Origin of the sequence: Lamprobacter sp., from assembly GCF_034860625.1 — a bacterium.
Classification (GTDB): Bacteria; Pseudomonadota; Gammaproteobacteria; order Chromatiales; family Chromatiaceae; genus Lamprobacter.
Genome location: NZ_JAYESN010000003.1, coordinates 1 through 113,762, shown reverse-complemented (window position 1 = coordinate 113,762; position 113,762 = coordinate 1). Strand labels below are relative to the sequence as shown.

General features: G+C 61.6%; 105 protein-coding genes, 1 tRNA gene, 1 other RNA gene and 1 pseudogene. 78 read left to right on the top strand and 30 right to left on the bottom strand.

Annotation, left to right across the window (positions count from 1 at the left end; all coding sequences use genetic code 11):
- Both rhuM and VBE63_RS01670 read right to left on the bottom strand, forming a co-directional pair.
- Nucleotides 1–227, bottom strand: a 227-nt coding sequence (gene rhuM / locus VBE63_RS01675) for a RhuM family protein (RefSeq protein WP_323681251.1), incomplete at its 3' end; no start/stop codon positions are given.
- A gap of 79 nt (nt 228–306) precedes the next feature.
- Nucleotides 307–594 (bottom strand): hypothetical protein, encoded by a 288-nt coding sequence (locus VBE63_RS01670; RefSeq protein ID WP_323681250.1) that lies wholly within the window; start codon nt 592–594, stop codon nt 307–309.
- A 176-nt stretch (nt 595–770) separates the two neighbouring features.
- Between VBE63_RS01670 and VBE63_RS01665 the strand changes: the two genes are divergently transcribed.
- The 4 genes from VBE63_RS01665 to VBE63_RS01650 all read left to right on the top strand — a co-directional run bounded on the left by VBE63_RS01665 (nt 771) and on the right by VBE63_RS01650 (nt 6,358).
- A complete protein-coding gene (locus tag VBE63_RS01665; protein WP_323681249.1) occupies nt 771–4,346 on the top strand; it encodes a transglutaminase family protein in 3,576 nt (1,191 codons plus the stop codon).
- Nucleotides 4,347–4,493: 147 nt separating this feature from the next.
- Complete coding sequence (locus VBE63_RS01660) at nt 4,494–5,204, top strand: TIGR04283 family arsenosugar biosynthesis glycosyltransferase (protein WP_323681248.1); 711 nt, start codon at nt 4,494–4,496, stop codon at nt 5,202–5,204.
- Between the two features lie 50 nt (nt 5,205–5,254).
- On the top strand, nt 5,255–5,473 hold the full coding sequence (locus VBE63_RS01655; protein WP_323681247.1) for a hypothetical protein: 219 nt from the start codon (nt 5,255–5,257) through the stop codon (nt 5,471–5,473).
- Nucleotides 5,474–5,491: 18 nt separating this feature from the next.
- Complete coding sequence (locus VBE63_RS01650) at nt 5,492–6,358, top strand: sterol desaturase family protein (RefSeq protein WP_323681246.1); 867 nt, start codon at nt 5,492–5,494, stop codon at nt 6,356–6,358.
- Between the two features lie 192 nt (nt 6,359–6,550).
- Here VBE63_RS01650 and VBE63_RS01645 read toward each other — a convergent pair whose 3' ends face one another.
- The 3 genes from VBE63_RS01645 to VBE63_RS31295 form a co-directional block, all read right to left on the bottom strand.
- Nucleotides 6,551–7,621 carry a putative zinc-binding peptidase gene (locus tag VBE63_RS01645; RefSeq protein WP_323681245.1) on the bottom strand — a complete coding sequence of 357 codons (1,071 nt, stop codon included), beginning with the start codon at nt 7,619–7,621 and terminating at the stop codon, nt 6,551–6,553.
- A gap of 93 nt (nt 7,622–7,714) precedes the next feature.
- Nucleotides 7,715–7,981, bottom strand: coding sequence for a hypothetical protein (locus VBE63_RS01640; protein WP_323681244.1), 267 nt, complete (start codon nt 7,979–7,981; stop codon nt 7,715–7,717).
- 32 nt (nt 7,982–8,013) lie between these two features.
- Nucleotides 8,014–8,112, bottom strand: coding sequence for a type II toxin-antitoxin system Phd/YefM family antitoxin (locus VBE63_RS31295; protein WP_416274493.1), 99 nt, complete (start codon nt 8,110–8,112; stop codon nt 8,014–8,016).
- A 190-nt stretch (nt 8,113–8,302) separates the two neighbouring features.
- Between VBE63_RS31295 and VBE63_RS01635 the strand changes: the two genes are divergently transcribed.
- A complete protein-coding gene (locus VBE63_RS01635) occupies nt 8,303–8,860 on the top strand; it encodes a Uma2 family endonuclease (protein ID WP_323681243.1) in 558 nt (185 codons plus the stop codon).
- A gap of 220 nt (nt 8,861–9,080) precedes the next feature.
- Here the strand turns inward: VBE63_RS01635 and VBE63_RS01630 are convergent, their stop codons facing one another.
- Together VBE63_RS01630 and folE are read right to left on the bottom strand one after the other, a co-directional pair.
- Entirely contained in the window at nt 9,081–10,220 is a 1,140-nt protein-coding gene (locus tag VBE63_RS01630) for a hypothetical protein (protein ID WP_323681242.1), read from the bottom strand.
- Between the two features lie 291 nt (nt 10,221–10,511).
- Nucleotides 10,512–11,150 carry a GTP cyclohydrolase I FolE gene (gene folE / locus VBE63_RS01625; RefSeq protein ID WP_323681241.1) on the bottom strand — a complete coding sequence of 213 codons (639 nt, stop codon included), beginning with the start codon at nt 11,148–11,150 and terminating at the stop codon, nt 10,512–10,514.
- A 614-nt stretch (nt 11,151–11,764) separates the two neighbouring features.
- On the opposite strand from folE, the gene VBE63_RS01620 reads away from it, so the two are divergent.
- The 3 genes from VBE63_RS01620 (at nt 11,765) to VBE63_RS01610 (ending at nt 16,465) form a co-directional block, all read left to right on the top strand.
- Nucleotides 11,765–13,540 (top strand): N-acetylglutaminylglutamine amidotransferase, encoded by a 1,776-nt coding sequence (locus VBE63_RS01620; protein WP_323681240.1) that lies wholly within the window; start codon nt 11,765–11,767, stop codon nt 13,538–13,540.
- A gap of 70 nt (nt 13,541–13,610) precedes the next feature.
- The gene (gene ngg, locus VBE63_RS01615) at nt 13,611–15,359 is read left to right on the top strand and encodes an N-acetylglutaminylglutamine synthetase (RefSeq protein ID WP_323681239.1); all 1,749 of its coding nucleotides are present in this window, start codon (nt 13,611–13,613) and stop codon (nt 15,357–15,359) included.
- Entirely contained in the window at nt 15,356–16,465 is a 1,110-nt protein-coding gene (locus VBE63_RS01610; protein ID WP_323681238.1) for an osmoprotectant NAGGN system M42 family peptidase, read from the top strand. Before ngg ends, VBE63_RS01610 begins: the two co-directional genes overlap by 4 nt.
- A 94-nt stretch (nt 16,466–16,559) precedes the next feature.
- On the opposite strand, the gene moaE is transcribed toward VBE63_RS01610, so the two are convergent.
- Entirely contained in the window at nt 16,560–17,078 is a 519-nt protein-coding gene (gene moaE / locus VBE63_RS01605) for a molybdopterin synthase catalytic subunit MoaE (protein WP_323681237.1), read from the bottom strand.
- A gap of 193 nt (nt 17,079–17,271) precedes the next feature.
- On the opposite strand from moaE, the gene VBE63_RS01600 reads away from it, so the two are divergent.
- The 13 genes from VBE63_RS01600 to cbiB all read left to right on the top strand — a co-directional run bounded on the left by VBE63_RS01600 (nt 17,272) and on the right by cbiB (nt 34,430).
- Nucleotides 17,272–17,529 (top strand): hypothetical protein, encoded by a 258-nt coding sequence (locus tag VBE63_RS01600; RefSeq protein WP_323681236.1) that lies wholly within the window; start codon nt 17,272–17,274, stop codon nt 17,527–17,529.
- Nucleotides 17,530–18,227: 698 nt separating this feature from the next.
- The gene (locus VBE63_RS01595; protein WP_323681235.1) at nt 18,228–20,150 is read left to right on the top strand and encodes a PrkA family serine protein kinase; all 1,923 of its coding nucleotides are present in this window, start codon (nt 18,228–18,230) and stop codon (nt 20,148–20,150) included.
- Nucleotides 20,151–20,222: 72 nt separating this feature from the next.
- Entirely contained in the window at nt 20,223–21,494 is a 1,272-nt protein-coding gene (locus tag VBE63_RS01590) for a YeaH/YhbH family protein (RefSeq protein WP_323681234.1), read from the top strand.
- 12 nt (nt 21,495–21,506) lie between these two features.
- Nucleotides 21,507–23,000 (top strand): SpoVR family protein, encoded by a 1,494-nt coding sequence (locus tag VBE63_RS01585; protein WP_323681233.1) that lies wholly within the window; start codon nt 21,507–21,509, stop codon nt 22,998–23,000.
- A gap of 99 nt (nt 23,001–23,099) precedes the next feature.
- A complete protein-coding gene (locus VBE63_RS01580) occupies nt 23,100–25,289 on the top strand; it encodes a L,D-transpeptidase family protein (protein ID WP_323681232.1) in 2,190 nt (729 codons plus the stop codon).
- Nucleotides 25,290–25,374: 85 nt separating this feature from the next.
- Nucleotides 25,375–26,427 carry an SPFH domain-containing protein gene (locus VBE63_RS01575; RefSeq protein ID WP_323681231.1) on the top strand — a complete coding sequence of 351 codons (1,053 nt, stop codon included), beginning with the start codon at nt 25,375–25,377 and terminating at the stop codon, nt 26,425–26,427.
- Nucleotides 26,428–26,429: 2 nt separating this feature from the next.
- Nucleotides 26,430–27,374, top strand: coding sequence for an SPFH domain-containing protein (locus tag VBE63_RS01570; protein WP_323681230.1), 945 nt, complete (start codon nt 26,430–26,432; stop codon nt 27,372–27,374).
- 219 nt (nt 27,375–27,593) lie between these two features.
- Nucleotides 27,594–27,881, top strand: a complete 288-nt coding sequence (locus VBE63_RS01565) for an encapsulin-associated ferritin-like protein (RefSeq protein WP_323681229.1) — start codon at nt 27,594–27,596, stop codon at nt 27,879–27,881.
- 134 nt (nt 27,882–28,015) lie between these two features.
- The gene (locus VBE63_RS01560) at nt 28,016–29,284 is read left to right on the top strand and encodes a hypothetical protein (RefSeq protein WP_323681228.1); all 1,269 of its coding nucleotides are present in this window, start codon (nt 28,016–28,018) and stop codon (nt 29,282–29,284) included.
- Between the two features lie 98 nt (nt 29,285–29,382).
- A complete protein-coding gene (locus VBE63_RS01555) occupies nt 29,383–29,934 on the top strand; it encodes a hypothetical protein (RefSeq protein WP_323681227.1) in 552 nt (183 codons plus the stop codon).
- A gap of 266 nt (nt 29,935–30,200) precedes the next feature.
- On the top strand, nt 30,201–32,168 hold the full coding sequence (locus VBE63_RS01550; RefSeq protein ID WP_323681226.1) for an alpha-amylase family glycosyl hydrolase: 1,968 nt from the start codon (nt 30,201–30,203) through the stop codon (nt 32,166–32,168).
- A 97-nt stretch (nt 32,169–32,265) separates the two neighbouring features.
- The gene (locus VBE63_RS01545; RefSeq protein ID WP_323681225.1) at nt 32,266–33,474 is read left to right on the top strand and encodes an adenosylcobinamide amidohydrolase; all 1,209 of its coding nucleotides are present in this window, start codon (nt 32,266–32,268) and stop codon (nt 33,472–33,474) included.
- Entirely contained in the window at nt 33,465–34,430 is a 966-nt protein-coding gene (gene cbiB, locus VBE63_RS01540) for an adenosylcobinamide-phosphate synthase CbiB (protein WP_323681224.1), read from the top strand. Before VBE63_RS01545 ends, cbiB begins: the two co-directional genes overlap by 10 nt.
- A gap of 19 nt (nt 34,431–34,449) precedes the next feature.
- Here cbiB and VBE63_RS01535 read toward each other — a convergent pair whose 3' ends face one another.
- Nucleotides 34,450–36,690: a putative bifunctional diguanylate cyclase/phosphodiesterase gene (locus VBE63_RS01535; protein WP_323681223.1), complete on the bottom strand. Its 2,241-nt coding sequence runs from the start codon at nt 36,688–36,690 to the stop codon at nt 34,450–34,452.
- 556 nt (nt 36,691–37,246) lie between these two features.
- Entirely contained in the window at nt 37,247–38,713 is a 1,467-nt protein-coding gene (locus VBE63_RS01530; protein ID WP_323681222.1) for a hypothetical protein, read from the bottom strand.
- Between the two features lie 202 nt (nt 38,714–38,915).
- Between VBE63_RS01530 and ffs the strand changes: the two genes are divergently transcribed.
- From ffs to minE, 8 genes are all read left to right on the top strand, one after another.
- An RNA gene (ffs, locus tag VBE63_RS01525) (signal recognition particle sRNA small type) lies at nt 38,916–39,012 on the top strand.
- A 49-nt stretch (nt 39,013–39,061) separates the two neighbouring features.
- Complete coding sequence (gene dnaX / locus VBE63_RS01520; protein ID WP_323681221.1) at nt 39,062–40,738, top strand: DNA polymerase III subunit gamma/tau; 1,677 nt, start codon at nt 39,062–39,064, stop codon at nt 40,736–40,738.
- Between the two features lie 105 nt (nt 40,739–40,843).
- On the top strand, nt 40,844–41,167 hold the full coding sequence (locus VBE63_RS01515; RefSeq protein WP_323681220.1) for a YbaB/EbfC family nucleoid-associated protein: 324 nt from the start codon (nt 40,844–40,846) through the stop codon (nt 41,165–41,167).
- Between the two features lie 116 nt (nt 41,168–41,283).
- Nucleotides 41,284–41,880 carry a recombination mediator RecR gene (recR, locus tag VBE63_RS01510; RefSeq protein WP_323681219.1) on the top strand — a complete coding sequence of 199 codons (597 nt, stop codon included), beginning with the start codon at nt 41,284–41,286 and terminating at the stop codon, nt 41,878–41,880.
- Between the two features lie 30 nt (nt 41,881–41,910).
- A complete protein-coding gene (locus tag VBE63_RS01505) occupies nt 41,911–42,255 on the top strand; it encodes a histidine triad nucleotide-binding protein (RefSeq protein ID WP_323681218.1) in 345 nt (114 codons plus the stop codon).
- Between the two features lie 68 nt (nt 42,256–42,323).
- Nucleotides 42,324–43,106, top strand: coding sequence for a septum site-determining protein MinC (gene minC, locus VBE63_RS01500; protein WP_323681217.1), 783 nt, complete (start codon nt 42,324–42,326; stop codon nt 43,104–43,106).
- 184 nt (nt 43,107–43,290) lie between these two features.
- On the top strand, nt 43,291–44,100 hold the full coding sequence (gene minD / locus VBE63_RS01495) for a septum site-determining protein MinD (RefSeq protein WP_323681216.1): 810 nt from the start codon (nt 43,291–43,293) through the stop codon (nt 44,098–44,100).
- Between the two features lie 2 nt (nt 44,101–44,102).
- Nucleotides 44,103–44,378, top strand: a complete 276-nt coding sequence (minE, locus tag VBE63_RS01490; RefSeq protein WP_323681215.1) for a cell division topological specificity factor MinE — start codon at nt 44,103–44,105, stop codon at nt 44,376–44,378.
- 97 nt (nt 44,379–44,475) lie between these two features.
- Here minE and VBE63_RS01485 read toward each other — a convergent pair whose 3' ends face one another.
- Genes VBE63_RS01485 through VBE63_RS01475 form a run of 3 tightly spaced genes read right to left on the bottom strand, consistent with a single transcriptional unit; the run spans nt 44,476 to nt 46,299 of the window.
- The gene (locus VBE63_RS01485; protein ID WP_323681214.1) at nt 44,476–44,946 is read right to left on the bottom strand and encodes an EVE domain-containing protein; all 471 of its coding nucleotides are present in this window, start codon (nt 44,944–44,946) and stop codon (nt 44,476–44,478) included.
- A 32-nt stretch (nt 44,947–44,978) separates the two neighbouring features.
- The gene (rsgA, locus tag VBE63_RS01480) at nt 44,979–45,989 is read right to left on the bottom strand and encodes a ribosome small subunit-dependent GTPase A (protein ID WP_323681213.1); all 1,011 of its coding nucleotides are present in this window, start codon (nt 45,987–45,989) and stop codon (nt 44,979–44,981) included.
- A 22-nt stretch (nt 45,990–46,011) separates the two neighbouring features.
- Nucleotides 46,012–46,299 carry a cytochrome c gene (locus tag VBE63_RS01475; RefSeq protein ID WP_323681212.1) on the bottom strand — a complete coding sequence of 96 codons (288 nt, stop codon included), beginning with the start codon at nt 46,297–46,299 and terminating at the stop codon, nt 46,012–46,014.
- A 62-nt stretch (nt 46,300–46,361) separates the two neighbouring features.
- Here VBE63_RS01475 and orn point away from each other — a divergent pair, with 62 nt between their 5' ends.
- From orn to VBE63_RS01325, 30 genes are all read left to right on the top strand, one after another.
- Nucleotides 46,362–46,904 (top strand): oligoribonuclease, encoded by a 543-nt coding sequence (gene orn, locus VBE63_RS01470; RefSeq protein ID WP_323681211.1) that lies wholly within the window; start codon nt 46,362–46,364, stop codon nt 46,902–46,904.
- A gap of 21 nt (nt 46,905–46,925) precedes the next feature.
- Nucleotides 46,926–48,440 carry an NAD(P)H-hydrate dehydratase gene (locus VBE63_RS01465; RefSeq protein WP_323681210.1) on the top strand — a complete coding sequence of 505 codons (1,515 nt, stop codon included), beginning with the start codon at nt 46,926–46,928 and terminating at the stop codon, nt 48,438–48,440.
- A 176-nt stretch (nt 48,441–48,616) separates the two neighbouring features.
- Nucleotides 48,617–49,063 (top strand): tRNA (adenosine(37)-N6)-threonylcarbamoyltransferase complex ATPase subunit type 1 TsaE, encoded by a 447-nt coding sequence (tsaE, locus tag VBE63_RS01460; RefSeq protein ID WP_323681256.1) that lies wholly within the window; start codon nt 48,617–48,619, stop codon nt 49,061–49,063.
- 293 nt (nt 49,064–49,356) lie between these two features.
- Entirely contained in the window at nt 49,357–50,766 is a 1,410-nt protein-coding gene (locus VBE63_RS01455; RefSeq protein ID WP_323681209.1) for an N-acetylmuramoyl-L-alanine amidase, read from the top strand.
- 62 nt (nt 50,767–50,828) lie between these two features.
- Entirely contained in the window at nt 50,829–52,757 is a 1,929-nt protein-coding gene (mutL, locus tag VBE63_RS01450; RefSeq protein ID WP_323681208.1) for a DNA mismatch repair endonuclease MutL, read from the top strand.
- Between the two features lie 92 nt (nt 52,758–52,849).
- Entirely contained in the window at nt 52,850–53,815 is a 966-nt protein-coding gene (gene miaA / locus VBE63_RS01445) for a tRNA (adenosine(37)-N6)-dimethylallyltransferase MiaA (protein WP_323681255.1), read from the top strand.
- 192 nt (nt 53,816–54,007) lie between these two features.
- The gene (gene hfq / locus VBE63_RS01440) at nt 54,008–54,256 is read left to right on the top strand and encodes an RNA chaperone Hfq (RefSeq protein WP_323681207.1); all 249 of its coding nucleotides are present in this window, start codon (nt 54,008–54,010) and stop codon (nt 54,254–54,256) included.
- 57 nt (nt 54,257–54,313) lie between these two features.
- A complete protein-coding gene (gene hflX / locus VBE63_RS01435) occupies nt 54,314–55,660 on the top strand; it encodes a ribosome rescue GTPase HflX (protein ID WP_323681206.1) in 1,347 nt (448 codons plus the stop codon).
- Between the two features lie 282 nt (nt 55,661–55,942).
- Entirely contained in the window at nt 55,943–57,124 is a 1,182-nt protein-coding gene (hflK, locus tag VBE63_RS01430; protein WP_323681205.1) for an FtsH protease activity modulator HflK, read from the top strand.
- Nucleotides 57,124–58,050 (top strand): protease modulator HflC, encoded by a 927-nt coding sequence (gene hflC, locus VBE63_RS01425; RefSeq protein ID WP_323681254.1) that lies wholly within the window; start codon nt 57,124–57,126, stop codon nt 58,048–58,050. Before hflK (VBE63_RS01430) ends, hflC (VBE63_RS01425) begins: the two co-directional genes overlap by 1 nt.
- 222 nt (nt 58,051–58,272) lie before the next feature.
- The gene (locus VBE63_RS01420; protein ID WP_323681204.1) at nt 58,273–58,458 is read left to right on the top strand and encodes a DUF2065 domain-containing protein; all 186 of its coding nucleotides are present in this window, start codon (nt 58,273–58,275) and stop codon (nt 58,456–58,458) included.
- Between the two features lie 7 nt (nt 58,459–58,465).
- Complete coding sequence (locus tag VBE63_RS01415) at nt 58,466–59,662, top strand: ATP phosphoribosyltransferase regulatory subunit (RefSeq protein ID WP_323681253.1); 1,197 nt, start codon at nt 58,466–58,468, stop codon at nt 59,660–59,662.
- An 83-nt stretch (nt 59,663–59,745) separates the two neighbouring features.
- Entirely contained in the window at nt 59,746–61,041 is a 1,296-nt protein-coding gene (locus tag VBE63_RS01410; RefSeq protein ID WP_323681203.1) for an adenylosuccinate synthase, read from the top strand.
- Entirely contained in the window at nt 61,034–61,288 is a 255-nt protein-coding gene (locus VBE63_RS01405; RefSeq protein WP_323681202.1) for an OadG family protein, read from the top strand. Before VBE63_RS01410 ends, VBE63_RS01405 begins: the two co-directional genes overlap by 8 nt.
- A gap of 119 nt (nt 61,289–61,407) precedes the next feature.
- Nucleotides 61,408–63,207, top strand: coding sequence for a sodium-extruding oxaloacetate decarboxylase subunit alpha (oadA, locus tag VBE63_RS01400; RefSeq protein ID WP_323681201.1), 1,800 nt, complete (start codon nt 61,408–61,410; stop codon nt 63,205–63,207).
- A 4-nt stretch (nt 63,208–63,211) separates the two neighbouring features.
- Nucleotides 63,212–64,345 carry a sodium ion-translocating decarboxylase subunit beta gene (locus VBE63_RS01395; protein WP_323681200.1) on the top strand — a complete coding sequence of 378 codons (1,134 nt, stop codon included), beginning with the start codon at nt 63,212–63,214 and terminating at the stop codon, nt 64,343–64,345.
- Between the two features lie 113 nt (nt 64,346–64,458).
- Nucleotides 64,459–64,989, top strand: a complete 531-nt coding sequence (locus VBE63_RS01390) for a YceD family protein (RefSeq protein WP_323681199.1) — start codon at nt 64,459–64,461, stop codon at nt 64,987–64,989.
- A gap of 23 nt (nt 64,990–65,012) precedes the next feature.
- The gene (gene rpmF / locus VBE63_RS01385) at nt 65,013–65,189 is read left to right on the top strand and encodes a 50S ribosomal protein L32 (protein WP_323681198.1); all 177 of its coding nucleotides are present in this window, start codon (nt 65,013–65,015) and stop codon (nt 65,187–65,189) included.
- A 124-nt stretch (nt 65,190–65,313) separates the two neighbouring features.
- Nucleotides 65,314–66,366, top strand: a complete 1,053-nt coding sequence (gene plsX / locus VBE63_RS01380) for a phosphate acyltransferase PlsX (RefSeq protein WP_323681197.1) — start codon at nt 65,314–65,316, stop codon at nt 66,364–66,366.
- Nucleotides 66,363–67,322: a beta-ketoacyl-ACP synthase III gene (locus tag VBE63_RS01375; protein WP_323681196.1), complete on the top strand. Its 960-nt coding sequence runs from the start codon at nt 66,363–66,365 to the stop codon at nt 67,320–67,322. Before plsX ends, VBE63_RS01375 begins: the two co-directional genes overlap by 4 nt.
- Before the next feature lie 15 nt (nt 67,323–67,337).
- The gene (gene fabD / locus VBE63_RS01370; protein WP_323681195.1) at nt 67,338–68,282 is read left to right on the top strand and encodes an ACP S-malonyltransferase; all 945 of its coding nucleotides are present in this window, start codon (nt 67,338–67,340) and stop codon (nt 68,280–68,282) included.
- A complete protein-coding gene (gene fabG / locus VBE63_RS01365) occupies nt 68,275–69,027 on the top strand; it encodes a 3-oxoacyl-ACP reductase FabG (protein WP_323681194.1) in 753 nt (250 codons plus the stop codon). The genes fabD and fabG overlap by 8 nt, the downstream gene beginning before the upstream one ends.
- A gap of 152 nt (nt 69,028–69,179) precedes the next feature.
- Nucleotides 69,180–69,416, top strand: a complete 237-nt coding sequence (gene acpP, locus VBE63_RS01360; protein ID WP_200240133.1) for an acyl carrier protein — start codon at nt 69,180–69,182, stop codon at nt 69,414–69,416.
- Between the two features lie 156 nt (nt 69,417–69,572).
- Nucleotides 69,573–70,811: a beta-ketoacyl-ACP synthase II gene (fabF, locus tag VBE63_RS01355; RefSeq protein ID WP_323681193.1), complete on the top strand. Its 1,239-nt coding sequence runs from the start codon at nt 69,573–69,575 to the stop codon at nt 70,809–70,811.
- Nucleotides 70,812–70,854: 43 nt separating this feature from the next.
- The gene (gene pabC, locus VBE63_RS01350) at nt 70,855–71,730 is read left to right on the top strand and encodes an aminodeoxychorismate lyase (RefSeq protein ID WP_323681192.1); all 876 of its coding nucleotides are present in this window, start codon (nt 70,855–70,857) and stop codon (nt 71,728–71,730) included.
- Nucleotides 71,727–72,842: an endolytic transglycosylase MltG gene (mltG, locus tag VBE63_RS01345; RefSeq protein WP_323681191.1), complete on the top strand. Its 1,116-nt coding sequence runs from the start codon at nt 71,727–71,729 to the stop codon at nt 72,840–72,842. Before pabC ends, mltG begins: the two co-directional genes overlap by 4 nt.
- Complete coding sequence (tmk, locus tag VBE63_RS01340) at nt 72,842–73,534, top strand: dTMP kinase (RefSeq protein ID WP_323681190.1); 693 nt, start codon at nt 72,842–72,844, stop codon at nt 73,532–73,534. The genes mltG and tmk overlap by 1 nt, the downstream gene beginning before the upstream one ends.
- Nucleotides 73,531–74,601: a DNA polymerase III subunit delta' gene (holB, locus tag VBE63_RS01335; RefSeq protein WP_323681189.1), complete on the top strand. Its 1,071-nt coding sequence runs from the start codon at nt 73,531–73,533 to the stop codon at nt 74,599–74,601. The genes tmk and holB overlap by 4 nt, the downstream gene beginning before the upstream one ends.
- 128 nt (nt 74,602–74,729) lie before the next feature.
- Nucleotides 74,730–75,041 (top strand): PilZ domain-containing protein, encoded by a 312-nt coding sequence (locus VBE63_RS01330; RefSeq protein WP_323681188.1) that lies wholly within the window; start codon nt 74,730–74,732, stop codon nt 75,039–75,041.
- Between the two features lie 123 nt (nt 75,042–75,164).
- Nucleotides 75,165–75,956, top strand: a complete 792-nt coding sequence (locus VBE63_RS01325; RefSeq protein WP_323681187.1) for a TatD family hydrolase — start codon at nt 75,165–75,167, stop codon at nt 75,954–75,956.
- Here the strand turns inward: VBE63_RS01325 and VBE63_RS01320 are convergent.
- Both VBE63_RS01320 and VBE63_RS01315 read right to left on the bottom strand, forming a co-directional pair.
- Entirely contained in the window at nt 75,953–76,810 is an 858-nt protein-coding gene (locus VBE63_RS01320) for an SDR family NAD(P)-dependent oxidoreductase (RefSeq protein WP_323681186.1), read from the bottom strand. The genes VBE63_RS01325 and VBE63_RS01320 overlap by 4 nt on opposite strands.
- A 364-nt stretch (nt 76,811–77,174) precedes the next feature.
- The gene (locus VBE63_RS01315; protein WP_323681185.1) at nt 77,175–77,603 is read right to left on the bottom strand and encodes a hypothetical protein; all 429 of its coding nucleotides are present in this window, start codon (nt 77,601–77,603) and stop codon (nt 77,175–77,177) included.
- On the opposite strand from VBE63_RS01315, the gene VBE63_RS01310 reads away from it, so the two are divergent.
- Nucleotides 77,589–78,551, top strand: coding sequence for a hypothetical protein (locus VBE63_RS01310; RefSeq protein WP_323681184.1), 963 nt, complete (start codon nt 77,589–77,591; stop codon nt 78,549–78,551). The genes VBE63_RS01315 and VBE63_RS01310 overlap by 15 nt on opposite strands.
- 139 nt (nt 78,552–78,690) lie before the next feature.
- On the opposite strand, the gene VBE63_RS01305 is transcribed toward VBE63_RS01310, so the two are convergent.
- Complete coding sequence (locus tag VBE63_RS01305) at nt 78,691–79,410, bottom strand: hypothetical protein (protein ID WP_323681183.1); 720 nt, start codon at nt 79,408–79,410, stop codon at nt 78,691–78,693.
- Between the two features lie 235 nt (nt 79,411–79,645).
- Here VBE63_RS01305 and VBE63_RS01300 point away from each other — a divergent pair.
- The 4 genes from VBE63_RS01300 (at nt 79,646) to VBE63_RS01285 (ending at nt 81,689) form a co-directional block, all read left to right on the top strand.
- A tRNA-Leu gene (locus tag VBE63_RS01300) sits at nt 79,646–79,730 on the top strand.
- Nucleotides 79,731–79,881: 151 nt separating this feature from the next.
- A complete protein-coding gene (locus VBE63_RS01295; protein ID WP_323681182.1) occupies nt 79,882–80,352 on the top strand; it encodes a LexA family transcriptional regulator in 471 nt (156 codons plus the stop codon).
- Between the two features lie 222 nt (nt 80,353–80,574).
- Nucleotides 80,575–80,988, top strand: a complete 414-nt coding sequence (locus VBE63_RS01290; RefSeq protein ID WP_323681181.1) for an H-NS histone family protein — start codon at nt 80,575–80,577, stop codon at nt 80,986–80,988.
- A 512-nt stretch (nt 80,989–81,500) separates the two neighbouring features.
- A complete protein-coding gene (locus tag VBE63_RS01285; protein ID WP_323681180.1) occupies nt 81,501–81,689 on the top strand; it encodes a hypothetical protein in 189 nt (62 codons plus the stop codon).
- Between the two features lie 52 nt (nt 81,690–81,741).
- Here VBE63_RS01285 and VBE63_RS01280 read toward each other — a convergent pair whose 3' ends face one another.
- The 3 genes from VBE63_RS01280 to VBE63_RS01270 all read right to left on the bottom strand — a co-directional run bounded on the left by VBE63_RS01280 (nt 81,742) and on the right by VBE63_RS01270 (nt 85,978).
- On the bottom strand, nt 81,742–83,241 hold the full coding sequence (locus VBE63_RS01280) for a 2Fe-2S iron-sulfur cluster-binding protein (RefSeq protein WP_323681179.1): 1,500 nt from the start codon (nt 83,239–83,241) through the stop codon (nt 81,742–81,744).
- A gap of 2 nt (nt 83,242–83,243) precedes the next feature.
- Nucleotides 83,244–84,641 carry a Si-specific NAD(P)(+) transhydrogenase gene (sthA, locus tag VBE63_RS01275; protein WP_323681178.1) on the bottom strand — a complete coding sequence of 466 codons (1,398 nt, stop codon included), beginning with the start codon at nt 84,639–84,641 and terminating at the stop codon, nt 83,244–83,246.
- Nucleotides 84,642–84,889: 248 nt separating this feature from the next.
- A complete protein-coding gene (locus tag VBE63_RS01270; protein WP_323681177.1) occupies nt 84,890–85,978 on the bottom strand; it encodes a diacylglycerol/lipid kinase family protein in 1,089 nt (362 codons plus the stop codon).
- A 37-nt stretch (nt 85,979–86,015) separates the two neighbouring features.
- On the opposite strand from VBE63_RS01270, the gene VBE63_RS01265 reads away from it, so the two are divergent.
- Nucleotides 86,016–86,192: a PLDc N-terminal domain-containing protein gene (locus VBE63_RS01265; RefSeq protein ID WP_200240104.1), complete on the top strand. Its 177-nt coding sequence runs from the start codon at nt 86,016–86,018 to the stop codon at nt 86,190–86,192.
- A 65-nt stretch (nt 86,193–86,257) separates the two neighbouring features.
- Here the strand turns inward: VBE63_RS01265 and VBE63_RS01260 are convergent, their stop codons facing one another.
- The 4 genes from VBE63_RS01260 to VBE63_RS01245 form a co-directional block, all read right to left on the bottom strand.
- Nucleotides 86,258–86,650: a hypothetical protein gene (locus VBE63_RS01260; RefSeq protein ID WP_323681176.1), complete on the bottom strand. Its 393-nt coding sequence runs from the start codon at nt 86,648–86,650 to the stop codon at nt 86,258–86,260.
- Between the two features lie 69 nt (nt 86,651–86,719).
- A complete protein-coding gene (locus tag VBE63_RS01255) occupies nt 86,720–87,529 on the bottom strand; it encodes a SanA/YdcF family protein (protein ID WP_323681175.1) in 810 nt (269 codons plus the stop codon).
- A gap of 26 nt (nt 87,530–87,555) precedes the next feature.
- Complete coding sequence (locus VBE63_RS01250; protein ID WP_323681174.1) at nt 87,556–88,083, bottom strand: hypothetical protein; 528 nt, start codon at nt 88,081–88,083, stop codon at nt 87,556–87,558.
- Between the two features lie 31 nt (nt 88,084–88,114).
- Nucleotides 88,115–88,675, bottom strand: coding sequence for a hypothetical protein (locus tag VBE63_RS01245; RefSeq protein WP_323681173.1), 561 nt, complete (start codon nt 88,673–88,675; stop codon nt 88,115–88,117).
- A gap of 179 nt (nt 88,676–88,854) precedes the next feature.
- Between VBE63_RS01245 and hflK (VBE63_RS01240) the strand changes: the two genes are divergently transcribed.
- Entirely contained in the window at nt 88,855–89,922 is a 1,068-nt protein-coding gene (gene hflK, locus VBE63_RS01240) for an FtsH protease activity modulator HflK (protein ID WP_323681172.1), read from the top strand.
- A complete protein-coding gene (gene hflC / locus VBE63_RS01235) occupies nt 89,919–90,878 on the top strand; it encodes a protease modulator HflC (protein WP_323681171.1) in 960 nt (319 codons plus the stop codon). Before hflK (VBE63_RS01240) ends, hflC (VBE63_RS01235) begins: the two co-directional genes overlap by 4 nt.
- A gap of 41 nt (nt 90,879–90,919) precedes the next feature.
- Here hflC (VBE63_RS01235) and VBE63_RS01230 read toward each other — a convergent pair whose 3' ends face one another.
- The 3 genes from VBE63_RS01230 to VBE63_RS01220 form a co-directional block, all read right to left on the bottom strand.
- A complete protein-coding gene (locus tag VBE63_RS01230) occupies nt 90,920–91,075 on the bottom strand; it encodes a hypothetical protein (RefSeq protein WP_323681170.1) in 156 nt (51 codons plus the stop codon).
- 36 nt (nt 91,076–91,111) lie between these two features.
- A complete protein-coding gene (locus VBE63_RS01225; RefSeq protein ID WP_323681169.1) occupies nt 91,112–91,588 on the bottom strand; it encodes a DUF4389 domain-containing protein in 477 nt (158 codons plus the stop codon).
- Nucleotides 91,589–91,756: 168 nt separating this feature from the next.
- Nucleotides 91,757–95,239, bottom strand: a complete 3,483-nt coding sequence (locus VBE63_RS01220; protein WP_323681168.1) for an HAD-IC family P-type ATPase — start codon at nt 95,237–95,239, stop codon at nt 91,757–91,759.
- 499 nt (nt 95,240–95,738) lie between these two features.
- Here VBE63_RS01220 and VBE63_RS01215 point away from each other — a divergent pair, with 499 nt between their 5' ends.
- From VBE63_RS01215 to birA, 3 genes are all read left to right on the top strand, one after another.
- On the top strand, nt 95,739–98,465 hold the full coding sequence (locus VBE63_RS01215) for a UPF0182 family protein (protein ID WP_323681167.1): 2,727 nt from the start codon (nt 95,739–95,741) through the stop codon (nt 98,463–98,465).
- 85 nt (nt 98,466–98,550) lie between these two features.
- Nucleotides 98,551–100,506 carry a peptidase M61 gene (locus VBE63_RS01210; RefSeq protein WP_323681166.1) on the top strand — a complete coding sequence of 652 codons (1,956 nt, stop codon included), beginning with the start codon at nt 98,551–98,553 and terminating at the stop codon, nt 100,504–100,506.
- A 103-nt stretch (nt 100,507–100,609) separates the two neighbouring features.
- Nucleotides 100,610–101,680 (top strand): bifunctional biotin--[acetyl-CoA-carboxylase] ligase/biotin operon repressor BirA, encoded by a 1,071-nt coding sequence (birA, locus tag VBE63_RS01205; protein WP_323681165.1) that lies wholly within the window; start codon nt 100,610–100,612, stop codon nt 101,678–101,680.
- A 250-nt stretch (nt 101,681–101,930) separates the two neighbouring features.
- Here the strand turns inward: birA and VBE63_RS01200 are convergent, their stop codons facing one another.
- Complete coding sequence (locus tag VBE63_RS01200; RefSeq protein ID WP_323681164.1) at nt 101,931–103,760, bottom strand: AAA family ATPase; 1,830 nt, start codon at nt 103,758–103,760, stop codon at nt 101,931–101,933.
- Nucleotides 103,761–103,944: 184 nt separating this feature from the next.
- Between VBE63_RS01200 and VBE63_RS01195 the strand changes: the two genes are divergently transcribed.
- Nucleotides 103,945–104,124: a hypothetical protein gene (locus tag VBE63_RS01195; protein ID WP_323681163.1), complete on the top strand. Its 180-nt coding sequence runs from the start codon at nt 103,945–103,947 to the stop codon at nt 104,122–104,124.
- Here the strand turns inward: VBE63_RS01195 and tnpB are convergent.
- Complete coding sequence (tnpB, locus tag VBE63_RS01190; protein WP_323681162.1) at nt 104,121–104,456, bottom strand: IS66 family insertion sequence element accessory protein TnpB; 336 nt, start codon at nt 104,454–104,456, stop codon at nt 104,121–104,123. The genes VBE63_RS01195 and tnpB overlap by 4 nt on opposite strands.
- Entirely contained in the window at nt 104,456–104,857 is a 402-nt protein-coding gene (locus VBE63_RS01185; RefSeq protein WP_323681161.1) for a hypothetical protein, read from the bottom strand. The genes tnpB and VBE63_RS01185 overlap by 1 nt, the downstream gene beginning before the upstream one ends.
- 212 nt (nt 104,858–105,069) lie before the next feature.
- On the opposite strand from VBE63_RS01185, the gene VBE63_RS01180 reads away from it, so the two are divergent.
- From VBE63_RS01180 to VBE63_RS01150, 7 genes are all read left to right on the top strand, one after another.
- Entirely contained in the window at nt 105,070–105,381 is a 312-nt protein-coding gene (locus VBE63_RS01180) for a DUF4214 domain-containing protein (protein WP_323681160.1), read from the top strand.
- Nucleotides 105,382–105,412: 31 nt separating this feature from the next.
- Nucleotides 105,413–105,622: a hypothetical protein gene (locus VBE63_RS01175; protein ID WP_323681159.1), complete on the top strand. Its 210-nt coding sequence runs from the start codon at nt 105,413–105,415 to the stop codon at nt 105,620–105,622.
- 295 nt (nt 105,623–105,917) lie between these two features.
- Entirely contained in the window at nt 105,918–107,729 is a 1,812-nt protein-coding gene (gene typA, locus VBE63_RS01170) for a translational GTPase TypA (RefSeq protein WP_323681158.1), read from the top strand.
- A gap of 227 nt (nt 107,730–107,956) precedes the next feature.
- A complete protein-coding gene (gene dusA / locus VBE63_RS01165) occupies nt 107,957–108,928 on the top strand; it encodes a tRNA dihydrouridine(20/20a) synthase DusA (RefSeq protein WP_416274492.1) in 972 nt (323 codons plus the stop codon).
- Nucleotides 108,929–109,208: 280 nt separating this feature from the next.
- Complete coding sequence (locus tag VBE63_RS01160; RefSeq protein ID WP_323681157.1) at nt 109,209–110,114, top strand: DMT family transporter; 906 nt, start codon at nt 109,209–109,211, stop codon at nt 110,112–110,114.
- Complete coding sequence (locus tag VBE63_RS01155; RefSeq protein ID WP_323681156.1) at nt 110,115–110,675, top strand: DNA-deoxyinosine glycosylase; 561 nt, start codon at nt 110,115–110,117, stop codon at nt 110,673–110,675. It abuts the gene before it with no gap.
- Between the two features lie 463 nt (nt 110,676–111,138).
- Complete coding sequence (locus VBE63_RS01150) at nt 111,139–112,740, top strand: ATP-binding protein (RefSeq protein ID WP_323681155.1); 1,602 nt, start codon at nt 111,139–111,141, stop codon at nt 112,738–112,740.
- 199 nt (nt 112,741–112,939) lie between these two features.
- Here VBE63_RS01150 and VBE63_RS01145 read toward each other — a convergent pair.
- A pseudogene (locus VBE63_RS01145) lies at nt 112,940–113,762 on the bottom strand (AAA family ATPase); the annotation flags it as partial.

Here is a 113,762-nt window from a genome sequence, read left to right as displayed (position 1 = left end):
TGTTCCCTCGGAGGCCGGGTGGCCCAGATCCGGAAGCGGGTCGCCACATGGCTCTTCACCCGGTAGCCGACCGAGATGATCATGTCGAGGTTGTAGTGGTCGAGGTTGCGTCGCACGGCTCGCACGCCTTCCTTGCGAACCTTTAAGAATTTCTTAACGGTTGCTTCAGGGGCTAGTTCCCCATCCTCATGGATGTTGCCGGAGCCCGCGTTGTCGTAGAGTGCCATGGGGGAAGAAGGGGCTCGCCACGCCTCCCCATGAGCTGTTTCAGGTAGCGACAACACTGTTTTCTGGCGTGCTCCATCATCAATGCCGACGATGCCGCAGCCAGTTCAACCCTAAAACGATCAGCCCACTGAGGAAGACGCTCAGCGCGATGGTCGCCTTGCCCCAATGCCGATGCAGATAGGGGCGAGCGGCGTCGAACTGGGCGCTGACCGAGCAGCTCCAGGTCTCGTAGTCAAAGGAGCCGCCGCGATCCAGGCAGGCGTCGGCGATGTAGGCCTCGTAGCCGTAGTGCAGGCCAAGCAGGATCAACGGCAGTAACAGCAGGAGGAGGCCGCCGGGTGGCGGGCGGAATGCGGCAGCGGTCATGGAGAGGCTCCGAGTGGGGTGGTTGCGCCGGCCAATCGACTGCGCCGAGTCGGCGTTCGCGGATCACTATGATACGGCTGCCGGCTGTGCGCGTCCCGAGGGCGCCAAATGCCGGGTTTCACGGTAAAGTACAGCGCTTATCTTGCATGCCCCTCTCCTAAGGAGCCACGCCGTCCATGGCCATCCTGGTTGCGCTCAATCATAAGACCGAATACCACTTCGACCGCTCGGTGGCGCTCGCCCCGCACACCATCCGACTGCGCCCGGCGGCACATTGCCGCACGCCGATCCGCTCCTACTCGCTGCGTGTCGAGCCGAGCGAGCATTTTCTCAATTGGCAGCAGGACCCCTTCGGTAATTATCTGGCGCGTCTGGTCTTCCCGGAGAAGACGCGATCGCTGAGCGTCGAGGTCGATGTGGTCGCGGAGATGATCACCATCAATCCGTTCGACTTCTTCGTCGATGAGTACGCCTACCATTATCCGTTCAGCTACGACGCCCAGCTGACCAAGGAACTGGCGCCCTATCTGGAGATCAAGGACAGCGGGCCGAAGTTCGATGCCTGGGTCAAGAGCATCGATTGTACGCGCCGCGAGACAGTCTATTTCCTGGTCGACCTGAACAAGCGCCTGCAGGAGATGATCGGCTACGTGGTGCGTATGGAGATCGGCATCCAGAGCAGCGAGGAGACGCTGACGCTGGCCAAGGGCTCCTGTCGCGACACCGGCTGGCTGTTGGTGCAGACCCTGCGCCGGCTGGGGCTGGCGGCGCGCTTTGTCTCGGGCTATCTGGTGCAGCTGACCGCCGATGTGAAGGCGCTGGATGGCCCGAGCGGACCGGAGGAGGATTTCACCGATCTGCACGCCTGGGCTGAGGTCTATATCCCGGGTGCTGGCTGGGTTGGGCTCGATCCAACCTCGGGGCTGTTCGCGGGCGAGGGTCATATTCCGCTCGCTTGCACCCCAGACCCGGTGTCGGCGGCGCCGATCACCGGGGCAACGGACGAGTGCGAGGTCGAGTTCTACTTTCATAATCGGGTCAAGCGCATCCATGAGGACCCGCGCGTCACCAAGCCTTATACCGACGAGCAGTGGACGGCGATCGAGTCGCTTGGCCATGCCGTGGATGCCGAACTGCAGGCGGGCGACGTGCGCCTGACCATGGGCGGCGAGCCGACCTTCGTCTCGATCGACGACATGGAGGGCGCCGAGTGGAATATCGCCGCGCTCGGGCCGACCAAGAAGGGCTTGGCCGAGGAGCTGCTGCTACGGCTCAAGCGCCAGTATGCGCCGGGCGGGATGCTGCACATCGGCCAGGGCAAGTGGTATCCGGGCGAGCAGTTGCCGCGCTGGGCCTTGTCCTGCTACTGGCGCAAGGATGGCGAGCCGGTCTGGCAGGATGAGGCGCTGATGGGCGATGAGCGCCATGACCAAGGCCAGGGGCCAGAGCAGGCAGCGCGCTTCATCCGCACCCTGGCGACCAAGCTTGGTGTCGATCCGGACCATGCGCAGCCGGCGCATGAGGATGTCTTCTATTATCTGTGGCGCGAGTCGCGGCTGCCGGCCAACGTCAATCCGCTCGACAGCAAGCTCAAGGATCCGATCGAGCGCGCGCGCCTGGCGCGGGTATTCAGTCAGGGCCTGGATCGGGTTGCCGGCTATGCGCTGCCACTGCGCTGGGCGGGGCTGACCCTTGACGGGCAGGGCCGGGAGATTGCCGGGAGTGACAGCCAGCGCGCGGACGAAGGCCTGAGCCAACCTGGGAACGAAGGCCAGGGCTCAAACGAAAGCGGCAGCGAAGGTCAGCGCCCGCGCAACCGCCGGTCGAGCCGCCAAGGCGGCTGGGTCAGTGGGCGCTGGACGCTGCGCGATGGCAATCTGTTCCTGATCCCGGGTGATTCGCCGATGGGCTATCGGCTGCCACTGGATGCGCTGCCCTATGTGCCGGATGGCGAACTGGATACGCATCCGCCGCGCGATCCGTTCGAGCCGGTGGCGCCGCTCGCCGCACCCCATCGCACGGATCAGCCGCCCGGGGTGCCGACCGGCGCTTACGATGAGGTCGCGCAGCGTTATAGCCGCCTGGTGGAGCCGAATCAGCCGCGCCAAGCCATCAACGAGCAAGGGCTGCAGCCGGATGAGATCGCCCGTCGTTATGGTCGTGAGGCGCCGGTCGAGGACCATCGCCAGCCGCTCGCCGAGCAGGCCTCGCTGCCGGATGAGTATCCGGCCAAGCTGGTGCGCACCGCGCTCTGCATCGAGCCGCGCGAGGGTCGGCTGTACTGCTTCATGCCGCCGCTGACCCATCTCGAGCACTGGCTGGAGCTGGTCGCCGCGCTGGAGGCGACGGCTGCTGAGACGGCTCAGCCGATCATCATCGAAGGCTACGAGCCGCCGCGCGATGCGCGCCTGCAGAAGCTGGCGGTGACGCCAGATCCGGGCGTGATCGAGGTCAACGTACACCCGGCCAGCTCCTGGGATGACCTGGTGCGTGACACCCAGATCCTCTACGAAGAGGCTCGCCAGACCCGGCTCGGCACCGAGAAGTTCATGCTCGATGGCCGCCACACCGGCACTGGCGGTGGCAACCATGTGACCCTGGGCGGCCCGACGCCGGCCGACAGTCCGCTGCTGCGCAAGCCGGACCTGATCCAGAGCCTGATCACCTTTTGGCAACATCATCCGAGCCTGTCGTATCTGTTCTCGGGCACCTTCATTGGCCCGACCAGCCAGGCGCCGCGGGTCGACGAGGCGCGTGACGATAGCCTCTATGAGCTGGCGATCGCTTTCCAGCAGATGCCAGCCGGGCAGGTCACTCAGCCCTGGATCGTCGATCGGGTGCTGCGCAATCTGCTGGTCGATGTCACCGGCAACACCCATCGCACCGAGTTCTGTATCGATAAGCTCTACTCGCCCGATTCGGCCAGCGGTCGGCAAGGGCTGGTCGAGTTCCGTGCCTTCGAGATGCCGCCGCACGCGCGCATGAGTCTGGCGCAGATGCTGTTGCTGCGGGCACTGGTGGCCCGCTTCTGGAAGCAGCCTTATACGCGGGCGCCAATCCGCTGGGGCACTGAGCTGCATGATCGGTTCCTGCTGCCGCATTTCGTCCGGCAGGACTTCGAGGACGTGATTTGTGATCTGCAGCGGGCGGGCTATGCCTTTGAATCGGCCTGGTTCGATCCCTTCTTCGAGTTCCGTTTCCCGCACTATGGCGACCTGATCACCGGCAACGGCATCCGGCTCGAGCTGCGCGGTGCGATCGAGCCCTGGCATGTGCTCGGCGAAGAGGTCACCGCGCAGGGCACCGCGCGCTTCGTCGATTCGGCGGTGGAGCGGATGCAGATTAAGGTCAATGGCATGCACGAGGCGCGCTATATCGTCAGCTGCAATGGCCGCCGCATGCCGCTGCGCCCGACCGGGCGCCGGGGCGAGTACGTTGCCGGTGTGCGCTTCAAGGCTTGGAGTCCGCCCTCGGGGCTGCATCCGACCATCCCGGCGCAGAGTCCGCTGATCTTCGATGTGGTGGATCTCTGGAATCGGGCCAGCCTGGGCGGCTGCAGCTACTATGTCTCGCATCCCGGTGGTCGCGCCGAGGAGCGTTTCCCGATCAACAGCTACGAGGCCGAGAGCCGGCGCATCGCGCGCTTCCGGCACATGGGGCATACGCCAGGGGATATCGATCCGCCGCCCGAGGAGCCGGCGGGCGAGTATCCGTACACGCTCGATCTGCGTTGGACGCCGGGCTGCCTGTGACGGTTAAGGGCAAGGTGGCAGGTTGGCCGAGCGGGCCGGATTTGCGCTTGGATTCTGGGTGATGCTGTGCGATGGGGCTGAATGGAAGCCGATGAGATCAACGGCCAAGGCGACAGGTTTGATGACGCGAGGGGATCAGGCTTGAGGTTGTCGATCATCATTCCGACGCGGCGATTCGACGAGTCGTTAGCGGCGCGTATCGCGTCGCATCGAGGGTTGTTTCCCGAGGCTGAGATCATCGTCGTCGAGCCGTCCGATCTGCCGCCTCTGGATGAGCAGCCGCTGGTCGCCACGGTTGGTGTCCAGCGGCTGCGCGCGCCGCGTGGGCGTGGGACCCAGTGTAATGCCGGGGCGGCGCGGGCGACGGGTTCGTTGCTGTTGTTCCTGCACGATGACACCGCGTTGCCAACCGCGGCGCCGGAGGTGGTGGAGGATGCCTTTGCCGACCCCAAGACGCAGGTCGCCTGTTTCCGGCTGCGTTTCGATCACCCGCACTGGCTGCTCGCCAGCTATGCCTACTTTTCGCGCGTCGACAGCACGCTGACCAGCTTCGGCGACCAGGGCATCCTGATCCGGCGTGCCTTCTTCGCCAACATCGGCGGCTTTCCGGACTGGCCTCTGTTCGAGGACGTTGACTTGCTCAGCCGTGCCCGCCAGCGTATCCGCGGGCGGATCAAGAAGCTGCCGGCGGCGGTCACCACCTCAGCGGTGCGGTTTCTGGAAAATGGCATCCTTCGCCAGCAATTGCTGAATGCGGAGCTGATGCTGCGCTTCTCGCTCGGCGCCTCACCGGAATCGCTGCGCCGCCGCTATGAGGGGCGGCGCGGATCCGCTCCTTCTGCGGGGGGTGATCCATGAAGTCAGCCACCGATCATCTGCACACCGCTCGAGTTACTGGAGGTTTGACCATGTCAACCAACCCGATCCTTGCTGAGCTGCACGCCATTCGCCGCGAGTACGCCGAGCGCTTTAACCAAGACCTGCATGCCATCTGTGTCGATGCACGCCGCAAGCAAGGCCAACAGGGGCGGCTCGTCGTTTCGCCAACGCCGACATCGGTCGTCGCTTGTCGGTCCCAACAGGATGACCAACGCGCTGCTGTCCGCTCTGCGGCTGAGCGCGGATGATTAGGTTGAGCGATCAAGATGACCCCCGACCTGATCATTGGCTTGATCGTACTGACGTTGCTGCTGGTGTTGGAAGGGACCATGCCCTTCTACCTGGGGCGCGAGCAGCGCCTGCGCCATGGATTGCGCAACGGCACGCTGGCCGCACTGAACGGTGCCATCAGCGCGCTGCTAGCACCACTGCTGATAGGTGCGATGGCCTTCGCCGAGCAGCACGGCATTGGCCTGCTGCACTGGCTATCGCTTGATGGCTCGCTGTTCGATGGCTGGCCGTTCCCCGAGCTGCTCGCGACGCTGCTGACGCTGGCGCTGGCGGTTCTGCTGTTCGATCTCTGGATGTATGCCTGGCATCGCGCCAACCATGAGATCCCTTTTCTATGGCGTTTCCATCAGGTCCACCATACCGATCCGGCGATGGACGCGACCACGGCCTTGCGCTTCCATCCAGGTGAGCTGTTGATCTCGTCGTTGTTGAATCCGCTCGTGGTCTTGGCGCTAGGCATGGGGCTGACACAGCTGGTCCTGTACAAGTCGGTGATGCTGGCGATCATCCTGTTCCATCACAGCAACCTGCGCGTGCCGAGCCGCTGGGAGGCGCGGCTGCGCTGGCTGATCGTGCCGCCCTCGATGCACCGCGTCCATCACTCGCGGATTCCGCGCGAGACCAACTCCAACTATGGGACGGTCTTCTCATTCTGGGATCGGCTGTTCGGCAGCTTCCGATGGCGCCCGGATTTGCAACAGATCGTCTTTGGCACCGGTCACCATGACGAGCCAGCCTGGCAGAGCCTGCCGCGGCTGTTGCGACTGCCACTGGCGCCGACGCGAACACCGACTCAGTATACGGAGCAAGAGGCTACGCTCGGAGCCGCGAACCATGTCTAGCGATGAGCTGATCTTCGTCTACAATATAAACCGCAGATGAAGCAGATGTGCACAGATTTAAATAAAATAAAACAAGATCTTGGAAGGTCTAACCAGGCCACCCAACAGGTGAAGCCATGATCAGCTGCAATGTATTGAAATCTCTGCGTTAATCTGCATAATCTGCGGTTGAAATGCTCTTTTTAGGTTCAATCAAATAGCCGATGCCTCATGCACGACACGATGCACAAAGCGCAGCTTCTCAATCGCTGGGGATGCCAGCACGAATGGATAGGCGTGATCATGGCCGATGCTGCGATTGAGGCTATTGAGAGCCAGGGTCAGCGGTAGCCAGTGCTGGAGAATGCTGTCGAACGACATCGCTCGATAGGCATCGAAACCGTGGTCGACATCGAGGGAATCATTGTTGCCGGCACGCGGGCGAATGCTGAGCCCAAACTGATAGGCGGTTTCTAGGGCGTCGACCATCAGCAGATAATGGGCCCAGCTCTCGGCCCAGTCTTCCCAAGGGTGCATGCTGGCGTAGGCACTGATGAAGTGCTCAAACCAGTTGGCCGGCGGGCCATGTTGGTAGTGCTGATCGAGCGCCTGACCATAATCCCGGGTCTCATCGCCGAACAGCTCTCGAAAGGGCCTGAGCCAGTGACTGCCGCGGATCAGGCGATCCCAATAGTAGTGGCCGGATTCATGCCGGAAGTGGCCGAGGATGGTCCGGTAAGGCTCGTCCATCTGCTCGCGCATGCGCTCACGCTCGGCTGGATCAGCCTCGGCGAGATTGATGGTGATCAAACCTTGTGCATGGCCTGTTATCACCTTGCCTCGCTCGCTGAAACTGGCCGGCGTATCGGCGAGGAACGCGAATTCAAGGCCGGCTGGATCGATTTTACGCGGCACCACCGGTAGGCCAAGCTGCAGCATGGCGTAGATCAGCCGCCGCTTTTCGGTCTCCATCGCCTGCCAACGCTCGTGATTGCCCGCCACGGAGAGATCCGGGATGGTGCCGTTGAGGGCGCAGGCGACGCAGAAGGGCTGATCGCTGTCGGCCTTCAGCATCCAATTGCAGACCTCGTGGTTGGCATAGTTGTTACACATCCGATACCGGTCTTGCTCGCCAACGGGTTGCCAGACTCCCTCAGCAATCGGCTCAATGGGGAGCAGACGCAGGCTATCTGGAAGGAACCCGAGTGGCAGACCGCATTGCGTGCAGCTCACATTCTCGAAGTAGAGCAGGTTGCCGCAGTGCGTACAGCTAAAGAGTTTCATGCTGATCCTAGAGTGACTGAGGCAATGCCCGACGGTGACCGATGGGTGGCTGATCGATCAACGGCCAAGGCGGCGAGTGCCGAGGCCTTCTCGTCAGGATAGGGGTTTTGGTTGCTCGATGCGGATCAAGCGATCGACCTGCTCGGGCACCTGGGTTTGCTCGCGTCCATCGGGCCAGGTGATGATCAGGGTCGCGATCTCGGCGTCCTCGATCGGCGCGGGTGTGTCTTCGCCGCGGGTTAGCCAAAGCGCGAGCAGGGCGATGGCCAGCAGCCCGGCGATGATGAGCGCGGAGAGGATGAAGGCCCGTTTGATTCGGGCCTCACCGCGGCTGAGAGACGTTGGATGTTGACGCTGCATGTCGGTGGCTACCAGCGCGGGTAGTTGGGAGGCTAGCCGCCGCGCGCGATGACAAGCTCCTCGCCTGCGGTGGCTTGACCGGAAAAGCCTGAAGAATGCGTTTTTGCCTCGCGGATATTGATGTTCCGCATCTTTGTCTCCGAGATCAGCCTTGGGCTTAACTTAGTCCAGGCTCGTCAGGATTGGCAACGATCATTCGATTGCCCGATTTCATGGGCGGCCTCAGGATATCAGCGCCGACGCTGGTGCTTGCGTGTGCGCACTGTGCAGGCGATGGTGATATGTTGAGTTGTCTCACCTGTTGGCTGAGGAGACTTGGACGTGAGCTTAGCACTTCACAATGTCCATCACTGGTCAAGAACTGAATATGAGCGCCTCGTCGATGCCGGCGTATTCGCCGTTGATGCCCGGGTCGAACTGCTGGATGGGGCGATCATCGACATGAGTCCACAGAAATCTGCTCATGCGACCGCGGTCGGCCTAGTTGAAGAGGCGCTGCGGCCTTGCATGGACGATAGTTGTCATATCCGAAGCCAAAAACCCCTGGCCCTTGATGACCGGTCCGAGCCCGAACCGGACCTGGCGATCGTGCCCGGCCAGCTGCGTGACTATGCACAGAGCCACCCCGACACCGCACTGCTGATCGTCGAGGTCGCCGATACCAGTCTTGGCTACGATCAGGGCACCAAGGCGCGCGCCTATGCACGCAACGGCATCGCCGAGTACTGGATACTCAACCTGCGTGATCGGGTCCTGGAGGTGTATCCTGAGGTCGATCGTCAGGGTTACGGACAACGGTGTTTGATCGATGCCGACGGACAGATTGCGCCCCTGATGAGCCCCGAGTGTGTGATCCGCGTGCATGATCTGATGCCATAGACCGGTCGTTGGGGCAACGATCCATGATGACGTGCTTGAAGCGCAGGACGACATGGGAGCGAGGACAACCATGATTTTAGCCTGACTTTAACCGGCGAGGATCACGCAGACATGCGTCGGAGTAGCGCCCAATCAGGACGACCAGAACGGGAGCTGGTCGCCGACCTGTTCGACCTGCTCCGAGGTCGGAGCAGACTACGCCAGCGAATGCCTCGGACAATCAGCTGTAGATGGCGAAAGGCTTCATCGAGACCACCCAAGCCTCTGCTGCCGTTTCGTTCTCGCCGATCTTCCGCTTTTCCCAGTTTAGCGGTGTGCCCATGACGTAAGCCGTGATCGTCGATTCCATAGCGTACTGGTCGCGCCAACTTTCGGCGATGCGGTCTGTTCTCAGATTGACCTCGATTTGCACTGCCTCCGGAAAGGCTTGGGTCGCGGGGCAGAGCAAGGACAGGCGCACGACGTCCTGTTTCGGATGCTCGATGGCGAAGGCGGCATGGATGATCGCCCGACCGCCCGAGCGCAGTCGCTCCATCTGCTGACCTGTTTCCTCCCGTGCGATTTGCTGGCGCGTCTGGCGGATCACCGTCTCGGAAGCAAGGGTGCTGGGATACTTGGTTCCCAGCCAGCGCATGACCCGGTCGAATTGAACGAGTGCCTCGGGCTTGCGATGTTCGAATTCCAGATCGAGAATGGCCTCGTTTTTGGCAACGAGCCGACGTTGATAAGCAAGGAACATGGCCTCGGGCGACAGCTCCGACTGTGACGCTGCCTCGTCCGCCGATGTGGCGGTCTCGGCTTTGGGAGCGCGCATTGCCTCGTCTGTGGACAGCCATGGCTCATCTAGGGGGTGCGCCTCGGCCATGGGAGAGATCCTTGCGGCGAGCACCTCTTGTCCGTAGACCTCGCGAATGGCTGCGACATCCAGATAATGGAATGCCGCCGACTGCATCGACGCGAGTCGCTCCCGCTTTGCCTGGACGCCATCGTTGATGGGCGGCAGGTGGGATTCGTCCGCCCATTCGGGCTCGCTCACCACCTTGACCGAGACATAGGTATCGCCATCCTTGATGTAGACCTCGCAGGGGAGCTGCTCGGGCGCCGGTCTGCCGATCTCGGCGTAGCGGGGGGCGCCGCGGAACGAGCCTTGTCGCTTAAAAATGCGCGTGGGGAGCTGGGAGGGGGTGAGGGACTGCGTTAACACCATAGTCTCCGGGGATTGTTCCAGCCGGCCGGGCGATTGTGCCGCCTGACCCCAGACCCGCTCATCACGGAATGCGCCGAGATGCCGGGACAAGACACCGGTCATGCGTCGAGCCCTGCCGTCGCGGGCTACAGTCTCTTTCTCTGATGGGCTCATCGTGCGACCCTCATTGAGTGGCCAGGGGGAGCGCGCCGAGGATGAGGCTACGCCCGATCTGCATTAGACGGTACGCAGCCCCCTAGCCCTTGTCAAGGTATCCGATAGGAAGCAAGCGGTTTTGCTACAAGGCTTTGATGAGGAATAACTTTCTAAACTGTGCTCTGATCACCTTGGAAGTCGACGAGGGCTTGGCTTCGTGGCGGGGCCTCGCGATTGTCATTCAGACAATGCGCTCTCTGAAGCTGATTCAGCTGCTTGGGCGGGCTCTAATCGGGCTCTGAATAGACCCTAACGGTTTAGAAAGCTCATGAATTCAGCGCGGGTGCGAGCATCGGACTCAAAGGTTCCGCGCATCGCACTTGAGACCGTTGTGCTGCTCTGCTTCTGCACCCCGCGCATCATCATGCAGGTGTGGCTGGCCTCCATCACCACTGCGACGCCATGGGCGCCGAGGTGGTCCATCAGTGCATTCGCGACCTGGCTGGTCAAGCGCTCCTGCACCTGCAGCCGCCGTGCGAAGACATCGACGACGCGTGCGATCTTGCTCAGGCCGACGACCTTGCCATTAGGGAGATAGCCAACGTGGGCATGGCCGAAGAAGGGCAGCATGTGATGCTCGCAGAGGCTGTAGAACTCGATGTCGCGCACGATCACCATCTCGCGAACGTCTTCCTCGAACAAGGCCCCCTTGATGATCTCCTCGGCCGAGAGTGCGTAGCCGCTAGTGAGGAAATCCAGTGCCTTGGCAACACGCAGTGGGGTGCGCTTGAGACCCTGTCGCTGCGGGTCTTCGCCGACTTCGGTCAGCAATTCCTGGACTAGGTGTTCCTTGCGGGCGTCATAGACCTCCTGTTCGTTGGTTGGCTCAAAACTATCAGCGTAGTGTCCTTCAGTGGTGAGGCGCGAGCGCTTGCTGTTTGCGGGCATATTTTTTCTACCAATCTGTCCGGACGCCCCTGGGCGACCGACAAGCATGCTAGCGAAGAGTCGAGCCCCTCGCATTGAAATGTGACTATCTGGTGACCGGTTGGCGAGCAGTTGACCTGTGGATCGGGAGCCCTGGATGGAAGGCTTGGGTCGGATTCGTTAAACTAGTGCTCAATCTGAGGGTGCAATCGTCTTCTCAGCGCGGCCCGATGTTCAACACGCGATCCTGGTTCAAGTCGGTCTGCAGACGCCCCTGCGCTATCAAATCGACCGGAGTCGCCGCATTCGATCTCCGCTAGTCCGCTCCCAGCGCCGGGCGCCACGACAGCCTATCGATGCTCATCGCCTGACGCTCGCAGGCCGCCGATTGCCTCTCGGTCCTGGCTTTTGGTCCTTTGGCTCGGGCATCCCTGTGCCTGATCCGGCCCGGCTCTTGCTGCCTTGGATCGGCGATGCACCCTGGCAAGCCAATTCGATGTCCGTGCAGCAAGTGCCTCATCTTGCGAGGCGGCGAAGTGCGATGAACGCTGCGGTGACGCCATCGCGCCATCTTCCGGGATGGCGACGCGCGATGAAGCTTAGCCCTAACCAAACCTAGTCTTGAGGATGTCCAGATGTGTGGATTCTGCGGTGAAATCCGTTTTGACGGCCAAGCCATCGATCTTGGTGCGCTGGCGGCCGTTAACCAGAGCATGCAGGCCCGCGGACCCGACGGCAGCGGTCTCTTTCAGCAGGCGAAGATCGCGCTTGGCCACCGCCGGCTCAGCATCATCGACCTCAGCACCCATGGCAATCAGCCCATGGTCGATAGCGAGCTTGGGCTGAGCATCGCCTTCAACGGCTGCATCTACAACTACAAGGAGCTGCGCGAAGAGTTGATTGGCAAAGGCTATCGGTTCTTCTCGCATAGTGATACCGAGGTGATCATCAAGGCCTTCCATGCCTGGGGGCCAGAGTGCGTACAGCGGTTTCATGGGATGTTTGCGTTCGCGATCGCCGAGCGCGATAGCGGACGCTTGACGCTGGCACGCGACCGACTGGGCATCAAGCCCTTTTACTACGCTGAGCTGCCTGGCGGCTTCCGCTTTGCGTCGTCCCTGCCGGCATTACTCGCGGCCGGTGGTATCGATACCGACTTGGACCCGATCGCGCTGCACCATTACATGCACTTTCATGCCGTGGTGCCGGCGCCTTACACCATTTTGCGTGGAGTCCGCAAGCTGCCGCCAGCGACCATTCGGGTGATCGAGCCCGATGGCCAGGTGCGCGATCATCAGTACTGGCAACCGAGCTTCGTCGCCAGTCCCGAAGAGCAGGCCATGAGCTTCGAGGACTGGCAGGAGCAACTGCTGGCGTCGCTGCGCACCGCGGTCGAGCGCCGTCTGGTAGCCGATGTCGACGTTGGCGTGCTGCTCTCAGGCGGGCTCGATTCGAGCCTGATCGTCGGTCTGCTCGCTGAGCAGGGTCAGCGCGGGCTGAATACATTCTCGGTGGGCTTCGAGAGCGTGGGTGACGAGGTCGGCGACGAGTTCCAGTACTCGGACATCATCGCCAAGCACTACGCCACCGACCATCACAAGATCCAGGTCGATTCGCGCAACCGGCTGCTCTCGAGCCTGCCCGGCTGTGTGCGGGCGATGTCCGAGCCGATGGTCAGCCATGATGTGATTGGCTTCTATCTCCTCTCGCAGGAGGTGGCCAAGTACGTCAAGGTGGTGCAGAGCGGGCAGGGCGCCGACGAGGTCTTCGGCGGCTATCACTGGTATCCACCCATGCTCGAGAGCCAGGACCCGGCGGCCGATTACGCGCGCGTGTTCTGTGACCGCGAGCATGCCGAGTATCTGCAGGCGGTGCATCCGCGGCTGCATGGCGAGGACCATAGCCGCGCCTTCATCCGCGATCATTTCGCGCTCCCGGGCGCCGAGGCAGCCGTCGATAAGGCGCTGCGTATCGATCAGCAGATCATGTTGGTCGATGATCCCGTCAAGCGCGTCGACAACATGACCATGGCCGCCGGCCTGGAAGCACGCGTGCCCTTCCTCGATCATGAGCTGGTCGAGCTGGCGGCGCGGATGCCGGCGCGGCACAAACTTTGCGATGACGGCAAATGTGTCCTCAAGGCGGTTGGGCGGCGGATCATCCCGAGTGAGGTCATCGACCGACCCAAGGGCTACTTCCCGGTGCCAGCCTTGAAGTACCCGCGTGGCGAGGTGCTCGAGATGATGCGCGAGACGGTGCTCAGTCAGCGTGCACGCGAGCGCGAGCTGTTCCAACCGGCCTATGTGCAGCAGCTGCTCGATGCACCAGATGAGCACATTACGCCGTTGCGCGGCTCCAAATTGTGGCAGGTCACACTGCTGGAGCTCTGGCTACAAGAGCAGGGGATCTGAGGTGCTCGGCCTGCGGCGGAAGTTGTAACGAGAATCGATAACCGGACAATCCGGGCGAGGGGACAGCGCAATGAGCACGCGAGAGCACATCCATCACCGGCTCGAACGTCGGCGGGCGCAGTCGGTGAGTAGCTGGGACAACAAGCGCCGACACGAGAATGAGATCTGGTCGGAGACCGCGGTCGACTGTGGCTGGGGGCGGCTGATCTTTGGCCAGACCTTCAATGATCCGCAGCAACTGGCGCAGTGCCTGCAACAGGAGGGCGATGGTCGGCGCGATGTGGCCATGTACCTGCGTGATCCTCACGTGGTGCTCTCCTATGCGCCGCAGGATCTGTTTCTCGATCCTTCACATACCTTTCGTTTGTGGTTGGATCGCTACCAGTATTCGCCTCGCAGGCCAAAGGGCTTTGTGGTGCGGCTGCTCAACAACCGCGCCGATGCCGAGGCGGTTCACCGCTTGTACGCGTCACGCCGGATGGTGCCGCCGAGTGCTGAGTTCATCTGGCGGCAGCGGGCCTCGCGCGTGGTGCAGTTCTGGGTCGCGATGGATGAGCAGGACGGCGGTATCCTTGGCTGCGTGAATGGCATCGATCATGTCGAGGCCTTCAGGGATGTCGAACGTGGCGCGAGCCTCTGGGCTTTGGCCGTCGATGCCCAAGCGCCTTATCCTGGCATTGGTGAGGCGCTGGTCCGTCAAGTCGCTGAGTTTTATCAGGCGCGTGGCCGTGCGTTCTTGGATCTCTCGGTGATGCATGACAACAAGGGTGCGATTCGCCTCTATGAGAAGCTCGGTTTCGAGCGGGTTCCGGTGTTTGCGTTGAAGAACAAGAATGCCTATAACGAGCCCTTATTTATCGGTAAGCAGCCGGCGGCAAAGTTGAATCCCTATGCGGCCATCATTGTCAACGAGGCGCGACGGCGCGGGATCGGCATCGAGGTGGTCGATGCCGAGGCGGGCTATTTTGCGCTGGGGTTGGGTGGGCGGCGCATCGTCTGCCGCGAATCACTCAGTGAGTTAACCACGGCGGTGGCCATGAGCCGCTGCGATGATAAGGCCGTGACCCAACGCCTGCTCAAGCGGGCGGGGCTCAAGGTGCCGGATCAATGCCCTTACGAGGCGCTTGATCAGGCCGAGGCCTTCCTGACCCGCCACGGGAGCCTGGTGGTGAAGCCAGCGCGTGGCGAGCAAGGGGCTGGGATCAGTGTCGACATCCGCGATCCGAATGATCTTGAGCGCGCGATCAAGAATGCGCGTCGCATCTGCGAGCAGGTGATCCTCGAGCAGTTCTGCATCGGTTCGGATCTGCGCATCATCGTCATCGATTTTCAGGTGGTCGCTGCGGCGATCCGCAAGCCGGCTCAGATCGTCGGCACTGGCGCGCATGGTATCGGTGAGCTGATTCAGATCCAAAGCCGGCGGCGGCGCGCTGCAACCAGTGGCGAGTCGAGCATCCCGATGGACGACGAGACGGAGCGCTGCGTGCGCGAGGCCGGCTTCAAGATGGATGACACCTTGCCCTATGGACAGACGCTGATCGTGCGTAAAACCGCGAATCTCCACACAGGCGGCACCATCCATGATGTCACCTCAGACCTGAGTCCAGCGTTGGCTCAAGCCGCGTGCAAAGCCGCCCGTGCGCTTGACATTCCAGTGACGGGCCTGGATTTTCTGGTACCTGATGTGACCGCATCCGATTATGTGATCATCGAGGCCAATGAGCGGCCGGGGTTGGCGAATCATGAGCCGCAGCCGACCGCTGAGCGTTTCGTTGATCTGCTCTTTCCGCAGACCGCAGCCCGGGAGCTCAGCGCTTGAAGCATCTTCGAATCGATACCGAGTACCTGCTCGATATCCTGCTTAAACTCCTGTTTACACCCAGCCCGGCCGGATACACCGACCGTGTCGTGCATCTTGTTTGCGAAGAGCTCGAGCGGCTTGATGTGCCCTTCGAGCTCACGCGCCGGGGGGCCATCAGGGCGACCTTGAAGGGTGAGGCGGCGCGACCAAACAAGGCCATCGTCGCGCATATCGATACGCTGGGGGCGATGGTCAAGGCGTTGAAGCCGAACGGGCGCTTGCAACTGGTGCCGGTTGGCCATTGGAATTCGCGCTTTGCCGAGGGCGCGCGCTGCACCCTGTTCACCGATATTGGCCAGCATCGCGGCACCATCCTGCCGATGAAGGCTTCGGGCCATACCTTTGGCCCCGAGATCGACAAGCAAGAGGGGGGATGGGACTACGTCGAGTTTCGCATCGACGAGCGGGTGTTCAATCTGCAGGATCTGCTGCAGCTTGGGGTGCATGTGGGCGATTTCGTCGCCATCGATACCTCGCCCGAGATCACCGCGACCGGCTTTATCAATTCACGCCATCTTGATGATAAGGCGGGTGCGGCGTTGCTGCTGGCGGCGGTGAAGGCCGTGAAGGAGAGCAAGGTCAAGCTCCCAGTCGATTGTCATCCGTTGTTTACGATCTCGGAAGAGGTCGGCTCCGGTGCCTCGGCGGCCTTGCACAAGGATGTCGCCGAGATGCTGACCATTGATAACGGCACCACCGCACCGGGTCAGAACTCGAGCGAATTTGGTGCGACCATCTGCATGGCGGATATGGGTGGGCCGTTCGACTATCATCTGACGCATCGCATCATCCAGATCTGCCAAGAATTCCAGATCCCACACCAGCGCGATGTGTTCAAGTATTACCGTTCGGATAGCGCTGCCGCACTCGAAGCAGGAAACGATGTGCGCACGGCCTTGGTGACCTTTGGCATCGACGCTTCGCACGGTTATGAGCGCATCCATCAGGAGGCGCTTGAATCGCTCGCCGAGTTGGTCGCGATCTATATGCAATCGCCACCGCTGTATGCCCGTGATCGGTTTGAGATGGGGCCGCGCGCTGGCTTTCCGACCGTGCCGGGTTGAGTCAGTCGGTTTCGGGAATCAATCGCTGGAGATTGAAGGCTGAGGCTTCGCGCTTGAAACGTGCACCAGATCAACGGCGGGCACTGCTTGAGCATCAGCCCGGCGGTGTCGGCACTGAGCTGAGGTTGCTGTCAGCGCGATCATGCCAGCGGGCCTTTGCATGGCCGTCGCTGTCGCGCGCTTCGATCCATCTCTCCCCGTTCTCGGTGCGTTCCTTCTTCCAAAAGGGTGCGTCGGTCTTGAGGTAATCGATGATCAGCTCGCAGGCGCGAAAGGCATCACCCCGATGCCGGCTGGTGACTGCGACGAGCACGATGGGATCTTCGGGCTCGAGGTGACCGACGCGATGCAGAATACGAATGCCCTCGAGCGACCAGCGCCGTCGGGCTTCGGCTGCGATCTTCGCGAGCGCGCGCTCGGTCATCCCCGGGTAATGCTCGAGGGTCATGGCGCGGATATCTGCGCCCTCGTTCAGATCCCGCATCAGGCCGACAAAGGCGACTAGCGCGCCAACCTGAGGCTGGCCGCGGCGCAGCTCATCCTGCTCTGCGAACGGGTCAAAAGGGGTGGACTGGATGCGAATCTGCGTGCTTCTCATTGGCTCGTCACTCATTCACTTCTCCCATTCACTCTGTTCTCGCGCCGAGAAAGTGATCGCGTTGAGAAACGCTCGGCGTCGCTTGCCAGGTGGCCGCTAATAGGCATGCTTCTAACGGGTCTGCCTCTAAGTCGAGGACGGGCTGGCCATCCTGGCGTATCGCCCTTGCCTCCAGGCCGCGATGATGAAGGTAACCGCTATGGCTCCGATGCGACGACCATCGACGCGAACACCGCTCAGCGAGTGGCCAAGGCGCGCCCTCGACTGGCTTTGTGCCGGGCGCTCGGATTATCGCTCTTTTCAGGAACGCAAGCGCAGCCACATCTACCGACATCATCGGGCCTACTGCCTCTATGCCTGGGTCGGTGCTGCCGGGCTGCTACTGGTCTGCGGGGGGCTGGGCTGCCTGGTGACGATTGGGTTGGTGGCGACGCTGATCTGTTTCATGCTCTTGGATGAGGATTAGCGCCCTCAGGTGATGCGCATCGGCAGAGGGGCTGAACCCGAGCAACGGGGGCTGTCTAACCGATGGTGCTCTAACCGATCGCGGTCTAACGCGATGGCGTTATCAGGGACATTGCGCTTGCATAAGGCGCTGGGCTGGGCTGAGAAGACCTGGGTTGAATCCTGAGAGCTGAGCGACTCGACGGGCCTAGCCGCATGATGCCGCACCGATTTGGTGCGACTGCTTGACTAAAGGGCACCTGAAGCTGGCATTATCAGCGCAAGTCCCTGAGTGTCGGCGCGTTGCAGGGGAGCGTGGCGCAGAGTTTGCACAGGCAGAGTTTGCACAGGCAGAGTTTGCACGGGCAGAGTTTGTACAGAGAGTGAATGGCAACCCTGCTGCCTCGGCTGGTCTCCCGCGAAAGCCAATCTCCGGCGAAGCGCGGGCGCAGACTGGGACCTCAGGATCTGGCCTGTGTTGGTGGCACTTCGTCGCGGCGACGATGCAGCCTGAGCGGCGAGGAAGACCCGGGCAGTGTGGGCGGGTAATGTGAGTGGGCAGTTGAGAGAGAAGCTTGCATAACAGGCTCGGGGCGTTCATCTGCTAAGAGAGCCCGAGGCCGAGAAAACAGACTAACTGGCGCGTCGGTGGCAGCAGCGGCATCAGCCGCGCGCTCCGGCAGCGCCTCCCGATCGTGAATTCCGAGCGAGGTATCTTGAATGTCGATCTTTGAGCGCTATCAGGCCAGATATGAGTCTTCCCGCGAGGAAGACATGAGTCTGCAAGAGTATCTGGAGCTGTGCAAAAGCGACCCGATGGTCTATGCGGGGTCAGCTCAGCGCCTGTTGGCCGCCATTGGTGAGCCGGAGCTGATCGATACCCACAATGATCCACGGCTGAGCCGGATCTTCCAGAACAAGGTCATCAAGCGCTATCCAGCCTTCTCGGATTTCTACGGGATGGAGGAAGCCATTGAGCATCTCGTCTCCTACCTGAAGCACGCGGCACAGGGCCTGGAGGAAAAGAAGCAGATCCTCTACCTGCTCGGCCCGGTCGGCGGTGGCAAGTCGTCGTTGGCGGAAAAGCTCAAGGAGCTGATGCAGCAGATCCCGTTCTATGCCATCAAGGGCTCGCCGGTGTTCGAGTCGCCACTTGGGCTCTTCTCGCCTGAGGAAGATGGCAAGATCCTTGAGGAAGACTATGGTATCCCGACACGCTGTCTGCGCAGCATCATGTCGCCTTGGGCGGTGAAGCGGCTGCAGGAATATAACGGCGATATCACTAAATTCCGCGTGGTTAAGCTCTATCCATCGATCCTCGAGCAGGTTGCGGTCGCTAAGACAGAGCCTGGCGATGAAAACAACCAGGATATTTCAGCACTGGTTGGCAAGGTCGACATCCGCCAGCTCGAGCACTTCGCGCAGAACGATGCCGATGCCTACAGCTATTCAGGCGCGCTGTGCCGAGCCAATCAGGGCCTGATGGAATTCGTCGAGATGTTCAAGGCGCCGATCAAGGTGCTGCATCCGCTGCTGACGGCGACTCAGGAGGGCAATTACAATGCTACCGAGGGTCTATCGGCGATCCCATTCCAAGGCATCATCTTGGCGCACTCGAATGAATCCGAGTGGCAAACCTTCCGAAACAATAAGAACAATGAGGCCTTCCTCGATCGCGTCTTTATCGTCAAGGTACCCTATTGCCTGCGCGTCACCGAGGAGAAGCAGATCTACGATAAGCTGCTGCGGCATAGTACGCTGAACCAGGCCCCTTGCGCGCCTGGCACACTCGAGATGATGGCGCAGTTCTCGGTGCTGACACGAATGAAAGAGCCTGAGAATTCGAGCATCTTCTCGAAGATGCGGGTCTACGATGGCGAGAACCTCAAGGATACCGATCCCAAGGCGAAATCGGTGCAGGAGTATCGCGACTACGCCGGTGTTGACGAGGGCATGTCCGGCATCTCGACCCGGTTTGCATTCAAGATCCTGTCACAGGTCTTCAACTTCGATCATACTGAGGTGGCCGCGAACCCGGTGCATCTCCTCTATGTACTCGAGAAGCAGATCGTGCGCGAGCATTTGCCGCAGGAGGTGCAGGATCGCTACTTCGGCTTCCTCAAGCAGTATCTGGCGCCGCGTTATGCTGAGTTCATTGGCAAGGAGCTGCAGACCGCTTACCTCGAGTCCTATGCCGAATATGGTCAGAATATCTTTGATCGCTATGTGACCTATGCGGATTACTGGATTCAGGATCAGGAATATCGCGATCCCGATACCGGTGAGATGATGAATCGCGGCTCGCTGAACGAGGAGCTTGAGAAGATCGAGAAACCCGCTGGCATCTCGAACCCGAAGGACTTCCGCAACGAGATCGTCAACTTCGTGCTGCGTGCGCGGGCAAACAATAACGGTGCCAACCCGCGCTGGACCAGCTATGAGAAGCTGCGCGTCGTGATCGAGAAGAAGATGTTCTCGAACACCGAGGAGCTGCTGCCCGTGATCTCCTTCAATACGAAGGCCTCGAGCGACGAGAAGAAGAAGCACGACCAATTTGTCGACCGCATGGTCGAAAAGGGCTACACACCTAAGCAGGTGCGCCTCCTCTCCGAGTGGTATCTGCGCGTGCGCAAGTCGCAGTAGATCGGCGTTGCGCTGGCGGCTCGGCCCCAGCGTCAACAGGATGGACGAGCAACCGGAAATACACGCCTGCCTATGTCTCATTTCATCGATCGACGGCTGAATAGCAAGAACAAGAGCACTGTCAATCGGCAGCGCTTCTTGCGGCGTTACAAGACGCAGCTCAAACGCGCGGCGTCGGACGCGGTCAACCGCCGGAGCATTACCGATATTGACGGCGGCGAGCAGGTCGGTATCCCATCGAAGGACATCTCAGAGCCCCAGTTCCATCACGGCCCGGGTGGCCAGCGGGATATGGTGCATCCTGGGAATAAGGAATTCGAGGCTGGCGACCGGGTGCAACGCCCAGAAGGGGGCCAGGGTCAGGGTGGCGGACAAGGGCGTGCGGGCCGTGGTGGTGGCGGCGAGGATGATTTCGTCTTCGAGCTGTCTCGCGAGGAGTTTCTCGATCTCTTGTTCGATGACCTTGAGCTCCCGAACCTGGTGCGTAACCAACTGGTTGGCACCACCGAGTTCAAGACCGTGCGCGCGGGCTATGCGACCGAGGGCGCACCGAGCAATATCGACGTTGTACGTTCGCTGCGCGGCGCTGTCGCCCGTCGAACCGCGCTCGGCGCGCCTTATCGCAAGCGGATTCGCGAGCTTGAAGAGGCCCTGGCTGAGCTGCTGGCCTCGGGTGTCGAAGAGCCGGATGCCAGGCTGGTTGCCATCCGTGAGGAGATCGATCGGCTCAAGACTCGCATTGCCGCCTTGCCCTTTATCGATACCTTTGATCTGCGCTACCAATCCTTCACCAAGCAGCCTGAGCCAACGAGTAAGGCGGTGATGCTTTGTATCATGGATGTTTCCGGCTCGATGGATCAGGTGCGCAAGAACCTGGCTAAGCGCTTCTTCATCCTGCTGTATCTCTTCCTGCAGCGAAACTACGACAAGATTGACGTGGTCTTTATTCGCCATCACACCATTGCCCAAGAGGTCGATGAGCAGGAGTTCTTTTATTCCCGCGAGACCGGCGGCACCGTGGTCTCGAGTGCGCTGCAGCTGGCCCATGAGGTGATTCGCGAGCGATACGATTCCGAGACCTGGAATATCTATGCTGCCCAGGCTTCAGATGGCGACAACTGGGATTCCGATTCGAGCATCTGTCGCGATCTGTTGATTCAGGATCTGTTGCCACTGCTGCGTTACTACGCCTATGTCGAGATCACGCCGCGGCAGCACCAAAGCCTGTGGTATGCCTATCAGGACGTGAAAGCGGCCTTTCCGCACTTCGCGATGGAAGAGATCAACGGCGCCGATGATATCTTCCCGGTCTTTCGCGAACTCTTCAAACGCCAAGAGGCTTAGTGTCAGATCGCTATGGCAAGCAACCGGATTATCTCCGATAGCTCGGAGTGGACCTTTCCGCTCTTGAAACGCTTTGATCAAGAGATTGCGCGGGTCGCCCATGATGAATTTGGCCTCGACACCTATGCCAATCAGGTCGAGGTGATCTCGTCGGAGCAGATGATCGACGCCTACTCATCAGTGGGTCTGCCGATCAACTACCATCATTGGTCCTATGGCAAGCAGTTTGTCGCTACTGAGCAGACCTATCGGCGCGGGCAGATGGGGTTGGCCTATGAGATCGTGATCAATTCCGATCCCTGCATCGCTTATCTGATGGAGGAGAACACGCTGCCGATGCAGACGTTGGTGATCGCGCATGCTTGTTATGGCCACAATAGCTTCTTCAAGGGCAATTATCTGTTCCAGACCTGGACTAGCGCTGACGCGATCATCGATTACTTGGTCTTCGCGCGAAATTATATCGCCGATTGCGAGGAGCGCTACGGCACCGATGAGGTGGAGCTGTTGCTCGACTCCTGTCATGCGCTGATGAACTACGGGGTGGATCGATATCGTCGTCCGTCACCTCTGTCGATGGCCGAGGAAAAGCGTCGGCAGGCCGAGCGCGAGAGCTATCTGCAGTCGCAGGTGAATGATCTGTGGCGCACGCTACCGGTCATGGATAAGGAAGAGGGTCTTCAGGATGATGGGCGCTTTCCAGCCGAGCCGCAGGAAAACCTGCTCTACTTCATCGAGAAGAACGCACCGCTGCTCGAGCCTTGGCAACGGGAGATCGTGCGCATCGTGCGCAAGGTCGCGCAGTACTTCTACCCGCAGCGCCAGACCCAGGTGATGAACGAAGGCTGGGCAACCTTCTGGCATTACACCTTGCTCAACCGGCTCTACGATCAGGGGCTGGTCGGCGATGGTTTCATGATGGAGGTGCTGCAATCGCACACCAACGTCGTCTATCAGCCGCCGTTCGACTCAGCCTACTACAGCGGCATCAATCCCTATGCCTTGGGATTTGCGATGATGCGCGATATCCGTCGCATCTGCGAGGAGCCGACCGACGAGGATCGCGACTGGTTCCCCGATATCGCCGGACAGGAGTGGCTGAAGGTGCTGGACTTCGCGATGCGCAACTTCAAGGATGAGAGCTTTATTGCCCAGTTCCTCTCGCCGCATCTGATGCGCGAATTCCGCCTATTTGCCGTGACCGACGACGATCGGGAAGACACCCTAGAGATTACGGCGATCCACGAAGAGACCGGATATCGGCACCTTCGACAGCAACTTGCGGATCAATACAATCTTGGCAGCCGCGAGCCGAATATCCAAGTCTACAACGTCGATTTGCGTGGCGATCGTTCGCTGACACTGCGTCATTTCCGGTACAATCGTCGCCCACTGGGCGATTCCCTTGACGAGATGCTGAAACACATTCGCCGCCTATGGGGCTTTGATGTGCGCATGGAGTCGGTCGACCAGCAAGGTCGTGTCCAGCTGGCCGGAGAATCCTAATCGGTTGCTGTTAGCAGAGCAGAACAGAGCAGAACAGAGCAGAACAGAGCAGGGTCGGGGTAGGCGGGACATTTGATCACCAACAAGGGGGCGCGGTCGATGTCGATATTTTTCCCGGGCGGTAGCGTTCCGATTGGTTACCTGCTGATCGGCGGCATCCTTGCCATCCTCGGCCCTGCCGGCCTATTTGCTCAGCAGGGCACATCGGCGTCTGCTGCAACCCCTCCTGTCTCCGTGGCTGAGACTGTTCCCGAGCCCGAGCCCGAGCCCGAGCCCGAGCCCGAGCCCGAGCCCGAGCCCGAGCCCGAGCCCGAGCCCGAACCCGAGCCCGAACAGCAAACTCTGTTTGAATCCTCTGCTTTCTCTCCTGCGCAGCGTGCAGCGGTCGTTGAATCGCCTCCCCCTCTGCCTGAGGTCAGGGATCTGGTTTTCGACCAGGTGCTGGATGATCTGGATCTGTTCTCGCCACGGCTGCTGCGCGAGTTCTATGCGGCGCGCGCATTTCGTCCCGCTTGGAGCCCGGCGCAAGCAGCGGCCATGCACAAGCTCGCGCAGGGCAGTGTGGCACAGGGCCTCGAGCCTCAAGACTTCAACGCTGACGCGATTCAGGCCCTATTGCCCGGCTCTGTGCTAGCCTCTGGCGAGAATACCGCCGAGCACTGGCGTGCAGACCTGACTCTCAGTGATGCCTTGTTGCGCTATTTGCATCATCTCCAGTACGGCAAATACAACCCGAAAGAGGTCAATCCGGACTGGACGTTCGTCGACTCGGTCGATGCCGTCGAGCTGCAGGCTGAAATGCAAATGGTGCTCGCTGCAGAGGATCTGCCGGCGGCCGTCGAAAAGCGGCTGCCGCAGGCGCCTTTTTACGAGCAACTGAAGCGCGGCTATGCGCGCTACCTGGCGCTGAGCCAGCGCCTGCAGTTGGAAGGCGGTTGGGCGCCGATCGCGGCTGGGCCAAACCTCAGGGTGGGGATGCGTGATGCACGCTTGCCGCGAATCCGCGACCAGCTTGCGCTGCTCGAAGCTGATGACTTGCCGCCGACGGCTGATCCGGATATCTACGACAAGGCCCTCTATGAGGCCGTGCGCGCCTTCCAGGGTCGTTCTGGTTTGGCGGTCGATGGGGTCATTGGCCCACGCACCTTGGCCGCGTTGAATCAGCCGCTCGATGAGCGCCTTGCCGTGATCCGCGCCAACCTGGAGCGGATGCGCTGGCTTTATCATGAACTCCCTGCTGATTATCTGCTCGTTGACATTGCCGCCTTCCAGCTGGAGTTGGTGCGCGATCACCAGACCGTTTGGAGCACGCGCGCGGTGGTTGGCACCGATGAGAATCAGACGCCGATGTTTCGCGATGAGATGGAGTATCTGGTCTTCAATCCGACCTGGTCGGTACCGCGCTCCATTCAGAGGAAGATGCGTGGTGTTCCCGGTGATTATCATGTGATTGATCGGCGCACTGGCCGTCGGGCTTATCCGTCGAATCCAACCGACGCTCGGCGCTACCGTCTGGTTCAGCAGCCTGGCCCAAGGAATGCGTTGGGGAAAGTCAAGTTCATGTTCCCGAATGGTCACGCGATCTATCTGCATGACACGCCCAGCCGTCATCTGTTCGCACGTCATCAGCGTTCTTACAGCCATGGCTGTGTGCGCGTTCAGGAACCGCTGAATCTTGCCCAAGAGATCCTGGCTGCCCAGAACGGGGACCAGAACTGGGATATGAGTGCGATCGAGCGAATCGTCGGCAGTGGCCGCACGCGCTATGTGAATCTTGAGGAGCACTTGCCCGTGCTGCTCTACTATCTGACCGCACGCGCTGACGACCAGGGGCGCATTGGTTTCCGGAATGATCTCTATCGGCGCGACGCGAGCCTGCTCGCCAGTCTCGGGGGCACGGCCAGCGCTGACCGCATCGTGTTTCGAGAGGCCCCGGTGGTTGATCCGGTGGTGGAGTCAGCGCCGGCAACGGCTTCGAGGCCAGGGCCGTCGGCTTCGCCCGGAGTCCCTGCGCCCACGGCTTCAAACAGCCTGCCTGAGGCTAGCCTAAACACAGATGCAGAGGATGGCCCTGATACAGAACTGTTGCTCCTCGATCAGAGCGCGCCGAGGATGACACAAAAGGCTGAGCGGGCAGCGGATGCGAGTCCGTTGGATACGTCGTTCGATCCAATGGAGGCGCTTGATCCCTTGCGGGGCCTATCGATGAACCTCTGGCCTGCTCAAGACCTCGGCGAGCGAGGGTCAAAGGCTGATCAGCGAGCTCTGCGACCGATGCTGAGGCCCTAGGCTCTGCATCCTCAGTGGTTTCGGTTCGCCTAACCTAACCATGATCCCGCTCTTTGCGGCGGTTTCTTCAGGCACGGGGGTTTTGATGCTGCTAGTCACCTTTCTTTTGGGCGTTATCGTTTATGTCATTGTCAAGGTCTTTATTCGAGCGCTCTACACCGTCAAGCCCAATGAGCGGGCCGTGCTGACCTCTTTCGGGCGGGCCGTGCGACTGGGCGATCAGTGGGTCGCTGACGAGAGCCTCAATGAAGACGAGCGCGAGCGCTATCAGTTCCCGCAACTGCGCGTGATCGGTCCGGGAGGCCCCTATTTCAAATGGCCCTGGCAAGAGGTCCACAAGGTTGACATTGCGACCCAATCGATCGACCTGACCTGGGACCCAACCAAGCGTCAGTCGACGATCGAGGCCGTGACCAAAGACAATCTCACAACGGGCGTTGACGGCCAGATTCGTTTCCGTGTCGCCGAGGGTAATCTGTATGCCTACTGTTTCGGCGTCGATAGCCCTCTCGAGCATGTCATGGGCTACTTTATTGCCGTGCTGCGCGAGCGGATTGCCAATTTCGTCGATCCGAAAGGGCAGAGCTTGGTTGATACCGGCGACGTTTCAGCTGAGGCATCGAGCGCGGCGGTTGAGCTGACCGAGGGGGTGTCGATTAACGATCTGCGCAAGAACCTGCCGCTGATCAATGATTATATGGAGAGCCAATGTCGCTCCACCGGAGCGCGTTATGGGATCGAGCTGGATGCGGCGTTGATCACCCAGATTGATCCACCGCCCGAGGTCGATCGCGCTCTGTCGGCGATCAATAGTACGCGCAATCAGGTCGCCGCCGATATCAGCACCGCACGCGCGGACGCTGAGCAGCAAATCACCATGAGCAAGCGGGCTGTCGATATCGCCAGCAATAACGCTCAGGCAGAAGTGGCGCCATTACGTGAGCTGGCGGCCACCCTGATGGGGATTAAGCGCACTGGGGGCGGGGGTGCCTTGCGCGCCTATATCCGCAACATGCGTATCCCGCTGCTAAAACAGGCAAAACGGATCATCCAGGTAGCAGGTCCGACAGCCGATGAGGGCGTGGCGATGGTGATGGGATCACCTGCTACTGATCAACCATCGCGTGGAGGTGCCTAAGCATGCCGATGGCGACCTTGTCCCCTCTGATCGCCTTCCTGTTTGGGATCATCGCAATCCCGGTCGTGCTAGGCATGGCTAGGCAGTTGGGCCTCTATGCCATTGTGCGCGAGCGGGAATCCCAAGTGTTCACGCTCTTCGGCAAGGTCATCGGTACCCTCGATGAGCCCGGACTCCGCTTCCCGGTTGCCTATTTCGGCCCCAAGGCCCTGCTGGTGGCCTTCTTCGGTAAACGCTACTTGGTCAACACCGCACTGCGGCAGTACTACCTCCGCGACCTGATGGTGAACTCGGAGGAGGGCACGCCGATGGGCGTCGGCATCTGGTATGAGATGCAGGTTTGCGATCCGGTGGCCTACCTCTTTACGAACGCGAACCCGGAGGGTTCATTGCAGGCGAATGTCGCTAGCTCGACCATCTCCACATTGTCTAACCTTGAGATGGACAAGATGCTAGAGGATCGTCACCAGCTCAGCCGCAAGGTCCGGACCACGGTCTCGCCCTTGTCGGAGAAGTGGGGCTATAAGCTGGGCTCGGTCTACATCCGCAAGGTCGCCTTTACTGATCGGCAGATGGTCGACAATATCACCGAAAAGGTCGTCAAGCGTCTGATTCAGGTGACGAGTGCGATGAAGCAGGATGGCGAGAATCGCGTGGGCCTGATCAAGAGCGAGACCGCCTTCAAGGTCTCGCAGAAGATGGCTGAGGCAGCGGCTACCCGGCCACGGGTGGTCGGCGAGGCCCTGAATGAGATTGGCCGTGAGGACCCGGAGACACTGGCGGCAGTGATGGAGGTGATGGAGACGGAACAGCTGATTGCCTCCGGCGCTGAGGTGGATGTGCTGCCGCGCGATGCTCAGGTGCTCGTCTCAGTGGGTGAGGCGAGCCGTGGCGTCGGCGGCGCAAGCACAGCGGGGCTGTCTCTGGACGCCAGGGCCTTCTCTTGATCTCGAGCCTGAACCGGGCCGCGCCGGCTCTCCGAGTCCGATCGGCGAGCGTACCGAGGGGGGGATCGGTTCCGGTTGGCTTCAATGGGGTCAGTTCGCGTTGTAATTTTTCGCTCAGGCTCGGACAATGCCTTGAGCGGAGACGCAGCCGTTTTGGCGCTGTCCCGTTCGTTCTATTCCAGGGTCGCCCTCCGCGACCCCCCGCTTCGGAGACCAGCGATGTCCAACGAGGGTTATCACGAGCCAATCACTGAGCTGTCGGATGAAACGCGCGATATGCACCGCGCGATTCTGTCACTGATGGAGGAGCTTGAGGCCGTCGACTGGTACAACCAACGTGTCGATGCCTGCAAGGACGCCGAGCTGCGTGCCATCCTTGCGCACAACCGTGATGAAGAGAAGGAGCATGCGGCGATGGTGCTCGAGTGGATTCGGCGTCGTGACGCAAAATTTGACGATGAGCTCAAGGATTATCTGTTCACCGACAAGCGGATTGCCCACGAATAGGCGGCATTATCAACCCCCGGCGCCACTTCGATAGGCACCTCGTTCACGATGATCAAGCAGTCGTCCGGCACGCCCGGTCGACTGTGCCTGCGGTCAATCGTGCCGCAATCCACGGCAGGAGCTGAGAGCAGCGCATGGCCGATTTTCACCAAGAACCGCAGATCACGACGCTACATGGGCTGCATGAGGCCTTTGATCGCGACCAGTATCTGACGCGGCTTGAGCGCAAGCTCGAGGCGCACGCCAAGCAGGATCATATGTGCTTGCTGCTGCCTTCACTCTTCAGTGAGATCAGCAATGGCGATGTGCTGGATCGAATCGTCGAGCGGATCGCTGAAGTCCGCTACCTGCGTAGTATCCTGGTTGCCTTGGGAGGGGCGTCCGAAGAAGCCCAGTTTCGCGAGGCGCAAGCCTATTTTGGCCGCTTGGCCCGCCCGGATTGCCTAGTTCGCGTCGTTTGGGTGGATGGGCCGCGTATCCAAGGACTACTGTCCGAGCTCGGCGAGCACGGCATCCCCACGGGGCAACAGGGCAAAGGGCAATCGGTCTGGGTGGCCCTTGGTTATTTGTTTGCGCGCGGTGAGGCCAATACCATTGCGCTGCATGACTGCGACATCGTGACTTACGATCGCACCATGCTCGGTCGGCTGATCGAGCCGGTCGCCAACCCGAACAATGCCTTCCAATTCTGCAAGGGGTATTACGCGCGCATCTCGCCGAGCGAGCGGTCGATGAAGGGGCGGGTTACGCGGCTCTTTGTCACCCCATTCGTGGACACCTTGTCGCGCGTGATGTGCAATGAGGCGAAGCCGGAGCTGCAGCGCTTTTTCGAGTACCACCGCGGTTTCAAGTATCCGTTGGCGGGTGAATTTTGCTTCACCTCAGACCTAGCGCGAGGACTCAACATTGCCTATGACTGGGGTCTCGAGGTCGCCACGCTGTCCCAGGTCTACGACCAACTGACGCGCCGACAGGTCGCGCAGATCGATCTGGCGGCGAATTACGAGCATAAGCATCAGGAGCTGTCGCCGGACGATACCTCCAAGGGATTGCATCGGATGGTGGTCGACATCGCCAAGTTCTATCTGACGTACATGCGCTCGCATGGTGTTCCGCTCGACGATGCCTATGTCGATATGCTGTTGCACACCTACTATCAGACCGCGCTGACCTATGTCCGAAAGTACAGTTATGACGCTGATGTGAACGACCTGTCCTACGACCTCTACCAAGAAGAAGCCGCTGCCGGCCATTTTCGAGGCTTCCTCTGGGACGCCTGGATGCAGACCAAGGGCCCTCAGGAGGCCAAGCTGATCCCGTCCTGGAACCGGGTCGCCTACAGCTTTCCGCAGGTCTACGAGCGACTGCACGAGGCCGTCGAGGCCGATCATGCGCCTCGCTGATCTGGCTTAGGCGCCTATGCCTGTGCGCGACACAGGCCGGGATTGATGAGCGAGCCGTTTTCCACAGTCTTAACCTGCCAATACAGAGGAGACTCAAGGTGTCTGAAGCCCGAATGAACAACGACCAGCAAACCGCCAAGTCGGGGTGGAACAAAGTGCTTTTCGTCAGCCTGCCCTATCTCGCGCTCTATGTTGCCTCCATTGTGCTCACGGCGATGACCGATTCAGCCCCTGAGCGTGCGACTGAGCTTTGGAAGATGTTTATGCCCTTTGTTGCGCTGGTCTCCCTGATCGGTGGTTGGCGGTTGTCCGGTGAAGAAACCAAAGACAAGGCGATCTACATCGGCAAACAGGTTCTCTACTGGGGGGCGGTGCTGCTCGTGATCAATCTGCTGTTCATGGGCGATACCGCACACTTCCTGAATGCGGAGAGTCAGGGCTTTATCGTCGCCTATGTGCTTGGACTCTCTGCACTGCTGTCCGGCATCTATATTGATTGGAAGATGTCGCTGTTTGGCGCCTTCTTGATTGCGAGCACGATCGGTATTGCCTTCCTCGAAGATAACGCCCTGTTGATCAGCACCGTCATGGCGGCCTTGGCGGGTATCGCCATCACGGTTGTGCTGCGCCGTAGCGGCAAGGCCAGCTGAGAGGCGCGCCGCCAGTTGCCGATGTGATCCTGGTGCTGAAGGCCCCCGTCGTTGCAGTTGCCTGAGCCAAGGTCCATCGGTCACACTGCAGCGGTCAGTACCGGCATCGGGCGCGGCCTATCATCGTTGTGCGTCATCCAACGCTCGGCAAGCTCGTGCTTGTCGAGGGCAATGACGGCTATGGTGCCGTCATTGAGGGCGACAACTAAGGCGATGCAGAGGCCTGATCCGCGGGCCCGATTGAAGCATTCCTGATTGAAGTATTCATGGATAACAAGACGCCGATCAACGACGAACACTGGGTGCGCGAGCAGGCGGACCGTTCACTTGCGCGCTTGCTACCGCGGCTCGAGCAGCGCTTTAGCACCGCCGTCGATGAAGTCGAATGGCTCGGCTATCGCGAGCGTCTCGAACGCCACTTTCCGCGTCTGTTCAAGCGCTTGTATGGTCTCTATGGCGGCTATTACGACTTCTTCTACCATCTCGAGAGTATCGTCGCTTCGGCTACCGAGATGTGGATCGCGCGCTCGCCAGAACTCAAGGCGCTGGACGCGATGCGCGGCGCCGATCCCTATTGGTACCAGTCCAATCGGATGGTCGGCGCCATGTGCTACGTCGATCAGTTTGCGGGCGACCTGGCGGGCTTGCGCGAGCGTATCCCTTACCTGACCGAGCTCGGCATTACCTACCTGCACCTGATGCCGGTATTCCGCTCGCCCGACGGCGATAATGATGGTGGCTACGCCGTCAGTAGCTACCGGGAGGTCGATCCGACGCTGGGCACGATGGATGATCTGGCGGATCTAGCCACTGAACTGCGTCATCATGGCATCTCATTGACGCTTGACTTCGTCTTTAACCACACCAGTGACGAGCATGATTGGGCACGCGCTGCGCTGGCAGGCGATCGTGCGCATCAGGGCTACTATCGGATGTTCCCTGATCGCACCCTGCCGGATCTCTATGAGAAGACCATGCCTGAGGTTTTTGGTGAGGATCATCCGGGTGCCTTCACCTATCGCACCGGTATCAAGAAATGGGTCTGGACCACCTTCCATACCTATCAGTGGGATCTGAACTACGAGAATCCGGAGGTCTTCAACCGGATGCTCGAGGAGATGCTCTTCCTGGCCAACCAGGGCGTCGAGATACTGCGTCTCGATGCGGTGGCCTTTCTCTGGAAACGCTTGGGCACGAACTCCCAGAATCTGCCTGAGGCACACTGGGTGATCCAGGCCTTCAATGCACTGGTGAGCATTGCCGCGCCGGCCATGGTGTTCAAGTCTGAGGCTATCGTGCATCCAGACGAAGTGCGCGAATACATCAGCATGGACGAGTGTCCGCTCTCCTATAACCCGCAGCTGATGGCGCTGCTCTGGGACGCGTTGGCGACCCGTGATGTGCGTGTGTTGCAACGCGCGATGCAGAGCCGCTTCGCGGTGCCCTCGGGTTGTGCCTGGGTCAACTATGTGCGCTGCCATGATGACATCGGCTGGGCCTTTGCCAACGACGATGTTGAGGCCGTTGGGTTCGATGCAGACCGGCACCGGAACTTCCTGACGCGTTTCTACACCGGTCGCTTCGAGGGTAGTTTTGCCCGTGGTGCACCCTTCCAAGAAGACCCGGTGACGGGTGACGCGCGGATATCCGGTACCTGTGCCTCACTGACGGGGATCGAGAAAGCACTCGCCGAGCAGAATAAGTCTGAGCTCGAGCTGGGGATCGGCCGCATCCTGCTGATCCATGGCGTCATTATCATGATCGGCGGCATCCCGTTGATCTATCTTGGTGACGAGATCGCAACCCTGAATGACTATAGCTACGATCAGGACGCCGAGAAGGTCGGCGACTCGCGCTGGCTGCATCGCGGCACCTTCGATTGGGAGCGCGCAGACCAGCGTCGCGATATGGAGACGGTGACGGGTCGAGTGTATCAGGGCCTGCTGAGGCTGCTGCAGGTGCGCAGCCACAACCATGCATTTGCGCGCGGCGATACCGAACTGCTGGATACCGGCAATCGCCAGGTCTTTGGCTTTCTGCGCTCCAGTGAGCAGTCCACGGTCTTTGTGGTGGGCAACTTCAGTGAGCATCCGCAGCGCCTCGAGGCACGCCGGCTGCGCCAGATGGGGATGCGCAAGACCATGGTTGACCTCTTCGCGGGTCAGACCATCATCGCCACGCAAGAACTGCTGTTAGAGCCCTATCAGCTGATGGCGTTGGCGCGCTCGGCCTAGCCCGCGTGCAGGCGAAGATCGCTTCGGCAAAGACCTCGGCGGGGCCGGCCTGAGTCGCGGCCATGCGCCGATGGCTGAGCGGGTTGCGAGCCACACGATGTCCTGCGAAAGCGCCATGTTACTGAGCGAGACCGAGCATTACCGGCTCCTTCGTCAGGGCCGTTTTCTTTGGGCGGCTCTCAAGCGTCCGCACCGAGTGCTGAGTACTTGCAAGGTCAACGGCGGGCTGCGCGAGGATCTGACCCACGTTGCTAATCACCAAAGCTGCGAGGGCATTGCCCACCATCGGCAGTCTGTGCGCAATCCATCAGCGTGGTCCGGCCGGGATGCCTTTCACATGCAGGCCTGTGTGGACGCTGGCCTGCCGCCGCAGACGACGGCGCTGATGTCGACCGCCGCAAACATGCAGTGTGCCGTCCTCTCGCAGGCAGCTCAGGAGGAGCTTGTCGTCTCGGTGGCGGCGACGGCGGGTGTGCTCGGCAACGCGACCCGAGCTGGCGACCCAGCCGCTTGGCACGAGTATCCCGAGGGTAGTCGGCCGATCCAGCCTGCAGATGCTGACTCCCGAGTGCCGGTCAAGTCTGTGTTGATGGCGCCACCGGATGAGGTTGGCTCAGGCACCATCGTGCTCTTGGTCTTTATCAATCAGCCTTGCACGGCGGCCTGTCTGATGCGGGCGGTCACCATGGTGACCGAAGCCAAGAGCGCTGCGTTGCTCGACCTGCGGATGCCAAGCTTGCAGTCGGCGGGTCTGGCCACCGGCACCGGGACGGATCAACTGGTCATCGCCGCGCCCTTGCCGGCTCCGGGAGACTGGGAGCGCAACTGGGCCGGCGGCCACAATAGCCTCGGTGAGCTGTTGGGGCGGACCGTGCATGCGGCGGTGAGCCGTTGCATCCTGCTGCAGAACGGCGTCTGTGCCGAATTGCGCCGTTCGGTCTGTGGCGCGCTCGGTCGTCATGGCTGCGATGAGGCGGCACTGATGGCTCAGGCCGAGGCGGAGCTGGAGCAAGCCGAGGCTGCGTTGTTCGCGCACAATCTGATGGCGTTGATCCATGATCCTCAGGCTGCGGCTGCCGCCTATGCCATGGCTGAGATCATTGATCTGGCTCGAGCCGGTGTGTTGCACGCCGAGGTGGCGCGGGAGGCGATGATCAATCAGGCGGCGTTGCTGGCAGCGGCGGTTGCTGTTGCGCCCGAGCAGTTCCCCGCGCTGCGCGAGGCGCTGCAATCTCAGCCTGATCTGGCGCCTGGCGTCCTTGCAGCTCGCGCCGTTGCCCTGGGGTTCGCTCGCAAATGGGACTGAGCGTGCATCTGCTGCTGATCCTCGGGGCCTGCGCGCTCGATGCGCTGCTCGGCGATCCGGTCTATCGGCTGCACCCGATCCGCGTGCTTGGCGCCTGGACGCTGTGCTGCGAGCGTTGGCTCTTCGCGGTCGGACTCAACGGCTATCTGGGGGGTGTCCTACTCTGGCTCGCGACGGTCGCTGGCGCGCTTGGCAGCTGGTGGCTGGTGCATGCGGCGTTGGCGCTGCTCCATCCCTGGCTTGCAATGGGCTGGGATCTCTTTATCGCCTATAGTCTGCTCTGCGCACGCGATCTGTTGACCCAGGGCTGGCGCGTGCTTGCGGCCCTCGATGATCTGCCCCTGGCCCGAGCTGAGCTGCAGAGGCTGGTGAGTCGCGATACCGAGACCCTGCCACCCGCTGGGGTGGTGCGCGCGACCATCGAGAGCCTTTCTGAGAACCTAACGGATGGCGTGCTGACGCCGCTGTGGGCGCTGTGCCTCTTTGGACTGCCGGGGCTGATCCTGGTCAAGGTGGTCTCGAACCTGGACTCGATGGTGGGCTATAAGAACGCGCGCTATGCCCGCTTTGGCTGGGCCGGCGCCCGCTCCGATGATCTGGTGCACTGGCTGCCGGCGCGTCTCTCGGTGCCCTTGATCCGGCTTGCTGCGGCCCTGTTGCGGCTGCATTCGCGGCTGGTCTTTCCAACCGCATTGCGCTATCACGCGTTGCTGCCAAGCCCAAATTCTGGTTGGAGTGAGGCGGCCTTCGCGGGCGCGCTGCGGGTGCGCTTGGTCGGTCCGATCTGGCATCAGGGCCATCTCGTCAACGCAGTCTTCATGGGCGACCCTGATTGGCCCGCGGAATTGGGGGCTGATGACCTACGGCGCGCCTTGCAATTGGTTTTGGCCGCCTGTCTGATCGCGCTGCTCGCTGGTCTCGTGCTGGCACCATTGCGCAGTTTGATGCCCTGGTGATCAGGACCGGCTATTGAGGTTAATGCAGCTGCCGTTGCCAGTTGTCCAGGTCGTGCAGCTGGTCATGCGTGCGAGCCGCGAGCTGGAGCCAATCCGCGGTCTCTGGCCCAGACATTGGCGCCGCAATCAGATGGCCTTGGCCGTGTTCGAAGCCAAGCTCGCGGAGGGTCTCGAGCTGGGCGTTGGTCTCGATCCCCTCGGCGATCGCCAGACTGCCAGTTTCGGCAGCGAACTGGCGTGAGGCGCGCGCGAGTATCTGCGCCCGAGGCAAGCTGGCCAGCGCGGCGACGAGCTTGCGGTCGATCTTGATGTAGTCTGCTTGCAGGTCGGCGAGCATGGTCAGCGAAGCCAAGCCGGTGCCGAAATTATCGATCCCGAGCAGGATGTGCTGATTCAACAACCGGGGCAGCACTTGGTGCGACCAGTCAAGATCGGCGCGTAGCGAGCCTTCGGAGAGCTCGAGCCGAATCGCGCTGGCATCAACGCCGTGATCCTGTAACGCCCGGTGCAGAGACTCCAGAAACTGCTCGTCGATGAGCTGCTGCTGGCAGACGTTGATGCTCAGGAAGAGTCCAGGCGACCAGACGCCTTGGCGCTGCCAGGTGCCAATCTGGCTCAGTGCGAGCTCGATGATGCGTTTGCCAAGGCTGCTCAGCATGCCGGCTGACTCGGCGACGGCGAACACCTGCTCGATGCTAAACCCCTTTTGGCTCAGGTGCTCGCAGCGCAGTAAAGCTTCGAACCCCACCGGTGATAGGTTCTCGAGGCTCACCATAGGCTGGAAATGCAGATCGAGCTGATGGTTGCGGATGGCACGCTCAAGCTCGTTTCGGAGCTCGTCCTGCATCTTGGCGCGGGCACGCATCTGCGGCTCGAAGAGGATTGCGCGGCGGCCCCCGAGCTGCTTGCTCAGTTGCAGCGCGAGGCCGATATCCTGCATAAGCTGGTCAACGTCCTTGTCGTCCTGGGTGATGCGCAGCAGGGCGATATCGGGCCTGAGGAGGATATTGTCGCCGCCGATCTGGAGTGGCTCGCGGAAGCGCCCGAGAATGGTTGCCGCCGCCCCTTCGGTATGGCTCCAATGGGCATTCACCTGCATCAGGATCATGAATTCGTCGCCGCCGAAGCGGCCGATCGCATCGGCGTCGAAGCCCAGCTCCGAGAGGATGCGCGCGAAGGTGAGCAGCGTTTGATCGCCACGTGCCTGGCCGAAGCGCTCGTTGACGCATTTGAAGTCGCCAAGATCGATGTAGATCAGTCCAGGGGTGACCCCGGATGAGGATTTGGCTTCGGCAATCGCATTGTTCAGCCGCTCGGTCATGAAGGCGCGGCTATAAGCCCCGGTGACAGGGTCGTGATGAGCCTCGTCGATCAAGCGCTGCTGCAATGCGAGGTTCTCACTTTTGAGCCGCATCAGGATTGCGATCAGCCAGCAGATCGATTCCACCAGATTGCCAAGTGGGAACGCGAATGCGCTCGTCGGCGGTAGCCATGTGCCCTGGGTGACGACCGCGGCCGCCTGGATGCCGCCACCCAGGATCGCGGCGGTGAGACCGACGGCAAACCAGCGCACGCCGGGCTCGCCATCGCGCAGGCGCCTTGCTAAAAGCAGGATGACCAAGACCGCGAGGAGGGGAATAACGGCTGCGCCGACCCGATAGGCCTCGGCGGTGAAGGCCGAGAGGTAGAAGCTACTCGCGCTGAGGCCGGTGCTGATCAACAGCAGGCTGCGGAGGTGACCGCAGGGGCGTAGAAAGGCGAACACCGGCAGGGCCATGCCGATCACGGCGGTGCCGACCGCGAGCGCTTGCAGCAGATGGTGGGTGCTCGGCTCCGGCCAGAACGGGAGCCAAACGGCCCCGAGCCCGACGGCTTGGAACTGAAAGAAGAGTAGGGCGCTGATATAGCCAAGATAAGCCAGTGTCAGCGCGCTGCGCTGATAACGCATCATCAGAATGGCGATCACGAATAGGGTCGCCAGCATGCCTGTGAACATACCCAGCGCAATCCAGAGCCGCTCGCTAAGGCGCTGGAATTGGGATTCGGGCATCAAGGTGATCCAGGGGCGAATCGACTTGTGATCGATCACGAGGGCGACCGGTGGTGTCGTGCCCAAGTTCAGCGGAAGTCGACTATTCGGGAAGGGGCTAGAGATCGCGCGCTGATCGAACGGCACCAGCCGACCCGTCTCGCCGGCATGGATGCAGCCCCGGGCGTCTTGTGCTAGTAGGAGAAAACGCTCAACGATCGGGTCCTTCATCACCGCGATCAGGGGTTCAGTGGGTGGAGCCAGTCCCTGCCCCGATCCCGAATCGGTGTCCGCGTCTGCGCTCAGAGCAGCGCCTGGTCGTTCTAGACTCGGGGCGAGAACGAATGCGCGCGCTGGTGCATGCGTACCGAGTGGCGGGATAGGTGCGATCGGGCAGTCAGCAGGGGCTTCATCCGCGAGCGCTTGGTAGCGTTGCAACCAGTCTGCGGCTGTACCTGTCGCGATTGACCGGCTCAATGTTGTGGCAGGCTCCGAGGCTGTCGGGAAGGCGTTGGCTTGGGCAGTGGCTGGCTGCGTGGTGGAACCGAGCAGTAGGAGCTGCAGCAGCAACAAGAGCAAAGCAGGCTGACAGAGGCGGATACTCGGCAATGTGGCTCGCCCTCCGAGCCAGGGCCTAGGCGCAGCGGCGTCGATCGCGAGGTCGGGTCCTAACTGTCGGCAACCTGGGTGGCAGCGTCCGAGTGTTGTTTTGCGCTGACGCGTCGCGAAGGCGTTGGGTTCAGACATCGGCGGGTGGAGGCAAAAGGCTAGATGCGCCGGTCTCATCTCAATCCCCCGAGCGGCGGAGCTCGCGGGTGAGCTTCTCGAGCTCGCGCTGCATCTGGAGGTTTTGGAAGGGGCGCAGTGGCGGTACCTCGCGTTCGAGCAGACCGTCGAGCAGACGTTGGCTGGACTGTACCAGATCAACCAGCTCGCCCGAGACGCGCACCGTTTGGTAGGTGTTCCAAGCGGTCTGGATATCCGCATCCAAGGCGGTTCTAGCCTGCGCGACCTGATGGCGCTGCTCGATAAGGTAATCACGATAGACGCCAGCGGCCTCAATGGTGAGCTGCTGTGCCTCCAGGTTGTTGCGCAGCAATTCGCGCCGATCGGGTTGGGACTGCATCAGGGCGCGCGTTTCCTCATTGAGCCTCGCCGCACGTTCGGCGATAGCGTCGATCTCTGGCATATAGCGCGTCTCGATGGCCTGCTCGACATCGCTGTGCATGCGTGCGAGCGCGCGCAGCAGGATGACGTACATGCCGTAATAGCGTCTTGCGCTCTCGAGGTCTTCGCCGCTGTCTTCGACTAAGGTCTCGAGCTGTTGGGTGATGGCCTTGACGTTGTCGAAGACGATGCCAAGATCGATGAGGTTGTCGCCGACCACGGTGGCGAGCAGCAGATCGATCTGATCGTTGCTGAGCTCAAGCCCCATTGCACGCAGCTCACCGACGAACTCGGCCTTGATCTGCTCGAGCTCGGCCTGGTACCGACGGATCTCGGCCTCGCGCTCGGCGATGCGCGCGTCATAGTCAGCGACCGTTGTCGCCATCAGCGATTCGCTCGGCGCGGCGATCCGTGCACGCCGAAATTGGTCGATCTTGGTGCGAGCATCGGCAATCTGTGTGCGTACTGCCTCGATTTGAGCACGATAATCTTGCACGGGTGAGCGCGAAAGGATGCCGACCGAGGCGTCCAGCAGGGCATTGATGTCAGCTTCGGCATCCCGCTTGTCGCGGCCGAGCCAGGCTCGATCTGGAAGCTGCGGTCGATCGTCCTCGATCTGCAGGGTCTGCTCGAGCTTGGGAACCAGCTCCTTCCAAATCGCAGCCGCCGGCGCAGGCTCAGTCGGGCTCAGCGAGCGTTGCGCCCCATCCCAAGCCTCGAGCGTGGCCTCGCGGGAGCGTTGCCACCAAGCATCGGCGGACTGGGTCGATCGTTGCCAAAACGAGCCGGCGCCCTCGAGCGAGCGCTCCAGCAGGTCTGAGAAGCGCTCGTCGCGGTTGCCGTCGGTTGCTGTCTCGCGGCTGTTGGCAGCCTTGTTGGCGCTGGCGTTCGACGCGATGGCGGGTTCTGCGCCATTGGGGCTGTCGTTGGGGCTGCTCGTGGCTGGCTCGGCGATCTGTGCCGTGGCAGCGCCGGCGTGCGTTGCGGCAGCCAGCAGGAGCGCGAGCACGCGGGCTGCGTTTGGACCCTGGCGCCGGCCGGCGGGGTTCAGGTCAGTTGCTACTGGGTTGCTGATCCTGTGCGTCATGAGCCTGTATTCTTGTCGTTGCGGCCACTCGGATGGTGGATCGCGATCAGCCAAACTGCAGAGATTAACAAGATCGGGCTGCCATCGTGCCGCTGGTTGCGCCCTGATGCTTGCGGCAGCGCTCGGCGGCTGCTAAGTTGCTCAGCTTTGTAGCGGCAGATCGCTGGCAGATTGCTGTTACATCATTATCAATGGTGGGATGCGTCGGTCCCCTCGCAACGCGAAGCCGTGAACCCGGTCAGGCCCGGAAGGGAGCAGCCGCAGCGGTGGATGTGTGTGCCGGGGTGTGGCTGGCGCAGCCCGCCACCCTTTATCCTGGCTGCGTCAGGCTCGTCCGAATCTGATCCCATGACCTATCAGGTCCTCGCGCGCAAATGGCGTCCCCGGTCCTTCGCCGATCTTGTCGGACAAGCGCATGTCGTGCGTGCGTTGGTCAATGGCCTTGAGCGCGGCCAGCTTCATCATGCCTACCTGTTTACTGGCACCCGTGGCGTTGGTAAGACCACCCTCGCCCGTATTTTGGCGAAGACGCTGAACTGTGAGCAGGGTGTTGGCCCAACCCCCTGTGGGGTCTGCTCGGCCTGTACCGAGATCGATGCTGGGCGTTTCGTCGATCTGCTGGAGGTCGATGCCGCCTCGCGGACCAAGGTCGATCAAACTCGCGAGCTGCTCGATAACGTGCCCTTCGCACCGGTGCGCGGGCGCTTCAAGGTCTACCTGATCGACGAGGTGCACATGTTCTCGGCGAGCAGCTTCAATGCGCTGCTCAAGACCTTGGAGGAGCCGCCGCCCCATGTGAAGTTCGTGCTTGCCACCACCGATCCGCAAAAGCTGCCGGCAACGGTGCTCTCGCGCTGCCTGCAATTCAACCTCAAGCGCCTGCTGCCTGAGCAGATCCGCGATCGCTTCTCCAGCGTGCTCGAGGCCGAGGCCATCGGTTTCGAGCCGCAGGCGCTGAGCCTGCTGGCGCGCGCCGCTGACGGCAGCATGCGCGATGGGCTCAGTCTGCTGGATCAGGCGATCGCCTTCGGTGCCGGCCAGGTCAAGGTCGATGACGTCCGCACCATGCTGGGCACCCGCGGTGGGGAGTTGACGCTCGATCTGCTCGAGGCCATGGCCGTTGGCGATGCGGCGCGGGTTCTCGCCGAGATCGGCCGCATCGCTGAACTGACGCCAGATTTCTCCTCGGTGTTGGTTGATCTGATTGCCGCCTTGCATCGCATTGCGCTGGCGCAGCAGGTGCCGGCCACCCTAGGTGGCGATGACCCCGACGATGAGCGTCTCGCAGTGCTTGCGGCTCAGCTGCCGCTGGAAGACGTCCAACTCTACTATCAGGTGCTGCTGACGGGGCAGGCCGACCTCGATCTCGCGCCTGACCCTCGCGCCGGACTGGAGATGGTGCTGTTGCGGGCACTGGCGTTTCGGCCGGCTCCGACCGATGCCAGCAGCCCAGGCTCGCCCACGTCAGCGCCGCCGACGGGCGCAGAGCCGATCGGTGCAGCGGGCTCGCCTGATGGCTCAGAGCCTGCTCGCAGTCTTCGCGCCCAAGCCGACGATGAACCGAAAGCGAGCGCGCCTTGCCAGGCGCCAGCAGCCGATGCGGTGGCATCTGATTCTCGCTCGCTCAGCTGCGCTGAGGACTGGGCGCGGTTGGTGGAGACGATGGGCCTGGGCGGGCTCGCGTTGGAGTTGGCTCGCCATTGCGCGCTGAGCGCTTGGGATGGGCAACGGCTGCGGTTGGTGCTTGACCCAGGGCTTTTGCATCTGCGTGCCGCCGGCGCCGAGCAACGGCTCGGGGCGGCAGTGGCCGCGGCGCTTGCCTGCGACCTGCGCCTAGAGATCTTGGCCGAGCCTGTCACGGATGAGACGCCAGCGCTGCGCCGCGCGCGCGATGATGCGAACCGGTTACGCGCTGCCGAGCATGCCTTGCAGGCTGATCCTGTTGCTCAGCGGTTGCGCGAGCGCTTCGATGCCGAGTGGATACCGGGTACGCTCACCGCACTGCCGACAGCTGCGGCGGGTTGATTTGGCCTTGAGGCCTGTTGTGCTGCAGAGTTAGGACCGACTCAGCGAGCCGAGCCAAGGCCGCTGAGCGGAATGTTTAGATCACCGATGAGAAGAGGTACGGCAATGAAGAGCGGATTGGGCGGGATGCTAAAGCAGGCCCAAAAATTGCAGGAAGATATGAAGAAATCGCAAGAGCGGCTTGCGAGTGAAGAGACGACCGGCGAGTCCGGTGCCGGTATGGTCAAGATCACCATGACCGGTCGCCATGAGGTCAAGCGGGTTGAGATTGATCCATCGCTGATGACAGATGACAAAGAGATGCTTGAGGATCTCATTGCTGCGGCCTTCAACGATGCGTCGCGCCGCGTTGGCGAAAAGGCGCAGGAGAGCATGGCGGAGCTGACCGCAGGGCTGCCATTGCCGCCTGGGATGAAGCTTCCATTTTGAGTTGCCTGGTGGCTCGACGAGCAGTCGATCGGCGATGCCCCGACGCCGTGGCGCAGGCATGATCCGAGTCAATGCCTTGCCAGTGGTTGATTGTCTGTGACCGGCGGTCGATTGCAGTGTCTGAGGCTAGTTTGTTAAATCAGCTCGTGGAGTCCTTGCGCCGGCTGCCGGGTATCGGGCCGAAATCCGCCCAGCGGATGGCCTTTCATTTGCTTGAGCGTGATCGGGACGCAGGACGTCAGCTGGCGCAGGTCATGGCTGCGGCAATGGAGCGCATCGGCCGTTGCGAGCGCTGCCGAACATTGACCGAGCATGCGCGCTGCCATCTGTGCTCGAGCCAACGGCGCGATGCCCGTCTGCTCTGTATCGTTGAGCAGCCGTCGGATATCGTCGCGATTGAGCAGGCGACCCATTACGAGGGGCTCTATTTCGTGCTCGGGGGCCGGCTGTCCCCGCTCGATGGCATTGGGCCAGAGGAGCTCGGTCTTAACCGGCTTGAGGCGCGCTTCATGGAGCCCGAGCTTGGGGAGGTCATCCTGGCGATCAGTCCGACAGTCGAGGGGCTTGCGACCGCCCATTACATCGCCGACCTAGCACGCGGTTCCAGCCTGCGCCTGAGCCGCATCGCGCATGGTGTGCCGCTCGGCGGTGAGCTCGAGTTTGTCGACGGCAGCACCCTGGCCCATGCCTTTGCCGGTCGGCAGGGGCTGTGATCCACATCTACACCAAGAGCGGAGAGACGGATGTCTGATACGATCTTTGGCAAGATCGCCAACGGCGAGGTGGCGGCGGACTTGCTCTATGAGGACGACCATGTGCTGGCATTTCGCGACCTCAATCCGCAAGCCCCGGTGCATGTGCTGGTGATCCCGCGCAAGCCGATCCGAACCCTCAATGAGGCAGGGCAGGAAGATGCTGAGCTGATCGGTCGCCTGATGTTGGCTGCGGCTAAGGTAGCCGAGCAGGAGGGCATTGCCGAGCATGGCTACCGGACCCTGATTAACTGTAACGCTGGTGGCGGTCAGACCGTTTACCATCTGCACGTCCACCTCATTGGCGGTCGTCCGCTGCAATGGCCTCCAGGCTGATGACTGGATTCTGATTCAGCGGGTCGGCGCGGCCGCCTATCGTCTCTTTTTGGAGTAATGTCGAGACCATGTCATTGACCACTGGAATACCAGCCAGGGATCAGGGTGAGGGCCATGAGACGGCAAAGACCGAGCCGGCGTTTGAGCTGAAGGCTGCAGCCTTCATCTTGCCCGTGATTCGGCTGTTGCGACTGGATATGGATGCCGTTGAGGCGCAGTTGATGCCGAAGGTGAAACAGGCGCCAGCCTTTTTTCAGAATACGCCGGTGGTGATCGAGCTCAGCGCGCTGCCATCGGCAGATGAGGACGTTGGCTTTCCGCAGTTGGTGGGGCTGCTGCGCGGATTGGGCATGATTCCGATTGGTGTGCGTGGCGGCAGCGCGCCGCAGCATGAAGCAGCCAAGGCCATGGAGTTGGCCATCCTGAGCGATACTGCGAAGCCGCCAAGATCGGAGACCGGGGAGGATGTGGCGCTTGGGATGCCAGTCGCTGGCCCGTCTGATGACACTCAGATTGGAGTTGAGCCTGGCTCGCATTTTATTGATCGTCCAGTGCGCTCTGGTCAGCGTGTCTACGCCGCCGGTGGTGATCTGACCGTGATCGCGGCGGTCAATTCTGGTGCCGAGCTGATGGCCGATGGCAATATCCACGTCTACGCGCCGATGCGCGGTCGCGCGATTGCGGGGCTGCATGGCGATACAAAAGCACGTATCTTCTGCTCCGACCTGCAAGCGGAGTTGGTCTCGGTTGCCGGTCACTATCGGGTCAGTGATAGTATCCCCGCAAATCTAAAGGGCTGCCGCACGCAGGTCTTTTTGGATCATGATGTGCTGCGCATCGAACCGCTTTAGCCTGGGGCTGTGCTGTTTTCGCACTGAGCCAGTGCTGCTTTAGTCTTTGCTCGCGCCGCTGGCGCATGGGCATTGCTACGGCTTAAGCGAGTGCGTTCTCTGCAGCGGTGGCCACTGGCTAGCGGCAGTGGTGGGTCGAAGGCGGGTTTTCGAACAGGGTCAACACGAATAAGGGGAGTCCTTCTTGGCCAGAACTATCGTCATAACCTCGGGGAAAGGCGGCGTCGGCAAGACCACGACAGCCGCTGCGATGGCCATGGGCCTCGCGCAGCGCAGCCATCGCACAGTGGTGATTGATTTCGATGTCGGTCTGCGCAACCTCGATCTGATCATGGGCTGTGAGCGCCGCGTGGTTTACGACTTTGCTAATGTGATCAATGGTGAGGCGAACCTGAATCAGGCGTTGATCCGCGACAAGCGTTGTGAGCATCTGTTTATCTTGCCGGCATCGCAGACGCGGGATAAGGATGCGCTGACTCAAGAAGGGGTCGGGCAGGTACTCGATGAGCTTCGCAAAACCTACGATTACATCGTCTGCGATTCGCCTGCAGGTATCGAGCATGGCGCGCTGATGGCCATGTACTTTGCCGACGATGCGGTTGTGGTGACGAATCCTGAGGTATCCTCGGTTCGCGACTCCGATCGTATGCTCGGCATCCTCTCCAGCAAGTCGCGCCGTGCGCTCGAGAACGAGGAGCCGATTCGCGAGTTCCTATTGCTGACCCGCTACTCACCAGAGCGTGTTGCGAGCAGCGAGATGCTGGCGGTCGAGGATGTGCAGGAGATCCTCTCGCTCAACCTGCTAGGCGTGATTCCGGAGTCCAAGTCGGTGCTCAATGCATCCAATGCGGGTATCCCTGTGATTCTTGATGTTGAGTCCGACGCGGGTCAAGCCTACAGCGACATGGTCGCCAGGTATCTGGGCGAGGAGCGGCCGATGCGCTTTCTCGAGATGGAGCGCAAGGGGTTGTTCAGCCGATTCTTCAGGGGGTGATTTTGGTAGGGCTACTCGACTATTTTCGCGGTCCTGGCGGGGCCAGCAAAGGCTCGGCCTCGGTTGCCAAAGAACGGCTGCAAATCCTGGTTGCACATGATCGCGCTGCGCGCGATCGCCCTTCCTATCTCCCGAGTCTGCAGCAAGAGATCCTGGCGGTGATTCGCAAGTATGTCGAGGTCGACAATGACGCGGTTTCGGTGCATTACGAGCAGGAAGATCGGCACGAGATCTTGGAGCTGAACATTGTGCTGCCGGACCCAGAGGGTCGAGCTTAGGCGATTCGCTGAGCCTCTGCCACCGCTGTATTCGCCGCTGTGCGAGCCGTTATGCTGACGCCGTGCGAGCCGTTATGCTGAGCAGGTCTGGCAAGACTCATCCTGCTTCGAGGCTAAGGATGAACTCCCACTGCTGATCGGATACCGGCATGATCGATAAGCGATTCCCTTTGCGCACCAATGGAAAGCCAGACAGCGCGTCATCGGCATACTGTTTGAGCTCATTGAGGCTAATGTTGCGCTTTAGATCACGTACATAGCGCACATCCACGAGGTACCAGCGCGGGTTAGCTGGGTCGCTCTTGGGGTCATAGTAGGGGTTGGCTGGGTCGAACGCGGTCGGGTCGGGATAACCGGTGCTCATGACCTCGATGATGCCGACGATACCGGGCTCTTTGACGTTGGAGTGGTAAAAGAACCCGAGGTCGCCGATCTGCATCTGATCGCGCATCATGTTGCGTGCCTGGTAGTTGCGCACCCCGTCCCAAGGCTCGGCCTGGTCGTGACGGGCCTTGAGATCCTCAATGCCGAAGGCGTCGGGTTCTGATTTTAGAAGCCAGTGTGCCATCTGCGTCTCCTCGTGTTGACAGGCCGTTCCGATCATTCGCTGCTGCGGGTGATGGCCTTTGCAAGCTGGTGGAAGGCCAGCAGCCGGTCAGGCGCGATCGCACCATCGGCGCTGGCCATGAGGATTGCGCAATCCGGTTCATGCTGATGATGACAGTCGCTGAAGCGGCAGCGACCGAGGAAAGGGCGGAACTCAGGGAATCCCTGCTCGAGCTCGGGGCGGGCAATGGCCCCGAGTCGAAAGCTGCGCACACCGGGTGAATCGATCAGGCGTCCGCCGCTGTCGAGACGATAGCTGGTTGCGGCCGAAGTGGTGTGGCGCCCAAGGCCGGTGGCCGTGGAGAGGGCGCCGATCTGGATCGCTTGATCCGGCAGTAAGGCTTTGATCAAGGACGACTTGCCAACCCCGGACTGGCCAACCAGGATGCCGGAGCGATCAGCGAAGTGCTCGCGCAGCGGTGCAATGCTCGGGTCCTGTTTCAGGCTCAACGGCAGCAGCCGATAGCCGATCTTGGTGTAGTGCTCCAGCCCGCCAAGGAAGGCAGCGCGCTCGGTGTCGTCGAGCAGATCCATCTTGTTGCAGAGGATCAGCGCCGGCACGCCGATCCGTTCTGCCGCCACCAAATACTGATCGATCAAGAAGCCTGTTGGCGGTGGCTGCGGTGCGATCACGATGGTCAGCAGGCCGATGTTTGCCGCTAGTGGCTTATCTTGGCCGCTGGTGCCGGGCCGGCTGAGCAGGGTCTCGCGCGGTTGAATCGCCGTGATGACGCCAGCGTTTGGACCAGAGGGCTGCCAGACCACTTGGTCACCACAGACGGGATGACCGATATGCTGTCGGGTGACGCAGTGATGGACCTGTCCGTCCTGATCCTCGACGAGTAACGTGGCACCATGGCGGACGACGACGAGGCCGTTGCGCTCGGCCTCCTCGTCGAGCTCGCTGAGCGCGAGCTCAGCACGCGCCTCGACCTTGCTCCGGCGACGATCCTGAATGCGCTCAATGCGCGCGATCTGTCGCTCCGAGAGACGCCGCCGCGGCATTGCTAACGAGGCCGTGCCATGGTCAAGGCTCGAATTTGTAGTATTCGCGGTTGAGCAGCGCGGTTACGGCATCGACTTGATCATCGAACCAGGTCAGACCAAGGTTTTGCTCGCACATCCGCACCTGGCCGTGCAGGGCGTCGAGGGAGCCGATGCGTCGATCCTCGCGCGTGTAGACCTCGGCGCCGTGGCAGCTGGTGCAGTTCTGATCGAACAGGGCTTGGGCGTCAACGGCGTCGTCGGCTTGGGCATGCAGGCCGACCATGATGAAGGATGCGGCCGCAAGGCTGAGCAGGAAACGCTGGATCATGAGATTCTCCTCGAGTTGAATGGGCTTTCGGGTTAACGGCTTGCAAACCTAATGGGGTGACCGTGGTAAACGAAGATAACCTGATCTGGATGGATCTGGAGATGACCGGGCTTGATCCCTTCCGCGACCAGATCATCGAGATCGCGACCCTGGTGACCGACTCGGACTTGCGCGTCCTCGCCGAAGGTCCGGTGGTCGCGATCCATCAGCCGGAACAGGTCTTGGCCGCGATGGACGACTGGAACCAAACCCATCACAGCGCCTCTGGGCTGCTGGAACGGGTTCGCAACAGCCGCGAAGACGAGCGCTCGGCCGAGGCTAAGACATTGGCGTTCCTTGAGGCCTGGTGCAAGGCCGGAGCCTCGCCGCTGTGCGGGAATAGTATCTGCCAGGATCGCCGTTTCTTGGCGCGCTGGATGCCGCGCCTCGAAGCCTTCTTCCACTATCGCAACCTTGATGTGAGTACGCTGAAGATTCTAGCGCAGCGCTGGGCGCCGCAGGTGGCCGAGGCGGTAAAAAAGGAGGGCGCTCACCTGGCACTGTCCGACATCCAGGAATCGATCGCCGAGCTTGCCCATTATCGCGCCGAGCTGCTGCGGTTCTGACGGGCCTAGGAGAATGACGGCATGACCCCTGAGCTACCTGAGTCCCGACAGTTGCCGCGAGCGCTCTATCGCGCCGAGCAGGTTAGAGCTTTGGATCAGACGGCCATTGAGCAGCAAGGTATTCCGGCGGAACAGCTCATGGAGCGGGCCGGTGCGGCGGCCTTCTCACTGTTACGCGCACGCTGGCCGAAGGCGCAGTCGCTGGTCGTCTTGGCCGGCGCGGGTAACAATGGTGGCGATGGTTATGTGCTCGCCAGATTGGCGCATCGCCATCAGCTCAGCGTGCGCGTGCTGAGGCTTGGCGATCACAGCCGCCTGCAGGGGGCGGCTTTGGCGGCTGCCGATGCCTATGCTGCCCTAGGCGGACAGGCTGAGCCCTTTCAGCGGCTCCCACCGGATGCGGAGCTGATCGTTGATGCGATGCTTGGCACTGGGCTCGAGCGGCCCTTGACGGGGCCTTGGGCGGACGCGGTGGCACAGAGCAATGCCTCGCGCGCGCCGGTCTTAGCGCTTGACATCCCCTCTGGATTGCACGCGGATAGCGGTCGGGTGCTCGGGGTGGCGATTCAGGCGACCGCCAGCATCAGCTTTATCGGCCTTAAGTGTGGCATGTTTACCGGGCAGGGGCCTGATCATTGCGGTGAGATCTGTTTCGATGCATTGCGTGTACCCGCGCTGATCTATGCCAGCGAGATCCCCGTTGCGCGTCGGATCGACTGGGGTCAGCAGATGCGTTTGTTGCCGCGGCGGCGTCGCAGTGCCCACAAGGGCGATTTCGGCTACCTGCTGGTGGTCGGCGGTGACCGGGGTATGAGTGGCGCAGCACGCCTTGCCGGGGAGGCGGCCTTGCGCGTTGGCGCTGGACGTGTTGCGATCGCGACCCATCCGGCCCATGCGGACCTGTTGAACCTCGGTTGCCCCGAGCTGATGGTGCATGGGGTGGCAGAGGCCGATGAGCTTGATGCCTTGCTGCAGCGCGCGACCCTGGTCGCGCTCGGACCCGGATTAGGTCAGGACCCTTGGGGACGATCGTTATACGCCCGGGTGCTCGCGGCCAACAAACCGGTGGTGGTGGATGCTGATGCGCTCAACCTGCTCGCACAGGCCCCGCAGCAGCGTCGTGACTGGGTGTTGACGCCTCATCCCGGTGAGGCGGCTCGGCTGCTCGGCTGTTCGGCTGCCGAGGTTGAGGCGGATCGCTTTGCAGCGTTGCAACAGCTGCAGGAGCATTATGGCGGGGTGGTGGTGCTCAAGGGTGCCGGTACGCTGATTGACGGCCCGGGGCTGCGCCCCGTCGCGGTCTGCATCGAAGGCAATCCAGGGATGGCCAGCGCGGGCATGGGTGACGCGCTCACCGGCATCATCGCCGCGCTGATCGGGCAGGGGATGGAGCCGGTTTTGGCCGCGGAGGCGGGCGTTTGCCTGCACGGCGCGGCCGGCGATCGCGCCGCAGCGCAGGGTGAGCGCGGTCTGCTCGCGAGCGATCTGATTGCAGCATTGCAGCCGTTACTGGGCTTGGCGGAGACATCCTCATGAGTTGGCACGCGGGTCAGACTCAAGCTCCCGGTGAAGGTCTGATGCAGGCGCCTGATCAATCCAGCCGCCGATCACTGGTCGAGTCATCAACTGTGGCACCAGCCGGAGCATCGGCCGAGCCAGGGGTTGACTCAGCTGCCGAGGTTGAGCTTGAGGTTGCCGGCGAGGCCGCGCAGCTGAGGCTCGGAGCGCGGCTGGCGGCGTTGTTGCGTGCCTACCCTGGTATCGTCTATCTGCGTGGCGATCTCGGCGCTGGCAAGACCACGCTGGTGCGCGGTCTGCTCCGTGGGCTGGGCTATCAGGGGGCGGTCCGCAGTCCGACCTACACCTTGATCGAGCCCTACGAGGCTGTTGATCCCCCGGTCGTGCATCTGGACCTCTATCGTCTCGCCGATCCAGAGGAGCTCGACTATCTTGGCTTGCGCGATCTGCTTGAGCGTTCTGCTCTGATCCTGATCGAATGGCCGGAGCGTGGCGCAGGGGCGCTGCCGCCGGCTGACCTCGAACTGCTGATCGAGCACGCTGCCGATCAGCGCCGGATCAGGCTCAAGGCCTGTCCGAATTGGGCGCCCCTGCTCTCGGCGCTCTCGGTGCCATTGGCGGGGTTAGAGAACTCCGATTAACTCCCCTCGCTTGCGGCTCGCCGGGCTTGCCTGTAGGGGCTGTGTTGGCCGCCTCGCTAGAGCCCTGCTGAGCAGCGGCGAGCGGCTGTTTCATGGGTTGATACGCTGTTGCGCTGGCGCTACTCTGAACTCGGCCAGGTGTTAAGAAGTGCCCTCAAACGGCGGTTTCAGCTTGGTAATCCCTGCAGATACGTCTATGCTTTAGAGGTAAAAATACCACCCGCTCCATGGGGGGCGACGACCGATAGGTGCCCAGACAGATGCTTTGGATGCTGGCTCGAACCAGTTTCTTGATGCTTTTCCTGAGCTTCGCCGGCCTGGCCTCTGCGGCCCAGGTGGGCGTCGATGGCGCTCGCATGTGGACTGGCCCCGAGTACACGCGGTTTGTGGTCGATGTCGCGGCCCCTGTCGGGCATCGCGTGTTTGCGCTGGATAATCCGCACCGGCTGGTGATTGATCTGATCGATGCCCGGCTCAAGGGCAAGCTACCCGAGCCTGCCGCCGATGATCCCGTCGTCGCCAATCTGCGCAGCGGCATTCGTGAGGGTGACGATCTGCGCATCGTGCTTGACCTGAAGCAGGAGGTGCGGGCGAAGAGCTTCAACCTGGGGCCGAGCGGCTCCCACGGTCATCGGCTGGTGATCGATCTCTCCCCGAAGGCGGGCTCGGCGGTGGCGTCGAAAAAGGCGCTGTCGCGCTCCAGTACAAGCGCCAAGGCGGCTGCCGAGGCGATGGCCGCGCCTGAAGCGGCGTCGATCACCCCAGGCGGTGGGCATCTGTCGATTCGCAGTCAGAGGCCGGCGAATCGTGATCTCATTGTCGCCGTTGATGCCGGTCATGGCGGTAAGGACCCTGGGGCTATTGGTGGGGGAGGCACCCACGAGAAGGACATCACCCTAGCCATCTCGCGAAAGCTGGCGCAGCGGATCAATGCCCATCCGGGCATGCGAGCGGTGATGGTTCGTGATGGCGACTACTACCTGCATCTGCGTAAGCGAATTGAGATTGCGCGTGAACATCGTGCGGACCTCTTCGTCTCGATCCATGCCGATGCCTTCAAAGATCCGCGGGTGCGAGGCTCGTCCGTGTTCACGCTCTCGGCTGGGGGGGCGACCAGCGAGGCCGCGCGCTGGATTGCCGAGCGAGAAAATCGTGCCGACCTGATCGGTGGCGTCGATCTCAAGCAGCGCGATGATCTGCTCGCGAGCGTGCTGCTCGAGATGAGTCAGAATGCGACCATCGAGCTCAGTGGCATCGCTGCGACTAAGGTGCTGGCCAAGCTGCAGCGGCTGGGTGAGGTGCATCAGCAGCATATTCAGCAGGCCGGTTTCGCCGTCCTCAAATCCCCGGATATCCCATCGATGCTGGTCGAGACCGCCTTTATCTCGAATCCGGATGAGGAAAAGCGTCTCAACAACCCGAGCTACCAGAACAAGCTCGCTGATGCGATCCGCGATGGCATCATCGAATACTTTGCCGAGTATCCGCCACCGGGAACGCGCTTTGCCACAGCGTCCGCGCCGGCAACGGCGCTGGCGAAGGCGACGACCTCGGCGGCGCGCCAACACCGTATTCAATCCGGTGAGACCCTGTCCGAGATTGCCAGCAGCTACAACGTGAGGTTGAGCGTGCTGCGTGATATCAACCAGTTGCAGGGCGATCAGATTCGCGCCGGGCAGGTGCTCCTCATTCCTGGCAGTTGAGTCTGCTGGCCGATTGCGAATTCGGTTGCGAATTCGGCCAGCGTTTCTGTTTCAATGCTGCGATGCCAAGCATTCGTCAGTTACCTCCGCTCCTGATCAACCAGATCGCCGCTGGCGAGGTCATCGAGCGCCCGGCGTCGGTGGTGAAGGAACTCCTGGAGAACAGCCTTGATGCTGGGGCGCGCCAGATTCAGATCGAGCTGGAGCAGGCGGGCATCAAGCGCATCTCTGTGCGTGATGACGGCTCTGGGATCAGCCCTGATGACCTTGCCTTGGCCGTCGCTCGTCATGCGACCAGTAAGATCAGCAGCCTCAACGATCTCGAGGCAGTGGTTAGCCTTGGGTTTCGCGGCGAGGCACTGCCGAGCATCGCATCGGTGGCGCGACTTGAGGTGATCTCCCGCGAACAGGGGGCTGAGCACGGCTGGCGGTTGAGCGCCGACGGGACCGATCACAGCATGGAGCCGGAGCCGGCCGCACATCCGGTGGGGACCTCGGTGGAGGCGCGTGATCTTTTCTATCGTGTGCCGGCACGGCGAAAGTTTCTGCGCACCGAGCGTACCGAGCTTGGCCACATCGAGCAGCTGATCCGGCGCATGGCGCTGGCCCGGTCTGATGTCGGTTTTCGCGTGCAGCACAATGGGCGCGAGCTATTCGACCTGCGCGCCGCTCCCAGGCCTGAGTCTGGGCCCGAGCCTGAGACGCAGCCGCTGTTCGCGACAGTCCGCGCTGAACGCTTGCGGACTTTGCTCGGCGAGGCCTTTGTTGAACAGGCGCTCGAGGTTGATGAGCAGGCGGTTGGGCTCGCGCTCCGCGGCTGGGTGGCGCGACCGGCGTTCTCGCGCAGTCAAGCCGATCAGCAGTTCTTCTTCGTCAACGGCCGCATGGTCCGCGATAAGTTGGTCGCGCATGCGGTGCGTCAGGCCTTCCAAGATGTGCTCCATCAGGGACGGCATCCGGCCTATGTGCTCTACCTGCAGCTCGATCCGCGCCAGGTCGATGTCAATGTCCATCCGGCGAAGCATGAGGTGCGTTTCCGCGAGGGCCGGCAGGTCCATGACTTCCTGTTTCGCAGTCTGCATCGACGACTCTCCGATCGCGTTGGTCAGGGGTCGCCTCAAGGGCGCCTATTGGCTGATCCGGGGTTGTCTGGCCTTGGTGATGATGAGCATCCAGAGTCGACAACGGCTAGGGACAGCGTCTCTGCGCCCAACCAAGCCCGACTGCGGTCGCGGATCAGTGATGGTCGGAGCGCCTATGCGGCAGCCTTGGGGTTGCAGATGCCGGACCCTGCGCCTGCCGCTGCGTTGGACCCTACCTTGGCCGCTTCCCGGCTTGATCGAAGCGATGCCGCCGGACTCGATGGGCTGTCTGCCGAGGCTGGCCATGTCAGCGCTGATCCAGGGCTGCCGCCGCTTGGCTTTGCGATCGGCCAGTTGAATGGCGTCTATATCTTGGCGCAGTGCGCCGATGGCCTCATTTTGGTGGATATGCACGCTGCGCATGAGCGGGTCGGCTATGAGCGGTTGAAGTCGGGCTGGGGCCAGGGGGCGGTGCAGCAACAGCCGCTGTTGGTGCCGATCGCGGTGGCGGTCTCAACGCGCGAGGCTGATCTTGCCGAAGATCAGCAGGGATTGCTGTCAAGGCTGGGGGTCGATGTTGATCGGGTTGGACCAGAACGGCTGCTGTTGCGGGCGATTCCAGCCATCCTCAGTGGCGCCGACCCGGAGCAGTTGCTGCGGGATCTGCTGGCTGATCTGGTCGCCGAAGGCACCAGCGATCGCGTTTGCGCCGAGATCAACCAGGTGCTCTCGACCATGGCCTGCCACGGTGCCGTGCGCGCCAACCGGCAGCTGACCTTGCCAGAGATGAATGCGCTGCTGCGGGCGATGGAGCGCACCGAGCGCGCCGACCAGTGCAACCATGGCCGGCCGACCTGGATCAAGCTCAGGCATCAAGACTTGGATCGGTTGTTCTGGCGCGGGCGCTGAGGATGGCTGACCGACCTGATCAAGGCCTGCGTGCTCCGGGTAGCGCTGCCGTGGGAGAGACTGCGAATGATGATGGCCTTGGGCTGCCAGCCATGAGTCTACTTGATGCGGCTGAAGGGAGTGCGCGGCCTCCGGCAATCCTCATCACCGGGCCAACCGCCTCTGGGAAGACCGATTTGGCGCTCGCGATGGCGGCACAGCTGCCCTGCGAGCTGATCAGCGTCGATTCGGCGCTGGTGTATCGGGGGATGGATATCGGGACTGCGAAGCCCGCGCCGAGCGTTCTCGAGCGGTTTCCGCATCGTTTGATTGATATCTGCGATCCTAGCGAGGTCTATTCGGCGGCGCGCTTTCGCGAGGATGCGCTGAGGGCGATGGCCGAGATCACGGCTGCTGGCCGCATCCCGCTGTTGGTTGGTGGCACCATGCTGTATTGGCGCGCACTGGTTGCTGGTCTCTCGCCACTGCCAATGGCACAGCCCGAGGTTCGCGCGCAGCTCGCCGAGCGTCACGCGATGGAGGGAGCCGCCGCGATGCATGCTTGGTTGACCGAGGTCGATCCGCAGACCGCGGCGAGGGTGCATCCCAATGATCCGCAACGCGTTCAACGGGCGCTGGAGGTGTACTTGGTCAGCGGTCGACCGATGAGCGAGCTTTGGCATCGAGATGCCGGCAGTGCACTGCCCTATCGTCTCTTGAAGCTGGTGCGCTCACCGCGCGAGCGGATCGTGCTGCATCAGCGCATCGCAGCGCGGCTGCAAGCCATGTTCGCAGCGGGTTTCGAGGAGGAGGTGCGGGCTTTGTACGCGCGGGGTGATCTCAATGCCAATCTCCCCTCCATGCGCTCGGTCGGCTATCGGCAGCTATGGGCCTATCTGAACGGCGAACTGAGCTGGGAGCGGATGCGGGAGAAGGCCCTCGCTGCGACTCGGCAGCTCGCAAAACGGCAGTACACCTGGCTGCGGGCCGAGCCTGACGCGGTTTGGCTCTGGGATGGGACCGAGATCGAGCAGAGCGCGCTGCAGCAGGTGGAGGCCTTCCTCAATGTTGTTCGGTGAGGCTAGTGCGTCGATCTGCGTGGCTTCGCTGATGAGGCTTGCATGTTGCTGCGGCATCTGCTTTCAGCTCTGTGCTATCTTGCAAGTCTTGACTGGGTTTGTTTGATGGTGCGCTATCGCGATACCAGCCCGTGATAACAGCCGTGCTAACAACCCTGATAACAACCCTGATAACAACAAGGAGAAGCGCCCATGTCCAAAGGGCAGAGTCTACAAGATCCATTTTTGAACGCCTTGCGCAAAGAACGTGTGCCCGTCTCGATCTTCCTCGTGAACGGCATCAAGCTGCAAGGTCAGATCGAGTCTTTTGATCAGTTCGTCGTCTTGCTGAAGAACAATGTCAGCCAGATGATCTACAAGCACGCCATCTCGACCGTGGTGCCGACGCGCAACGTCAAGCTGCCGCAGCCACAGGATGCGGACGAGGAGGACGACGGCTGATCGTGCTACTCGCAGACGATCGTTCATCCGGCTTGGCCGACGCGCTGAGGCGATCGGATGTTTGAGCGCCCAAAGGCGGGTGAGCGCTCGATCCTGGTCCAGATCGCGATGGGCCGGCCGACGACCGGCGATGCGGCCGAGGAGTTTCAGCTGCTCGCCGAGGCCGCTGGCGCGGAGGTAGTCGGGACGCTGGGTGGTTCTCGCGATAGCCCAGATCCGCGGCTGTTCATCGGCTCTGGCAAGGCCGATGAGCTCAAGGCGCTGGTCGCGGCTGCAGAGGCCGAGCTGGTCATCTTTGATCATGCGCTCAGCCCGGCTCAGGAGCGTAATCTTGAGCGTCTGTTGTCCTGCCGCGTTGTTGATCGCAGCGGTTTGATTCTCGACATCTTCGCCCAGCGCGCGCGCTCAGCCGATGGCAAGCTCCAGGTTGAGCTGGCACAACTGCGTCATCTTTCGACACGGCTGGTGCGAGGCTGGACCCATCTGGAGCGCCAGAAGGGCGGCATCGGTCTGCGTGGTCCTGGCGAGACCCAGCTCGAGACCGACCGGCGGCTGTTGGGCCGGCGCATCGCACTCTTGAACGAGCGCCTAGCCAATGTCGAGACCCAGCGCGGACAGGGGCGACGTGCACGGGATCGGGCTGAGATTCCAACCGTCTCCCTGGTGGGCTACACCAACGCGGGCAAGTCGACGCTGTTCAATCAGCTGACTGAGGCTGGCGTCTATCAGGCCGATCAGCTGTTCGCGACCCTTGATCCAACCCTGCGGCGGTTGCGTCTGCCCGCCGGCCCATTAGCCGTGCTGGCCGATACGGTCGGCTTCATCAATGGGCTTCCACATGAGCTGGTCGCGGCCTTTCGCTCGACCTTGCGAGAGACGCGCGAGGCGTCACTGCTGCTGCATCTGGTGGATGCGGCGTCGCCCGAGCGCGATCGCCGCATCCGCGATGTCGAGGCGGTGCTGGCGGAGATCGGGGCGCAGGATTGTCCGCAGCTGTTGGTCTACAACAAGATCGACCTGGTCGAGGATCAGGCGCCGCGTTTGGATCGGGATGCTGAAGGTCGCGTCTGGCGCGTCTGGTTGTCGGCACAGACCGGAGCTGGCGTTGAGCTGCTGACAGAGGCCCTGAGTGAGCGATTGCGCGGTGAGCTGGTGCAAGCGTCGTTATTGCTCGGGCCTACAGATGGCGCCTTGCGCGCCTGGCTATTCGAGCATGCTAGCGTCTTGGATGAGGTTGGCACGGATGAGGGCGGCTGGCGGATGGAGGTCGAGCTGGCGCGGCAGCAAGTCGACCGCCATCTCGATGCCGACCCAGGTTGGCAGCGCTGCTTACTGGAGTGCGAAGAGGCCGTTGCGGAAGACCCACGCTTGGCGGTTGCGTTGGATGGTCTTCATGGTGCTTGATGCGCTGCTGAGCCGTCGATCTGGAGTCACTGGGCGTTGTCTGGATCAGTCGACGCCACGTACAATATGCTGTTTTGGCTCAGCCCGCGTCCTTGATAACCGGCGCGGGGGCGGCACTTTTCCACCCGAGATGCTGTCAGCCTTCTCGACCGAAGGCTGCAGAGACCGTCGAGAGGCGGTTACGGTGCGCTGATCGCAGTCCAAGCATCAGGGTTGCCAGAGGCGTGGACGGGCAACAGCCGACGTCACGACACGATACAACAAAGTGTAATCGGAGCAAGTATGGCCTGGAATGAACCGGGAGGTGGCAACCGGGACCCCTGGGGTAACAACCAGGGCGGCCCTGGCAATCAGGGTGGGCCGCCGGACCTCGACGAGATCGTCCGCAAACTCCAGGAGCGGGTCAGCGGCCTGTTCGGGGGCAAGGGGTCATCATCCTCGGGTAACGGTGGTGGCGGTGGTCCGAGTGCGGTGGACTTGAGTCTAAAGACGATCGGCGTGATCTTCGCCGGCATCTTTGTCGTTTGGCTCTTTACCGGTATCTACATCGTCGATCCTGCCGAGCGGGGTGTCGTGCTGCGGTTCGGCGCCTATGTCAAAACCACGGCGCCTGGTCCACACTGGCATATCCCCTGGCCGATCGAGCGCGTTGAGGTGGTCAATGTTGACGAGATCTCATCCTTTAGTCACAAGGCGGCCATGCTGACGCGCGACGAGAATATCGTTGATGTCGAGCTCACAGTGCAGTCGCGCATCCAAGACGCCTCGAACTACCTGTTCCAAGATCAGGCCCCGATGAAGACCTTGCGTGATGCCACCGAAACCGTTGTGCGCAAGACGATCGGCGGCGCCAAGCTCGACTTCATCCTGACCGAGGGGCGTAGTGCCGTTGCTGCGATGATTCAGCAAGGTGTGCAGTCATTGATGGATGAGTACAAAACCGGTCTACTCGTGACTTCGGTCAACATGCAACCGGCGAAGCCGCCAGAACAGGTCAAGGACGCCTTTGATGATGCCATCAAGGCGCGTGAGGACAAGGAGCGGCTTGAGAACAAGGCCGAGGCCTACGCCAACGAGATTTTGCCACAGGCACGCGGTGAGGCGGCGCGGGCGATCGCTAACGCCAAGGCCTATCGGGACCAGGTGGTTGCTTCGGCTGAGGGTGAGACCTCTCGCTTTAATGCGATCCGAACTCAGTATGAAAAGGCCCCAGAGGTGACCCGTGAGCGCCTTTATCTTGAGACTATCGAATCGGTGCTGACCGGCAGCAACATGGTGCTGATCGACGTGCCGCAGGGGAACAGCCTGATGTATCTGCCGCTGGATCAGATCATCTCTCAGCAGACGGCTAAGGTGGTGCAACCGCGCACCTCGATGATCAATGGCTCCGACTCGAATCAATACAGCCCTCCGCCGACGACGTCTCAGATTCGGGACGTGTCCCGCGACCGGAGTTCGCGATGATGGATGACACCAAGAAGATCTTGTTCCCAATCGCCGTTGCGCTGCTTGCGCTGATCCTCTATGTGTCGACGTTCACGGTGCAACAGTGGGAGACCGCCATCAAGCTGCGGCTCGGTGAGATTGTGCGCAGCGGCTATGAGCCAGGTCTGCATTTGAAGGTGCCGCTGCTGAACAACATCATGCATTTCGACGCACGTATCCAGACCCTGGACGCAAGGCCGCAGCGGTTTCTGACCATCGAGAAGAAGGATGTGATCGTCGATTCGTACACCAAGTGGCGGATCAACGACGCGGCGCAATTCTTCCGCTCGACCGGCGGCGATAGTGCGCGCGCCGAACGACTGCTGTCGGAGCGGATCAATACCGCGCTGCGCGACGAGTTTGGTAAGCGCACCATCCAAGAGGTGGTGACTGAAGATCGCATCGAGTTGATGAAGGCGCTGACCAAGGTCAGTGACGCCCAGGCCGGTGAGTTGGGGGTCGAGGTGCTGGATGTGCGGGTGAAGAAGATTGATCTGCCGCCCGAGGTCAGCGAATCGGTCTACAACCGGATGCGCGCTGAGCGTGAGCGGGTAGCCCGTGACCTGCGCGCCAAGGGTGCGGAGGCGGCAGAGCGCATCCGCGCCGATGCGGATCGTCAGCGCACCGTGATCATCGCCGATGCCTATAAAGAGGCTGAGGAGACCCGGGGTGAGGGTGATGGGCGCGCAGCCGAGATCTATGCGACCGCCTATCAGCAAAATCCAAACTTCTATGCCTTCTATCGGAGCTTGGACGCCTATCGTCGGACCTTCGCTGAGAAGGGCAGCACCTTGGTGCTCTCGCCAGACTCGGAGTTCTTCCGTTTCTTTAACTCGCAAGATCCGGGCGCCGCTGCGGCCTTGAGTGGATCGGCACCTCGCTTGCCAGGGACCGCCGCGCGTTAACCTCTGGTGTCCTCAGTTGCCCGGAGGCCCGTCAGCCTAGCTGCCGGGCCTTATTTTTTGTGTTTCGTCAAGGGCAAGCATCTGACTCGTCTCATGGACAGGCTGCAATGGTTCTGCAATCATCGCCGCTGTTCTGGCTGCACAGCCCTTGCGACTGAGACGTTTCAATCTTTGTTACAGATGTTTTTGTTACAGATGTTTGCTGAGTGCACCGGTTGATCCATGTGGCATGCCTTGCTGCTGGCGCTGTCTCTAATGCTTGTGATCGAGGGGCTGATGCCGTTTATCGCTCCCAATGGTTTTCGCCGTCTCCTGTTGCAGGTTGCGTCTCAAGACGCCCGAAGCCTTCGCCTATCAGGACTCCTGAGCATGCTCAGCGGTGTTGCACTTCTCTACCTGGTTAACTGAGTCCGATCTGATGAACGACGAGCGTTGGCTGTTGCCGACCGGCATCGACGAGGTATTGCCTGCCCGAGCGGCCGAGCTCGAGCGCTTGCGACGGTGCTTGCTGGATCTCTATAAGCGCTGGGGTTATGAGCTGGTCATCCCGCCGTTCATCGACTATCTCGACAGCCTACTCACCGGGACCGGCAGCGATCTGGATCTGCAGACCTTTAAGCTGACCGATCAGCTGAGCGGGCGGTTGCTCGGTGTGCGTGCCGATATGACGCCCCAGGTGGCGCGGATCGATGCGCATCATCTGCGGCGCGAGATCCCAACCCGGCTTTGCTATTTGGGCACGATCTTGCATACGCGCACCGACGGCTTCGCCGGTACGCGCAGTCCGCTGCAGATTGGCGCCGAGATCTATGGCCACGACGGCCCCGCGAGCGATGTCGAGATCCTCCGCTTACTGGTGCGGACCCTGGAGACTGCGGGTATCGAGTCGCCCTATCTCGACCTCGGACACGTCGGTATCTATCGCGGACTGATCCAGCAAGCGGGGTTGTCGCGTGCCGATGAGCTGCGACTGTTCGATGCGTTGCAGCGCAAGGCGAGCGCCGAGATCGAGGCGATCATTGCCGAGACAGCGGTGGCCGCACCTGTGGGGACCATGCTGTTATCGCTGGTGGAGCTCAATGGCGAGGATGCTCTGTCGCGGGCGGGCTCGATGTTGCGAGCGGCCGATCCGCAGGTCCTCGCCGCGCTTGATCGACTGCAGCAGGTGGCGGATGAGTTGCGGCGTTGGCTCCCGGATCTGCCGGTGCATTTCGATCTTGCCGAGCTGCGTGGCTACACCTATAAGACCGGGGTCCTGTTCGCCGCGTTTGCTCCTGGTTGGGGGCTCGAGATCGCGCGCGGTGGGCGCTACGATGATATCGGCCGGGTATTTGGGCGAGCCCGTCCGGCGGTTGGCTTTAGCTCCGACCTCAAGGGGCTGATTGCGCTCTCGGCTCAGGCTGGGCCTACCGAGGCTGTGCCGAGCGCGGTGATGGCGCCCTGGGATGCTGATCCCGAGCTGCAGTCCCTCGTCGAGCGGCTTCGGGCCGAGGGTCGGCAGGTGCTCTACGAGCTGCCGGATCAGCGCGGCCTGCCTCAAGACTACAACTGTTGTGAGCGACTGGCGAAGATCGATGGCGTCTGGCAGCTGGTGCCAGATGAGGCCGCCTGAGCTGAGCGTCGAATCCAGTGTCGAGCGGTATGTCGTGGCTGCCGAGCGTTTCGGCGATTGAGTGACCAGAACCAGAGGAATACATGGGTAAGAATGTCGTCGTGATCGGCACCCAGTGGGGTGACGAAGGCAAGGGTAAGGTCGTCGACCTGTTGACGGAGCGTGCTAATGCGGTGGTGCGCTTCCAGGGTGGCCATAATGCCGGCCATACCTTGGTCATTGATGGCGAGCAAACGATCCTGCACCTGATCCCGTCGGGCATCCTGCATCCAGGCGTCCGTTGCCTCATCGGTAATGGTGTGGTGCTGTCCCCTGAGGCGCTGCTTACCGAGCTGTCGACGCTTGAGCAGCGGGGTATTCCGGCCCGTGAGCGTCTTGGCATCAGCCCTGCCTGTGCCTTGATCCTGCCCTATCACATCGCGCTCGATGCGGCGCGTGAGAAGGCGCTCGGCAAGAAGGCCATCGGCACGACCGGACGTGGGATTGGCCCCGCCTACGAAGACAAGATTGCTCGTCGTGGTATCCGGCTCGGCGAGCTGGTCGACGCTGGGCACTTTGAGGAGCGGCTGCGCGAGGTCCTGGATCAGCACAACTTCACGCTGCAGCAGCAGTTCGCAGCGGAGCCGATCGATGGTCAGCAGTGCCTCGATCAGGCTCTGTCGCAGCGCGAGCAACTGCTGCCGATGATCGCCGATGTGACTGGCGAGCTTGAGCGTCTGCGCGCCGAAGGCGCGAATGTGCTGTTCGAGGGGGCGCAAGGGGCGCTCTTGGATATCGACCATGGCACCTATCCGTTTGTCACCTCCTCGACCACCACGGCAGGCGGGGCGGCCAGCGGCAGCGGCGTTGGTCCGCTGCATCTCGACTACGTGCTCGGCATTGTGAAAGCCTATACCACCCGTGTGGGCGGTGGCCCCTTCCCAACCGAGCTCCATGATGCCGATGGCGAGTTGCTTGGTGCGCGCGGTCATGAGTTCGGGGCCACCACAGGTCGTAAGCGTCGCTGCGGCTGGTTGGACATGGTCGCGCTGCGGCGCGCTTTCGTCATCAATAGCGTCTCGGGGCTTTGCGTCACCAAGCTTGATGTGCTGGACGGCATGGAGCGGCTGCGGATCTGTGTGGCCTATGAGCTCGATGGCCGCGAGCTCGAGGCGCCGCCGATCACCGCCGACGAGCTCGCCCGCTGCACAGCGCGCTACATCGAATTGCCAGGTTGGCAGGGCTCAACGGTCGGCGCCGAGTCTCTGGATGCGCTACCAGCAGAGGCCCAGGGCTATCTGAAAACCCTGGAAGCGCTCGGTGGGGTGCCGATCGATATCGTCTCGACCGGGCCTGATCGCGCCCAGACATTGACCATTCGAGACCCTTTCGATGTCTGAGACGACCTTGATCACAGACAGCCTGAGCCTGATGGCGATTGGCATGGGCACGGTCTTTAGCTTCTTGCTCTTGCTCGTGCTGCTGCTCAAGGTCATGTCTTGGTTGGCGGGGAAGCTGGCGCCGAGCGGTGTGGAGCCTCTGTTGGCCTCGGCGCAGCTGTCCAGCAACGATCAAGCAGCCGATATCGAGCTGGTCGCCGTGATGAGTGCTGCGGTCGCCCGCTATCGCGCTCAGCGGCGGGCGTGATGACCTCTTTGCCATGCCCCAAGGCGTTTGCAGCTTTTTGAGGACCAGGGTCTCGACTTGGAACTCAATCTGGAACCCAACCTGGCGCCAAAATTGGCACCCAACCTGGAATACAGGCCATGAGCGAACCGAAACCTCTCGGCATCACCGAAGTCGTTCTCCGCGACGCCCATCAATCCTTGCTCGCGACGCGCATGCGCATCGAGGACATGCTTCCGATCGCGGCCAAGCTCGACCAGGTTGGCTATTGGTCGTTGGAGACTTGGGGCGGCGCTACCTTCGACGCCTGCATCCGTTATCTCGGTGAGGACCCCTGGGAACGCTTGCGGCAGCTCAAGGCGGCGATGCCCAATACACCGCAGCAGATGTTGCTGCGGGGTCAAAACCTGCTGGGCTATCGGCACTATGCCGACGATGTGGTGGACAGCTTCGTCGCGCGTGCGGCGAAGAATGGCATCGATGTGTTTCGCATCTTCGACGCGATGAACGACCTGCGCAACCTCGAACAGGCCATCCGTGCCGTGCTCAAAACCGAGGCCCATGCTCAGGGCACCATGTCCTATACGGTGAGCCCGGTCCACAGCGTCGATTATTGGGTCGACATGGGCAAGCAGCTCGAGGACTTCGGCTGTCACTCGATCTGTATCAAGGATATGGCTGGGCTGCTGCGGCCCTACGTGTGCGAGGAGCTGGTCAGGCGGCTGAAGGAGACCTGCTCGGTGCCCATCGCCTTGCACTGCCATGCGACCACCGGCATGAGCACGGCGACCTATATCAAGGCCGCCGAGGCTGGAATCGATGTGGTCGACGCGGCGATCTCCTCGATGAGCATGACCTATGGACATTCGCCGGCCGAGTCGCTGGTCGCGATCCTTGACGATACGGCGCGTGACACCGGTCTTGATCTGTTGTTGCTCGAGGAGATTGCCGCCTATTTCCGCGAGGTGCGCAAGAAGTACGCGCGCTTTGAGGGCTCGCTCAAGGGCGTTGACTCGCGCATCCTGGTCGCGCAGGTGCCCGGCGGGATGTTGACGAATATGGAGAACCAACTGCGTGAGCAGGGCGCCAGCGATCGAATGGATGAGGTGCTTGCTGAAATCCCGAGGGTGCGCGAAGACTTGGGCTTCATTCCCTTGGTGACCCCGACCTCGCAGATCGTCGGCAGCCAGGCCGTACTTAACGTGCTGATGGGTGAACGCTACAAGAGCATCACCAACGAGACGGCTGGTGTGCTACGCGGTGCCTACGGAGCAACGCCAGCGCCGGTCAATGCGGAGCTGCAGGCGCGGGTGCTCAAAAAGGGTGAGGCGCCGATCACAGGGCGTCCGGCGGACGATCTTGCGCCGGAGATGGGTCGATTGACCGCTGAGCTTGCCGACCTTGCGAAGGAACGTGGCATTGGCCTGGCGAAGCAGGCGGTCGACGACGTGCTGATCTATGCCATGTTCCCGCAGGTTGGGCTTAAGTTTCTCGAGCATCGGGGCGATGCTTCGGCATTCGAGCCACCGCCCTGGACCATCGAGGAGGCTCCAGCATCCACTCCGGCACCGACATCGACCACAACGCCCCCACCGTCGAGCACCGAGCCCGAGTCCTACCGGATCGAGGTCAATGGCAAGGGCTATGATGTGAGGGTGTCGCCGAAGGGGGCTGTCGAGGCTGTGCGTTCGGTGGAGACCGCGGACGAGGTCTCGACTCTGATCGAGGGACGGGTGGTCACCGCGCCGATGGCGGGCAACATCGTTCGCGTGGGTGTCTGCAGCGATCAGAGGGTCGCGGCCGGCGATGTGCTGCTCGTCCTCGAGGCGATGAAGATGGAGACCGAGATCCGTGCCCCTTCGGCTGGCCGGGTGAGCGATATCCGGGTCAAAGAGGGTGATGCGGTGGCGCTTGGCGCGCCTCTGCTCGCGCTAGGCTGAATCCATGGCAGAGCTCCTGACGCTTTGGCACTCAACAGGTCTCGCCAACTTCGGTTGGGAGCAGCTGTTGATGATCGTGGTCGGTTGTGGGCTGGTCTATCTAGCCATTGCCAAGAAGTTTGAGCCTTTGCTGCTGTTGCCGATCGGCTTCGGCACCCTGCTCAGCAATATCCCTGTGGCCGGAATTGGCGGACCCGAGGGTTTGCTCGGGATGGTCTACAGCGCGGGGGTCGAGACCGGCATCTTCCCGCTGCTGATCTTCATGGGAGTCGGCGCACTGACCGACTTCGGGGCCTTGATTGCGCGGCCCTCGACCTTATTGCTGGGTGCCGCCGCGCAATTTGGCATCTTTGCTACGCTGCTCGGTGCGGTCGCGCTGAATTTCGTGCCGGGCTTTCATTTTACCCTGCAGGATGCTTCGGCGATCGCGATTATTGGTGGTGCCGATGGGCCGACGGCGATCTTCCTCGCTTCGCGGCTAGCGCCCGATTTGCTCGGTGCAATCGCGGTTGCGGCTTATTCGTACATGGCGTTGGTGCCGATCATTCAGCCACCGATCATGCGTGTACTGACGACGAAAAAAGAGCGTGCTGTGGTGATGCAGCAGTTGCGCCCGGTGTCCCGGCTCGAGCGGATCTTCTTTCCCTTTGTGGTGCTCGCGCTCTGCGCGCTGTTTCTGCCCTCGGCGGCGCCGCTGATTGGCATGCTGATGTTCGGTAACCTGCTGCGTGAGAGCGGTGTGGTCGAGCGTCTGAGCCGGGCGGCACAAAACGAGATCATCAATATCGTCACCATCATGCTGGGACTGGCGGTCGGCTCGAGACTCTCGGCCGACAAGTTTCTCACCCTCGAAACTCTCGGTATCTTGGTGCTTGGGGCCTTGGCCTTTTCGATCGGGACCGCAGCGGGCGTGCTGATGGGCAAGATCATGTATCGCGCGACAAAGGGTAAGGTGAACCCATTGATTGGAGCGGCGGGTGTGTCGGCGGTGCCGATGGCGGCACGCGTGGTCAATCGGGTTGGCCTGGATGAGAATCCGCATAACTTCTTGCTCATGCATGCCATGGGGCCCAACGTGGCCGGCGTCATTGGCTCTGCGGTGGCTGCCGGTGTGTTGCTGGCGTTGGCCGGAAGCTGATATTGACAGCCTTGATGCTGCCGTTCTATATTTAGGGGCTTATGTCGGTCTCTTTCCCGGATCTCATCGACCCTAAGAAAGCCGTTGCGCAGCGTGCAACCTTTGAGGGTGAGATGCCCCTCCGGCGCTTTCCCAGGTTAGCGCAGTTGCTCTGGTGCGCCGAGGGCAAAGAGAGGCATTCAATGGATGAGGGGCCTGGTGGCGGCTCTGTCCGCTATCGCTTTGAGTTCGGCTCAGATTCGGATGGGCGAGCGACAGCAAGGGGCTCAGTTGCCGCTAGCCTGTCTTTGCGCTGTCAGCGTTGCTTTGAGCGTTACGAGCTTGCTGTCGATGCCGACGTGAGTCTCGCGCTCGTGAGCGGCCTGGATGAAGCCAACGCACTACCGTCCCAGTATGAGCCCTGGTTGGTTGAAGATCGGCTGATGCGACCTGCTGATCTGATCGAAGATGAGCTTGTCCTGGCTGTTCCCGCGATTCCGCGGCACCAGGAAGGTGAATGCCAGCCACCAGGGTCGCTTGCGAAGGATGCACAAGCACCGATAGAGCAGATCAAGGCATCGCCGGTGGCAGCGGCTTCTCGGCATCCGTTCGCGGGCCTGGCCGTACTGAAAACAACACGTGACGACCCTGAGCGTCAGGACTAAACGCGACCTACGCGGAGATCGAAATGGCCGTTCAACAAAATCGTAAGACCCCTTCTAAGCGCGGAATGCGTCGCTCCCACGATGCGCTCTCTCGCCCAACGCTGTCGGAAGACAGCACCACCGGTGAGATCCATCGTCGCCATCATGTCACCCCGGACGGGTTTTACCGCGGCCGCAAGGTTGTGGATAAGGAAGACTGAGGCATCGCGCCGAGCCAGAAGGTCTCGACTGGCATTCTTTTGTAGGCAGTCGCGCTTTGACGAGCCGAGTCCTCGGGCATCCGTCGCGTTTGCGAACGGGCTTCATCGATTAGGAGACACCGACTTGGCTGTTCGACAGACCCTCGCGTTGGATGCCATGGGCGGGGATCATGGCCCAAGTGTCGTGGTTCCGGCCGCGCTGCGCTTCCTCACGGAACGCCAGCATTGCCAGCTCATTTTGGTTGGCAGGGAAGAGGCGATTGCCGAACACCTGCCCAGCTCAGCGACGCGCGATGCTCGCATCCGTATTCACCATGCGTCGCAGGAAGTGGCGATGGATGAACTGCCGTCAAAGGCCTTGCGAGGCAAGAAGGATTCCTCGATGCGAGTGGCCATCGATCTCGTCAAACATGGCGAGGCCGATGCCTGTGTGAGCGCGGGCAATACGGGCGCGCTGATGGCGACGGCGCGATTTGTCCTGAAGACCCTTCCGCATATTGACCGTCCGGCGATCATTACTGCGATTCCAGCCCTCAAGGGGCAGACCCACATGCTCGATCTGGGGGCCAACGTCGATTGCACCGCTGAGCATCTGTTCCAGTTTGCAGTGATGGGCAGCGAGCTGGTGCGCGCGGTTCAAGGTCTGCCGATGCCCAGGGTCGGGCTGCTCAACATCGGCGCAGAGGAGATCAAAGGCAATGACCAGGTTCGCGCCGCCCATGAGCTGCTGGCGGCGAGCTCGCTGAACTATGTCGGTTATGTCGAAGGCGATGATGTCTACCTCGGTGATGTTGATGTCGTTGTCTCGGACGGTTTCGTTGGCAATGTCGCGCTGAAGGCGAGCGAAGGTGTTGCCAAGCTCATCGCCCAGATGCTCAAGCGGCGTTTTCGGCGAAACTGGCTCAGTCGCTTGTCAGGTCTAGCGGCGCTGCCCGTGCTACGTGGCTTCCGGGCCGAGGTTGACCCACGCCGTTATAACGGGGCGAGCCTGCTCGGTTTGCGAGGCATCGTGATCAAGAGCCATGGTGGTGCTGATGCCCTTGCGTTCGAGCACGCGTTGCGGATTGCCGATCAGGAGGTGCGCTCTGGTGTGATTGCGCGCATCGAGCGTGAGGTTGATGCGCATCTCGGTGAGGCGAGGGCCTTGAGGTTGCTGACAGCCGGGGTGTCGGCGTGAGCCGCTTTACCCAGATCCTCGGGACCGGCAGCGCCTTGCCCGCCAAGGTCGTGACCAACCAGGATCTCGAGCGACTGGTCGATACCTCCGACACCTGGATTCGTGAGCGAACCGGTATACGCCAGCGCTTTATCGCTGCTGACGACGAGACCTGCGTCGATCTCGCTGAGCGCGCCGCGCAGGCGGCTTTAGCGGCGGCTGGGATCAAGGCTTCCGAGCTTGATCTGATCGTGGTGGCGACGACCACCCCAGATCAGACCTTTCCAAGCAGTGCCTGTCTACTGCAGGAGCGCTTGGACAGTCATGGCTGCCCCGCCTTCGATGTTCAGGCTGTCTGCACTGGCTTCATCTATGCGCTTGCCGTGGCCGAAAAGTTCATCCGGACCGGCAGCGCTGAGCGTGCCTTGGTTGTCGGCGCCGAGACGCTCTCACGCATCATCGACTGGACTGACCGCGGCACCTGTGTACTGTTTGGTGACGGCGCTGGCGCGGTCGTGATCGGCGCTGCCCACGAGCCGGGGATCATCTCGACCCACTTGCATGCGGATGGCGCCTATCGCGAGCTGCTGCAGGTGCCCGCCGGTATTGGTAATGGTGGCAATGGCTCACCCTATATGCAGATGAAGGGCAACGAGGTCTTCCGTGTGGCGGTGACCACGCTTGGGGCGATTGTCGACGAGACCCTGGCGGCGAACAACATGACCCGGGCCGATATCGATTGGCTCGTCCCGCATCAGGCCAATCTGCGCATCATCAAGGCGACGGCACGCAAGCTCGATCTTGCGATGGAGCAGGTGGTGGTGACGGTGGGCGAGCATGGTAATACCTCGGCCGCATCCATTCCGCTGGCCTTTGATCAGGCGGTCCGCGATGGACGTATTCAGCGCGGCCAGATCGTGCTGATGGAGGCCTTCGGCGGTGGCTTTACCTGGGGCTCGGCGTTGCTGCGCTACTGATTTTTGGAGCTGCTGATGACCACGCATCCCGCTTTTCTGTTTCCCGGACAAGGCTCGCAGGCGCCCGGCATGCTGGCTGAGCTAGCGGCCGCCTTTCCGCAGGTTGAGGCCACCTTCGAGGAAGCCTCGCAAGTGCTTGGGCGAGATCTCTGGACACTGTCTCAGGATGGGCCAAAAGACGCGCTTGACCAGACCCTGAATACCCAGCCAGTGATGCTTGCGGCCGGCGTTGCGGTCTGGCGAGTCTGGCGCGAACAGGGTGGTGCAATGCCTTCGGTCATGGCGGGGCATAGTTTAGGCGAGTACAGTGCGCTGTCTTGTGCTGGCGTCCTGACCTTCGAAGATGCGCTGCGTCTGGTTGCCGAGCGTGCGCGCTTGATGCAGGCGGCGGTCCCTGAGGAGGCCGGAGCGATGGCGGCGCTGCTCGGATTAGAGGATGATGCGGTGGCCGAGCTCTGTCGGTCGCAGGCAGCAGGGCAGGTGTTGGAGCCGGTCAACTTTAACGCGCCTGGGCAGGTCGTGATTGCGGGTCAGCGCGAAGCCGTGCAGCGGGCGATTGATGCCTCTAAGGCAGCGGGCGCGAAGCGGGCGGTGCTCTTGCCGGTGAGCGTCCCCTCGCATTGTGCACTGATGCGCGAAGCGGCTGCTGAGCTAGCGGTTCAGCTGGATCAGGTGGAGCTGCATGTGCCGTCGATTCCAGTGATCCATAATGTCACGGTGGAGATGGCGGAGGCGCCGGCGATGATCCGGCAGCGACTGGCGGAGCAATTGTTCAGCCCGGTGCGATGGGTCGAGACTGTGTGCAGCATTGCCGACCGTGGTGTTCAGCTCGCGATCGAGGCAGGGCCTGGCAAGGTTCTGACTGGGCTTGGAAAACGAATCGATAAACGCCTGACGACCTTACCGGTCTTTGATCCGGAAGGGTTGGCGACCGCACTCGAGGCTAGCGCGAATGTCTGATTCCATTCTTGACGGTGAGATTGCACTGGTGACTGGTGCCAGCCGCGGTATTGGTGCCGCGATTGCTGACGAATTGTTGCGTCTTGGTGCGAAGGTGGCCGGCACTGCCACGACCGAAGGCGGCGCGGCTCGAATCACCGAGCGCTTGGCCGGTACAACCGGTGGTATGGGTGTCTGTTTGGATGTGACCCAGCAGACCTCGGTCGATGCCGTATTGGCGGCGGTCGAGGAACAGTTCGGGGCAAAGCCGTCGATCTTGGTCAATAACGCCGGCATTACGCGTGACAATCTGCTCATGCGCATGAAAGAGGCCGAATGGGACGCGATCCTGGACACCAACCTGACCTCTGCCTTTCGCCTCTGCAAGGCCTGTGCGCGGTCGATGACGAAGGCACGCCATGGTCGGATCATCAATGTCAGCTCGGTGGTGGCTGTGAGTGGTAACGCTGGGCAATGTAACTACGCGGCCTCCAAGGCGGGACTGATCGGGTTTAGCAAATCGTTGGCACGTGAGCTGGGCCCTCGCGGCATCACCGTGAATGTGGTCGCGCCTGGTTTCATCGATACCGATATGACGCGCGAGCTGCCGGAAGCGCATCGCGAAGCACTGCTCGCAAGCATCCCACTCGGCCGACTCGGCGCTCCGCAAGAGATCGCGGCGGCGGTCGCCTTCTTGGCGATGCCGACGGCTGCGTATATCACGGGCCAAAGTATTCATGTCAATGGCGGAATGCTCATGGTCTGAATGACACCGCTGATTGAACATCGCAAATCGCGGTTGTTGGGCGGGGTGGCTGAGTGTCGATTAAGCTTTCGCCCGTCAGTATTTGTCTCTAAAATGGCGCGGCCTCTCCTTGAGAAGGTGACGTGTCTTTACATCCTGAGGGTTTACCAATCATGAGTAGCGTTGAAGAGCGGGTGCGCAAGATCGTCGTCGAGCAGCTCGGCGTCAAGGAAGAAGAAGTAACCATGGATGCGTCGTTCGTTGACGACTTGGGCGCTGACTCATTGGACACGGTCGAGCTTGTCATGGCACTCGAGGAAGAGTTCGAGACCGAGATTCCAGATGAGGATGCCGAGAAGATCACTAAGGTTAAAGAGGCCGTCGACTACGTCAACGCCCATCTTGGTTGATCCTGAAGCCCTGATGGTCCGGCGCAAGCCGGAGTCGGTCAGCAGTGATCTTTAAGGGCTCCTGGGCCGGGTTGAGGTCGATACCTCTGAAGCACCCGGCGTTGAGCCTGCGGCGTTTGGCGGTTTGGCAGGCTAACTAGATTTGAGGGGTAATTCATGTCAGGCAGAAGGGTAGTCATCACCGGGCTCGGTATCGTGGCGCCGGTGGGGCTCGACATTCCGTCCGCTTGGGATAGCATCCTCGCGGGACGTAGTGGGATACAACCAATCACCCACTTCGACGTGAGCCCCTTTAGCAGCCGCTTCGGTGGCCCGATTTATGGGTTCGACGTGACCCAGTACGTGACCAAGAAAGAGTCGCGTAAGATGGACGCCTTTATCCACTACGGCATCGCCGCCGGTACCCAGGCGATTGAAGACTCGGGCCTTGAGGTCACTGAGGAGAACTGTCGTCGCATTGGCGTGGTCATTGGCTCAGGCATCGGTGGCATTACTGGGATCGAGAACAACTACGGAGCCTATCTCGAGGGTGGTCCGCGCAAGATCTCGCCCTTCTTCGTACCCGCGAATATCGTCAACATGGTTGCTGGCGATCTCTCGATCAAGTACGGGCTCAAAGGTCCTAACTACTCGATCGTTTCTGCCTGTAGTACGGCCACTCACAATATCGGCGATGCGGCATTCATGATTCGCCACGGCGTGGTCGATGCGATGCTGGCCGGTGGCGCCGAGATGGCCACCTCGCCGGTCGGACTCGGCGGCTTTGCGGCTGCGCGTGCACTTTCGACACGCAACGACGATCCGCAGGGGGCTAGCCGTCCGTTTGATAAGAACCGTGATGGCTTCGTGTTGAGCGATGGCGCTGGCGTGATGATGTTGGAAGAGTACGAGTACGCGAAGGCCCGCGGAGCGCGCATCTATGCCGAGATCGTCGGCGTTGGCATGAATTCCGATGCTTATCACATGACCGCGCCCTCGCAGACGGGTGAGGGTGCAAGCGATTGCATGCTGATGGCACTGGCGGATGCTGGCCTCGACAAATCAGCGGTTGACTATATCAACGCGCATGGTACCTCCACGCCAGCCGGTGATATCGCTGAGACCAAGGGGATCAAACGCGCCTTTGGTGACGCTGCTTATCAGCTCGCGGTGAGTTCGACGAAATCGATGACCGGCCACATGCTTGGAGCCGCTGGTGGCGCTGAAGCGATCTTCACTGTGCTCGCCATGCGCGATCAGGTGGCGCCGCCAACCATCAACTACGAGACGCCGGACCCGGACTGTGATCTGGACTATGTGCCAAATACGGCGCGCGAGATGAAGATCGACGTGGCCCTGAGCAACTCGTTCGGCTTTGGTGGCACCAACGGCACCCTCGTCTTTAAGCGAGTCTAGCCCTGCGGGACCTCTGCTTGGAGCAGCGGCCACCGGCTCGGCAGTGCCGCCTAGCCGGTGGCGTTGCCTGATCAATGGCGAGGCGCGGGCCGATGTCGATAGCCGGGACCGCGGGCTGTCCTATGGCGACGGTCTTTTCGAGACCATTGCTGTGCGCTCCGGTCGGCCCTGCTGCTGGCTCGATCATCTTGACCGTCTTGCGCTTGGTGCCGCGCGGCTGCGCTTACCGCTGCCATCGCCTGCTCGGCTGAAAGCAGAGGCGGCCCGGCTTGTCGAAGGCGTCGAGGTCGGAACACTTAAGATGATCATCACGCGCGGACCCTCCGCGCGCGGCTATCGTCTCCCGGCGCAGCCGCAGCCGACACGCATCCTCTTTGTCGACGAGAGGCTCGACGATCAGGGCCATGCGATGACTGATCCGAGCCGCGACCCCCGAACTGAGCAAGGCGTTCAGGTCCGGCTTTGCGATACCCGGCTCGGCCTGAATCCTCAGCTTGCCGGACTCAAGCACCTCAATCGACTCGAGCAGGTTCTCGCGCGCGCGGAATGGGCTGATCCGGGGATCGATGAGGGATTGATGCTCGATGCCGAAGGCGCCTTGGTCTGCGGTACCATGAGCAACCTCATTTTGATCACCGATGTGGGTCTCGAGACGCCATTGATCGATCGCTGTGGGGTGGCCGGGACGGCACGGGCTCAGCTGTTGCGTATCGCGGTCGCGTCCGGTTACCAGGTGCGAGAGCGGCGGCTCGGGCTTGATGATCTGCTCAGGGCACAAGGGGCCTTGTTGACGAATGCGCTCGTTGGGATTTGGCCGATCCGGTCCTTTGAGGGCCAAGAGGTTGATCTCTCCGGACTGCCTTGGCCTCTGATCGAGCAGGTTCAAACGCGGCTGATGCAACCGGAGTCTGATTGGTGAGAGCCTTTTTTGCTGGCCTCTTGTCTTTGCTCTTGGTCGGCGTGATCCTTGTCGGCGTGCTCTTGTTCGAGTATCAGCGCTTCTTGGCCACTCCGGTTGAGCGTGTCGTCCGTTCGGATGCACAAGATCGGACTGCCCTTGAGCTTGAGTCAGCGTTGGTTGCTGACCGCGACGAGCAGTCGGATCAACGGTTGTTCGAGATCCGACCAGGGACGCGTCTGCGAGACTTGGCCGCGCGCCTCGCCGATGAAGGGCTGATCGGTGATCCCTACTTCTTCATCGCCCTCGCGTATCAGGAGCGCTTGCAGAGCCAGATCAAGGCCGGCGAGTACGCAATCGTTCAGGGTATGCGCCCGCGGGACCTGTTGCGGCTGTTTGCGAGCGGACGCTCGGTCCAGTATCCAGTCACCCTGATCGAGGGTTGGACCTTCCGCGATGCGCTCGATAGCCTTAGCACTCATGAGGTCTTGACGCTGGAACTGGCGGGCTTGTCAGATGCTGAAGTGATGCAACGCATTGGTATCGAGGATGCGCATCCAGAGGGCTGGCTCTTTCCGGATACCTATCTGGTGACGCGCGACAGCACCGACGTCGCGGTGCTGAAGCGCGCCCATGCGCGAATGAAGCAGGTGCTGAATGAAGAATGGGGGCAGCGCCTGGATGACTTGCCGATTGAAACCCCTTATGAAGCATTGATCCTAGCCTCGATCATCGAGAAAGAGACCGGGCTTGCCACGGAACGCCCGGACATCGCTGGAGTGTTCGTCCGTCGGCTTCGGCGGGGTATGCGGCTACAGACTGATCCAACCGTGATCTACGGCATGGGCGATGACTACGATGGCAATATCCGTCGACAGGATCTTCGTCAGGCAACAGCCTATAACACCTATGTGATCGATGGCCTACCGCCGACGCCGATTGCCCTGCCAGGGCGCGAGGCTCTTCATGCGGCGTTGAATCCAGCGGCGGGTGATGCCCTCTATTTTGTTTCGCGCGGCGATGGGAGCCATCATTTTTCGGCAACGCTCAAGGAGCACAATTGTGCAGTGCGCAAGTACCAGCTCGGTGGGCGCTGCGACATGATTCAAGATCGGCGGCAGGATCGACCTTGATGAACACCGATTGGAGATCAGACGATGGCCTGCTGTCGGCCCAGTCCGGCGCCCACCCTGGCCGCTTCATCACGCTTGAGGGGGGTGAGGGCGCAGGCAAGACCACCCAGCTCAGGCGTTTAGTCGCTTGGCTCCAAGAGCAGGGGGTTGATCCGCTCGTCACCCGCGAGCCGGGCGGAACGGCGGCAGCGGAGCGGATGCGAGGGCTGCTGCTCGATTCAGCAAACGTTGGGCTTAGTATCGACGCCGAGCTATTGCTCGTCTTTGCCGCGCGCGCGGATCATCTGGCGCGGTGTATCGAACCTGCACTTGCGGCAGGGCGCTGGGTGGTCTGCGACCGTTTCACCGATGCCACCTATGCCTACCAGGGTGGCGGACGAGGCTTGGAACGGTCGCGGATCGAGGTGTTGGAGCGTTTTGTGCAGCGCGGACTGCAGCCCGATCTGACCCTCTTGTTGGACCTGCCGGTGGCTCAGGGTTTGGCTCGCGCCAGACAGCGTTCTTCGCCAGATCGCTTCGAGGCTGAGGATCTGGCCTTTTTCGAGCGTGTGCGAACGGCCTATCGAGAGATTGCCGAGCGATCAGCTGATCGGGTCTGCCTGATCCGAGCCGATCAAACTGAGGAGGCGGTTGCCGCTGAGGTGAAGGCTTGCGTTGCCAGGCGCCTGCTTGCTGGCGTCTTGAGTCGATGAATCCGCCCAGCTCAGCGACAAGGTCTTTAGCGCCGATACCGCCTTGGCTAGAGGCGACCTGGCAACGGTTGTTAGGTGCGCATCGGCAATCCCGGCTGGGTCAGGCCTTGCTGCTGACCGGGCCATTAGGGATTGGCAAGGGTCTGTTGGCTGATCATCTGGCGCGCCTGCTGCTGTGTACTGCCTCCAGCGCGGATGAACGGCCCTGTGGGGCCTGTGCCGATTGTGCGCTTCTGGATGCCGGTCACCATCCGGATCGTTTTGTGCTAGCGCCTGAGACGGATGGGGCTAGCGGAGAGATTCGTGCCGAGCAGGTTCGTCAACTCTGCGGTCGCGAGACCTTGACCCCCATGCGAGGCGCGACGAAAGTCCTTGTGGTTGTTCCTGCAGATGCGATGAACCTGTTTGCAGCGAACAGTCTTCTGAAGACCCTGGAGGAGCCCGTTGACTCAACCGTTTGGATACTGATCACCGAGCATCCGCAGCGTTTGAGCCAGACGATTCGAAGCCGCTGTCAGCAGATCAGCTTGACCATTCCCCCTGCGGCGCAGGCGTTGCCTTGGCTTGAGAGAAGCCTCGCGCGACAGGTTCCAGCCAGGGCGGAGGCCGATATCAAAGCCCATTCAAGCCGCAATCGGGTCGAGCAATCTCTGGCGTTGGCGCAGGGTGCCCCCTTTCGGGCATTGGCGCTTGCGGAATCCGGTGCCTTGGAACGGCGCCAAGATTTGTTGGAAGCGATCATTGGCATCGCCCGTGGAGAACATGATCCACTGGCCGTTGCCCATGATTGGCAGGGATTGGAGCCCTCGGTCGCACTGGCGGCGATGATCGATGGGCTCACCGACCTGTTGCGACTCTCGGTTGATCCAAGCAGCACGCGGATGATTCATCTTGGGCAGCGCCGATCGCTGACGATCCTGGCCGGGCAGATTGAGCCGGTTGCTGGGCATCGGTTGTTGCAGAGGCTATTGCAGGCAAGGTTGTCCATCGATGCGCCTGTCAATAAGCAAATGCTGTTCGAGGCCCTCTTAGTGCACTGGGCTCGGCTGACCAGCGTTGTTATCTAAATGTTGCCTAACTGCTGTTCGTTGCAGCACGAGCAGGCTCGTGCGAAGCATTTCAGGAGGAGGTTCCCATCGCGCAATCACCGCTAACCGGCCAGCAGCCCGAGGGGCGTCGTCGTATCCTAAGTCTGGTGATCAAGGATCGACGTGCTTTGCATGCGGCCTATATGCCGTTCGTCAAGAATGGCGGTCTCTTCGTCCCGACGAGTCACCCTTATCAGCTTGGTGATGAGCTTTTTTTGCTGGTGCAGTTATTGGACGAGCCTGATCGCATCCCGGTTGCGGGCCAGGTGGTGTGGGTAACGCCTGTAGGCGCAGAAGGCAACCGTGCGGCGGGTGTCGGTATCCAGTTCAAGGAGCAGGAAAAGAATGCTATCCGACACAAATTCGAGCAGTATCTGCCCAGTGGCGCTGATGCGCAGCGTTCAACTCATACCATGTGATCGGTTGTTGGTGATTGGTTGTTGGTAAACCTTTGTTGATCCGCGCAATGCTGTTGATCCACGCAATCACCGGCGGGGCAGGCTTGCGTGGCTGTCTCGTCTCTAGATTTCTGTTGGCTTCTTATGTTTGTTGATTCTCACTGTCATCTCGATCGCGTTGATCTAGCCCCATACAACGGCGATTTCGGCGCAATGCTCGCGCGCGCTGGCGAAGAGGGCGTTCGACACATGCTCTGCGTCTGCATCGATCTGGAGCACTACGATGCGATGCGTCGTCTGGTGAGTCCTTATCCGAACGTCTCGGTCTCCGTCGGCGTGCATCCGAACGAGCCCGGCGCTGATGAACCTTCGCTCGAAACCTTACTTCAGCTTGGCGCTGATCCCGAGGTGGTGGCGATCGGCGAGACTGGACTCGATTATCACTACAATGAGGGTGATTTGGATTGGCAGCGCGAGCGATTTAGGGTACACATCCAGGTCGCTCGGAGGCTCGCAAAACCTTTGATCATTCATACGCGGGACGCGCGCACCGATACGATTGCGGTGATGCGCGAGGCTGGTGCCGATGCTGCAGGCGGCGTCATGCACTGCTTCACCGAGACCTGGGAGATGGCGCAGCAAGCGCTTGACCTCGGCTTCTACATCTCGTTCTCGGGCATCTTGACCTTTAAAAACGCCGCCAGCCTGCGCGAGGTCGCACGCGCGGTGCCGCTGGAGCGTTTGTTGATCGAAACCGACTCGCCCTACCTGGCGCCGGTGCCGCACCGAGGAAAGAAGAACGAGCCAGGCTTCCTGTCCCATGTTGCGGCGCAGGTCGCCGAGCTGCGAGGGCTGTCGGTCGAGGCGCTTGCAGAACGAACGACAGAGAACTTCTTTCGGCTATTCGCTGGGGCGAGCGCGGTCCTGACTCATTAGGCCTCGTCGAGGTTGACTAGGCGCTCGCTGATCTCCCAGACGCGGGCATTGGCAGCGGGATCGCGGGCTTGGGCTGGCAGCGAGATGATGCGGCAATCGCCGAAATACTCGCCGCTGACGCCGCCGACGTCCGGCGATTCGATCAGGTACATGACCCGCTCTGCGGCTTGCTCGGGCTGTGCAAGCGCCCAGCCGAGAAGCAGGCTGACGGATTTCCAGAACAGGCCCTGTGCGCCGTCGGTGCCGCCGAGATTGGACTTAAAGACGCCTGGGAAGACGCAATTGACGGTCACGCCGGTCCCTGTGATCCGTTTTGCCAACTGGCGTGTGAAGTGGAGCATGCCGAGCTTTGATTCGACATAGGCGCGCATCATTTTGAATGAGCGGCCTTCCCAGTTCAGGTCGCCGAGCTCCATGGCGTCGTTAATGCGGGTTCCGATGTTGATGATTCGCGAAGGTGCAGCCGCCTTGAGCTGATCGAGCAGGAGGTTTGTGAGCAGGAAAGGCGCCAAGTGATTGACCGCGAGGGTGCATTCGATGCCATCTTCGCTGACGCAATACTTCGGATAGGCGGTGGCTGCGTTGTTGACCAAGATGTCGAGCGTCGGCGCTTTCTCAGCCACCTCTTTGGCGAGCTTGCGAACCTGGGCCTGGGATTTCAGGTCGGCGATGAGGAGCTCGAGTTGATCGTTTCCGGTTGCCGCCTTGAGTTCCTCGAGGGCCTGTTTGCCTCGCGCTGAGTCCCGCGCCACCATCAGCACGCGCGCGCCTCTAGCGGCAAGCGCACGCGAGACCGCCATGCCGAGTCCAGAGTTGGCGCCAGTGACCAGCGCGGTTTTGTCTGCTAAATCCATCGAAGATCCTCGTGAGGTGAGTCAGTCGGTGTTGTGCCCCGAGTCAAGGGGGTAGCGCCGCCGCAGGGCGTCGGTCAATGCGGTTGCGCATTAGACATCGTATCGATTGGTTCTGAAACGATGAAAAACGACCATCATATGATGTTGGTCAGAGCCGATCTTTCAGGTATTGACGCGAGTCAATCTTGACTTGCGTCAGTCCTTTCAGGAGATCCGACGAGCTTAGCACCCTGCACCGGGGACTTGGCATCGGCACCAGACTGATTGATGATGGACGGCGTTCAGGGGCGGATACAACGAACATAAGCTGATGGTTTACCCGTCTGATCCCAAATCAGTGCGTCCCGCGGACATCGCGGGGTTTCTACACCACGATGCCTCTGAGGGCTGCCCTCCTATGCCTGACGCTGACGCTGGCTGTGCTCAGCGTCGATTGGACCCGCGTATTGAAGCGATGCAAAACTCGCTTGTCGAGCGCATCGTGGCGATCGACGACGAGCGACGGCGGAGCGCCACGCAGATGCATCGAGCCTCCGAAATGCTGCGCAGAGAGCTTGCGACTCTGGCCAAGCGCCAACGCTTGGGATTGGGGCTGGTCGCTGGTCTGATGATACTCTTGACGGCCGTTTCGATCGGCTTTATTCAGGTTCAGGCTCAGCGGATGCAGGGGCATAGCGGGGTAAATCTTGAACAGCTGCGGCAGCAGATCGCGAACATCAAGGCAAATGCAGGTAACGCAGGGGGTGCAGGGGGCGCAGTTAGAGCCGGGAGCGCAGGATTGGCCGATGGCCATGAGATGGTGGAACAGGCGCACGAGATCAACGTCGCGGACGGCGCAGGGGCGGTGACTGGCGATGACGCCCTTGCTGACGCGCGTTCCGAGGTCAGGCCGTCCTCTTCAAGGGATGTCGAAACCCTCGAGACGGCGACATTCAAGGCTCTGACCCAAGATCTAGAGGGCCAGATCCTGGCGTTACGCGAGCGTCTCGGCGAGCTGATGGTCGATATTGACGAGATCAAGCCAACTGGCAGCTCGGCAGACGCGACAACGATTGTGCCGCTGCCTGGGCGGGCAGCGAAGCCTCTGCCGCCAGAGCCATCTCCGCCAGAGACGACGATCCCTGAGTCTGCGGGGCTTGAGCCTGTGCCGCCGGGCGATCAGGCAATGAATGGCCAGCCAGCCGATGACGTGGCGGACGCGCTCATCGAACATCGGTTGGCTGAGGTTGATCGTGACTACCAGCGCCTAGCGCGTGAGCTGTCGTCTCCTGCGGTTCGCCCACGTTGGTTGGGTGAAGACGAGCCAGAGCAGGAGCCAGCGTCAGGGCAGGAGCCGGAGCCAGCGCCAGAGCAGGAGCCAGAGCCGATTGACGCCATGCAGGCTAAGGTTGATGCAGGCGCTTCTGAAGTTGCCTCGCCGGCGTTGATCCTTCCGAGCCCTGCGCGCATCGCTGTCGCCAATCGTCCCTTCGCGCTGCAACTCATTGGCTTCTACCGCCGTGAACTGTTGGACGATTTCATCGAGCGTAGCCCGTTGCCGAGCGAGGTTTATGTCCGAGAGGAGCGTTTTCGGGGTCGACCTTGGTTCGTGTTGATCCACAGCCTACACAGGGATCAGGCCGCTGCGCAGCAAGCCACTGAGGCATTGCCGAATGAGCTCGGTGAACTTGATCTTTGGATACGAAGGCTGCCGGTAGAAACTGAGCTTGACGTCATCAAGACGTCCGATGATCAGAGCTAATGGTCAGGCCCGATGTCCGCAGCTACCTGATCTGCTCCAGTTCGGTCTAGCGGCGCCTTTCGGACGCCGCGTGAGACCGGGGGAGCAGGTCAGCTGGGCGTGGCAACTGGGCGGAGCAGCTTGAGCTGCTCGTTATCGGTCAGGGTATGGCGATCGAAGCGCCTTGACTCGAGAACACAACACGCATGTCGAAGTTCTGAAGCTGGTTAAGGATCGTCGGATCTTGTTCGATGTCGTAGATCCAGGCGGCTGAGCGACCATCGATTTCCGTTGCATTCGTCTCGACGATCTCGGTGGGGACCACGACCCGGTTTGCGATGTGCATACCGGCGAACATTGCTGCCATCTGCTCGAGCATTTGCGGGTCCGTCTCCTCAGCCTCGCCGCTGCTCTCATGATCGGTACTGCGTTGGGTGAGTACATAGTTGCCCTCGGCGTCCTTGGAGAGTGACAACTCGCTGCCATCGAAGTAGTCCGTCTGCTTGAGCGCGGCAAGATGCTCGAAGCTGACCTTGATCTCCATGTAGCGCCAGCCATCGATGGTCTCGGACGTGGCAGAGACGAGCTCAACCCCTTCGAGCCCTTTCGCTGCGAACTCTTCACGGACCTTGTTCTCATCGAAATCGAGATCGAAGGGTCTGTCCGCCTCCATATCCAAGCCTTCGCCGCCTCCCTCTTGCATCGCTTGTCCCATCTTCTCCATCGCCTCGACCTGGGCGATCGCCTGCTCCGACATCCCGTAGCGCATGTCGAGGGTTCCTGAGCCATCCTGATGGAGGGTTAGGGTTTGGTCGACCTTGATACAGCCAGTCATCGCCAAAGCGATTGCGACAACGCACAACCAACGCAACATGTTCATCTCGCGCTCCAAGTTAAAATCCAGGTGAAAATCCAGGTGAAAATCAGCGCAAGACCATCCTACGTTCGTGGTAAAAAAGCAAGTCTTAACTGTGACGCCTCAGCGCGCACCACGATCCTGCGACTTCAGATGACCCGAGGTCGAGAAAACCGTTAAACTGTCATCTGAGGTGAGCGCCCAGGTCTGGGATCGCGAGGGTAGGCTAATGAGCCCTTGGGCGTTGCCCTGGCCTCAAGCGCGGGTGGCGGAATTGGTAGACGCGCTGGATTTAGGTTCCAGTGGGTAATCCCGTGGGGGTTCGAGTCCCCCCTCGCGCACCATTTTAAATCAATGACTTATAATCTTTTTGACGCTTGATGGGGATCGCTCTCTTGAGCAATGCGACCAGCGCTGACGCATCAAGTGCCTGATCCGCTGCCTAAAGATTGACCGCTCGGGGGGTGGCCATCACCAAGACCTGCAGGGCTAGGCATGGTTGAGCAAGGCTTGCTGATCCAGCACCTCAGCCCGTCTCGACTCGATCAGGCCATTGAGGTCATCGACCCGCATGCTGAGCCGATCTGTGCTTTGCCATTGCTTGGGCGCGTCAGCGCCGGTTTGCCGCTAGAGGCGATCGAGGACCCGGACTGGGTTGAGGTTCCCGTGCGCCTTGCCCGTCTGGCGCAATTTGCCCTACGTGTCCGTGGTGACTCGATGACCGAGGACCAGATCGAGGACGGGGATCTGATCTTGATTCAGCCTAAGGTCTTTGCCGACAACGGCGCCATTGTCATTGCTCTCATCGAAGGCGAGCGGGCTACCGTCAAACGCTTCTATCGTGATGCTCATCATATCCGGCTTCAGCCCGCCAATGCCGAAATGGCGCCATTGCGTTTTACGTCCGATGCGGTCGAGATCCTCGGTGTAGTCACCGCTGTGCTGCGTGAGCTGCCACGGCCTTGAAGGCCTTCTCAGTTGACTCTTCATTCAGGGTGAACGCGTATTCAGCAGGTCATTGAGCCTGGCATTCGGGGGTAAAATGAGCTGATTGGGCGATTTCTGGGCTCGTTTCTGCTAATACCCTTGAAATTCCAGTGAGGAAAAGGAATCATTGCCTCTGTGCCTGAGCGTTGCGAACTGCAGCTCGGGATTCATGATGAAAAAACAGGCATTGAGGTATCACTGATGAACCATTACGAACAACTCAGCGCAGAGGAAATTCAGGCCCAGCTCGATCAGGTCGCCCAGGAGCAACAACAGCTTCACCAAGCGTTAGAGCTTCGTCACAAAGCGGAAGCCTTGGCCTTGGTAGCGGAGGTGAAGCAGCTGATCCTTGATCGGGGCTATGAGGTTGGCGAGATTGCTGAGCTGATCATTGGTCGTGCGGGTGGAAAAAAGCAACGCGGCACTAAGCGTACAGCCGTTGCAAGCGCCAGCTATACAGGCTACGCGGACCCGGATAACCCGGACAATGTCTATACCCGTGGTCGGATGCCGAACTGGCTCATCGAAAAAATGGCGGCCAATGGCTTTGATCCGGCGGACCCGGAACAGCGTCAGCAGTTCAAGCAACAGCATCTGGTTGAGCTTGCCGCCTAAGCCGCCCCGTTCGGCTATCTGATGCCGGGCGGTTGTTTCGTTTTCACTCCATTGGCGATGAATGTTCAAGGGAGGATCTGCGGCGCCTCACTGACGACGTCCTGGTGATCGAGCCAGGCGGCGCTCGGTTGCCCTTGAGTGCGAGGATCATGTCTGGCTTGCCGCTGTTATCGGTGGCGGTGTGCTCTACCAACGCCGCCTGTTGCTGAAGACAGCATAGGCGCCCTGCTAGGCTGTGAGGCAGGACAGCAGGCTCAATCGGTTGTGGTGCATCGTCGGAACAGAAGTTGCATGCGGATTTGGGTTGGCTGTACAGTCAAGACATGGTGAGACCGATCTGTGCTCTCCAGGGTAATTCATCGGTTCATGCCCCATCTAGGGCATGGCGATGAAGAACCGACGACCGCCAAACTAAGGGTCGATCTCAGGATCGATAAAGCAACAAGAACAGGCCAAGGGCGTCACGGGAAGGTGACGAAAACGTCCTATAAAGTGGCCAAAATGGAGTGACCATGAACCAGAACAGCAGCTTCAGCGAGTGGGTCGCCAGCATCGAGCATGGCGATTGCGGTTTTACCTATGTGCGTTTTTATGCCGATGCGCCGAGTTGGGTGCGCAACGAGGCCATCAATCGCTTCGGCAAGGGGACCGTATTCCTGCCGCCGCGCCAGAACCGATCACTCAACAGCGCAGCAGCCTGAGATAACCTGAAGCGGCAAACGGCCGCCAAATCCTGATTGGGGTCTTGAGCCTTCAATCGAGCCCTTCGCTCGCGATGCGCTCCTTGGGGATGCCTGCCTTCAGTAGGGCTTCGGCAACCGCGGTTATGGCGCTGGTTGGACCGGCGACGTAATAGCGCGCCGTCGCGAGATCCTCAAGATCGGATTCCAGCAGGGCCAACAGATCGGCGCAGGCCGCCTCGACTAGGGGTGTGTAGGCGAAATTGTCGAGCGTGTCGCGCAGCGCGCGACACCAAGGCTGGTGATAGTGCATCTGCATCGCAGGGACTGACCAGTACAGATGAAAGGCCTCGATGCTGTCGATGGAGACGGCATGCTCGATCAGGCTCTTGACGGGCGCGATTCCGTCGTCGAGCGCAATGAATACCGCCGGCTCGGTCGCGTCCTCGGCGAGCACGAAGTCGCCGTAGGGACCGGTGAGGGTGACTGGATCTCGTGGTCTAAGCCGCTCGAATACTGCTGTGCTGAAGGCATTGCTACCAGGCCGAACCGAAAACAGCAGATTGCGCCCGTTGCAAGGGCAACTGGCGATGGGTAGCTCCTGCTCGACCCCATCCGCAAGCCTGAGTCGCGCACGCTGCCCTGCCATAAAACGCAGCGTGTTGGTGCGTGGGGTCTGCACATGCACCAGCATGAGCCCATCGCCCTGGGGCTCCAACTTGCGGATCTGCGCCTGGATCTCCTGCTCTGGCAGGTCAGCGGGCGAGTGCGCTTCGGCGGCTTCGAGCTGGATGTCGGTCACCGCGGTGTGGGAACAGCTGAGCAGGTAGCCGAGTTGCTTCTCACGCTCGCTGAGCACATAGTCGTGCTCGCGAATCCGATAGACCTCGCCGCTGACCAGGCGCACCTTGCATTCGCCGCAGTTGCCATTGGCGCAGCCGTAGTTCAGGCGCAGGCCAGAGCGCACCGCAGCCTCGAGGATGGATTCATTGCCGTCGACGAAAAATTCGTGTCCGGACGGGATCATCTTCACGCTTGCTGACATGATGCGTAGAAAGGTGTCTTTCGCCAGTAACTGAGTCTGTGCGGCTTCAACCGCCTCTTCGCCGAGGGCGGCGCGACGCTCGCGGAGCCAAGTCTTCAGCTCCTGTGCCTGCGATTGGGCCTGCGTTCGGGTCTGAGCCCGCGCTTGCGCGGGTTTTATCTCTCCGCCTGCAAGCGCGTCGAGTCGCTGCTCGATCTCATCCATCAAGGCTTCGAGCTTATCAACGCGGGCGATGCGCTGCACCAACGCCTTGGCCAGCGAGCGGATGCGGCTGACCAGGACCTCTTGGCTCGGTAAGCGGGTATCTTCGTCATGGCTGCGCGGCAAGGCATCGGCCTTGATCTGCTCGACCCGCTCGAGATCGCCGGTTTTCTCCAAGCTGACGCTGGGATAGACATGCAGCAGATCGCTGATCGCGACCTGGCCCTCGAAGGTCTGCATCTCGCCTTGGCGGATGCGCTTCTGGATCTCGGCTCGGGTCACCCCGGCGAGCCGCGCCGCGCGCGATAGACTCAGGAGCTGCGTCATCGTCAGAACAACCGATTGAGCCCGTTCAGGGCAGCGACCCGATAGGCCTCCGCCATGGTCGGGTAGTTGAAGGTGGTCTCGGCGAAGTATTCGATGCTATTGGCACTGCCCGGCTGCGACATGATCGCCTGGCCGATGTGGACGATCTCCGAGGCCTGCTCGCCAAAGCAGTGGATGCCGAGGATGGCCTTGGTCTCGCTGTGGAACAGCAGCTTCAGCATGCCGACGGTGTGGTCGGTGATCTGGGCGCGGGCAATGCTCTTGAAGTGGGCCTGGGCGACCTCGTAAGGGATCTTTTCGGCGGTCAGTTCGTGTTCGGTACGCCCGATTGAGCTGATCTCAGGCACCGTATAGATGCCGGTGGGGAACTCATCGATCAGCGACCAATCGCAGTTGCCGTCGGCGATCACCGCACCGACGAAGCGGCCCTGGTCGTAACTGGCGCTGGCCAGTGCCGGCGGACCGGCGACATCGCCGACCGCGAAGATGTGCTCCAGCTCGGTGCGATAAGATTTATCAACCTCGATCTGGCCGCGCTTGTTTGGCTCCAGGCCAATCGCCTCCAGGCCCAAATCCTCGGTGTTGCCGCTGCGCCCGTTGGCCCAGAGCAGGGCGTCGGTCTTGAGCTTCTTGCCCGAGTTGCAGTGCAGCACGACGCCGTCGTCGCTCGGCTCGACGCGCTCGTAGCTCTCGTTGTGGCGGATCACCACGCCTTGCTCGCGCAGATGGTAGCTCAGCGCGTCGGTGATCTCGTTGTCGAGGAACGAGAGCAGGCGCTCGCGGGTGTCGACCAGGTTCACCTTGACGTCGAGACAGGCCATGATCGAGGCATATTCGCAGCCGATGACGCCGGCGCCGTAGATGGTGAGGCTGCGCGGGGTATGCGCCAGCTTGAGGATCGAGTCGCTGTCGTGGATGCGGGGATGGCTGAAATCGACATCCGGTGGATGATAGGGGCGGGAGCCGGTGGCGATGACGAGATGCTCGGCTTCGATCAGCTCGGTTACCCCGTCCGGGCGCTGGACCTGAACCCGATGTGGGTCGACGAAGCGGGCATGGCCAAACAGCAGTTCGACCCGATTGCGCTGGTAGTAGCGATAGCGGGTGCGCACCTGATGGTCGATCACCGAGTCGGCGGCACGCAACAGGTCTGGGAACTCGACCTCGACCTGATCCCGCGTATGCTGAAACAGTGGGTTGCGGCGATAGTCGGCGAGCATCTGGATCGAGTGCCGCAGGGCCTTGCTCGGGATGGTGCCCCAATGCGTGCAGCCACCGCCGACCTTGTCATAGGCCTCGATCACCGCGACGCGCTGGTTGGCCTTGGCCAGCTTCATCGCCGCGCCCTCGCCGGCGGGGCCGGTGCCGATCACGATGCTGTCGAAGGTACGCACTGCCATACTGCCTCTACCTCGGCGCTCTGCGGTGGCGCGCTGCCGAAAACACTCAGGTTAGCATAGGCGCTGCGCCTGCCAACCGATCTGGTGGCGCCAAAACCGCCTTTATCGATGCAGCCTCAAGGTTTACTCACGCGATTCATCTGCCGCGGTGGCGCCGCGCCATGGGCATTAGGTTTAACGGTGAGGCCTGAAGCCATCACCAGACCACAGCCACGGCTGCACGGCGAGCTGCGCGCGATTGTCCTTGATCAGGTTGCTGCAGCCTGGCCTGGCTTCAGCACGCGCAGCGCGGCCGGGCGCAGCTGATAGATCAGCGGCGTCCTGAGGCGGAGCCGCTCGCCGTCATTCATCACCACGAGCCAATGTTCGCGGCGGGTCTCGATCCGCAGTGACTGCGGTTGCTGATGAAAGAGGCGCGGATCATCCGCCCAGTCGCCTTGCAGAAGTCGTAGGGCGAGCCGCGGCAACTCCCAGAGTGGGCCCTGGCAAATGCCGTAGAGACCAAGCCTGCCGGTGTCGAGGCGCTCACGGCTCAGATAGGGCTGAACAATCGATCGAATCGGATTGTTGGTGATCACCAGGGCGCGTGTTTTGACCTTCAACTCCTGGCCATCGGCGGTGATGCGCAAGCGATGATAAGGGTAGCGCCAGAGCAATCGGAGTGCCTTGCGGACTAGCCTGACGGCGGCATGGAACAAGCCGCGGCCGCGCACCGCCTCGCGTGTGCGTGCGAGAGGCGTCGTCAGACCAATCATCGAGGCACAAAGAAACGGTTGCCCGTTGACGAAACCAACATCAATCGCTGTTTCGGTCACGGACGATCCATGGGCTGACGCATGAGTCGATCCGTTAGCCGATCCGTTAGCCGATCCGTTAGCCGATTCAGCGGTCAATCTGTCGGTTAATCCATCGCTCAAGCGACCTGAGCGACCGCTGAAACCCTCAGTCAAACAGTCAACGGCCTCCTCAGCATTCAGCGGGATGCCAAGGTCGCGTGCCAGCAGATTGGCGGTGCCAAGCGGGATGATGCCGAGCGGAACGCGGGTATTGATCAACTCCGAGGCGACCGCGAGCACGCTGCCATCGCCACCGAGCACGAACACGCCATCGACACCCTTCGCGATCGCCTCCCGCAGATGCTTGGTCCAGGCGTTTGGTTGATCGCCCTGGCGGCCGATCGCGATCAGGATGACCTCCTGGTGTTGATCATGGCCTTGATCCTGGTGTTGATCACAGCCTTGATCACGCAGTCGATCGCCGAGCCGCCTGGCCAGGGTATCGATCTGCTCGCCGCCGGCGCCGGCGCGATGGTTGACGACGATCACGGCCTGAGACATGGTGTCAGCTCTTTAGCGACTCGGAGAAAGATCGGTGGTGGGAATCGAAGTTGGCGGCCTACTCGGCCTGTTACATCTGATCGTCGTTGTGTACGCCTTCATCAAGATCGTACAGAGCAATGCGGGCACCTTGGGCAAGGTGCTCTGGGTCGTCTTGATCTTACTGTTACCCGTGTTTGGTTTGATCATCTGGCTGCTGTTTGGGCCAAGCTGAGACGGAGCGGTCGCGGTGCCCCCAGGTTTGCCGCCTCGAAGGGCTCTCCTGCTGGCGGTCTCGCTTTACCACTCAACTGGGATATAGACATAGGTCTTGGGCACATTGGCGCCGACGACTTCGATGGCGATCGGCTCGAAGAAGTTGCCAAGGTTGGCCGTCGCGCCAGCCGGGTAGCGGCCGAAATCAACCTGGTTGCCGAGCACCTGATAATCCGCGGTGCCGGCCGGTATCTCGAACAGCACCCGGCAGGGCGAGAGGGCACAGTTGCCGGTGTCGCCTGGCTGCACCTTGATCGTATTCGCGCCTGAGGGGAAGCTCTTCACCTGCTTACAGCCACCCAGGCCAATGGCGATGAGGAGGCAGAGTGAGCCGATGAACGCGAAGCGTCCGGCGTTGCGCAGCAGTGGCCTTGGCGGCTTGCCGCTTAGCGGCTGAATCGGGTCGAAGCAGGGCATGGTGGAAGCCTCTGTGTTGAGAGTGAAGCGCGTCAAAGGTTGTATGCAAGATTGAGCTATGTTGCCGTTTCAGTGGTCAGGCGATCGGGCGGCCTTCAGGCCGTCCGGTTGCTTGGGCGTCAGGTCTAACGCTGGCTCTGCATCATCGCGCAGACGAATCATCTCAGGCTCGCCGAGAAACCGTGGTCCTTGGCCAGTGAGGACGTCGAGCACAGCCGCCGCACGGGCCAAGATCTCGCGGGTGCGCACCTTGAGATAGCCGATATGCCTGGGATCGGCTGCAGCGTAGCCGCGGGCATCAATGCCAAATTGTCGACCAAGAAAGATTGCGCGCGCCGCGTGGAAACGCTGGCTGACGACAAGCACCTCATCGAGACCAAACACCTCTTTCGCTCGCACCATCGAGTCCAGGGTTCGGAAGCCGGCGTAATCGAGAGTGATGGAGTCGGCCGGAACACCGAGCGCGATCAAGTCCTTCTGCATCGACACGGGCTCGTTGTAGTAGCGGGTGGCGTTGTCGCCGCTGACCAGGATTCCGCGCACCTTGCCGTTGTGATACAGCTCGGCGGCGGCCGCGATACGCGCCTGGTAAAAGGGGTTGGGTCGACCTCGGATGCCGCGCGAGGTGCCCAGAATGAGCGCGACTTCGGCAGGCTGCATCTGGTCCAGCTGGTCGGTGATCGAGCAGCGGGTGGAGAGCGAGATCCCGAGGTCGATCAGCAGCAGCGTCACCACCAGACTCGCCAGACTGATCAGCAGGACGGACAGACCGCGGCCGATGCGTTTGCGCCACAACCTCAGCCTGACCGCCGCTGCGGTGGTGTGCTCATGCTCGGATGGCGGCTGCTCAGTGTCTGATCGCGGCCAGAGCTCAGGCATTCCCGAAGTCGATCGCAGTCATATGCTCAGGGTAGAGGCTTGGGGCCATCCTCCTTCGAGGTCTCAATCATGCGCTCGATCTCAGATGCATCTTTCGTTGGCAGATCGGAGGGGTCGAGGGTGACTGCGGATTCGATTTCTTTGACCGCTTCTGTCTCCGCCTGGGCCATCTTCTCGCGCTCAGCGGCGGTTTGGACCTTGCAGGTCTCGGCGAAGCACTGTGCGAGCTGGTTCATGATGCACCCGGTTGCGGGGACGTTGGCATCCGGTGCGGGGTATTGGAGTAGCACCTGATTCATGAATTCATCGTTGGAGACGTCGCCGTCGTAGAGCGCGGTGATCCCGCTATCGAAGGCGGTATTCTTGCCGAGAAGCGCGTTGACGGTCGTGCTGCCGATACTCAGCGGGCCGCAGTTGGCCTGGACCAGCGCCCGAAAGCCGGCTTCGCTTGGGTGTTGGAACGGATTGCCCAGGTAGACCGAGGGGTCGGTGATCTGGCCATCGGTGGCGCAGCCGCTGAGCAGGGCGAGCACTGCAGCCGCGAGCAGGGTCATGGCCTTGCGCGACAACCGGGCCGAATGCGGGTCAGACGCTCTGGGAGCGTCGTTGCAATGATCGTTGGGATGAAAGCGCTGGCGCTGCAAGGGATACATCGGGGCTCCTGTTGCGGTTGTCCCGCATGCTTTGGTCTGGTCGATCATGCATTGTAGCGATATCTGTTCCGCTCAAGCGATGTCTTGTCGCCGCGGGCTGCTCGTTGGCAGTCAGGGGTTGACTGTCTTTAGGGGGTTGGTCGTCTTGAGTGTGCATGGTTGGCCAGGATTGAATGAGATTAAAGGAATTACGGAACAACAGGAATCGGCCAGGCTCGAGCGCGCTGGCGATCCGCATAGAGATCCAGTGGATCAGGATTGAAGTAGACGCCGAGCATGTCGGCAGGATGAACAGGCTTGATTTGCGCAGGTTGTCGTCGATGGTGCGCCCGGCCTCGACCGCACGGCTGATTCTAGACTCAATTGTGCTGCGCATGCGTGGGCGGGAGCATTCCCGGATCGAATCGTCAACCGCGTCTGCTCCTGATGCCAGGGGCAATGCGCCCCGCAGCAGGAAAATGGTCGCCGCCGCTTCCAGACACAGCAGCTGCACGATCAGCGTGCATAAGAGAGCCGTAGACCAGGTTGAATTTGAGACACGACACAAGCCGTCAGGCCAGAATCAACACCAGGATCTTCCGAGCCGACTGCCGAGCGAAGACATCCTGCTGATATGATGGTCCAACTGGATGCCGATCATCCGCGTCCCGTCTTCCAGCAGGAGACTCACCCATGATCCAATCAGTCAGACCCGGCAACGGCCCATCCGGCCCACCCGACCTCGAGGCCCTGGTGAGCTCATTACAGAGCAAGCTCGGCAATGCATCAGGCAAGCGGCCGATCATGATCATCATCGCCGTCGTCATCGGCCTCGCGCTGATCTGGGGCGTGCTGTCGTCCTGGTACACCGTCCAGCCGGAGGAGCGCGCCGTGGTCAAGCGTTTCGGCGCCGTGATCGGCATCAATGATCCGGGCCTGCACTTCAAGATCCCGTTCGACGTCGATAGGGTGCAATTCGTCGCCACCGAGCGGGTGTTGAAACAGGAGTTCGGCTTCCGCACCACCGGCACCGGCGAGGGCGGGCGCACCACCTACAGCCCACAGCAGTTCGAGGACGAATCCCTAATGCTGACCGGCGATCTCAACATGATCGACGTCGAATGGGTGGTGCAATACCGCATCAGCGACCCGATCAAGTTCCTCTATCAGATGCGCGAGCCGACCCGCACGCTGCGCGACATCTCGGAGTCGGTGATGCGGCGTATCGTCGGCAACATGCTCGGCTCCGAGGTGCTGACGGTCGGGCGCGTCGAGATCCAGCAAAAGGCCGGCGAGGAGATCCAGGCGCTGATGGATGCCTATGATGCCGGCATCCGGATCAACACCGTCGAGATGCAGGACGTGGTGCCGCCGCCAGCGGTGCAACCAGCCTTCAACGAGGTCAACGAGGCCCGCCAAGAGCGCGAGCGGATGATCAACGAGGCGCAGAAGCGCGTGAATCAGGAGATTCCGAACGCCGAGGGCGCGGCGCTGCGCACCGTCGCCGAGGCCCAGGGCTATGCCACCGAGCGAGTCAATCGCGCCGAGGGCGAGAGCGCGCGCTTCTCGGCGGTGCTCGCCGAGTATCAGCAGGCACCGGCGGTGACTCGCTCGCGGCTGTATCTCGAGACCCTGAACGAGGTGTTGCCCAGGATCGGCCAGGTGCTGGTAGTGCAGGACGACCAGATGAGCCCACTGCCCTTGCTCGACCTCAATCGCCCAACCCAGCCAACCCCATCGACGACCGGAGGCGGCCAATGAAAGCGATCCTGACCCTGGTTGCGGCGCTGCTGCTGATCGCGGCCAGTGCCTCCATGCTCTATACCGTCGACGAGGCCGATCAGGCCATCATCGTGCAGTTTGGCCAACCCATCGGTGGCGTCATCACGGAACCCGGTCTGAAGGTCAAGCTACCCTGGCAGACCGTGCGCTACTTCGACAAGCGGTTGCTGGTCTGGGACGGCGATGTCACCCAGATCCCGACCCTGGGCCGGGAGTTCATCTTGGTCGATACCACCGCGCGCTGGCGGATCAGCGAGCCGCTGTTGTTCCTAACCAGCGTCCGTGACGAGGCCGGGGCACGGACCCGTCTCGATGACATCATCGACTCGGTAGTGCGCGACATGGTCTCATCCACCGAGCTGGAGGAGATCGTGCGTTCCAAGGACTGGGAGGTCAATGTCGAAGACCTCGAGGACCCAACCCTGGCCGACCGCAGCGATGTCAACCTGGAGATGCAGCCGAAGCTTGGCCGCGAACTGCTGGAGCAGGAGATCCTGACCCGCGCCCGCGCCTCGATGCCGGCCCTCGGCATCGAGCTCGACGACGTGCGCATCAAGCGCGTCAACTACATCAACTCGGTGCGCCAGCAGGTCGAGCAGCGCATGATCGCCGAGCGCCAATCCATCGCCGAGCGCTTCCGCTCCGAGGGTCGTGGTCGCAGCCAGGAGATCCTCGGCAACATGGAGCGTGATCTGCGCCGGATACGCTCGGTCGCCGCACGCGAGGCCGAGGAGATCCGCGGTAACGCGGACGCCGAAGCAACACGCATCTATGGCGTCGCCTTCAATGCCGACCCCGAGTTCTTCTCCTTCTTCCGCACACTGGAGAGCTACCAGGCCCTCGGCGCCAACAGCACCCTGATGCTGCGCGCGGACTCCGACTTCTTCCGCTATTTGGAGCAATCCCAGGGACCGGAATATAGTCATTTGCCCTGACTTGCGGACCAGCGGCTCTATGCGCTGCTGTTCTTCCGCAGTCATTTCTGTCCGTCGATCAGCTCAACGCGCTCGTCATCCGGCCAGGCCAGCAGGTCGTCGATGGTGCGAAGGCGCTGTGCTTCCATCGGGTGTTCCTCGCCATCACCAGCCGCGCGCATGGCCGCCTCGATGCTGTCGGGTGCCGCCGGGGGCACGACCCGGGGGCACGACCCGTTCGATGACGGCAGTTGTCACTTCGTATCGCGGCGCCAGCGCGGCGTGTAAGGCATACCCCGCGCCTCTCGCGGCCGCGAGAACGGGAAGGGTGGACGCGCATCGACGCAGGTCAAATAGCCCGCGACATCGCCCATGAAGGCCGATAGATACTCGTTGAAGCGACGTAGCATCGGGATTGGGCGCCCGGTGGCAACAATGGACAAATACTGCAGGATGGCGATCGCGAAGATGCTGTAGTTCAGCACCTCGAACAAGAGCGCATACAGCAGCATGAAGACCGCTTGCAGGAGGGTCAAGCCGATCCGGATCAGGAGATTCGGATGATCCGCGAATGGCGGCCAGCCATCGTCGCTGCCAGCGGCAACGCCAGTCGCCGCAACGCTAGCGCCAGTGCCAGCGGCGGTTGCCGTTGCCTTGGTGGATGCGTCGAGCTGCTCGTTGGCAGCCAGGGGTTGACTGTCTTGAGGGGTTTGGTCGTCTTGAGTGTGCATGGTTGGCCTCGATTGGATGCGATGAAAGGGGTGCGAAACATCAGGAGTCGGCCATGCTCAAGCCGCTGGCGACCAGAGCAGAGATCCAGCCGACCAGGATCGATGCAGAGACCGAGCGTTCTGGCAAAGCGCGTCAGCGCCTGCCAATGAATGTCCATGTATCGGATCTCAGCCCGCACGCTGGTGCCGCTGGGCGCGTGCCGAGACGGCGCGCGCCACGGCCTTGTCCAGCTCCACGATCAACAACACCGCCACGCCGATGCCCAGCGGCAGCAGCCACTCTTGCGGTTGCGGCGCGGCGGTATGGAACCACAGATGCATCAAGGGGGCATAGACGAACAAGGCCTGCAGCACCAGCATGACCGCGATCGCGATCCAGACCGCTGGATTGGTCAGCCAAAAACGCAACCGCAGTCCGGACTCGAGCAGGAAGCGGCTGTTGAGCAGATAGAAGATCTGCCCCACCACCAGGGTATTCACCGCCATGGTCTGGGCCACCGCCAGCCCTTGTCCGTTGTCGATCTCGTGCAGGAAGATCAGGATGGTGGCAACACCGATGATCAGCGACACCAGCAGGATGCGCCACAGCGCATAAGCGCCAAGGATCGGGGCATCCGGGCGCCGTGGCGGGCGGCGCATGACGCCGGGCTCGGCGGGCTCGAACGCCAGCGCCAGGGCCAGCGTCACCGAGGTGATCATATTCACCCAGAGGATCTGCACCGGCGAGAGGGGCAGCTCGAAACCGAACAGGATGGCGGCGAGGATCACCAAGCCTTGGGCGCCATTGGTCGGCAGGATGAATAGGATCGATTTGCGCAGATTGTCGTAGATGGTGCGCCCGGCCTCGACCGCACGACTGATGGAGGCGAAGTTGTCGTCGGCAAGGACGATCTCGGCGGCTTCCTTGGTCGCCTCGGTGCCTTTAATGCCCATGGCCACGCCGACATCGGCGCGCTTGAGCGCCGGGGCGTCGTTGACGCCGTCGCCGGTCATCGCCACGACCTCGCCGTTGGCTTGCAGGGCCTTGACGATGCGCAGCTTATGCTCGGGGCTGGTGCGGGCGAAGATGTCATGCTCGGCGACCAGACGCCGCAGTTCCGCCTCATCCGCGGCCTCCAGTTGCGCCCCGGCGATGGCGCCCCGCTGCTCGCCGATGCCCATCTCGCGGCCGATGGCGCTGGCGGTGCCGAGATGATCGCCGGTGATCATCTTGACGCCGATGCCGGCCGAGTGACAGGTGGCAATGGCGGCGATGGCTTCGGGCCGCGGCGGATCAATGATGCCGACCAGACCGAGGAAGATCAGCTCGGCGTCGAGGTCGGCGAGCTGAAGATCGGTCTGATCCGCATCGCTCGCGCGCGCGGCGGCGGCCAGCACGCGCAGCCCCTTGGCGCTGAGGCGCTCGACCTCGTCCTCCCAGAAGGCGCGATCGAGCGGTTCTGGCTGGCTGTCGGTGCCGCGCTGGTGCGCGCAACGATCGAGCAGGCGATCGGGCGCGCCCTTCATCAGGATGCGCGTGCGCTGCGCTTGCTCGTGAGCTAGCGCTTGCTCTTTCTCTTGCGCTCGTTCCGGTCCCGATCCCGGTCCCTGACCCGGCTCTGGCAACTGCTCGAGCGTGGCCATGAACTTATGCTCAGAGTCGAACGGGATCACCGCCCGGCGCTGGTAGCCGGTGCTGTCGAAGCCGGCCTTCAGCCCGAGGGTGCGCAAGGCGCCTTCGGTCGGCTCGCCGATCAGGCGCCATTGGCCCGCGTCCTCGATCACATCAGCGTCGTTGCAGACCGCAAACGCTTCGATCAGCGCCTGCAGGTCGGCATGCTCGGACGGCTCGATGCGCCTGTCGTCGAACGAGAGATGCCCGTCCGGGGCATAACCGACCCCGGCGATATCGTACTGGCCATGGGTGCTGATCAGATGGCGCGCGGTCATCTCGTTGCGCGTCAGGGTGCCGGTCTTGTCCGAGCAGATCACGGTCACCGAGCCGAGTGTCTCCACCGCCGGCAGCTTGCGAGTGATGGCGTTGCGCTGCGCCATCTGTTGCACGCCGAGCGCCAGGGTGATGGTCATGATCGCCGGCAAGCCTTCCGGAATCGCCGCCACCGCGAAGCCGATCGCCGCCATCATCAGGTCGCCCCAGCCCCAGTGGTGGAGCAGCCAGCCGGCCAGGGTCATGCCCGCCGCGAGACCGAGAATCACCACCGAGAGCACCCGACCGAAGGCCCCCATCTGGCGGATCAGCGGCGTGACCAGGGTGTCGACCTCGGCGATCATGCGGTTGATGCGGCCGATTTCGGTCTGCGGGCCGGTGGCGGTGACCACGCCGAGGCCACTGCCGGCGGCCACCAGGGTGCCGGAATAGCCCATGCTGAAGCGATCACCGATGCTGGCATCGTCGCTCACCGGTGCGATGCGCTTGGAGGCCGGCACCGACTCGCCGGTCAGCGCCGATTCCTCGACGCGCAGATTGGCCGCCTCGAGCAGGCGCAGATCGGCCGGGATGCGATCGCCGGCGCGCAGCCGCACCACATCGCCCGGCACCAACTGCGTGGCATCGAGCTCGCTCCAAGCACCATCGCGGCGTGCCAGTGCACTCGGCGAGAGCATCTTGCGAATCCCCGCTAGGGCCTCCTCGGCGCGCCCTTCCTGGACGAAACCGACGATGGCGTTGATCAGCACCACACCCAGGATCACCCAGGTATCGATCCAATGCCCCATGAACGCGGTGGCCACGGCGGCCGCCAGCAGGATGTAGATCAGCACATCGTGAAAATGTTTGAAGAAGCGCTTGATGGGGCCGTCGCGCGGCGGTTCCGGCAGCTTGTTCTCGCCGAGCGCATCCAGCCGCCGCGCCGCCTCGGCGCCACTGAGGCCCTGTTCTTCACTGTGCAGGGCCGCCAGCACAGCGCTGGCCTCGAGCGCGTGCGGATCGCCGACCACCGTGCCCTCGCTGGCAGTCGGCGGCGCGCGCAAAGAGTCCGCGTCGGCGCGCAGATCGACGCCACGCAGGAGCACCAGCGTGAGGAGAGCGCCAAGCAGAAACCATTCGGCACCGATCAGCCAGAGCAACACCGGCAGCCCCAACAGCAGGGTGCGGGTGCCCTGGTGATAGTGGTTGCCAGCGCGATTCAGGGTCTCGGCAATGGTCTCGAGAGCCAGCCCTTGGAAATGCTGGTCGGGAAGGCTGATCTGCAGCGCGGTCTGGTTGTAGTCACGCACCGCCAGCGCGAAGCGCACGAAGGCGGTGAACAGCAGCGCCGCGAGCAGCAGCAACTTGACCTGCACGGCGGCTTCCCCGGTGGACGCCAGGCTGAGCGTCTGCGACAGGCGATCGAGTCCCGAGCCTTGCAGCGCAAAGCCGACCACCAGGAGTCCGAGCACGAAGGTCATGGTGGCGAACAGGCTCGCCGAGAACACCCAGTTGCGCAGGGTATTGACCGCCAGGATGCCGTGATCGCCGAGCTCCCGCGTCACCTCCACCCAGGCATGGCGCAGTGCGTTCGCGCGTGCTTGGTAGGCGCGTTCGGGATGCGTGGCGACGAGCCAGCGCAGGTAGACATGGTAACCCACCAGCAGCAGGATGGCGAGCCCATCGGCGATCCAATCCAGGGTTGGACGGTCGAGGGCGGTAAGCAGTTGTTCGATGATGATCATGACATTCCAGGTCGTTGCCGCGCGCTAATTTAAATTGACCAGGTTTAAAGTGACCAGGAACGGGAGCAGTCTATAAGGCTAGAAGACGAGAGGCCGGCTGACAACCGGGTAGCCGGATGACTGGCGCCAGTTTGGATCGTCTCAGGTTCGACCGCGCATGCCTTCATGGTTCCCTCGTTGCGCGTTCGTTCCGCCAGCCAAGCCGGCGCGCGCGCGGCCGCACCGCCAGACGCACTCGCGCACGCCCGGCCGGGACCGCCAAGCCGGCGCGCGCTCGGCCGCACCGCGAGCGCCGAGTCGCTAGCCTGGCGTGACCAGCTGGGTCGAGCGTCCAGCACCTCATCGTCTCCGCCAAATGCAGGCTGAAGGATGCGCCTGCCTGTTCGGCAGTCTTGCATCCGACTAACGTCCGCGACATGATCAGCCTTATCGGCTGGAAGGCGCTCGTTAACACAGGTCACGTCAGGCTTTGACCCTCAGCACATGGAGATAACAGACGATGTTCTGGAAATCCCTAGTGAGCCTCTTAAGCGTTGCTCTCGTCGTCGTCGGCATTCCTCTCGCCATCGTCTATTTCAACGCTTTCATCGTCGACCTCTGGTGGTTCAACGCGCTCGACTATGGCTTGTACTTCTGGGCACGGGTGCTCTACCAGTCGCTCATCTTCACGGTCGTCACCTTCTTTTTCTTCCTGATGTTCTTCCTCAACTTTTGGGTCGGGTCGCGCTACCTTGGCGCGGAAACCCCGGCCCATCACGACCACCACAGCGGGCAGGAGACGCGCACGGCGGCCGTGAAAGATGGCGTCTCGGCGCCAAGGTCCAAGTACCAACGGCTGTATGATCAATTCCAGCGCGGTTCGCTCTGGTTCTACCTGCCACTCTGCCTTGCCCTCGCGCTTTTGGTCGCGATGCCGGTGTTTGCCCACTGGGAAGAGGCGCTACTGTTTTTCTTCGCTCCAAATAGTGGCCTGCAAGATCCTGCTTTTGGCAAGGACATCAGCTACTACCTGTTCTCGCTGCCGCTCTTCTCATTGATTTGGCATGAGCTGCTCACGGCCTCGCTGATCCTGTTCGTCGGTCTGGTCTTGCTCTATCAGCTCGAACTGAAGATGGTGGCCGAACCCGGCCAACGCATGCGCCGTGGCGCGCGGCTCCATCTTGGCCTAGCCATGGGCTTCGTGGTCATGATCAGCGCCTGGTATTTCGTCATGGACCGCCACATGCTGCTCTACAGCGAAGCGCACATGCCGATCTTTTCCGGTCCTGGCTATGTGGAGATGACCTTCGTCTTGCCGCTGATCTGGGCCTCCTTGATCCTGTTTCTGATCCTCGGTGGCCTGGCTATCCTCTACCTCGAGACGCGCAAGGGTCTGTTTGCGTTGATCGCGGTCGCGATCCTGTTCATTGGCACCTTGTCATTCCGCTATTCGTCGTTCGCTCCCGAACTCATGCAGGAATATCTCGTCAAGCCCAATGAACTGGATCGGCAAGCGCCTTACATCAGCCAAAACATCCAGGCGACACTGGCGGCCTACAATCTGCAAGATGTCGAAACCCGGCGCTATCCGGTAAAGGACATTCCCTGGAATACACGGACTACCGAATTCAAGGAAAGCCTGGGCAATATCCCAATTTGGGATGAGGTTGGATTGCATCAGGTGTTCCAAGAGTTGCAGGAGATTCGCGCCTACTATCGATTCAACACAATCGACGTTGATCGCTATACGGTGAACGATCGTTATCAGCAGGTCGCCGTCTCACCACGCGAGATTGATCTCGACAAACTGCCCGCTCAATCGCGTAACTGGGTCAACGAATGGATGAAGTTTACTCACGGCTACGGGGCCGTGATGGCCCCGACCGCGCAACCCAAGGCCGGCGCGATCGACTGGTTGATGCAAGGCATCCCGCCACGCTCCAACGCGGGCCTCAGCCTAGAGCAACCCGGCATCTATTACGGCACCGGGACCTATTCACCGGTGATTGCGCCCAATGAAAGCGGCGAGATCGATTACGCCAGCGATAACGAGCTTGTGCTCTCGGACTACGAGGGCAAGGGGGGCGTTCCCTTCTCCGGCCTGTTTCGACGAGCCCTCTTCGCGCTCTATTTTCGCGAGGTCAATCTGATCCTCACCGACCAGATCAACCAGGACAGCCGTCTGCTCTTTCGACGCAATATCATCGAGCGGATCTCCCGCGTCACGCCCTTCCTTCATCTCGATCCCAATCCCTACGCGGTCGTCACCTCCGAGCGGGTTTACTGGATTCAGGACGCCTACACGTTGTCCCCTTGGTTTCCCTACGCCTACTCGACGACTGCCGATCTTGATGGCGAGTTACGCCGCTTCAATTACATCCGCAATGCCGCCAAGGTTGTCGTCGATGCCTATGACGGCAGTGTCGACTACTACATCTCCGAGCCCGATGACCCCATCATTCGCGCCTATGATCGCGCCTATCCTGGCTTGCTCAAGGATATCGACGAGATGCCGGAGGATTTGAAGCAGCATGTGCGGTATCCGAAACACCTCTTCAGTCTCCAGCTCGATGTCTATGGTCGCTACCATCAGGAGAATCCGGGCACCTTCTTCAAGCAAGAGGACCTCTGGGAGTTTCCTGAAGTGCAGTGGGAACACGAACTGCATCAGATGACGCCCTACTACGTGACGATCAATCTGTTCGATGCGGACCGCTTCGAGTTCAGCCTGCTTGCGCCGATGAATCCGAAAAACAAGAACAACATGCGCGCACTGGTGGTGGCCGGGAATGATGGCGACAACTATGGCCGGATCGTCACCTATAGCTTCCCGCGCGGATCACTGGTGTATGGTCCAGCGCAGGCGGATGGATTCGTCAAACAAGACCCGGTCGTCACGCAGGAATTTGCGCTCTGGAACCGACGCGATGCACAGGCGGAGCGGGGCCGGCTGATCGTCATACCGATCGATGGCGTCATCACCTATGTCCAAGGCGTTTTTCTGCGCGCGCAGACGGGTGCCAACATCCCGCAGTTAGTGCGCCTCATCGCCAACGTCGGTCATCGCGTCTCGATGGAGCCCTCTCTGGGTGGGGCCTTCATTGCGCTCAACCGGACGGCACGGAACGAGGATGACCCTTCACAACTCGTCATCCCCATCGCTCGGCCTGCCCCTCCTCTGGAAGTGGACGACGCCGAGCAGCAACCATTGCCGGCCGCTGATACCGATGAATCTCGCGCCGATTAGCGGGGCGGAGACCTCTGTCAGCACCGCATCGGGGATCTGCTCATGCATACCCATCCAAGCCCTGTTATAGAAGGCGTCCTTCACGATGGCTGAATCGAATCCGCTGCTGTACCGCGTCGTCCCGGCTCGCCCCGAGGCCCATTGCTTCGAGGTGATGCTCGAGATCCCAGCACCCGACAGCGAGACGCTGCAGGTCTCGATGCCGGCCTGGATACCGGGCAGCTATATGATTCGGGACTTTGCGCGCAATCTGCTCAGCCTTGTGGCGCAGCAAGCTGCGCGCCCGGTGGCGCTGGAGAAACTGGACAAGCAGACCTGGCGGCTCACTGGACTCTCGCCGCAGGCCGGCCCGGTGCAGCTGAGCTATGAAGTCTATGCCTGGGAGCTGACCGTTCGCTCGGCGCATCTTGACCGGAATCATGCCTATTACAACGGCACCAGTCTGTTCCTCTGCGTCGCAGGTGCCGAGGAGCGGCCGTGCCAGGTCGAGATCCTGCCGCCGCCGGGCGCGATTGGGACGCAGTGGCAGGTGGCGACCAGTCTGGCCCGAGATGGCGCCCCGGCCTGGGGCTTCGGGCGCTATCGGGCCGATGACTATGCCGATCTGATCGATCATCCCGTCGAGATGGGCGTCTTCGATCGCATCGCCTTCAAGGTCGAGGGGGTACCGCATTGGATGACGATCAGCGGACGGCATCGCGCGGATCTCAGGCGGCTGACGCTGGATCTGCCGCGTATCTGCGCCGAGCATGCCGCCCTGTTCGGCGAGCTGCCGATCGATCGCTACCTGTTCCTGACGCAGCTGGTGGGCGATGGTTATGGGGGCCTTGAGCATCGGTTTTCGACCAGCCTGTTGGCCAATCGCGACGATCTGCCGGCGTTGGCATGGTCCGGCCAGGACGACACCAGCGGCGGGCTGATCGCCGAGGGTCGCGCAACGGACCCAAGCCCAGCGGTGCTGCCGCAGGCCACTAGCCCTGCTCTGATGCAGGCGCCGCAGCCGCCCGCTGAGGGCTACCGACGCTTCCTTGGGCTCTGCAGCCACGAGTATTTCCATCTTTGGAACGTGAAGCGCATCCGGCCACGCGCCTTTGCCGAGCAGGGCTTGGAGCGCGAGGTGCACACGCGGCTGCTCTGGGCCTTTGAGGGCATCACCTCGTACTATGATGATCTGGCGTTGGTACGCAGCGGGGTGATTGATGCCAAGGCCTATCTGACCCTGCTCGCCGAACTCATCACCCGCGTGCAGCGCAATCCTGGGCGGCTGCGGCAGAGCGTGGCTGAGTCCAGCTTTGACGCCTGGACGCGCTTCTATAAGCAGGACGAGAACGCGCCCAATGCCATCGTCAGCTACTATGCCAAGGGCGCCCTGACCGCGCTGGCTCTCGATCTGACCATCCGTAACGGCACGCAGCATCGCAAGAGCCTAGATGATGTGATGCGCGCTCTCTGGCAGGGCTACGGGCGCACCGACGTTGGCATCGGCGAGCGTGAGGTCGAGCAGGTGGCGGCCGAGGTCAGCGGCCTCGATCTCACCGGGTTCTTCGAGCATGCGCTCGATTCGACCGATGATCTGGAGCTGGCGCCCTTGCTGAGGACGGTTGCAGTCGAGATGCGGCTGCGGCCCGCGACCAGCGCCAAGGACAATGGCGGTTGTGTCGAGCGCTTCGAGCCGATTCAGGCGCGACCCGATATCGGCGCGCGGCTGCAGCCCGACAGCGCCGAGGCACGGCTTGGGGTGGTGCTGGATGGACGGCCGGCACAACGTGCTGGACTCTCGGCGGGTGATCTGATCATCGCGGTGGATGGGCTGCGGGCAAACGCTGGTAATCTCGATACTTTGATCTCGCGAGCGGCTGGTCTCGGGCCAATTCGAGTGCATGCCTTCCGTCGTGATGAACTGTTCGAGACCGAAGTGCTGCCGGAGCCAGCGCCGGCCGATACCTGCGAGCTGCGGCTGGACGAAGAAGCCGCCGATGCCGCCCGTGCTTGGCGTGATCTCTGGCTGGCGTCGTCGGTTGATCGCCCCCTGGTCGTCTGAGCTTTGGGCGCTCTGGTTGTCATGATTAGGTTAGGTTGAAGATTGTCGCGGCGTTATCTGCGTCATCTGCGTCTTATAGTTGACAACTGATGGTCTGGTACCAATGAGCCCACGTTCATATGAGATCCTGCGACTGCTGGCGGATGGCAAGCCGCGCTCGGGTGAGGCCATTGCAGCCGCGGTGGGGATTAGCCGCGCGGCGGTGTGGAAGATCTTGCATACGCTCGACACTGAACTCGACCTGGGCATCGAATCGGTGCGCGGACAGGGCTATCATCTACCGGAGCCGATGGAACTGCTATCGCTGGACGCCATTCGCGCGCAGCTCGATGCGGAGACCGAGCAATCGATCAGGAGGCTTGAGATTCTCGCGGAGATCGATTCGACCAACGCCTATTTGCTTGAGCGTGGTCGGCGAGACATGCACTTTGTCGCTGATGCTGATGCTGGCTTTAGCGCTGGCCCTCACTTTAGTACCGGTGAGATCTGCCTGGCCGAACGCCAGAGTGCTGGTCGCGGTCGGTTAGGACGGCACTGGGTATCGCCCTTCGGACGCAACATCTATCTCTCGATCCTCTGGCGTTATCCGTTAGCGCCAGCGCAGCTTGGCGGATTGAGCCTGGCCTGTGGGCTCGCGGTTGCGCAAGCTCTCGACGGGCTCGGCGTTGACGGAGTCGGACTCAAGTGGCCGAACGATATTCACTGGCAGCGGCGTAAGCTTGCTGGTCTGCTGCTCGAAGTGGCTGGCGAGGCGCAGGGTCCAAGCTTGGTTGTGGTCGGGGTTGGCCTGAATCTGCGACTGCGCGCTCAGGAGGCGGCCAGAATCGATCAGCCCTGGGTCGATCTGCGCGCGATTTGTGGTGATCGAGCACCTGGCCGTAACGCGCTTACTGCCGCGCTCATCGAGGGTCTGATCGCGACCCTCAGTCGCTATACCGACGCCGGCCTGGCGCCCTTCCTGGAGGACTGGCGTCGGTTCGATGCCTATCCGGGCGAGCAGGCTACCTTGCTCGCCGGCCAGCACCGGATTCTGGGCAGATATGGCGGGATCGATGCCCAGGGCAATCTGCTGCTTGAGACCGATACCGGTCGTCGCACCTTTGCGTCCGGTGAGGTCAGTCTGAGGGCGATGGGCAGTAGCACTCGGCTTCGAACCTTGAAGGCCGGTCCTTAGATGATCACAAGCAGATGATCAAAAGCCCCCTGCGCAGAGGTCAATCGCTGTTGGGCAAGGTTTGAGGGGCGAGAGAGGACACTGGAAGTCGAGCTCATAGGCTTCTGCGTGATCGTGGGGCCATTCGAGCCATCCTTGGTGACAATCTCGTGATTTTCCTACAAGGGTGCGGTTGTCTGGCCTGGGGTGTCGGTTTGGCTGAGGTGCTGCCGAGCAGTGGCTGCGCCTGGGCAACGGCTGCGGCCTGGTCTTAGGGGGATGCGATATCGGGCTCGTATCCGCGCTGCTGAAGCGACGCCCCCGGCGTACTCCGCCACAGCAGCCGTTCAAACCCCAGCGCGACCACCGCATGGGTGTGCAGACGCAGGCGCTCGCCATAGGCCTGTTCCAGCCCCGCGCGGTGATGCCTGAGCTGGGCCTCGGCTTGGTCCAACGCTGCGGTGACCTGGGGTAGGGTGGCCAGTTCATCACGCGTACGCTCCCGCAACGGCCCAGCAGAGCATCCAATGTCCGGCAAGCTCAGGTACTTGAACTCCAGCAGATGATCCAAGAGCGCGAAGCGGCGCATTTCCTCGCGCACGATCAGGGACAGATCGGCATGGCCGCGTGCGATGGCAGTTTCCGAGTCCATCACATAGAAGATGTCGGCAAAGAGCGCGATGAGAAAGACCGTCTTCACGGTCAGCTCGTTCGACCAACGATAGTCCCGATTGTCGAACACCCGCAGGTGGTGGGTCTCCAGCACCTCGATCAGCGGGCCGAGGTCGCCGTTGGTGTAGAAGTTCTCAGCGGCGGCGCGCAGGCTTTCGCGCTCGGGGTACTCCGGAAACAGCTGGTCGCGGAACTTCTCGACATAGAGCTTGCGGATGACCAGATTCGGTACCCCCAGCACCAGCCGCCCCATGGCGTCCTGATCCTTCAGCGTGAGCGCCCCCAGGAAATACAACAGCGAACCGAGAAAGGGCGCATCCTTGGGCGCCCGGCGCATATCCTCTACCCCAAAGCGATGCGCCAGGCTGGCGATCACCGGCGGATGCTCGGGATCGAGCGCGGCGCCGATGAGTTCCTGCCCATGCGGCTGACGGGCGACAAAGTCGATGCGGTTGCGGTCCATGGCGAGGTTGCTGTCGAGCATCTCTCGCGGAGGCTGCCCGCTGGAAGCCAGATGCTTGAAGAAATACAGCGCCAGCGTCGGATTGTAGAGCCCCGGGCCTGGCTCGTAGCCGAAGCGATAGCCGTTGTACCAGGTGCGCATGGTCGCCAACATGCGCGCTGACCAGCCCGGGTCACCCGAGTCGCGGCCTAGCTCGGTGGCGAGCTGATCGAGCACGCCAGCGACCTCCGCCTCGGTGAAGCCGCAGAGGTCGATGAAGCGCGCATCCAGGCTGATGTCTTCTGAGACGTTATAGCCGCTGGAGACGTCCGCTAGCACCACCGGTGACACCCCAGTAATAAACACTCGATCAATCCCCGCCCCCGATGCCAAGGATTTGACCGCCTTGAACACCGTCTTCAGCAGCCCTTCGCCCGAGACCAGCGCATCGTAATCAGCACGCCGCCTGTGCAGCAGTTCATTGGCGAAGTTGTCGTATTCGTCGATTAAGAGATAGAGATCGTGTCCTTGGGCGCGGGCGGCACTGACGGCCGAACGAAAGGCCACCAGGCCATCGCTCGGATGGGCCTGGAGCGTGCCACCGAGCCGATCGGCATAACGTACCTCAAAATCGGCGACCTGGGCATTGAGATGGTTGTGCAGGGCCTGGCGGATCTCCGCCAGACTGCCGCTGGCATCGACCATGGAGAAATCCCAGCGCAGCACGAAGTAGCTATTGCGCCGCTTGGTGGGCTCACGGCCAATGGCCAGCCCGCCGAACAGCGCATCGAATTCCCCGGCACGGGCGAGATCGTAGTAGTTCTCCAGCGTCGTCAGCCAGGCGGTCTTACCGAAGCGGCGCGGGCGCAGCAAGAGCAGTTGCTTGCCGGCCTCCTCCAGCGTGCGGATGCGCTCGGTGCGATCCGCGTAGTAGTAACCTTCGCTGCGAATGGCGTTGAAGTCAGCGGTACCGTAAGGGAATATCATGATGGATGACCGAAAAGCGGGGCACGCGGGAAGTGTAATGGAGCAGGCAGCGTCACATCGCCCTGACGTGCCACATCCACGCCTTGAGGCCTCGACCCTTTCCCGCTGCATTCGTCTCAACGTCTTAACCACCGCCCGCGCCGCTGCTCCCGACGGCGCCGGGCATCGCCGGAGTCGATGAGCCATGTCGGCGAGTCCAGCATGCATCCCCGTGTCAGCGGCTGTCAGTCTGCGCGACCCCGCTTCTGTTTGGCGAGCGGCACATCAGTTGCTCGCAAGCCGGGCCGATGCCGCCGAGCTCTTCGCCCGCGCGCTCGCATTGCTGGAACCCGAGACAGCCAATGATCCGCACCGTCTGCGCTAGTCCTCGGTCATCCCGGCCTCCTCGGGGTTGCCGTTCCAGAGCAGGATCTGCAGCTCGCGGGCTGAGAGCTGCTGGCTGGCCTGTGCTGAGGTGGGCCACCAGGTGAGACGACCTTGGGAGAGGCGTTTCTGGCACAGCCAGAAGCCCTGTCCGTCATAACACAACAGCTTCAGGGCGGTTGCACGGCGGTTGCGAAAGACGAAGATGGTGCCGCTGAAGGGGTCTTGTGCAAGCTGCGCTCGACACAGTGCCGCCAGTCCATCGATGCCGCGACAGAAATCCGCCGATTCCAGGGCGACGAAGATCCGGCTTTGTGGGGTCAGTTGCACCATCAGTCCGCTCCCAGAAAGCGCTCGAGCACGGCCTGGGCATCGCGGCTGTCACCGGACTCGATGCGCAGGCGCAGGCCGTCGGGACGGATCAGCTCCAACGCGGCCGGTGCGAACCGCGTCATCGGCGCCGGCGTCAGTTCGACAAAGGTCGCCGCGGGTTGGCCGGGGCGCTGGTCACCGCTGAGCAGGTAGCGACGTCGCTTGAGATCGCCGCGCTTGAGTCGCAGCCGGCGGGTCACTCGGGACAACCCATCACGTTCAACCAGGGCGATCGCCGCTCTCCAGAGTGACTCGGGAATGCGTTCCCCGGGGCGCTTCTGTTGGCGCCAGTGCGCGAAATGCTCGGCGACCTCTTCCAGCGTTAACGGCGATGACGGTAGCGGGACGGTTGCGGTGTTCATAAGGGCCTCCGGTGATGGCTTTGCACCGGCGACATCCTAGTCACTACCCTCTCAAGGGATCACGCACGCTTGCCGGAACTACACGCCCAGCAGGGTGCGCTGACCAGCCAGGAGCTGGTCGAGACGCTGTTCGGCTCGATGTTGCAACGCGCACCAAGCGAGCAGGAGCGCACCAGCTGGACCCAAGTCTTGGGGAGCGCTCAGCGGGCGCGTTGCTGCTGGACCTGGCGCAACAGCCTGAGTACTTGGCGCTCCAGGAAGACAGTTTGCTGCTCAACAGTCTCTATCTCTCCATTTTGGATCGCGCGCCGGATGACGTCGGTTTGGCCTGGTGGGAGAGCCAACTGGCTCAGAACGATGATAACCTTGGTGCCATCGCTGGGTTCATGAACAGCAGCGAGTACCAGGAGAGGTTCTTACCCGCGGCTTCTGATAGCCCAGCCAGTGGCTTCGATGACGGCAACGAGCTGGCCCTGATCGGCCAGACGGTGCCTGCCGATCTCGGAGAGCTGCTGCTGGGATAGGCCGCCCGGCTTGGGCGCTGCCGAGCGGAATGTGAAGCCGATCGATGTGCCAGCGGTGATCCCGGATGTGCCGCGCTTCCGCGAGCGCTTCGCGGAGGATGGGATCGACTTCACCTTTGCGCCCTTTTCTGGCGTCTATGAAGGGCGACGCTATCCCGATGCTTACACGGCAGCGGAGCGCGAAGCTTTAGGCATGACCGAGGCGGATTCTGCTGTGCATCGCACCAGTCAATCTGGGTGATAGCCAGGCAAGGGCCAACAGGCTTACAACGATCGGCGTAGGGACTCTGGGCGCTCCTGCGAAAGCGCTGCTGAGGCATGCTGCTAGGCACCTGATCGCAGTCTGATACAACTTGCCCCGCTTATTGCCCCGGCTAGCGGTGATCACACCCCGGCTGATGCTGTTTGGGTGCATAATGGGACGTTACAGCGGTGGTGCGTCTCGCAGCGCCCCTGAGCACCGTTCCTCCTTCCCGTTGATCCTTGATGTCTGGTCATTGGCGCCTGTTGCCGATGGCCTTGGAGCTATCTGTCCCGTGACCGAGCAATTACGCAACATCGCCATCATCGCCCATGTCGATCATGGCAAAACCACTCTCGTCGATGAGCTGCTGTCGCAATCGGGCACCCTCGGCGATCGCTTCGGCCCGGTCGAGCGGGTGATGGACTCCAATGATCTGGAGCGCGAGCGCGGCATCACCATCCTGTCGAAGAACACCGCGATCGATTGGAACGGCTACCGCATCAATATCGTCGACACCCCCGGTCACGCTGATTTTGGTGGTGAGGTCGAGCGCGTGCTATCGATGGTCGACTCGGTGCTGCTGCTGGTCGATGCGCAAGAGGGACCGATGCCGCAGACGCGTTTCGTCACCAGCAAGGCCTTCCAGCATGGGCTGCGGCCAATTCTGGTGGTGAATAAGGTGGATCGGCCTGGTGCTCGGCCAAGCTGGGTGGTCGATCAGGTGTTCGATCTATTTGACCGGCTTGGGGCGAGCGACGAGCAGCTGGATTTCCCGATCATTTATGCCTCGGGGATCAATGGCTATGCCAGTCTTGAGGAGGATGTACAGGAAGGCACCATGACGCCGCTGTTCGAGGCGATCGTTGAGCACTGTCCGCCACCGGAGGTGATTCCGGACGCGCCGTTTCAGATGCAAGTCTCGACGCTGGACTATTCGAGCTTCGTTGGTGCCATCGCCGTCGGCCGCATTCGTCGCGGTATCGTCAAGCCGAATCAGCAGATCACCGTGATCAAGCGCGACGGACGTACCCACAAGGCCAAGGTTGGGTTGGTCTATGGCTATCTGGGACTGGATCGCTTTGAGGTACCGAGCGCTCATGCGGGCGATATCGTTGCGCTGACCGGCATCGATGCGCCGAATGTCTCGGACACCCTTTGCGATCCAAATTCGGTCGAGGCGCTGCCTTCACTGACCGTGGATGAGCCGACGGTGTCGATGACCTTTCAGGTCAACACCTCGCCGTTTGCCGGCAAGGAAGGCAAGTACCTCACCTCGCGCCAGCTCAAGGACCGGCTCGAGCGCGAACTGATCCACAATGTCGCGCTGCGGGTGGAGGAAGGCAATGATCCGGAGAAGTTCCGCGTCTCCGGGCGCGGCGAGCTGCACCTGTCGATCCTGCTCGAGAACATGCGCCGCGAGGGCTATGAGCTGGCGGTCTCGCGCCCGGAGGTCATCTTCCGCGAGATCGATGGCCAGATCTGCGAGCCCTATGAGCAGCTGACCGTCGATGTCGATGAGACCAGCCAGGGCGCGATCATGCAGGCACTCGGCGAGCGTCGCGCGGAGCTGAAGGATATGGTGCCGGACGGCAAGGGCCGGGTGCGGCTCGACTACGAGGTGCCTTCGCGTGGGCTGATCGGCTTCCAGACCGAGTTCATGTCGCTGACCTCGGGCACCGGGCTCAAGTATCACGTCTTCGATCATTATGGGCCGGCGCACTCAGGTGGCATCGCCAAGCGGCGCAATGGCGCGATGATCTCTAATGGCCAAGGCAAGGTGCTCGGTTATGCGCTGTTCAACCTGCAGGAGCGCGGACGCATGCTCGCTTCGCCGGGCGATGAGGTCTATGAGGGGCAGATCGTTGGCATCCACTCGCGCGAGAACGATCTGGTGGTCAATCCGCTCAAGGCCAAGCAGTTGACCAACATCCGCGCCGCCGGCTCCGATGAGAATATTTTGCTGACCCCGCCGGTGCGCTTCAGTCTCGAGCAGGCGCTCGAGTTCATCGAAGACGACGAGCTGGTCGAGATCACCCCAACCGCGATTCGCATCCGCAAGCGTTTCCTCAAGGAACATGAGCGCAAGCGGGCAGGGCGGGGGTAGATGCCGATGCTGCTAGTCTCTGTCGATGGTCGAGTCCTTGGTGCAATCTGCAATGGTGCAGAGTGATTTCTTAGTCCGACTTGGTGTTGTCTTGGCACAGATGTGCGGTGCTGAGCATCGATCAGCTGTGAGTGTTGCGAGCCTTGGTGTACCAAATCACAGGAAAAAGACAGGAAGAATCAGCTAAGCCGCTGAATCGATTAAGTAGAGTGCTGTCAGTCGCGCCGATGATGGATTGGACTGATTCGCATTACCGCTACTTTGCGCGACTGTTGTCGCGGCACACGCTGCTCTACACCGAGATGGTCACCACCGGCGCGCTGATCCATGGTGATCGCGCGCGGTTTCTGCACTATAACCCTGCTGAGCATCCGCTGGCGCTGCAACTCGGTGGCTCGGACCCAGCCGAGCTGGCTCGATGTGCGCACATGGGTGCCGATTGGGGCTACGACGAGATCAACCTCAACGTCGGCTGCCCATCGGATCGGGTGCAGAACGGGCGCTTTGGTGCTTGCTTGATGGCCGAGCCAACGTTGGTGGCCGACTGCGTGGCGGCGATGAAAGCGGCGGTGGCGATCCCGGTCACGGTCAAGAGCCGCATCGGGATCGATGATCGAGATAGCTATGAGGAGTTAGTAGCCTTTACGCAAGCGGTCGTCGCGGCCGGCTGCGATGCGTTGATCGTGCATGCGCGCAAGGCTTGGCTCCAGGGCCTGAGCCCGCGCGAGAACCGAGAGGTGCCGCCATTGCGCTGGGACTGGGTGCTGGCGCTAAAGCGGGCGTTTCCGGCGCTGCCGATGGTGCTCAATGGCGGCGTGACGCGTCTGGATCAGGTCGAGGAGCTGCTCAGCGAGCAGCAAGTCGACGGCGTGATGATTGGTCGCGAGGCCTATCAGAATCCGTGGCTGCTGGCTGATGTCGATCGGCGCCTCTTTGGTGCCGAGAATCCCGTTTCGACGCCGCAGCAGGCGCTAGATGCCTTCATTCCTTACGTTGAACAGCAACGAGCCAAAGGCGTGCCACTGGCGTCGATGACCCGACATCTGCTTGGACTCTTCCATGGCTGCCCAGGCGCCAAGGCTTGGCGACGCACGCTCAGCGAACAGGCGCATCGTACCGGGGCCGGGATTGAGGTCCTGAATGCTGCGGCTGCTCAGGTTCGGACGAGGGTGCAGGATTGCGAGCTGACCAGTGCTTGATCCGGCGCCTGATCTAGTGGCTGAGCCCGAGCCTGATGCAGCGCCCGATACAAGCGGCTGATCCGATGCCTGACCCAGCGCCCGATCTAGTGCCCGACCCAGTGCCTGATGTTGCGAGCGCGTTGCCAAGCGTTGTTCCGTTCAGCGCTTGGCCTTTCATTTGGGGTCGGCGCGCTGAAAGGGGGCAGCGTGATGGCAAGCGTTGGCCTGGACGTCTGCTCGGAGCGAGTGCCGAGGAGCGCTTGCGACCCTGGCTTTGCAGGGCCTTGGCGACTGGTCGATGAGCTGGCTGCTGCTCACGCTCATCTGCGCCTTCAGCATCGCCTCCGCAGATGCGGCGACCAAGGCCTGGCTGCAAGGGTTCTCGGCGCGCGAGTTGACCCTGATCCGCTTCACGCTGACCGGTGCGCTCCTCTCTCCCCTGCTGGTCTGGCTGCCTGATCTTGGTGCCTTGCCGGCGCCGTTCTGGGGCTGGCTCAGCGTTCTGGTGCCGCTCGAGATCGGTGCCATGCTGCTCTACATGGCCGCGATTCGGGATCATCCGCTGTCGCTGACCTTGCCGTATCTGGCCTTTACGCCGGTGTTCTCGATGGCGATCGCAGCCTTGGTGCTGGGCGAGCGGGTCAGTCTGATCGGGCTGGTCGGCGTCTTGCTGATCGTTGCCGGCGCCTGGCTGCTGAACGTCGAGCAGGCGCGACGGGATGACTGGCGCACCTGGCTACGGCCGCTGAGCGCGATCCGTTGGGAGGCGGGCTCGCGCATGATGCTCGGCGTGGCGCTGCTGTATGGGCTGACCTCGACCCTCGGCAAGGTGGCCCTGCTGTATCTGCCATCGGCGGCCTTTGGCGCCTTCTATTTCGCCGTCGTCGGCCTGTTGGCGATTCCGCTGCTGCTGTTGGTGCCGATCGGCGGCGCGCGGTTGGCGCTGCGACCCGCGTTGCGGCGCCTGGCTCGCCGGCCTGGTGCGGTGCTGGCGGTCGCAGCACTCAATGGGGTGATGGTGATCACCCATTTCATGGCGCTGCGCCTGACCGAGGTGGCCTATATGATTGCGGTGAAGCGCAGCAGCTTGCTGTTCGGCATCCTCTATGGGGCGCTCCTGTTTCGTGAGCCGAATCTGGCCAGCCGGATGCCTGGTGGGGTGCTGATGTTGGCCGGTGTGTTTGTGATTCTGTTGGCGGCATGAATGGCTGATCGCGATAGGATCACCATCGCGGCGCAGCTCAAAACGGCTTTCCCGCCGGTCGTTGGCCCTGGCGCGCGGGTGTTGATCCTCGGCTCGATGCCGGGCGAGGCGTCACTGCGGCAGCAGCAATACTATGGCCATCCGCGCAACGCCTTTTGGCCGATCCTCAGCGAGCTGCTTGGGATCGCATCGCAGGCGAGCTATTCGGAGCGCTGTGCCGCGCTGGTCGCGCGCGGAATCGCGCTCTGGGATGTGATCGCGGCTTGCGAACGCCCAGGCAGTCTCGATCAGGCGATTCGGTCGGAGACGGTTCGCGTCAATGACTTCGGGGCCTTCTTCGACGCCACACCAGGGATCGTGCAGATCGTCTTTAACGGTGGCACGGCCGAGCGTGAATACCGTCGGCGAGTTCTTCCCGGGTTACAGCCCAGATACCGCGAGATTCAACAGCATCGGCTGCCCTCGACCAGTCCGGCGCATGCCGCGCTGCGGTTTGAGCAGAAGCTTGCGGCCTGGCGGTCTATTCTCGACTGGGTTAGTGCCGATCAAAGTGCCAGATAAGGCGATTACCGGAAAATCTCGTACCGAATTGCGTAGGATTTTCGTTTGCCTTCAAGGGGCGTTGTCGGGAGCATAGCCGGGCTATGTGACCGACAACGCGACGCGGAAGGCGAGCGAAAAGACAAGCAAGGCGGTATGAGATTTGACAGAAATCGCCTAACGACTCCGAGGTCCGGCTTCTCAAGACCGCCGCATCCCGCGCTGGATGAGCCGGTCGCCGAACTTGTCTCTGATCGCAGCGCAGCGCGAAGTCACGGTTGTGTCGCTCCGCCCAACGCGATGGCCCGATCGCTCTCACCGCGCGCCGTGCCGCCGCTATCGCATCCAGGCATTCAAGCCCAGTGCTATGCTTTCCGCAGACAACGACAAAGCCCCCCGCTGGCCGCTCCAGCGTCCGCCTGCATCGCGCAGACAGGGCAGGGCGCTGTTGCTGCGCCATCTGGCCCCTGTACCGAGCACAACCATGCAGCGATTCTTCAACAACGCCGGCCCGATCAAGCCGGAGATGCACTACCACCTACCGCTGTTGCAGCGTCTGGACTGGGAAGAGATTCAGCAGCTCATGCGTGAGCAGCGCTACTTCGTGCTGCATGCCCCGCGCCAGACCGGCAAGACCAGCACCCTGCTGGCGATGATGCAGGCGCTCAACGCCTCCGGCGACTACGCCTGTGCCTACGCCAACATTGAAGGTGCCCAGGCGGCGCGCGGGGATGAGACTCAAGGCATACCGGCGGCCTGTAGCGCCATTGCCCGCAGCATTGAGGACTACACCCAGAACCCGGCGCTCAATCAGTGGTGGATGCAGGAGGGACGCCAGCACCAAGCCCAAGACCAGCTGACTCAGCTGTTGCGCCACTGGGCCAAGATCACGACCCAGCCCACCATCCTGCTGCTCGACGAGGTCGATGCCCTGGTGGGCGACACCCTGATCTCCTTGCTGCGCCAGATCCGCGCCGGCTACGCCCAGCGCCCCGAGTCGTTTCCACAATCCATCCTCCTCTGCGGCGTGCGCGACGTGCGCGATTACCGCCTGGAGCAGGAAGGCGCCCAGGTCATCACCGGCGGCAGTGCCTTCAACATCAAGGCCAAGTCCCTGCGCATGGGCAACTTCACCGAGGCCGAAACCCGCGCCCTCTGGTTGCAACATACCGAGGCCACCGGCCAGCGGTTCGATGAAGCCATCTTCGCCGAGCTATGGGAAGACAGCCGCGGCCAGCCCTGGCTGGTCAATGCCCTAGGCTATGAAGTGACCTGGGAAAACCGCGCCGCCCGGGATCGCCGCCAGCCCATCAGCCTGATCGACTACCAGACCGCCCGCGAGCGCCTGATCCAATCGCGCGCCACCCATCTGGACCAGCTCAGCGACAAGCTCAGAGAGCCTCGGGTACATGGCGTGCTACAAGCGCTGCTGACCGGCGAGGAAGACAGCCTGGACAACCTGACGATGGACGATCAGCAGTATGTGGAAGACCTGGGGCTGATCGTCACCCGCCCCGGTGTGCGCATCAGCAACCGCCTCTACCAAGAGGTCATCCCCCGCGAGCTGAGCTGGATTGCGCAAACCCGCATCCCCAATCAGGAGCAGGTCTGGTACATCGACCCCGACCACCGCCTGAACATGCCCAAACTCCTGGCCGCCTTCCAGCAATTCTTCCGCGAACACGCCGACAGCTGGAGTGAGGGCTTTGATTACAAGGAAGCCGCCCCGCAGTTGCTAATGCAGGCCTTTTTGCAGCGCATCATCAACGGCGGCGGCCGCTTAACCCGAGAATACGGACTCGGGCGCAAGCGCACCGATCTGCTGATCGAATGGCCGTTGGACCCCGAGCAGGGCATGTACGGCCCGTTGCAACGGGTCGTCATCGAACTCAAACTGCTGCGCGGCAAGCTCGATGCGGTGATCCAGACCGGGCTGGCGCAGACCCTGGACTACTGCCGGCGGGTCGGCGCCGACGAGGCCCACTTAGTCATCTTCAACCGCCATCCCAAGGTCTCCTGGAACAAGAAGATCTGGCACAAGCCCGCGAGCCTTGAAGGATTCAGTATTGGGGTTTGGGGCGCGTAGCTCGATCAGCTCGATCAGCGCCATCGGGTGGTACAGAGTACAGAGTACAGAGTACAGAGTACAGAGTACAGAGTACAGAGTACAGAGTACAGAGTACTAGAGTACAGAGTACAGAGGCAGGCTCAAGGCGGATGCCGGGGAGCAAACAGGGTCGACTGGGTTGAACCGTCATCCTGTCCGCCATCTCTGGCGATGCCTCTCACGGCGACACCCCCGGCGTGCTGCGCCACACCAGCCGCTCGAAGCCCAGCGCCACCACGGCATGGGTGTGCAGGCGCAAGCGCGTGCCATAAGCCTGCTCCAGCCCCTGGCGGTAGCGGGCGAGCTGAGCTTCAGCAGCATCCAGGGCACTGGCCACTGAGGGGAGGGCGGCCAGGTCCTCGCGCGAGGACTCCCGCAGTCGCTCAGCCGAAAGCCCAGTATCCGCCAAGCTCAGGTACTTGAACTCCAGCAGATGATCCAACAACGCGAAGCGGCGCATCTCCTCGCGTACGATCAGCGACAGATCCGCATGGCTGCGGGCAATCGCGGTCTCCGAGTCCATCACATAGAAGATATCGGCAAAGAGCGCGATCAAAAAGACGGTTTTCACCGTCAGCTCGTTCGACCAGCGGTAGTCGCGGTTGTCGAACACACGCAGGTGGTGGGTCTCTAGCACCTCGATCAGTGGCGCAAGGTCGCCGTTGGTATAGAAGCCGTCAGCGGCGGCACGCAGGCTTTCGCGCTGCGGGTATTCCGGGAACAACTGGTCGCGGAACTTCTCGACATAGAGCTTGCGGATGACCAGATTCGGCACACCAAGCACGAGCCGCCCCATGGCATCCTGATCCTTCAGCGTCAGCGCACCGAGGAAATACAACAGCGAGCCAAGAAAGGGCGCGTCCTTGGGCGCGCGGCGCATGTCCTCGACCCCAAAGCGATGCGCCAGGCTGGCGATCACCGGCGGGTGTTCGGGATCGAGCGCGGCGCCAATGAGCTCCTGACCATGCGGCTGACGCGCGACGAAGTCGATGCGGTTGCGG

What these genes read in the sequence shown, in the direction of transcription:
- VBE63_RS01630 (WP_323681242.1), bottom strand. Translation starts at nt 10,220, where the DNA reads ATGAGCCCATCAGAGAAAGAGACTGTAGCCCGCGACGGCAGGGCTCGA.
- VBE63_RS01395 (WP_323681200.1), top strand. Translation starts at nt 63,212, where the DNA reads ATGGCAGAGCTCCTGACGCTTTGGCACTCAACAGGTCTCGCCAACTTC.
- VBE63_RS01160 (WP_323681157.1), top strand. Translation starts at nt 109,209, where the DNA reads ATGAGCTGGCTGCTGCTCACGCTCATCTGCGCCTTCAGCATCGCCTCC.
- hfq (WP_323681207.1), top strand. Translation starts at nt 54,008, where the DNA reads ATGTCCAAAGGGCAGAGTCTACAAGATCCATTTTTGAACGCCTTGCGC.
- VBE63_RS01305 (WP_323681183.1), bottom strand. Translation starts at nt 79,410, where the DNA reads ATGAACATGTTGCGTTGGTTGTGCGTTGTCGCAATCGCTTTGGCGATG.
- hflX (WP_323681206.1), top strand. Translation starts at nt 54,314, where the DNA reads ATGTTTGAGCGCCCAAAGGCGGGTGAGCGCTCGATCCTGGTCCAGATC.
- VBE63_RS01220 (WP_323681168.1), bottom strand. Translation starts at nt 95,239, where the DNA reads ATGATCATCATCGAACAACTGCTTACCGCCCTCGACCGTCCAACCCTG.
- VBE63_RS01530 (WP_323681222.1), bottom strand. Translation starts at nt 38,713, where the DNA reads ATGACGCACAGGATCAGCAACCCAGTAGCAACTGACCTGAACCCCGCC.
- VBE63_RS01585 (WP_323681233.1), top strand. Translation starts at nt 21,507, where the DNA reads ATGGCAAGCAACCGGATTATCTCCGATAGCTCGGAGTGGACCTTTCCG.
- sthA (WP_323681178.1), bottom strand. Translation starts at nt 84,641, where the DNA reads ATGGCAGTGCGTACCTTCGACAGCATCGTGATCGGCACCGGCCCCGCC.
- acpP (WP_200240133.1), top strand. Translation starts at nt 69,180, where the DNA reads ATGAGTAGCGTTGAAGAGCGGGTGCGCAAGATCGTCGTCGAGCAGCTC.
- VBE63_RS01405 (WP_323681202.1), top strand. Translation starts at nt 61,034, where the DNA reads ATGTCTGAGACGACCTTGATCACAGACAGCCTGAGCCTGATGGCGATT.
- VBE63_RS01290 (WP_323681181.1), top strand. Translation starts at nt 80,575, where the DNA reads ATGAACCATTACGAACAACTCAGCGCAGAGGAAATTCAGGCCCAGCTC.
- VBE63_RS01545 (WP_323681225.1), top strand. Translation starts at nt 32,266, where the DNA reads ATGTCCTGCGAAAGCGCCATGTTACTGAGCGAGACCGAGCATTACCGG.
- cbiB (WP_323681224.1), top strand. Translation starts at nt 33,465, where the DNA reads ATGGGACTGAGCGTGCATCTGCTGCTGATCCTCGGGGCCTGCGCGCTC.
- VBE63_RS01515 (WP_323681220.1), top strand. Translation starts at nt 40,844, where the DNA reads ATGAAGAGCGGATTGGGCGGGATGCTAAAGCAGGCCCAAAAATTGCAG.
- VBE63_RS01665 (WP_323681249.1), top strand. Translation starts at nt 771, where the DNA reads ATGGCCATCCTGGTTGCGCTCAATCATAAGACCGAATACCACTTCGAC.
- VBE63_RS01255 (WP_323681175.1), bottom strand. Translation starts at nt 87,529, where the DNA reads ATGCCTGAGCTCTGGCCGCGATCAGACACTGAGCAGCCGCCATCCGAG.
- VBE63_RS01185 (WP_323681161.1), bottom strand. Translation starts at nt 104,857, where the DNA reads ATGAACACCGCAACCGTCCCGCTACCGTCATCGCCGTTAACGCTGGAA.
- VBE63_RS01670 (WP_323681250.1), bottom strand. Translation starts at nt 594, where the DNA reads ATGACCGCTGCCGCATTCCGCCCGCCACCCGGCGGCCTCCTCCTGCTG.
- VBE63_RS01225 (WP_323681169.1), bottom strand. Translation starts at nt 91,588, where the DNA reads ATGCACACTCAAGACGACCAAACCCCTCAAGACAGTCAACCCCTGGCT.
- VBE63_RS01195 (WP_323681163.1), top strand. Translation starts at nt 103,945, where the DNA reads ATGTCGGCGAGTCCAGCATGCATCCCCGTGTCAGCGGCTGTCAGTCTG.
- VBE63_RS01320 (WP_323681186.1), bottom strand. Translation starts at nt 76,810, where the DNA reads ATGGATTTAGCAGACAAAACCGCGCTGGTCACTGGCGCCAACTCTGGA.
- fabF (WP_323681193.1), top strand. Translation starts at nt 69,573, where the DNA reads ATGTCAGGCAGAAGGGTAGTCATCACCGGGCTCGGTATCGTGGCGCCG.
- VBE63_RS01535 (WP_323681223.1), bottom strand. Translation starts at nt 36,690, where the DNA reads ATGAAGGACCCGATCGTTGAGCGTTTTCTCCTACTAGCACAAGACGCC.
- moaE (WP_323681237.1), bottom strand. Translation starts at nt 17,078, where the DNA reads ATGAGTGACGAGCCAATGAGAAGCACGCAGATTCGCATCCAGTCCACC.
- VBE63_RS01590 (WP_323681234.1), top strand. Translation starts at nt 20,223, where the DNA reads ATGTCTCATTTCATCGATCGACGGCTGAATAGCAAGAACAAGAGCACT.
- miaA (WP_323681255.1), top strand. Translation starts at nt 52,850, where the DNA reads ATGAGTCTACTTGATGCGGCTGAAGGGAGTGCGCGGCCTCCGGCAATC.
- VBE63_RS01565 (WP_323681229.1), top strand. Translation starts at nt 27,594, where the DNA reads ATGTCCAACGAGGGTTATCACGAGCCAATCACTGAGCTGTCGGATGAA.
- VBE63_RS01250 (WP_323681174.1), bottom strand. Translation starts at nt 88,083, where the DNA reads ATGACCCTGCTCGCGGCTGCAGTGCTCGCCCTGCTCAGCGGCTGCGCC.
- VBE63_RS01655 (WP_323681247.1), top strand. Translation starts at nt 5,255, where the DNA reads ATGTCAACCAACCCGATCCTTGCTGAGCTGCACGCCATTCGCCGCGAG.
- VBE63_RS01570 (WP_323681230.1), top strand. Translation starts at nt 26,430, where the DNA reads ATGCCGATGGCGACCTTGTCCCCTCTGATCGCCTTCCTGTTTGGGATC.
- VBE63_RS01595 (WP_323681235.1), top strand. Translation starts at nt 18,228, where the DNA reads ATGTCGATCTTTGAGCGCTATCAGGCCAGATATGAGTCTTCCCGCGAG.
- VBE63_RS01455 (WP_323681209.1), top strand. Translation starts at nt 49,357, where the DNA reads ATGCTTTTCCTGAGCTTCGCCGGCCTGGCCTCTGCGGCCCAGGTGGGC.
- VBE63_RS01390 (WP_323681199.1), top strand. Translation starts at nt 64,459, where the DNA reads ATGCCCCTCCGGCGCTTTCCCAGGTTAGCGCAGTTGCTCTGGTGCGCC.
- VBE63_RS01155 (WP_323681156.1), top strand. Translation starts at nt 110,115, where the DNA reads ATGGCTGATCGCGATAGGATCACCATCGCGGCGCAGCTCAAAACGGCT.
- tnpB (WP_323681162.1), bottom strand. Translation starts at nt 104,456, where the DNA reads ATGGTGCAACTGACCCCACAAAGCCGGATCTTCGTCGCCCTGGAATCG.
- VBE63_RS01325 (WP_323681187.1), top strand. Translation starts at nt 75,165, where the DNA reads ATGTTTGTTGATTCTCACTGTCATCTCGATCGCGTTGATCTAGCCCCA.
- VBE63_RS01465 (WP_323681210.1), top strand. Translation starts at nt 46,926, where the DNA reads ATGACCCCTGAGCTACCTGAGTCCCGACAGTTGCCGCGAGCGCTCTAT.
- dusA (WP_416274492.1), top strand. Translation starts at nt 107,957, where the DNA reads ATGATGGATTGGACTGATTCGCATTACCGCTACTTTGCGCGACTGTTG.
- mutL (WP_323681208.1), top strand. Translation starts at nt 50,829, where the DNA reads ATGCCAAGCATTCGTCAGTTACCTCCGCTCCTGATCAACCAGATCGCC.
- fabG (WP_323681194.1), top strand. Translation starts at nt 68,275, where the DNA reads ATGTCTGATTCCATTCTTGACGGTGAGATTGCACTGGTGACTGGTGCC.
- VBE63_RS01315 (WP_323681185.1), bottom strand. Translation starts at nt 77,603, where the DNA reads ATGGCCATCGGCCAATCCTGCGCTCCCGGCTCTAACTGCGCCCCCTGC.
- hflK (WP_323681172.1), top strand. Translation starts at nt 88,855, where the DNA reads ATGATCCAATCAGTCAGACCCGGCAACGGCCCATCCGGCCCACCCGAC.
- VBE63_RS01260 (WP_323681176.1), bottom strand. Translation starts at nt 86,650, where the DNA reads ATGCCCTGCTTCGACCCGATTCAGCCGCTAAGCGGCAAGCCGCCAAGG.
- rpmF (WP_323681198.1), top strand. Translation starts at nt 65,013, where the DNA reads ATGGCCGTTCAACAAAATCGTAAGACCCCTTCTAAGCGCGGAATGCGT.
- VBE63_RS01485 (WP_323681214.1), bottom strand. Translation starts at nt 44,946, where the DNA reads ATGGCACACTGGCTTCTAAAATCAGAACCCGACGCCTTCGGCATTGAG.
- tmk (WP_323681190.1), top strand. Translation starts at nt 72,842, where the DNA reads ATGAACACCGATTGGAGATCAGACGATGGCCTGCTGTCGGCCCAGTCC.
- VBE63_RS01215 (WP_323681167.1), top strand. Translation starts at nt 95,739, where the DNA reads ATGTTCTGGAAATCCCTAGTGAGCCTCTTAAGCGTTGCTCTCGTCGTC.
- VBE63_RS01150 (WP_323681155.1), top strand. Translation starts at nt 111,139, where the DNA reads ATGCAGCGATTCTTCAACAACGCCGGCCCGATCAAGCCGGAGATGCAC.
- VBE63_RS01640 (WP_323681244.1), bottom strand. Translation starts at nt 7,981, where the DNA reads ATGCAGCGTCAACATCCAACGTCTCTCAGCCGCGGTGAGGCCCGAATC.
- VBE63_RS01575 (WP_323681231.1), top strand. Translation starts at nt 25,375, where the DNA reads ATGCTGCTAGTCACCTTTCTTTTGGGCGTTATCGTTTATGTCATTGTC.
- VBE63_RS01200 (WP_323681164.1), bottom strand. Translation starts at nt 103,760, where the DNA reads ATGATATTCCCTTACGGTACCGCTGACTTCAACGCCATTCGCAGCGAA.
- VBE63_RS01645 (WP_323681245.1), bottom strand. Translation starts at nt 7,621, where the DNA reads ATGAAACTCTTTAGCTGTACGCACTGCGGCAACCTGCTCTACTTCGAG.
- VBE63_RS31295 (WP_416274493.1), bottom strand. Translation starts at nt 8,112, where the DNA reads ATGCGGAACATCAATATCCGCGAGGCAAAAACGCATTCTTCAGGCTTT.
- oadA (WP_323681201.1), top strand. Translation starts at nt 61,408, where the DNA reads ATGAGCGAACCGAAACCTCTCGGCATCACCGAAGTCGTTCTCCGCGAC.
- VBE63_RS01280 (WP_323681179.1), bottom strand. Translation starts at nt 83,241, where the DNA reads ATGACGCAGCTCCTGAGTCTATCGCGCGCGGCGCGGCTCGCCGGGGTG.
- VBE63_RS01550 (WP_323681226.1), top strand. Translation starts at nt 30,201, where the DNA reads ATGGATAACAAGACGCCGATCAACGACGAACACTGGGTGCGCGAGCAG.
- VBE63_RS01295 (WP_323681182.1), top strand. Translation starts at nt 79,882, where the DNA reads ATGGTTGAGCAAGGCTTGCTGATCCAGCACCTCAGCCCGTCTCGACTC.
- hflK (WP_323681205.1), top strand. Translation starts at nt 55,943, where the DNA reads ATGGCCTGGAATGAACCGGGAGGTGGCAACCGGGACCCCTGGGGTAAC.
- birA (WP_323681165.1), top strand. Translation starts at nt 100,610, where the DNA reads ATGAGCCCACGTTCATATGAGATCCTGCGACTGCTGGCGGATGGCAAG.
- VBE63_RS01270 (WP_323681177.1), bottom strand. Translation starts at nt 85,978, where the DNA reads ATGTCTCAGGCCGTGATCGTCGTCAACCATCGCGCCGGCGCCGGCGGC.
- ngg (WP_323681239.1), top strand. Translation starts at nt 13,611, where the DNA reads ATGAGCACGCGAGAGCACATCCATCACCGGCTCGAACGTCGGCGGGCG.
- dnaX (WP_323681221.1), top strand. Translation starts at nt 39,062, where the DNA reads ATGACCTATCAGGTCCTCGCGCGCAAATGGCGTCCCCGGTCCTTCGCC.
- folE (WP_323681241.1), bottom strand. Translation starts at nt 11,150, where the DNA reads ATGCCCGCAAACAGCAAGCGCTCGCGCCTCACCACTGAAGGACACTAC.
- VBE63_RS01210 (WP_323681166.1), top strand. Translation starts at nt 98,551, where the DNA reads ATGGCTGAATCGAATCCGCTGCTGTACCGCGTCGTCCCGGCTCGCCCC.
- hflC (WP_323681171.1), top strand. Translation starts at nt 89,919, where the DNA reads ATGAAAGCGATCCTGACCCTGGTTGCGGCGCTGCTGCTGATCGCGGCC.
- VBE63_RS01600 (WP_323681236.1), top strand. Translation starts at nt 17,272, where the DNA reads ATGCGACGACCATCGACGCGAACACCGCTCAGCGAGTGGCCAAGGCGC.
- VBE63_RS01505 (WP_323681218.1), top strand. Translation starts at nt 41,911, where the DNA reads ATGTCTGATACGATCTTTGGCAAGATCGCCAACGGCGAGGTGGCGGCG.
- VBE63_RS01285 (WP_323681180.1), top strand. Translation starts at nt 81,501, where the DNA reads ATGAACCAGAACAGCAGCTTCAGCGAGTGGGTCGCCAGCATCGAGCAT.
- fabD (WP_323681195.1), top strand. Translation starts at nt 67,338, where the DNA reads ATGACCACGCATCCCGCTTTTCTGTTTCCCGGACAAGGCTCGCAGGCG.
- minC (WP_323681217.1), top strand. Translation starts at nt 42,324, where the DNA reads ATGTCATTGACCACTGGAATACCAGCCAGGGATCAGGGTGAGGGCCAT.
- VBE63_RS01560 (WP_323681228.1), top strand. Translation starts at nt 28,016, where the DNA reads ATGGCCGATTTTCACCAAGAACCGCAGATCACGACGCTACATGGGCTG.
- VBE63_RS01420 (WP_323681204.1), top strand. Translation starts at nt 58,273, where the DNA reads ATGTGGCATGCCTTGCTGCTGGCGCTGTCTCTAATGCTTGTGATCGAG.
- VBE63_RS01650 (WP_323681246.1), top strand. Translation starts at nt 5,492, where the DNA reads ATGACCCCCGACCTGATCATTGGCTTGATCGTACTGACGTTGCTGCTG.
- VBE63_RS01410 (WP_323681203.1), top strand. Translation starts at nt 59,746, where the DNA reads ATGGGTAAGAATGTCGTCGTGATCGGCACCCAGTGGGGTGACGAAGGC.
- rsgA (WP_323681213.1), bottom strand. Translation starts at nt 45,989, where the DNA reads ATGCCGCGGCGGCGTCTCTCGGAGCGACAGATCGCGCGCATTGAGCGC.
- hflC (WP_323681254.1), top strand. Translation starts at nt 57,124, where the DNA reads ATGGATGACACCAAGAAGATCTTGTTCCCAATCGCCGTTGCGCTGCTT.
- VBE63_RS01580 (WP_323681232.1), top strand. Translation starts at nt 23,100, where the DNA reads ATGTCGATATTTTTCCCGGGCGGTAGCGTTCCGATTGGTTACCTGCTG.
- VBE63_RS01620 (WP_323681240.1), top strand. Translation starts at nt 11,765, where the DNA reads ATGTGTGGATTCTGCGGTGAAATCCGTTTTGACGGCCAAGCCATCGAT.
- VBE63_RS01475 (WP_323681212.1), bottom strand. Translation starts at nt 46,299, where the DNA reads ATGATCCAGCGTTTCCTGCTCAGCCTTGCGGCCGCATCCTTCATCATG.
- holB (WP_323681189.1), top strand. Translation starts at nt 73,531, where the DNA reads ATGAATCCGCCCAGCTCAGCGACAAGGTCTTTAGCGCCGATACCGCCT.